The sequence below is a fragment of the Pedobacter foliorum genome, from assembly GCF_013266735.1.
Lineage (GTDB): Bacteria > Bacteroidota > Bacteroidia > Sphingobacteriales > Sphingobacteriaceae > Pedobacter > Pedobacter foliorum.
In genome coordinates this window covers 1-93,012 of sequence record NZ_JABSNU010000017.1, presented here as the reverse complement: position 1 = coordinate 93,012, position 93,012 = coordinate 1, and the positions used below count along the sequence as shown (strand labels likewise).

The window sequence follows — 93,012 nt, the reverse complement described above, 5'->3', positions numbered from 1 at the left end:
GCAACAGGCAATTAGCACTAATTTCATATCGGGCACGCTGCACAAAGAATTTAAATACTAAAATACTTATTTTCAGATTCTTATTGAAAAAACTTTCTGACTTGTCATTGGTAATTTATTTCAGCATCTCTCAAGAGAAAGAAAGCCTTGCTAGTGCGAGGTTCTGATACCGGCCTTCGCCGGCATGACGAATTCAGGATGACGAACGAACGGATAAAATATTAAATGAATAATATAAAACAAGAAAGGGTGCAGTTCAATTGAACTGCACCCTTTCTTGTTACTAATTGGTAATAGAAATTACTATTACCAATTAGTAATAGCAAGAATTGTAATCTATTTCTTCAAATCATTCAATTCTTGCCAAGTCCAGTTCTTGGTTCTTCCTACAGTTTGCTCACGTACTTTCTTAACGTCAGCAGCCTTCACTGTAGATGCTTTGTTCCCAATGTCATTACGGATGTAGCTAATTACCGATGCAATATATTCGTCATTGTTAGCTCCAAGAGCAGGCATCACATCTGCGTATGCTTTGCCATTAACAGGGCCCGATAAACCATGAAGTAAAATGCGGATTATTTTTTCAGGATCACCATTTATATCTTTGTTTGCTGCCAAGGGAGGAGCAGGCATATCTTTACCGCCGTTGATTACACCCTTTCCATCTGAACCATGACAAGTAACACAAAGCTGTTTAAATATTAGTGCACCATCATTTATTAATTTCTGATCAGCTGTGGCCATTAGTTTCGAATTTCTTTCAGCAGTAGCTTTTGCCTCTATTTGTTTTTGATACTTTTTATTAGACTCAGCAAGTACTACATCATTAGGATGATTGGCAATAATGTCAGCTATAATTTGTTGTGCTTTGTCAGAATTATTGAACCTTAATGAAAGTCCCAGTTGCAAACGAACGTCAGCACTTGGATCATTTTTTAATGGTTCAACTGCCATAACTAAGCTTTCATCACCTTTACGGATAGGTTCTTCACTAATCCATACCGCGGTTTTTCTTACTTCTGCATCCTTATCTTTAAGTGCTGCTAGTAAAGTAGATCTATCTAGAGCATCTAAGCCGTTCATTGTCCAAAGCGCATGGATACGAGCTAGTTGAATAGGAGAGTTCAGTGCAAGTTCCTTTAACGCTGGTACTACAGATTTGTCTCCACGAACAACGATAAGTTTTTGGGCATTATCTCTCCACCAGCCATTAGGATGAGAAAGATATGGAACAAGTTTGTCACTGGTAAGATTTAGCATATTTGGAATGGTTTTATCCGGCTTAATACCGTCATGAACCAATCTATAGATACGTCCTCTACCAATGTTTTTATCCAATTGCTTTTGATCAATCTGATTACGCAGATAAGTTCCTTTTCTGGTCCAGTTACCTTCCTGAATAATTCCGCGGTACATATCTACAATGTATAAACATCCATCTGGGCCTGTTACACTGTTTACAGGTCTAAAATTCATGTCTGTAGATGAAATGAACTCTTCATGATCATATGCATTCGTTAAGGTTATTTTACCATCAGTATCCGTAACCTTAGCTCGTCTGATCAATCTGCCTACTGGTTCGCAAATCAATAAATCTCCTTTCAAGTCATCAGGTAATGAGTTACCTCTAAAAACCGATTGCCCTGTTGAGGCAGTAAAATGATTTAACGTACTGTCTGGACGTAGTCGGCCTAAACCTCCCTGTACATCAGGGGTAGAAATTAGAGGCCATACCGCCTGAAATTCATCATTGTACTGGCCGTTAAGATCCAAATATCCAAAAAATGGATTTTGTTGGAAGTTTACTGCAGGAGCTTCTCCACCTGCTGATGAAAAATACAGTCTGCCGTAATTGTCATTTGCAAGGCCCCACTGACCACCTGAACCTTCATGCTGTTGTTCAGATTTTAATAACCCATTGTCAAACTTATAGCGAACGTTTTCTACAGTTACATAAATTTTATTGTCGAGATTCCATACCAGACCACTTCGCTGATGTTCCAGATTACTTGTGTTTTCAGATTCATTTTTGAAAACCATTTTCTTTTCATCAGCAACGCCATCACCATTGGTATCGCGGTAACTATAAATACTATTGTCAAAAGTTTCGGCAACTAAAAGGCGGTCATCAAGTGGCAAAATCATCCTTGGCAATAATAGTTTATCAAGAAAAACTACTGATTTATCCATTTTACCATCGCCATTGGTATCTTCCAGCCTTTTAATGGTACAAACAGGTTTCATCTCACCTGTACCTTCGGCATCCTGCATATAAGTATTCATTTCTGCTACATACAAGCGCCCGTTGGCATCCCAGGCAATTGCAACAGGCTCATGAATCATTGGCTCAGAAGCAACAAGTTCCAGGTGGTAGCCTTTTGGAAGATGAATGGTTTTTAGACTCTCCTGAGGAGTTAAATAAGCAGGAGAGGGGTTGGTATTAACGATTATTTTGCCATTGGCATCACGTTTTACCGTATTTTGTGATACTTTACAGGTAAAAACGAGCATGGACATGCAAAGCATGCCCATTACCCATTGTTTTTTTTGTCTCATTATATTTGGTTTTGTGTGTTTCGGGGTTTGCAGGGGTGTTTATTTTTTTACACCCAGCGCATATTTTATCCCTCCTAAAAGATGATTAAGATAAAGTGGATCTGTATAAGATTCACGGGTATGACCAAGTTCAGTATAGAAAGCGCGACCACCATCATATTCATGGTACCATGCCATAGGGTGTTTAGCACCCATTTTACCATTACCCGGATCATAGCTGTTCTCATCAATATATATTAATACGTTTAAGCCATCAGCTACCCATTTGAAATTATACCATTCATCTTTTCTTTTCCATACTTCAGGAAGATGTTTTGTAGAGATGTGGTTACGGTTAACAACATTTAATGAAGCTTCCTGCTGACTTGGATGGCTTACAAAATAAGCACCTACAAGTTTACCGTACCAAGGCCATTCATATTCCGTATCAGTAGCAGCATGCACACCAATAAAGTTACCACCACCTTTAATATATTTTTCAAATACAGCTTGTTGTGTGTCATTTAGAACATCACCTGTGGTATTGAAAAACATTACAGCTTTATATTGTTTTAAATTCTCGGTCGTAAATTTTTCTGAATTAGTAGTAGTATCAACATCAAAGTTGTTTTCTGCTCCTAATTTAAGGATAACAGGCACACCAAATTCAATTGCATCATGGTGAAATCCTGCTGTTTTACAGAACACCAGAATTTTAGGATTTTTCTTTGCCGATGCCGCTGAGGCACTGAACATGATCACGATTAATGACAGCATTGCGAATGCTTTGACTAAAGAGTTGTTTCTTGTTAAGATTTTCATTTGTTTTTATTTTAGTGGTATTAAAGGTAAAAGATTTTTACCTGTCTAAGTAACGGATAAAATGTATTATTTAAGAGACAAGTTTTACTAAAGCATTAATACACTTACATCGGTTTAGTTGGACGCACAGCTGTGAGCGCAATCTGACCTTTAAACATCTTTCCACCATCATCTGTAAGTCTCAGGTAATAGTCTGATGAACACGCTGTTCCATCCTCATCCAACGTAACAAATGAAGAGCCTTTAGGTATAAAGGATGAATTTTCCGCAGTTTTTGCGATCTGATTTCCTTCATTATACTCATCAAACATAGAAATATAAATTCCCTGACAACCCACTCTTTTCATGTTATAAAACTGTCGCCACATAAAATCTCCATGAGCACGCTGGCGCTCCTGTAAATCACCTGGCAATACACAAGGCTGATAATCAATTCCATTAGCATTGCAATAAGCCTGGTCAGGTTTATTTACATTCATAAAAAATCCATCTGATTCATTTGCATTCCCAATTCTACCCACCATCCAAGGCGAAAGCATGTCAAAAGCTTTATAAGCGCTAATGAAATTAGGTCGTGAATCACTTTCTTGTTTACGCCAATGGGTAGGTACACCACCAATAACATAGCAGCCTTTGCTTTTAAACCAATTAATTACATCAACACAAACCGAAGCAGGCCAAGGATGGTTATTGTCGTTAAATCCAAATCCCCAAATGCATACTACCGGTTTCCCATTTTGTTTAGCATAGGCAGAAGACGTGATGTAGGCCGACATTTTATTGGTCCAATCGGTTTTAATCTCTGATTGCATATTTGTCCATCCACTTACATCATACATGATATAGAATTTACGACCATAAGCCTCTGCTGCGGTTTTTACCTTTGCAGTAATGGCGTCACGTACCGGACCTTCAATGCCATTTGGATTAAAACGTTGTAAAGCTGCGGCATCAATGCCATTCTGCTGCATCCAAAGAAACTGTGTATTTACAGTTTGAGTCGTAAACGATGAGAATAATTTTGCTTCTTGTCCATTACCAAGATCTTCAAAGCCAGTTTGAAAGGTTTCTGTATACTCCCTAACATCCGGCCATGATTTTATCCCCAGGTTTGTAGGGGAAGGAATCTTCCCCCAGTCCTGAGTATAATGCCACCAGGCATCAATTGGAGAGCCATCACCTTTTGCTGCAAACCAGCCCTGATAGCCAACAGTAATTTTACCAACCACATCACCAACAGGAGAGGGGGTTGTGTCAATCACTTCTCCCGGTTTATCGGGAGAAGTGATTTCATTAGAGCTCTTTTTTGAGCAACTACTCAATAAAGCAAATAAGGCTATCAGGAAGGCGATATTATTTTTTTGCATGATCATGGTTATTTTCCTGTAAAGCGAAGATCATCTATACCCACAGCTACATCCGGATGATCTTTACTATTGGTAAAAAAGAATACCCTAAAATAGTTAATGGACTTGAAGTCTGCACCACCATCTCCGGTATTGATAGCTTTGTCAAAGTCAAGCGTGATTTCATTCCAGCCATTCTTTAAGTTATCTACCAATGGAGCTACATCCCAGGCAGATTCATGATCATCGGCCTTGCCTGAACTGGTCAGCTCTATAGAACCATCCTTTTTAATATTGGAAACATCAGATATATACCACCAGAATTTAAACTGACCGTTGTCTTTGTTGAAAGTCGAATTAACAGGTGTTTCAAATTTCCTTATAAACTGCATAAAGTCTCCACCGTTAGCTATGGTATTCTTAAGGTATCCTGTTCCTTCTTTTTTACCTGAAGTTTCAATGGTAGGAGCACCCACAGTTTCCCATCCATCCGGTTTATCTGCATTGTCAAATGAAACAGCAGGAGCCGGTGGCACAGCCCTCAATACCAGACCATCTACACCCGTAATTACATCAGAGTGGTCTTTTGTTTTTGTCCAGAAAAATACTCTGAAAAAGTTAAGTGCTGCAGGGTTTGGTGTACCAGACAGATCTGCATCCCTTAAATTAAGGTTTACCTGATTCCATCCATTTTTCAATGTAGGCAATAATTTAGCTACAGACCACCCATACTCATCCTTATCCGCATCTCCGCCACTGGTGATTTCAATTTGACCATCTTCTTTTATGGCAGATACATCAGATATATACCACCAGAATGAGAATTGGCCATTAGCCGTTGTAAGTTTAGAATCTAATGGGGTAGCTAAATGCTTTATAAATTGCATAAAGTCATCTCCGCTTTTTATAGTGTTCTTCAGGTATCCACTACCTACTTTTGCTCCCGATGTTTCAATAACAGGATCACCAACAGTTTGCCACCCATCTTTAGCGTCAACATTGTCAAATACCACGAGAGTTGGGTCAACTGGTTCTCCTGGCTCCTCTGGCAAAGGCACTACATGACTTGTGTCTCTTGAAGTGTATTTTTCCTTTTTACAGCTGGTTACTGTAAGCCCGATTAAGGCGATGGAACATACCATCATATTTTTTATTAATCTCATTTCCTTTATTTTAAAAGTTTAACATTAATTTCTTCATTATCTAGCTGGTTTAACCCTGGTAAAGCCAGGGTCGCCGTGGAACCAACTCGCTCCTTTTCCTGTTAACCACAGGTAATAATCAGAAGGCAGGTCGTTTTCAATTCCAACGAATTTAAGTCCCTCATCACCGTTTAAGGGCGTATCTGCTTCTCGGGCCGCCTTAAATATGGCTGTACCCTCATCAATTTCATCGAACATCGCTACATATAATGATTTTGCACCAACTTTTTTGGCGCCGGCAATTTGTTGCCATAAGAAATCGCCTTTTAAACGTGGTATCTGATAGTAAAGACTGGCATCCTTATGCATATTACCCCAGGTAAAACCTGGAAATACTAATGGAACATAATCTACCTTGTTAGCTTTACACCACTGAATATCATCATAAGTTATTCGTTCGTTGTAATTTCCTGAGCCGTATCTTCCCACTGCCCACGGCATAACTATATCCACTTTTTTTATAAGAGTATGCAGCAATGGCGATTTTTCGGTGTCATCACCCAATGTTCTCCAGTAAAATGGAACCCCAAGCATAACTGCCACCTTATTATCAGGCCCTTTCAGTTTTCCTACCAGGGTGGTTACATCAGAAATGGTATATTTTCTGTTGTCATTAAAACCTACACCCCAAATAGTTACCAAGGGTCTGCCATTGTGGTATAAATAGGTGGGGTTCTCTTTGCTGTCAAAAAGTTTAAAGAGACTTTGCAATTCATTCCAATCCTGCTCCAGATAAGCAACGTCGGCGCTTGAGCAACCGCTCAGGTCGTACATTACACTAATTGCCCTGCCATATTTCTTAGCTGCTTTTAGTGCGTTTGCTAAGACCTTGTTGAAGTGCCTTTTTCCGGATGCATTTGAAGATTTAATCTCACCCACAAATCTCTGCATATGTACACCGTCAATACCATAGTCCTTCATCCATTTAAAATGAAGATCGACACTTTCTTCGTCGTAAGGACTATATAAGTAAGCATCAGACCCATTAGCAAATTTAAAAGGCGATTTATACCTTTTGGTATATTCAGTAATGTCTGGCCAGAAATCTACATTGGTATTTCCGGGGAAAAAGCCACCATTACCCTGATAATGATACCAGCCGCGTTGCGAACCATCTCCCTCTGCAGCAAACCAACCTTGATAACCGGCCATCACTAGGCCGGTATAAGATTTGTAAACTACGCCAGTCATGTCATAGACTTTATCCTGAGATGTTACAGGTGGCTTTACTTCCGGATCGGAATCTTTTACCTTATCGCTTTTAGAGCATGATGCAATGCAAGCCATCATTGTAAAAGAGAAAAACAATATCCTAAACTTCTTCATCAGTATATTTTGTTATGTTCAATTAATTAGCTGGCACATCTATTTCAATGATGTCAGAGAAATTAGAGCTCTTGAAACTATCGTTTAAGCGAACTCCTACTCTTACAAAGAACTTTCTGCCAGGCAACATATCAGGAATATCGATGGTAACAGACTTGTCAGCATCGGTCATGTCTGCCCACTGTTTATTAATCGATTTTTTATAGAGGTCAGAAAAATCTCTGATGGATGCACCTGCACCTACCAGTTTGGTATTGTTAACATATGGCTGAGTTTCTATAATGGTTGGCAAACCTGCGCCAATTGGTGCCTCCATTAAATATTTTAATGTTAGCGTTTTGCCATTTAGTGTCGCAGTAAAGTTCTTGATGATAATATATGGGGTAACCGTGAAGTCGCGCTTTGTGCCCTTATTAATATCAACTGTAACAGTATCGTAAAGAGGCCAGAAAGCTCCGCCTTTTGGGATCACTTTGTAAGTGCCTTTAAACAATTTGCTATCCTTAAAGGTGCCATCAAATTTACTTGGAATCTCCTGAGGCGAAGGTGTAGCACTCCAGCTAATCTGTTCCAATCTGATTTGGGTACTACCCTGTGAGGTAAGCAAATTGCCACCTTCCGACGAAACAAGGTTTCCTTCGAATGAAGCATTTGGACCATCGTAGTTATCTATTTTTGTACACGCAGAACTTGCCAGTATAGTTATTCCTAACAACATTCTACTAATCAGGTTTTTCATATCTTTTAAATTTTATATTCTTAGTAATTAGGGTTATTAGGGTATAGGTTAGGATTTTTACCTAGCTCTCCGCCCGGAATTGGCTCGTAATAAAACTTCTTGTCGAAATTGTAATTGCGCTGAAATAGTTCAGGTTCTGCTAAGAAGATGTATTTGTTTTCGTTAAACACATAGTAAGGCATAAGGCCTTTAAACCTTGCATTGTTTAATACTACATCTGCAATTCTCCATCTTTTTAAATCCCAATAGTAGTGGTTTTCAAAGGCAAGCTCCATACCTCTTTCATTGCGTACTTTTTCTATATCAATTGAAGTGTAAGGAGTTGCACCTGCTCTCGACCTAATCATATTTATTAAAGTTAAAGCGTCTCCTGCATTACCCAATTCCATAGCTGCTTCTGCTCTATTTAATAAGATTTCAGCATAACGAAGGTCAAGCCATGGTTGCTCACTTCTGTTCAGATCTACAGTTGAGATTGGTTTAGCTGCGTCGATGTATTTTCTAACATAAAAACCTGTACGAGTTAGCTCATCACCACCTGTCCAAGGACCGGTAAAGCCGATAACCATTTTACCTTGATACAAGGTTTTTGTATCTCCTGAAAGTATGTAACTGCGAGAATTAGATTGTTTTGCAACTTCTGCAGCTGCGGTTCCACTAAATGAAGGGTAGATACCTCTCTGCATATCGAATGTAAGACCTCTTAAAGTTGCTCCCGGGAAATATACTGTAGCAAGTAACCTTGGTTCAAGTCCCTGCATTATTTCAGCACGATCATTGAAGCGCTTTGGCGTTCCATCAGAATTAGTTACCTGTAAGGCGCCCCAACGCTGTACCAGCTCCAAAGTAGGGTACGATCTGGTAAGTGCATTAGCTGTCATGTAACGCGGCGACATGGTGGCATCCCAGCTATGTGCTGTATTTGAAATTATAGAGTATTGTTTGATAAAGATGTTTTCAGGACTCTCACTTTTAAGGAAAAGATCAACGTAGTTCTGTACTTTATCTGCATTTTTTTCATAAAGGGAGTAATGTCCTTCCAGTAATTTAGCAGCCTCAACAGCTTTGGTAAAATAGTCATTGGCTTTTGCTGCAGGTATACCGGCAAATCCTTCAGCTCTGGCAGGACCATCAACAAAGTTTGCAGAACCATATTTTGCAATAGAACCTGCGTACAACATCGCTCTCGATTTTAATGCGGCAGCTGCATATTTGTTCGCTCTTCCTGCTTCATTAGTTTCATTCATCATCTGATAACCCAGATCAAGTTCAGCTCCAATGAAATCCCATGTGGCTTCTTCTTTATCACGATGTACCTGTAATTCTGAAATTGGTGCGCCAGGATCTTGAACTGTAGTAACGATAGGGACACCGCCGTAACGTTTGGCCAAACCGAAATAGTAATAAGCTCTTAAAAAGTGAGCTTCTCCTAATAATGCATTTACATTGGTTTGACCCAGTTTATCTGCGTGTTTTGGTAATTCATCAATCAGGATATTAACATTCCTGATATCGCCATATGGCCAGTAGCCGAATCCGGTACCAATATCCATGCCTCCAAAAGGGCCAACCTCTTCTCCTGTAACCGAAGCCGAATTAAAGAAGTTTTCCCAATCGTTACCACCGGTTTTAAAACCTTGATCCGGTCTGTATTTAAAATCCTCAATTGGTAATCCTCTATAAATAGTAGCTAAGAAGGACTTTACGCCAGCCTCACTGCCAAATATGATATCGGGCGTAAAAATATTAGTAGGGGGAATATCTAACTTTTGGCAAGAGGTTATTAATGCCCCTGCACTTATAGATATTGCTATAATTAGTTTATGTATACTTTTCATATTTCAATAAGTTTAAAAGGTAATGTTCGCTCCTATATTAAAAGTTCTATTCATAGGATACGTGTATCCTCCCAAGGCTATAGAGAAAGGATCGCCGGGATTGATATCCCTATCAGTTGGCTTTGGTCCTTGATGTTCAGGGTCGTAATTTTTAAGCCCAGTAAAAGTTGCGAGATTATAACTGTTTACATATACTCTTAACTTTTTAACACCAATTTTTTGTAGCGCAATTGCCGGAATGGTGTAGCCAAGTTCCAGTGTTTTTATACGTAGATAACTTGCATTTTGTATGGCTTTTGTTCCTTGTGCCCTTGGCGAACCCATAGCAGGGTAGAAGCCTGGTGTCCATTGTGTATTTGGATCATAAATATTAGCAGTAGGATCTGTAGTATGCCAGCTGTCTAGAAAACGCGTTAATGAACTTCTATTAAAAGCAAGTGGTTCAGCAAACAATTCATCATACTGTACATAAACACCCGATGCTCCTTGTAAAAGTACATTTACATCAATTCCTTTGTAAGCCACACCTATGGTCATACCATAGTTTACTAGTGGCATATCATTGGTTGCAATAGGGTGGTTGTCCTTATCATTGATCTCACCATCTTCATTCCAGTCTTTGTAGTAGTAATCTCCAGGTATTACCCCATTATTACCACCACCCATGTTAACACCATAATTGTATATCTGCTGATAACTGGTGAACTGGCCAGCATATTCAGGTCCCCACCAAATGTTTTGATATCTGTTTATTGGGTTTTCTTTCCAGTTAGAATACTCATTACCCGATGGACCACGAAGATTGAATAATGTAGTTGCCCTTGTAGTACCAATATTACCGCTAACGTTGATGTCTACATTGCCAATTTTCCCTCTATGAGATAAGATAAGGTCTAAACCTTGTACTCTATCACTGTTAATGTTGATGTCCGGCACATCGGCTCCAACAGTACCAGGTAAAGCTGTGCCTGGTCTGGCTGCTAAACCTTTTCTATCACTTCTAAAAATTTCTGCGGTACCATCTAATTTTCCACCAAATAAGCTAAAGTCCATAGCTATATTTTTCTTGGTATTTACTGCCCAGCTTAATCCCGGATTACCCAATTTTTGTGTAGATCCATTAACCGAACCTGTACCAAATATGTAGGAGTTTACAGGGTAGTTGTACCCGTTAATGTAGTTAAAGGCTCTTCCTTCTTCATCACCCTGTTGACCATATGAAGCTCTGAATTTTAAGCTGCTAAGGATATTCTCAGAGATAAGATTGCGGAAAAAGTTCTCCTTCGTTACAACCCAACCTACAGATACTCCAGGGAAAAATCCAAACTGATCGCTGGTTCCTGGCTGATATTTGTTAGAACCATCTCTACGGAAAATAAACTCTGCAAGGTATTTTCCCTTGTAATCATAGTTTAACCTTCCTATAATACTCTGAAAAGCAATATCGGTTAATCCGCCTATATCCATTCCACTTTGCATTTGGCTGTTGGCTAAACCTCCAAATAAATAGTCTACAGGGATTTCAGTATCTCTTTGAGCATAAAAGTTATCTCCTGTTTGATGACTTTGCTCATATACAAGCGTTGCAGCAATATTATGATCATTAAAAAATGTATTGGCATAGTTTAATGATAATGAGCTTAAAGTATTAAACCTGGTGTAGTAGGAGCGACGCACGCGCGAAGGGCTTTGTACCTTGCTTGGCAAATAGGTATCGTTATCTGCTTTGTAAGTATATAAAGTATACTCTCTTCTAATTTCATTATTGTCGCTAACGTTATAATCTACATTGTATAATGCTTTTGCATTTAAACCTTTAATGCCAGGTATGTCATATTGTAAGTTTAACTGGCCAACAAAGTTTTTTTGTTTGAACTTTTTTAAACCTACTTTGTCTGCATTAGTAATGATTGCAGGGTTCATGTTATCATCAATAACACTTGGATATAAAGGGTTGTCATTGGCAAATACCTGTTTTGTTGGAATTTGGTTCCAGGCATATTTGTAGATTGTCCACAGATCTGTGTATGGTTGGTTTTTTTCATCCATCATACCAGAGGCTAGCACCTGTGCCTTTAAACCTTTAGTGATGTCTACCGTTACGTTCGAGCGAAAGTTATATTTATTATAGTTAAGGTCTCCGCTTTTAAATACACCATCCTGCTTTTGATAACCAAGATTGAAGAAATAACTGATTTTATCAGATCCACCATTAACGTTTAAATTATGCATTAACTGAGGCGCTGTGTTTTTAAACGCAAGGTCTATCCAATCAGTTGATTTGTAAGTTCCATCAAGCCATGGCTTAATATCAGCGTATGAGAATTTTGGAGGCTGGTTGCTAATGTAATTTGCGTCAAAATCATGTTTGCTCTTCTCATTGGTTAGCAACATGTAATCAACAGCACCAACACCTTCAGGCATACCTAAAAATGTTTGAAACGATTGGTTAAATGAATAGTTTATGTCTACTTTTCCGCTTTTGTTGCCCTTTTTCGTTGTTACTAAAATTACACCACCGGCAGCCCTGATACCATATATTGATGCAGCAGCATCCTTTAGTACAGAAATATTCTCTATCTCATTTGGATCCATTCTGCCCAGAGTCGATTGATCTCCACCAATTACCCCATCAATTACAATTAAAGGATTACTTTTAAATCCTCTGATGTTCAAATTGTTGGCGTAAGAACCTGGTTCAGCAGTTTTTTGTAATACACGTATTCCGGGTACTTTTCCGGTTAGCATATTCACAACACTTTCGTTTTTTGTAACTACAATTTCGTCCCCCTTTAATGTCGAAACGGATCCTGTTACAGTTGCTTTTTTCTGTGTTCCATAACCAACTACAACCAATTCTTCTAGGTTTTTGTTGTCTTCTAACAAAGTGATTTGAAAATCTCTTTTATTCTTTACCTGTATTTCCTGTTGTATAAATCCTACAAATGAAATTTGGATATAAGAATCGGCACCGGGAACACTAATGGAGAATTTACCGTCGCTATCTGTAATGGCACCTGTGTTTGTGCCCTTAACCTTAATACTTACACCAGGTATACCGGCACCTCCGGCTGCATCTGTTACTTTTCCGCTTATCGTAATCGCTTGTTGAGCTAGCAAAACGAGTGGGAATAGAAAAAATAGTGTAAGCAGGTATTTAAATTTTTTCATACTGTTTATCTTTTTGGTTTAATTTATTGTTTGATTATTGCCTGATTAAAGCAAGTGACTTGCTTAGGATAGATGGCGCTTAAGGAGGAAGGGATTTGTAATTGGTCATGTTATAGTTGGTTAAATGAGTTGAAGCAATCGATTGCCGCTTGCTTGTGAAAAATACCGGAGGTGCAAATACCCCCGGTTTTATAGTTTATATATTATTTACGTTCGGGCATTTTTAAACTAAGGGGCTTTTGGTTCCTTAGCATTTTAGCGGCTTCTCCGGTTAGCCACAGGTAATGATCTGATGGTTTGCCATCCATATTAATGAATGAGGTAGACCCACTTACAGGAGGGTTATCCGAGCCTTTGAAAATTGCAGTTCCCTCGTTAACCTCATCAAACATAGCTACGTATAGCATAGATGCGCCGGCGTTAAGTGTGGTAGCTATTTGCTGCCAGAAAAATCGTCCACCTTGCCTTGGTATAGAACCTACAGGTTTTACATCATCAGGAAATTCCTGTTTGCTTAAATTGTGCCAGCTAAAACCAGGATAAACACAAGGCACGTAGTCTACATTATTGTCTTTACACCATTTAATATCATCTATGGTATTGTCACGTAATCTGTCCATGTCATTATGAAGCAAACCACTGTAGCGCTGTACCGTCCATGGCAATACGATATCACTCTTTTTAATTAATTCATGTAAATAAGGGTCATTAATACAATCTGCATTTAAAGTGCGCCACGAGGTAGGCACACCAAGCATAACTGAACAGTTGCCATATACAGGATCATTTTTTAAGAAATCAATTAGTTTCTCTAAACCAATATTTCGGATATTGTATGGGCGATCAGGAAAGCCTACACCCCAAATTGTAACCAAAGGTTTTCCGTTATGGTGTAAATATGTTTTCTTACCTGCCTGGTTTGTTACCTTTAATTCATCTACAAGGTATTTCCAATCCTCAATTATTGCAGAGCAATCTTCGCCAGAGGCACTTAATCCCGATAAATCATACATCACCGCCACAGCGCGTTCGTATTTTGAGGCGGCTTCAAAAGCATTCTTTAATATGGTTAATGCTGCTTTATCCTTGTGCTTTGCATTGCCAAAAAACCTTTGCATAAATACCCCGTCAACGCCATATTGCTGCATCCATTTAAAATGAAGATCTACTGTGCTCTTATCGTGTGAGCTAAAAAACTTTGCAGGCTGCCCACTGCTTAATTTAAAAGGCGTATTATAGGTTACTTCATATTCGCTCACATCGGGCCACATATCAATACTGCTCCTTTTTTCATCTCCATAGGCATACCTTTTAGAATCGGTGCCATCACCTTCAGCTCTAAACCAGCCCTGATAGCCCGCCATAACCAACCCTTTGTAAGTTGGAAAAAGTGTTTGCTTGCTGTGTTTTGTTTGCCCCTGCGTTTTATACATTAGCATGCAGGACAGAGATAAAAGGATAATCTTTTTAAAATTCATACTTGGTTAAATTTGGTTGTTTTGCTCCCGAAGAATTAGCTATTGGTGAATTGCCCTTATTGAGTATCCTTCGTATTTATTGATAAACTTATTCTTGTGCGATTAATAAATACTTAATATTGAATTAACGCATCAAATAATTTCAAAAACCATGGTTACATAGGTAAAAATGGCCTGTAAAAAAGAAAATAGAAACAATATTAATACATGAATTATTGTATAATTGTAGTGATCTTGGCAAGAATATTAATCAAAAAAGTTATCTTGGTGTTCCAGATAGCTAATAAAATAGACCTTAAAAATGTTAGTCTTTGACTAGCTTCACCTTATGATTTTTCTGCAATTGAAAACAAGTTTAATAGGCACTGCTTTTTTACTCCTTCTACTTATTATATCTGTACCTGCTTACAGCCAGTCGTACGGGCTTGGTTTTGCCGGCCATGAAGTAGTTCAGGATAAAAGGACAGCCCTTGATCTTAGCCCGGAACAGCCTTTATGTTTTGACCGTAGTTTCGAGTTATCGTTCGACCTTTCGTTTATGCCTGGCTATGCAGATTACTTTGGTTATGTTTTCAGATTAATTGATCAGGATAAACGCAACATAGACCTTATTTATGATATGAGGTTCTTAGAAAACAAGCATTTCAAACTTATCGTTGGCGATAAAATAACAGATATAGCTTTTGATATCGATACCAATAGATTATATAAGAACTGGCATAATCTGAAGCTTAAATTTGATACTGAACATCAGGAGCTTGTTATGACTGCTGATGGCAAATCTTACAAACAAAAGGTGAGTTTAAAAAGTAATTGCTATAAAGTCTTTTTTGGAGCTAATAGTTATAAAGACTTTAGTGTAAAGGACGTTCCTCCAATGAACATAAAAGATGTAAAAATTACTGAGAATGATAAGCTTAGCTTTCATTGGGCTCTTGATGGAAACGGTGGTACAAGAGTTGTTGAAAAGATAAAAGGGAAGGATGGGACAGTAGTAAACCCTATCTGGATAAAGAAGATGCACCACGACTGGGAATTGGTTAAAACCCTTAATATTAAAGGTCTGGCTAGTGTAGCTTTAAATCCTAAAAAAGAAAGCCTATATGTTGTTACTGAAGATTCATTGATAACCTATAATGTGATTTCAAATAAGTTATCTTTCTTGAGCTATTCTTCAGGGAAGCAGCATTTGTATGCTGGAAATCAATCTATTTATGATGCAAATACAGATAAGCTGTTCAATTTTTATATAGATCAGAAACTTGTAGCTAATTTCAATTTTACCAATAAAACATGGGATAAAAACTATACTACACCGGATGTGATTACCAATTACTGGCATCCCAATAAGTTTTATTCTGCAATCGACTCCTCATTATATATGATAGGAGGGTATGGGCAGTATACCTACCGACGAAGTATTGAGCGTTATCATTTTCCTGATAAAAAATGGACTACTATTAAAGCTGCGGGCGACTTTACTCCAAGATACTTATCTGCCTTAGGCACAGTAAAAGATGGAGCTTATATACTTGGCGGATACGGAAGTGCAACCGGTCAGCAGATACTAAACCCTAAAAATATTTATGACCTCAATTTTTATGATGTTAAGCGTAAAACATTTAAAAAGCTATTTGAACTAGCGCCTCCGGCCGAAGAATTTGTTTTTGCAAATTCAATGGTGATCAATGAAAAGGAAGGCACTTATTTCGCCTTAACATTTCCAAATAATAGCTTCAATTCCTCTTTGCAGCTTATTGAAGGCTCATTACATTCGCCAACATATAAACTTGTAGGTAATTCGATTCCTTATCCTTTTCATGATATCTATTCATTTGCTGACTTATTTTACTGTCCGGAAAACAAGAAGTTCGTAGCTGTTGTACTATTTCATGAAGAGAAAACCAACATGACTTCGGTTAAGGTATATACATTGTCGGGGCCGCCTGAAGCTGCTTTGGCAGATACACAAAAAGGACTATCCTGGTTAAAAAGTAAGTATTTACTGATTCTTGTACCATTGCTTGCACTAATTGGCTTTGTATTGTTTCGCCGGAAGAGTCGGAAAAGAAAAGAATCAGTTAAGATACAGCCAGCTGTTCAGGGACAACCTGTTGATGAAGCTGTGCCTGAGCAATATGAGAACGTTGAACAGTATTTATCAGAGGAAAGAGAGCCTGTTAAAAATGCTATTTTCTTGTTTGGTGATCTTCAGCTCTTTGACAAAGAAGGGGAAGATATTACCAAGTATTTCTCGCCATTACTAAGAGAGTTGTTTTTGGTAGTTTTAGTTTATACCATTAAATGGGGAAGAGGTATTAGTTCCGAAAAACTAACTGAGATTCTGTGGTTTGATAAAACAGCAGATAGTGCAAGGAACAACAGATCTGTGAATATTGCAAAGCTAAAGGTGATATTGGAAAAAATGGATGGCTGTCAGATATCTAAACAGACTGGATATTGGAAGATAGATTTCGACGATACTAAAGTGAAAATAGACTATAGCCAATACCTGAACATTGTAAGCAGTAAAGGCGAAATGGATAAGCGAAGGGTGAATGAACTTACCAAAATCATCCACCGCGGGAGCTTCCTATCAAACGTAGAGTACGATTGGTTAGATACCTTTAAATCTGATCTCTCAAACGAAATCATAGATGCTTATTTACACTATGCGGCTACAATTAAAATAACCGATGATCCCGAATTTATGATCAATCTTGCTAATTATGTATTCTATTTCGATCCGGTAAATGAAGAAGCGATGATCATTAAGTGCAAAGCTTTGGTTCATTTAGGAAAGCACTCACTAGCCAAAACTAAATTCGAGACCTTTAACAAAGAATACAAGGCTATATATGGTGAAGAATTTAAGCACAGCTTCCAAGAGATACTGGAGTAAATCTCATCAGCTGTTTTTAAATATTCTAATCTGTGGTCAGCTCTTCGGGATTGTTTTTGAGTGTAGATGAGCGAATAATCAGCTTTGGTTTTATACTTACAATCTTTGGAGTATTGTCTTTATCTGACGATTCTATCTCCTGAAAATATAAGTTTGCAATTGTTTTACCCATACTAACACTGTATTGATCTATTGTGGTAATAGAAGGACTTGTTATTTCAGTAAAAGCTTCATTCGAATAGCCGCAAATACCCAATTCCTCAGGAACTTTTAATCCCATTTTGGTAGCTACTTCCAGAACTCCTAAAGCAGAGAAATCGGAAGTGGAAGCAAATATGGCATCAGGTGGCTCCGGAAGACTTAGTAATTCTTTTGTTGAGGCCGCTCCAAGCTCCTTAGTCCATGCATTTTCCTTAATAAGTTCCGGTAGGATAGGGAAGTTGTGTTTTTCTAACGCAGCAAGATAGCCGGCTTTCCGTTGTCTAAAAATATTTAGGTTTTGTGGCCCTTCTAGAAGTGCAATTCTTTTATAACCCTGCTCAATTAAATGGGTAACTGCATCTATAGAAGCTTGCTCATTATCGTTCAATACTTTAAAAGTGTCGAGATGTTCGGCTACCCTGTCAAATTGTATAAGTGGAATACCATGCTCTCTAATGGTTTGAAGATGTTTGTCATCCTCAAAATCAGCACTAAGTGAAATCACGATACAGCTTACATGTTGATTAATTAAGGTGTTAACACACTTAACCTCTCTTGAAGATGATTCGTTAGACTGACAAATTACAAGATTATAACCTTTTTGATAAGTAACCTCTTCGATACCTGCAATCACATCAGCAAAGTAGTTTTGATTGATGCGTGGAACGATAACCCCAATAGTTTGATTATGACCTTTTCTTAGGTTAGATGCCAGACTATTCTGTTTGTAATTTAATTCTTTGGCCGTATCTAAAATAAGTTTCCGCGTAGCCTCACTAACATTGCTGTTATTACTTAAAGCTCTTGAAACCGAAGAAGCATTTAAGTTTAGTTTCTTCGCAATATCATAAATCGTTGTCCTTTTCTGATTTTTCATCAGTATATGTTGTTTTTTATTTGGTTAGTTATTTTTATTTAGCTAGTTGTTTATCATGCTTTGCCTTGTCACCATGCTCTATCCTCCTCGTCATCCCGGCGAAGGCCGGGACCTCGCACCAGTTAAGCCGTCTTTCTCTTGAGAGGTCCTGAAATAAATTCAGGATGACGGGGTGCACTACAACGAAGCAATTAACACACTATAACTACACTTTAACAGTATTTAGTAATAGTACAATTTATTAATCGGATAAATATCATAAAATATTTTTATCGCAATCGATTGCTTAAATTAAATATTTTACTATTTTCGTTAAACCAAATATTAATAATTTAATTCAACCCAAATATATAAAGAAAACATGCTGCTATTAGGTATTGATGTAGGAACATCATCTGTCAAAGTTTCGGTGGTTGATGTTGCATCCGGTGACATTCTTTCAAGCGCCCAATATCCCGATAATGAATCGGAGATTATTGCCCTTCAGTCGGGCTGGGCAGAGCAGTCGCCAGATATGTGGTGGGAACATGTTCAACAAGCCATACTCAACTGTAACGCAAAAGGAAAGTACAATCCATTAAACATAGAGGCTATCGGTATAGCTTACCAAATGCACGGACTAGTTATTGTAGATGAAGATCAAAATAGTCTGAGAAACAGTATTATATGGTGCGATAGTAGAGCCGTAGAGACAGGAGAAGAAGCATTTAATGCTTTAGGAAAAGAGCATGTATTAAGTCGTATGCTTAATTCGCCAGGTAATTTTACTGCCTCAAAATTGGCGTGGGTAAAAAAGAACGAGCCCGAAACATATAGTAAAGTAGCAAAGATGATGTTACCCGGAGATTTCATTGCAATGAAACTTACCGGAGACATTACAACAAGTAATTCTGCCTTATCAGAAGGGATCCTTTGGGATTTTAAAGCCAATGCAATATCTACTGATATCATGGGGCAGTTCGGATTCTCTTCAAGTGTTATTCCGGAGATTAAACCAGTGTTCTCAGAGCACGGACAAGTAAAGAAATCGATTGCCGAAAAGCTAGGTTTAAAGGCTGGAATCCCTGTTGCTTATAAAGCAGGAGATCAGCCTAATAATGCGCTTTCATTAAACGTTACTCAACCTGGAGAAGTAGCCGCAACAGCAGGCACATCAGGTGTTATCTATGGCGTTACAGATCAGTTACTATACGATAAACAATCACGTGTAAACACATTTGCACACGTAAACCATACAGCTGAGGACAAGCGTTTAGGCGTTTTGCTATGCATCAATGGTACCGGTAGCATGAACCGTTGGACAAAAAATGTAATCGGCTCATCAACAGATTACGTAGCAATGAATGATGCAGCAAGCAAAGTTGCCAAAGGAAGCAACGGACTATATGTTCTTCCCTTTGGAAACGGTGCCGAGCGTATGCTGAATAATAAAATTGTTGGTGCACATTTACAACAAATCGACCTGAATCTTCATACTCAGGCGCATATTTTTCGCGCAGTACAAGAAGGTATTGCCTTCTCATTCCGTTACGGATTAGATATTCTAAGAGAAAGCGGGGTACAACCTTCGGTAATCAGGGCCGGCCGATCTAACCTTTTTATGAGCGATATTTTCTCTCAAACTTTTGTAAATGTAACCGGAGTACCGGTAGAGCTTTATGAAAACGACGGTAGTTACGGTGCAGCAGTGGGAGCAGGTATTGGAGCCAACATCTTTAAAACTGTAAGCGAAGCATTCAGTAATAAAAAGCCTGTTAAGCTTATAGAGCCAACAAACGAAACATTAGAAGATGAATACCAAACCTGGAAAAAGCTTCTTCAACAACAATTAAACGGTAAATAAATAGTATTTCAATAAATAAAAATTAAGTATGAGCGTAAACACTTTGAACAAGGAATTTTTTAAAAATATCACTCAGGTTAAATTCGAGGGACGTGAAAGCGATAACCCGTTGGCATTTAAATGGTATGATCCTGAAAGGATTGTAGCTGGAAAAACACTTAAAGATCATCTTCGTTTTGCCGGCGCTTACTGGCACTCATTCTGCGGTAACGGTGCAGATCCTTTTGGCGAAGCAAGCCATATTTTCCCATGGAATGAAAAAAACGATCCTGTAGAACGTGCAAAAGATAAAATGGATGCAGCTTTTGAGTTTTTAACCAAGCTGAGCATTCCATACTACTGTTTCCATGATGTTGATATGGTTGACTATGGTAACGACATCAAAGAAAACGAAAGAAGATTACAAGCATTAGTAGATTATGCCCGTCAGAAACAAGACGAAACAGGTGTAAAATTATTATGGGGTACTGCAAACCTATTTTCTCATAGAAGATATATGAACGGTGCTGCTACAAACCCTGATTTTCATGTGTTAACTCATGGTGCTGCACAGGTAAAAGCTGCTCTTGATGCAACTATTGCATTAGGTGGAGAGAATTATGTGTTCTGGGGTGGTCGCGAAGGATATATGTCGCTATTAAACACAGATATGAAGAGAGAGCAGGAGCATCTTGCCCGTTTCCTTCATACTGCAAAAGACTATGCAAGAAAGAACGGATTTAAAGGTACGTTCCTAATCGAACCAAAACCATGTGAACCAACTAAGCACCAGTATGATTATGATGCTGCAACAGTACTTGGTTTCCTTCAGAAATATGACCTTCTTGGCGATTTTAAATTGAACCTTGAGGTAAACCATGCAACACTGGCAGGCCATACTTTCCAACATGAATTACAAGTTGCTGTAGATGCAGGTTTACTTGGATCTATTGATGCAAACAGAGGTGATTACCAAAATGGTTGGGATACAGATCAATTCCCTAATAACATCAACGAACTGGTTGAGTCGATGTTAATCATTCTTGAAGGCGGTGGCTTTAGTCGTGGTGGTATAAACTTTGATGCTAAAATCCGTAGAAACTCAACAGATCAGGCTGATTTATTCTATGCACATATCGGCGGTATGGATATGTTTGCACGTGCACTTATCGTTGCTGATGACATTCTTCAGAACTCTGATTACAAAAAAATCAGAACAGACAGATATGCATCATTTGATAGCGGTAAAGGAAAAGAGTTTGAAAATGGTATTTTAAGTCTTGAAGATTTGCGTGATTATGCAATACAGAATGGCGAGCCTCAAACTTTAAGTGGCAGACAAGAATTCTTAGAGAACTTGATCAACAGATATATTTAATCCCAGCTATTAATCGGAATTTATGAAAACACTGGGAATATTAGACTATGCAGTTTTCCTCACTTATTTTCTGATTGTTGCGCTGTACGGATGGTGGGTTTACAGGCAAAAAAATACTCATAAGGAAAATTCTAAAGACTTTTTCCTTGCTAAAGATTCACTTACTTGGTGGGCAATAGGGGCTTCCCTTATTGCCTCCAATATTTCTGCAGAGCAGTTTATTGGAATGAGTGGTTCTGGTTTTAAAATGGGTTTGGCAATTGCCACCTATGAGTGGATGGCTGCTATTACACTGCTAATTGTGGCGGTATTTTTTATACCGGTATATCTTAAAAATAAGATATACACCATGCCTCAATTTTTAAATCAGCGTTACAATAGTACTGTGGCAATGATTATGGCCATTTTCTGGTTGTTATTGTATGTAGTAGTAAACTTAACCTCTATACTTTATCTCGGTGCACTGGCAATAAACAGCATTTCAGGAATTAACCTTACCGGCTGTATGTATTTGCTGGCTATCTTCTCTATCATCATTACTCTTGGAGGGATGAAGGTAATTGGTTATACTGATGTAATTCAGGTGTTTTTCTTAATTCTGGGAGGACTGGCAACTACTTATTTAGCACTGGAACTTGTGGCTACACATTTCGGTTCAAGTGGTGTAATGCAAGGCTTTAGTCTGTTAAAAGTACATGCCTCAGAGCATTTTCATATGATCTTTAAGAAGGACAATGAGAACTACCTTGATTTGCCGGGCTTAACCGTGTTGATTGGTGGTATGTGGATTGTAAACCTTAATTATTGGGGTTGTAATCAATACATCACTCAGAGAGCGCTTGGAGCTGATCTTAAGACAGCCAGAAACGGAATCCTGTTTGCTTCTTTCTTAAAATTACTGATGCCGGTTATTGTTGTACTTCCGGGTATTGCGGCGTTTGTACTTTATAAAGAAGGGTATGGAGATTTTAAAACAGATATGCTAAAAGGAGGAGAGGTTTCGCCTGATAGCGCGTATCCTGTGCTTTTAAATCTTTTGCCAACCGGACTAAAAGGATTGTCATTTGCGGCTTTAACAGCTGCGGTAGTGGCTTCTCTTGCGGGTAAAGCAAATAGTATTGCAACCATCTTTACGCTTGATATTTATAAAAAGGTAATTAACAAGACAGCAAACGAAGACAAACAGGTAGTTGTTGGACGAATTACTGTTGTTCTTGCAATGCTAGTGGCCATTATTATATCTCCTTTACTTGGGATTGATAAAAAAGGTGGTTTTCAATTTATTCAGGAGTATACAGGCTTTTTTTCTCCAGGAATTTTTGCTATGTTTATTCTAGGGTTCTTTTGGAAAAAGACAACCTCAAACGCAGCTCTTTTTGCAACTATTGGTGGTTTTGTATTGTCGGTTGTGTTCAAGTTTCTTCCAAATTTTGTAAATTTGGAATTCCTTAGCTCATCCGGTTTCTCAAAACTTGTAGAGCAGCGTGATGGAACTATGTTATATGAAATACCATTTCTGGACAGAATGGGCTTTGTTTTTATAATTTGTCTTGTAGTGATGTATGTAATAAGCATGATCGAAACAAGCAGAGGTGTAAAAACAAACGGACTTGAAATAGAAAAAGAAATGTTTAAAACAAATAGAGCATTTACAGTTGGCGCCCTTATAGTTTGTGGACTAATTGTTGCTTTATACACGATATACTGGTAGTTAGGTTTTAGCCAGTTTAGGTTAGGACGGCGGGCTGGTTACCTGCCGTCCTTTTTTTTGTCCAGATTTTCCACATGAGCCTTTGTGGTTTTTAAGTCGTAATACTTAAGATGGAATCTGTTTATCCGGTAATTATAAAAGGCCACATCCTGATTTTTTAACTTAAAATCAGCAATTGTAGTATCCTTGTCGCCTTTAATACATATGATTTCTTTAATTTTATGCTGATCTAAAGCAGGTTGAATAAAGTATTTAAAACCTCTGCTTTCGGGTAGCAGGTTGGTAAATACAATGGCCTTTTGTTTGGAGATAAAAGCAGTTGCATAGTTTTTACGGATATTAAATACAATAATCTTCCTCTGATAAATAGCTTCTACCTTATCGTAAACTGTAAAGGATTGAAAAGTCATAAAACATGCTACGGAGAAGAGCAACATCCGCTTTTTAGAACCAGCTAAGGCTACCGTAAAACAACACAGTGCAACACAAAGCAGTAATAGTTCAGTTCTGCTAATCCATATTGCAGAAAGGCTGGAGAGGGGTAAGTCAGCAATCCATTTTAATCCTGAGTTTGTGAATTTAATGAGCCATTCAAATATTGGTGCTAAAAACTCGAACCTACCTAGTAAAATGACAATGCCCAAGTACATTAGTAAGGCAATAGGGGCCATTATGAACAGATTGCTTATCAAGAAGTAAATCGGAAACTGATGGAAATAATAGATACTGAAAGGGAAAGTTATTAGCTGTGCAGCCAATGACATGGCGATTATTCCCCATAGCTTATCAATCCATTTGTTTTGCGGATGCCACCAGTTTTGTATTTTAGGTTGTAAATAAATCAGGCCAAATACGGCAAGAAATGACAGTTGAAAACCAACATCCCAAATCAAAAAGGGATCATAAATCAATAAGCAAAAGGCGGCAAATGCTATAATGTTGTAGCTGTTGCTTTGCCTGTTAAAGGATTTGGCAATTACAAATGCCGAAAGCATTATTGCCGACCGCAAAACTGATGGCGAAAAACCTGTTAGCAATGCATACAGCCAGACGAGAATAATGATAATCCCTACCTTAAGGAGTTTCAAAAGGCTGTTTCTATTCAGATATTGTAGCATCCAATTCAGTACCAGATAAATCAAACCGACATGCATTCCGGAAACAGAAAGCGCGTGGATGGTGCCTGTTTTAGAGTAAGTACTTAAGGTTTCCTGACTCAAATCAGCTCTGTAACCCAAAATAAGGGTAGCAGCCATCGCAAATGCATGATCATCTTTTATCAGTTTTCTGTAGTACTGCACCTGTTTGGTTCTTAAAGCTAAGGCATAGGCAATTATCTGGTTACCTTGGCTTGTATTTGTTTTTACAAGCTGCGCCTGTTTTAAATACACTTGATGATAAATGTTTTGGCTAGCCAACCACGATTTATAGTCAAATTCTGCTGGATTATATGGAGGTGCAATTTCTGTGATCCTTGCAGGGATAATCAACTCATCGCCATATGATAACCGTATAGGATTTAAACTGTCGGTTTTTACGGATACCATTAACTTTCCTATAGCTTTAATAGACTCAGTAGGTTCGCTTTTTTGGGGTAAATAAGATTTGGTAACACTTGCTCTGAATCTTAATATGCCTGATTTTAGCTGTGGCTCATCATTAACCCAAACCCTTAAATAGGCTTGCTTTTTAATACCAAAGTAATCCGTGTTTAAGCGTTGTTTGTTAGCAATGCAGGTAAATGTGCCAAGTAAAAATAGCAGGATGTATATTAAAACGGCCGTCCAGCTTTTAAAGTTATATGCTTTTAGCTTTTTGTATAACAGATTTACAATGATCAAAATGGTAAAGCTGATTAGGCATAACAAACCAATCCAGTAAACAAGTGAAGCACTAGTGGTATGGTAAAAGGCGATTATACCCATTGAAAAAGGCAGTAGGATTCTTAAAAATACCAGCTCAGCTTTAAAAACTTGTGATTCCATGCTTGCTAAAACTGGTAACGAACCTGCACTTTGAAATCCGATTTCTTGTTGCCCTCTATTTCATCTAACCCCGACCCAATCTTTTCAACATCATTGTAGGCGTAAATTGCATACCTGCCCCAAACATCCATATCTCGTAATACCCGATACCTCAAATTGATAAATGTTCTAAACCCTTTGCTGTAATAACTGCCAAAGCTAGAGCCATATAAAACATCATCTTCGTAGGCGTAAAGCCTGCTGTTATACGATGGCGTATTGAAGTAGGCTAATCGGATATTACCTGTGACTTTAAAAGGTAGCAATTGAAAATTCATATCCTGATAAGCCAGATAACCAAATTCATTTACACTTCCTTTTTTATAATGAGCAACCTCTATGCGTTGCTGAAAGCCGATGTTTTTATTCAACTGCCAATTGCCCTCAATTCTGTAATTCTGTTTGTTTACATCCTGCAAATGGGGGTAATTACTGCTTGCATCTGCGTTCTGTTGCTTTATTTCTCTCTTGTATCGAGCTAAAATCTTAAAGGTTTTGGTAGGAGTGTAGGTTGCCTGACCCAATACTTCATATCCTGATGAAGCAGAATCTACTCTATACCTTAGCCATGGGAATTTAAAGAAATCACCATATGCAGAAAGGATCCAGCGTTTGGATGGAGCATAGTTTAAACCTATATACCAGCCCTTTTCATTGCTGATTTCGGTGGCTTCGCCAACGCCGTTACCGAAAAAACTATGGTAATCCTTATCGTAGTTGCGGTGCAATAACACTGCCGACACCTGTTTCGACAAACTAGCCATAGCGCCATTTACAATCGCCCAGCCACTATTTAAACTATGAGCTGTTTCGCCATAAAAGTAGATGTTTCTAAAAGTATAGCTGTAATGAAAGCCAGTGTTAACGAGATTTTTTCCCGTAAAAGCGTACTTGTTGTAAAGGGAAGTTCCCGTAGTAAATTCATGCTGATAGCTGGATTGGTATGTCGTAAAACCGAGGTTTAAGTTGCTGCTTAAGTACTGTAAAGCGGCTCCGTAAACGAATTGACTAAGGCTGCGTTGGTTTTTAAGTTCAGTTGCTGTACGGTGCAATCCTGTAATTCCAATATTTTGAAGCGTAACAAAACCATCGTTGTTTTTTAAACTTGCATCTCGCTTTCTGAAAGATATAAAAGTGCTGAGATCAATGTTTTGCGTTAAATTAACTGTAGTTGCAATTCCCCTAAAAAATGACGCTTCATTTGAAGAGGAGTAAGGCCGAAGTCCAACATCTTTACTGGCTACACTGGTAACATCGGGGCCTTTTCCAAAAGCAAATCCCGACCAAAGTGCCAAGCCCTGACCAAATTGAAGACTGTAATCTCCAAGTACAATCTTCTTAAAGAAACCAAGCTTGTTGATGGCAATATTTCCCGATAAATGATCAAGACCTGTTTTGTTATTAGTGAAGTACTCTCCGGCGTCTTTCTCTGCCACAAGGGAGGCTGAAAGAAGCGCTTTGTAAGCGTATCGGTACCGCATGAGTAGTTTGTCGGGGGTACCTAAGTATTTACTTCCAGGCAGGCTCGTAAAGCCCTTTTGGGTTTGAAATAACCTGCCGTACCTAAAAATTAGATCATTGTTCCCTTTTTTAGCCAGATCCTTGTAACTCAAGTTTGAAATTGACGGAGGTGCTTTAAGAGTTACAAATGGAATTAACCGATTTATTGTCTGTAGGTTGAACCCGTCAATTGACTGAATTTCAAGGATATTTAATAGTTTTCCGTTGGCTTTTATATGATTGAAAAAGTTGCTAATTTGGAGTGGCGACAAAAAGAGCAGACTCTTAAGCTCTTCAGGATTTGTTTGATTTAAATTGATTGGATGCTTTCTGTAATTGGTAAGGCGTTCTGTCAATTCGGAAAGATCATAGTCCTCCGATAAGTTTTCGGCAACACTTTCTATAATATCCCTAATAAAGGAGTCGTCCTGCACTTTTACTTTAAAAAAGAACAGGGCAAGCACAAATGTGCAGAGCATTTTTATTGTAGCTGGCATAAATTAGCCTAACCACTATAATTTTTTCCGATATAAAAAGTAATTAACTGGATAAGTGAAAATAGAGCTTTTCGTATAAGTTAAAATAAGCAGTGGTGTACCATGTATAGGTGAATCAACAGTGCGAAAGGGGTGACTCCACGTTGAGTCCACCTTTTGTCTAGAAAAACGTGGACTCAACGTGGACTCACCGTGGACTCAGTCAAAGCAGGTACGGGAATCAGATCAGTCCGGTAACGTTAATAATTAAGAGAAAAAATAAATAATAAACTTAAATCTCGTCGTTTAATTTAAGTAAGAAATCCTTTAGTTTCTCAAGTGAAGCAATGATCTTTTGATTTTCTTTAACCTCAGAATTGTTGTTCTTTAAATGGTCTTTAGCACCTTTTAAAGTAAAACCTTTATCCTCTACCAAATGAAAAATGATCTTTAAATTTTCAATGTCTTCAGGTGTGAATAATCGGTTTCCCTTTTTGTTTTTTTTAGGTTGTAATACGTCAAATTCCTTTTCGTAAAATCGGATTTGCGAAGCGTTTACACCAAACATTTCGGTTACCTCACCCATCGTATAGTACATTTTATTGATATCCCGTTCCTTGTAAGGCATACTTTAGTGTTGATTATTAGTGGTTTACAGCTTTTATTTAAAGTATTCAAATGTAGTGCGATTTTAGTAGAAATCCGCAATAAAATTTCAATTTTCCTCGATAGAGGTTATTTTTTTATCTAAGTTTGTTCCACTAATCAAGAGAAGGATGACAGCTAAGGAAATCAGACAGGCATACTTAAAATTTTTCGAATCAAAACAACATCACATTGTTTCATCTGCACCTATTGTAGTTAAAAACGACCCTACGTTAATGTTTACCAACGCGGGGATGAATCAGTTTAAAGATTTGTTTTTAGGAGAGGCCCCAATAAAATATCCAAGAGTAACTGATACCCAACGTTGTTTGCGTGTATCTGGAAAGCATAACGATTTGGAAGAAGTAGGAATTGACACCTACCACCATACCATGTTTGAAATGCTTGGTAACTGGAGTTTTGGCGACTATTTTAAGAAAGAAGCCATTGCCTGGAGCTGGGAGTTATTAACTGAAGTTTATAAAATTCCAAAAGATAAATTATACGTTTCCATTTTTGAAGGAGATGACAGAGAGGGCTTGCCAAGGGATACTGAGGCTTATGAGCTTTGGAAACAATATGTGCCTGAAGACCGTATTATTTTAGGTAATAAAAAGGATAATTTCTGGGAAATGGGTGATACCGGGCCATGTGGTCCATGTTCTGAAATCCATGTAGATTGCCGTCCTGATGATGAGCGTAAAGCTGTTGAAGGTAAATCGCTTGTAAATGCTGACCATCCTCAGGTTATTGAGATTTGGAATAACGTATTTATGCAGTTCAACCGTTTAAAAGATGGTTCTTTACAACCACTTCCTGCACAACATGTGGATACAGGGATGGGTTTTGAGCGTTTAGTGCGCGTTTTGCAAGAGAAATCTTCAAATTATGATACTGATGTTTTCCAACCGTTAATTCAATTTATTGCTAAACATGCAGGCATTGATTATGGTGTGGATGAGAAAACTGACATCGCTATGCGTGTTATGGCTGATCATATTCGTGCCATCTCATTTGTAATTGCTGATGGACAGTTGCCTTCTAATAATAAAGCAGGGTATGTGATCCGTCGTATTTTACGTCGTGCTGTGAGGTATGCATATACTTTCCTTAACCTTAAAGATCCGTTTTTAAATCAGCTTGTGCCGGTTTTGGCTGAGCAGTTTAAAGGTGTGTTTGATGAGCTTTCGTTGCAACAGGATTTTGTGCAAAAGGTTGTTTTGGAAGAGGAAATCTCCTTCTTAAGAACTTTAGCTACAGGTATCCAACGCTTTGATAATTATACTAAAAAGCAAGGCGAAGTATTGATGGCTGAGAATGCTATTGAGCTTGAGAAAAAATTTGATGATCCTTGGGTTTACAGCATTTTGAAAGACCAGATGGTGATTTCGGGAGAGTTTGCTTTTGAGCTGAATGATACCTATGGTTTCCCGATAGATTTAACTGAATTGATGGCCAGAGAACAACGCTGGACTGTTGATATGGAAGAATACAATAAGGCGCTTTTGAAACAAAAAGAGCGTTCTCGTGCGGCAACTGCTGTTGACACTGGTGACTGGGTTATTGTAAATCCTGATCTTGAGGTTGAGTTTGTTGGATATGATGATTTTGAGGCTGAAACTGAGATTATAAAGTACCGTAAGGTAAGTGCTAAGGGTAAAGATCAGTATCAGATTGTGCTGAGCAAAACGCCTTTTTATGCTGAAAGCGGTGGTCAGGTAGGTGATACAGGTCGATTAGAAGATCATAGTCGTCTTTTCTTTGTAGAGATAACTGATACTAAGAAAGAAAACGGTGTAATTGTACATTATGCTGATACTTTGCCAGAGGATGTTGATGGTCGTTTCTGGGCTGTTATTGATGAAGATAAGCGCTTGCTTTCTCAGGATAACCACTCGGCTACGCACTTGTTGCATGCTGCATTGAAAAAGGTATTGGGATCGCATGTGAACCAAAAGGGTTCGTTGGTAAACCCTGATTATCTTCGTTTCGACTTTTCGCATTTTGCAAAGGTTACTGACGAAGAATTGGCTCAGATAGAGCATCTGGTTAATCAGAAAGTAAGAGAAAATATTCCTTTAAAGGAGCAAAGATATGTTCCATATGATCAGGCAATTTCTAGTGGTGTAACTGCTTTATTTGGCGAGAAATATGGAGATTTAGTGCGTATTATAACTTTTGATGATCATTATTCTAAAGAGCTTTGCGGTGGTACTCACGTACAAGCTACAGGTCAGATTGGTTATTTCAAGATTACTTCTGAAAGTGCTGTAGCTGCAGGTGTAAGAAGGATAGAGGCAATTACGGCTGATAAGGCTGAGGCTTTTGTTTTGGATCAGAACAGAGAGTTGAATGAGTTAAGGGCGTTGTTAAAAGGGAATAAAGACCTTAAAGCTGCTGTCGCTGCGCTTATTGACGAGAATGCCAAACTTAAGAAAGATGCTGAAAAGGCTGTCGGTGAGCAAGCGGCTAATCTTAAACATGAAATCGTACATCACCTTAAAACCATTAACGGGGTTAATTTGATCGCTACGCATGTTGATTTGCCAAACGCGGATGCAGTTAAAAACTTAGCGTTTTCTGTTAAGGATCTGGTTGATGATCTGTTCCTTGTGTTTACTACCTTAATTGATGATAAACCTGGAATTACAGTAATGGTATCAGAGAATTTGGTTAAAGATAAAGGACTGAATGCATCTAATATTGTTAGAGAATTAGCTAAGGATATTCAAGGCGGTGGCGGCGGTCAGCCTTTCTATGCTACGGCAGGTGGGAAGAACAAGGATGGCTTAGCTGCTGTTTTAACTAAAGCTGAATCGTTGATTGGATAAAATTGTTGATTGGATAAAACTTTCGTCATCCTGAATTTATTTCAGGATCTCTCACAAGCAAGGTTTTCTTTCTCTTGAGAGGTCCTGAAATAAATTCAGGATGACGATGCGTTAATCTTTATTAAGCTTTTTAATCGGCGCTATTACCACTTTCCTAAACTCAACTTCCGAGCCTTCGGCTTGTAAAGCGATATTGCCGCTTGATACTGTGCAGTTCGTTCCATGGTTAACAAAAACGTCGTTAACCCAAACTTTTACCTGATCACCTAAACACTCGATCACCATTTTATTCCATTCACCTACAGGCTTTTCAACATCCTGTACAAGTCTTTTTATTCTTCTAAGCTTATCGCCATTAACGCCCCAGTTTTCTTTAGGGCCACGACGAGTTTCCATATCAGGTACGGTAATGTCTTCCTGGATACACCAAAAATCGCCTGCCATGGTATGTTGCATTTGTACCTCTATAGATTTTGGGAACATATCATAAAGCGCTCTAGGAGTAGATGCATGTACAAGTACGCCGCAGTTGCCCGGTTTGGCGGCAAAGCGATACTGTACTTCTAAACGGTAGTTCTTATAAATAGCATCGGTAATCAGGTGACCTCCGGGAGTGCCCAAACTAACCAATAAACCATTGCGGACTATAAAAGGCATTCTGGCATTTGGGTCTTTATCCATTTCGGGGACATCGGCATGCCATCCCGTTAGGTCTTTACCATTAAACAAGCTCTTCGATTGAGCAAATGAGGCAGCTGAACTTAAAATTAAAGCCAGTGCAATAAGTGATTTGGTTAGGTTTCTTTTCATGTTTTTGTTAATACTAAGATATAAATACTTTTAGCAACTCGCTTTTTTTTCTATTTTGTGTAACCAAATAAAAAAAGTATGACCATCCTAATTGTCCTATTGTGTATCCTATTCCTGATTATTTTAGTTTCAGCATTCCGGGTCAACGCATTTATTGCCTTTCTTATCGTATCTATAACTGCCGGTATTTTACTGGGCATTCCGCTTAATAAGGTCACTGCCTCTGTAGAAAAGGGGATTGGTGATGTATTGGGCTCTCTAGTGGTAATTATAACAGTGGGAGCGATGTTGGGTAAGCTGGTAGCGCAAAGTGGTGCAGCGCAGAGAATTGCATCATCTATGATGAACCTTTGTGGAGAGAAATATATCCAATGGGGAGTGGTAACTACCGGGTTTCTGGTGGGCATTCCGTTGTTTTATGGGATAGGTTTTGTGTTAATGGTTCCCTTGATATTTTCGATAGTTTACAAATATAAACTGCCCGTAATTTATATAGGATTGCCTATGTTGGCCGCCCTATCAGTTACGCACGGTTTTTTACCACCACATCCATCGCCTTCGGCTCTGGTTGTTCAGTTTAAAGCCAATATGGGCTTAACATTGCTGTATGGGTTGATAGTAGCAGTGCCTGCAATTATAATAGGAGGGCCGCTATTTTCGAGGACACTAAAGGCCATACCTTCAAAACCATTGGCGTCTTTTGTGCCTGCAGATATGCCGGAAGAGGAACTGCCGGGCGCGTTTAATAGCTTCTTTACGGCCCTGTTGCCGGTTTTACTGTTGATTGGTGCTACTGTGTTTACACTTTCAGAAAATCAGAATCCATCGGTTGCAAACTTCTTTGCTTTTGCAGGGAGTCCGACAATTGCAATGTTGGTGGCATTGTTTGTGGCTACATTTTCGTTGGGTATTTTTCAGGGTAAGAAAATGGTAGATATCATGAATATCTATGGCGAAGCGATTAAAGATGTGGCCATGATATTGTTGATTATTGGTGGTTCTGGTGCTTTAAAGCAGGTTTTAGTAGATAGTGGCGTAAGCGGACAAATCGCTTTGCTTTTAAAAGATATGGATATGCAGCCTTTGTTTTTAGGTTGGTTAATAGCTGCACTTATTCGTTTTTGTGTAGGGTCGGCCACGGTTGCGGGTTTGACTACTGCCGGGATTATTTTACCTTTGATGGTATCGTCGAACACAGATCCGAACTTGATGGTTTTGGCTGTTGGTGCAGGAAGTTTAATGTTCTCGCATGTAAACGATTCTGGATTCTGGATGTTTAAAGAGTACTTTAACTTAACTATGAAGGATACTTTTAAGTCGTGGGCAGTAATGGAATCTATTGTAGGAATTGTGGGACTGATAGGTGTACTTTTATTAAATCAAATTATTTAAATATAGATATGGAAACTTTTAATGCAGATGAGCAGTTTGAAAAATTAGGATTAACGTTGCCTCCGGCACCAACTCCTTTGGGTGTGTATAAGCCTTTTTTGATTGATGGCAAGTATCTTTATTTATCAGGACACGGGCCTGTTAGAGACGATAAAAGTTTGATAATTGGGCGTGTGGGCGTTGAGTTTGATAAAGAAGAGGGTAAGCTTGCGGCCAGACAGGTTGGATTAACCATGCTGTCGACCATAAAAACAAATTTGGGAAGTTTAAACCGTGTAAAAAGGGTAATCAAGGTTTTAGGTATGGTAAACTGTACACCTGATTTTGAAAGACATCCTTTTGTGATTAATGGTTGCAGTGAGCTGTTTGCTCAGGTTTGGGGAGATGAAAACGGTATCGGTACCAGAAGCGCTGTAGGTTTTGGTTCGTTGCCTGATAATATCCCTGTAGAGATTGAAGCTTTGTTTGAACTTCATGATGTTTAAGAGTATGGCTGAGCAAGAATGGTATATCATTGATAATGTAGATGAGCTAGATTCTCCGGCTCTGGCTTTTTATCCGGATCGGATTAAGGGGAATATTGCAAAGCTAAAGGCTAGCATTGATTCGGTTGATAGATTGCGTCCTCATGTAAAAACGCATAAGTCGGCTGAGGTTACCAGGCTAATGATAGATGCCGGAATTACTAAATATAAATGTGCTACAATTGCGGAGGCTGAGATGTTGGGTGCTTGTGGTGCAGTTGATGTGCTGCTGGCTTATCAGCCTGTTGGGCCTAAAGTTAAAAGGTACGTATCGCTTGTAAAAGCTTTTCCTTTAACACGTTTTTCATGTTTAGTAGATAACTTGAGTTCATTAAATGAGCTTTCTGTGTCGGCTATTGAGTCGGGTTTGGAGATCAATTTGTTTCTGGATTTGAATATAGGTATGAACAGGACAGGTATTTTGCCAGATGAAAGAGCCTTGGCTCTTTATGAGAAAATGAGTTCGACTGAAGGTGTAAATGCTGTTGGTTTACATGGTTATGATGGTCAGATTCATGATACTTCCTTGTCTTTAAGAAGAGAGAAATGGCTTGTCGGTTGGAGTGCTATTAACAGTTTAAAAGATAGTATTTTGGCTAAGGGCTTGCCTAAGCCGGTTATTGTTGGCGGTGGTTCACCTACTTATCCTTTTTATGCGGAACAGGCTGATGTAGAGTGTAGTCCGGGTACGTTTGTGCTTTGGGATAGCGGATATCAGCGTTTTGAAGATCAAAAGTATGATGTAGCGGCAATTCTGGTTACCAGAGTGATTTCTTTGTTGAATGAAACTAAGTTATGTCTGGATTTGGGACATAAGTCTGTTGCTGCAGAGAATGAACTTACTAAAAGGGTATCTTTTATGAATGCTCCTGAAGCTAAAATTGTAAGTCAGAGTGAAGAGCATTTGGTACTTGAATTGGCTCGGGGTCATGGGTTTAAAGTAGGGGATGTTTTGTACGGAGTGCCAATTCATATTTGCCCAACAGTAGCTTTGTATGATCGTGCGGCAACTATTACCGGACGCCGTTTTACAGGCGAATGGAACATTACTTCGAGAAATAGAAAGATTAATATATAGCCTATGTTTACAGTTGATGCGCATTTGGATTTAAGTATGAATGCCCTGGAGTGGAATCGTGATTTGACTTTGCCTGTTTCTGCTATCAATGAAAGAGAAGAGGGGTTGACCGATAAACCAGATAGGGCAAAAGCGGTTGTTTCTTTGCCTGAACTTAGAAAGGGAGGCATTGGATTAGTTGTTGCTACCCAAATTGCGCGCTTCGTAGCTCCGGGAAATACTTTGCCGGGCTGGCATTCGCCAGCACAGGCTTGGGCACAAACTCAGGGTCAGTTGGCATGGTATAGGGCTATGGAGGATGCAGGAGAAATGGTTCAGATTAATAATCTGGATGGTTTGGAAAAGCACCTTGCTTTGTGGGCCGCTGATACTCCTAATGCTGAAAAGCCGATTGGCTATATTTTAAGTTTAGAAGGTGCTGATTCTATTGTAACCATTGGGCATTTAGAAAAAGCTTACCGCAATGGTTTAAGGGCTGTTGGGCCTGCGCATTATGGCCCGGGAAGATATGCTCAGGGTACTGATGCAACTGGGTTGATGGGGCCAAAAGGCCATGAATTACTTAAGGAAATGGAGCGTCTGAATATTATTTTAGATGCTACGCACTTATGTGATGATAGTTTTTGGGAAGCACTGGATCATTTTAATGGAAATGTATGGGCTTCGCATAATAACTGCAGGGCTTTGGTAAATCACAATCGCCAGTTTAGTGATGATCAGATTAAGGCGCTGATTGAAAGGGGGGCTGTTATTGGCGGTGCTTTAGATGCCTGGATGATGGTGCCGAACTGGGTTCGCGGCCAGTCTACTCCAAAGGGTATGAATTGCAATTTAGGTGTGATGATTGACCACATAGATCATATTTGCCAATTGGCAGGAAATACGCATCATGTTGGTATTGGTTCTGATCTTGATGGTGCTTTTGGAAAGGAGCAGTGTCCATATGATTTGGAAACAATTGCTGATCTTGAAAAGATCCCGGCTTTGTTTAAGGCTAAAGGATATACTGATGTAGATGTAGAAAACCTAATGAGCGCTAACTGGTTAAGGTTTTTACGGAAGGCTTGGGGGTAGGGTGCGTTTTTGGTGGTGTATTGGTGTTGGTGGATTGGTGGTTTTTTGGGTAAGGTTATTTTAACGCCCAATATCCTACTGCAAGCCAGATTAATCCTTTTACAAGGAAGAATAGAAATCCCCAAACACCAACTTTTTTGAGCCATTTTAGCAAGGCGGCTTTCTTTTCTGAGGTGGTAGTAGTCATAAGAATAGGTAATGTTAGTTTATAACTCTGTTTATCTTCAGGCAAATATATCTTATTTGTATTAATTATAAATAATATTGAATGTAATTTTAATGTTTGAATAGGTTTGTTTTAATACACTTGTCTTAGTGCATTCGTCATCCTGAATTTATTTCAGGACCTCTCAAGAGAAAAGAAGCCTTGCTAGTGCGGGGTCCTGAAATAAATTCAGGATGACGATGTACCTTTAAGGATGACGATGTACCTTTAAGGATGACGATGTATCGTTAAGGATGACGATGTATCTTTAAGGATGGCTAGTGATTAAGCGCTTAACCTCTTGGCCTTATTATCCTTTCAATTCCAGGGTCTCTTCCTTCTCTTTTGTTTTCGTAATGTCTATTGTTACGACCTCTATCATCACGATTTCTATTGTCGCGATATCTGTTGTTATCTCTTTCTCTGTATTGTTTTCTACCTCTATCATGATGTCTGTCTTCACGGTACCTTTCAGAGTAATATCTTTTATTACCTTTCCAATTATCATGTCTGCCGTATTTAGCTCTATAAACATTGTGGTTATGGTATGGCCTAGGTGAATTGATCACATATTTTCTGCCACTATATAAGTTGTAACCTCTATATCTACTTGGTAGTGAGCGAGAATGGATCCAACGGTTTCCACTGAAGTAAACAAACTGACGAGTAGGAACATAGTAATAGCTTTCAATATCAGGCATGTAGTAATAATCTACATAATCATAGCCCCTTGGTCCCCAGTTTGGCTGTGAGCCAATATTGACACTAATATTTACCTGTGCTTTTGCCGGTGCATTAACGGCCATTATTGATGCAAATCCAAGCATCGCAAATAGAAATAGTTTTTTCATAGAAATGATTTGTTATTTGTGTGTGTTATATTAAAACCAAAGTTTATGCCATAAGTATAATTATGGCTACAAACCTGTATTAATAACGCATAAATAGTTATGTTTGTATCTTAAACGTATATTGATTTAAGTTAATTATTGCCTATAAATGAGTACGAAAACTTCAGTTTCTGCATCAGAGTTCGAATTAGTATCTGGTTTAGAAATCCACGTACAATTAAATACACAAACAAAAATATTCTCATCAGATAGTGCTTCTTTTGGTGCAAAACCTAATGAACATATCTCTGCTGTTTCGTTGGCTTTACCTGGTGCATTGCCAAAATTAAATAAGGAGGTGGTTGCCAAAGCCGTTAGGATGGGCTTAGCGTTAAATTGCACCATTAATCAGCTTAACTTTTTTGATAGAAAGAATTATTTTTATGCTGATTTGCCTAAAGGATATCAGATTACACAGGATAACAAACCAATTTGTCAAAATGGTTATCTGAATGTAACACTGAGCAATGGTGAAGAAAAACGCATTGGAATCAACAGAATACACCTGGAGGAAGATGCCGGTAAAAGTATGCACGATCAAAACGATCAATATTCTTACGTTGATTTAAACAGGGCAGGGGTTCCATTAATAGAGATTGTAACAGAACCGGATATCCGTAGTTCAGAAGAAGCATCCGCTCTTTTAACTGAGATGAGGAAGCTGGTACGCCATTTAAATGTTAGTGATGGTAATATGGAAGAAGGAAGTTTGCGTTGCGATGCAAATATTTCTATTCGTGAAGCCGGAACTACTGAATTTGGAACACGTTGTGAGGTGAAAAACCTTAATTCGATAAGAAACGTCCGCAGGGCGATGGATTTTGAATTTAACAGGCAAAAGGAAGTTATTACAACTGGAGGCAGAATTATACAGAGTACATTAAACTTTGATGCCGAGGAAGGGACAACATCGCCAATGCGTAGCAAGGAAGAGGCTAATGATTACCGATATTTTCCTGATCCTGATTTGCCACCTATACATATTTCTGATGAGTGGCTAGCGCAAATAAAGGCTTCGATGCCTGAATTGCCCGCTGAGATTTCTAAAAGACTGGTAAAGGATTATGGTGTTAGTGCCTCAGAAGCAACATTGCTTGCTGAAGATGTTGAGCTGCTAGCCTATTTCAATTCGGCATTGCCTATAGTTAAAAATAAAAAGAGCCTGGTGAACTGGCTTACAGGTTCTGTAAGAGCGTTGTTAAGTGAGCAGGATATAACCATATCAGCATTTAAGGTTAGTGCTGAACAACTTGCGGATGTAATTAACCTGGTTGACAATAAAAAGATCACTCAGCAAATTGCTTTACAACAGTTATTGCCTTTGATCGTTAGTAGTGAGGGCGCGGATGTAAATAAACTTGCAGCTGATCATAACTTGTTAATAGAGGAAAACAGTGATGAGTTAGCTGGCTTTGTAGATGAAGTGCTGTCGAAATATGATGCACAGGTACAAGCCTATAAAAAAGGAAAGAAAGGTGTGTTAGGGCTTTTTGTTGGTGAGGTAATGAAACTGGCAAAAGGTAAAGCAGATCCTCAAAAAATTAATGAAGTATTACAAGATAAATTAAAATAGTAAATATTATGATGAAACGTATTGGGTATATATTGGTATTGTGTGTGGCTTTTGCAGCATGTAAGGATAAAAGTAAGTTTGTAATTAATGGAGAGTTCAAAAATGCTGCTCCAAAAAGCAAAGTGTATTTATTTGGTTTGCAAAAAGACAATGCATTGCCATTAGATTCAACTGTGCTTTCTGAAAAAGGCGAGTTTAAGTTTACTCACGCTACACCGGGAGCAGATTTCTTTAGAATTTCTGCAGGAAGTAATGAATACATGATTATTGCAAAGAATGGTGATGAAATTAAAATCACTGCTGATCTGGCCGACAAATCATTAGCATATAACACATCAGGTGCTGCTGAAGCTGATAAATTACAAGAATTAAATACAGTTAAGCATGAGTACATGACTAAAATTGCCGCAATACAATCTCAGTTTGATCAAGCAGTATCTGCTCAACCAACCAAGAGAGAAGAGATTATGGAGCAAATGAGACCTCAATATACTGCTGAAATTGATGGATTGAATAAAGCAGTATTGAAATTTGCTCAGGATAACACAGCGTCTTTAGCTGGTTTTTATGCAATGAACCTGTTAAATCCGGCAGAGTATGAGAAAGAAATGGTGGCTTACTCTGAAAAAATTAAAGGTAACTTTAATGACAATGCTGCTGTAACTGAATTTTTAAAGAGAATGTCGAGCTTAAAAGCAGTTCAGGTTGGTCAGCCGGCACCAGAATTTACGATAACCGGTATTGATGGAAAGCCAATTAAATTATCTGATTTTAAAGGAAAGTATGTGTTGCTTGATTTTTGGGCTTCGTGGTGCATGCCATGCAGACAAGAGAATCCAAACGTAGTTAAAGCTTATAATACTTATAAAGATAAGAACTTTACCATCTTGGGTATTTCGTTAGATAAAGACCCTGCGGCATGGAAAAAAGCTATTGCTGATGATAAATTAACATGGAGTCACGCTAGTGAATTGAGTGATTTTGAAGGTTCAACAGTTAGAATGTATCAAATAGAAGCTATTCCAAGCTCATTTATTATAGATCCAAAAGGCACGATTATTGCAAAAAACCTTCGTGGAGAGGAGCTTGAGACGTTTTTAAATAAAACTTTACGCTAACCCTAAATTCATGTTAATATACATGGTTGTATTAACAATTTGTTAACATGAGTTTAACGGTATATTATAATTGATTACCTAATTTCGTAACAAATAATTAAAGCTATGAGCGCCGTAAAACAGAAGATACTTATTGTTGATGACGAACCAGATATTTTAGAGTTAATAGAGTATAACTTAAAAAAAGAAGGATATCAGGTTTTCTTAGCCAATAATGGTCAGGAAGGCATTACGATTGCAAAGAAGGTACACCCTGATTTAATTATCCTGGATATCATGATGCCTAAGATGGATGGCATTGAGGCATGTAGGTTAATGAGGGCTATCCCTGAGTTTAAAAATACCTTTATGGTGTTTTTAACAGCACGTAGTGAGGAATATTCGGAAATAGCCGGGTTTAATGTTGGCGCAGATGATTATATCGCTAAACCTATTAAGCCACGTGCATTGGTAAGTCGTATTAACGCAATATTAAGAAGAAATTCGAGTGGTGATGAGGTTTCTGATAACAAGGTTGAAATAGGGGATCTGGTAATTGACAGAGAAGCTTATCTTGTTTATCAGGCAGGGAAAAAGGTAATTTTAGCTAAAAAAGAATTTGAATTACTTTATCTATTGGCCTCTAAACCAGGTAAAGTATATACCAGAGAATCTATCTTGAAGAACATTTGGGAAGACTCTGTAGTGGTTACTAATCGTACAATTGATGTACACATTCGCAAGTTACGTGAGAAGTTAGGCGAAACTTATGTTGCTACTGTAAAAGGAGTGGGGTATAAATTCGAACTTTCTTAGTACTTTTGCATTCTGGAAGATCATTGAGCTTTTTACTACACTGTAGTTAATGAGCTCAATGGCATCTTTACAGGCTGGAATGCACTAGTTACTTCTGAAAAAAACACTGAATTGAAATATCCTTCATTTAAAGACATTATCCTCTTCGAAAACGATGATTATATCGTTGTAAATAAACCACCTTTTGTTGCCTCTTTAGATGAGCGCGGCGGTTCTGGTGAAGTAAATATCTTACGTCTTGCTAAGCAATATAGTTCTGATGCCCAGGTTTGTCACCGTTTAGACAAGGAAACCTCAGGTGCAATCATCATTGCAAAAACTCCTGAAGCTTATCGCTCTGTAGCAATGCAATTCGAAAAGCGTAAAGTTAATAAGGTTTATCATGCTGTTGTTGATGGGCAGTTTATGTTCAAAGACTTGTTTATCGATCTTCCTATTTTAAATGATGGGAACAAGAGTGTAACCATAGATCGTAAAGAAGGAAAACGCGCTGAAACGTATTTTAATTCTATCAAAAACTATCGTCACTATACTTTAGTAGAGTGTAAGCCAATAACTGGTCGTATGCACCAGATTCGTATCCACCTGGCAACGCAACGTGCGGCTATTGTTGGAGATCATATGTATAAAGGTAAGCCTGTATACTTATCGACAATGAAAAAGGGATATCGTATAGCAAAAGACGATGAGGAGCAACCCATCATGAAGCGTTTTGCTTTGCATGCCCGTCACTTGGTGTTTAAAGGACTTGATGATAAGGATATCGTTATTGATGCACCATATCCTAAGGATTTTGCTACGTTGATCAAACTACTAGATAAATTTGACGCATAAAAGGTAAGTTATGTATGTACGGCTGGTAAATTATGTAGATTCAATTAACCAATACCGGAAAACTAAAATTTCTAACCGTAATTTTCTGGTTATTGCCGCATTGATTGTTGGTGTTCTCGCCGGTCTTGCAGCTGCACTTTTAAAAACGTTAACCCATCATATAGAGGATTTTTTACAGACTGGTTTTCACTGGCAGTACAAATATTACCTATACTTCTTTTTCCCTTTTATAGGGATACTTCTTTCGGTAATGTATGTAAGGAGGTTTATAAGGAAGGGGAAGTTTGAAACAGGGTTAACGCCTTTGCTTTATACCATTTCTAAAAAATCCAGTAAGGTTGAGCCTCATAATATCTATTCGCAGATTATTACAGCGGCTTTAACTGTAGGTTTTGGAGGCTCTACAGGTTTAGAGGCTCCAATTGTAACCAGTGGGTCGGGTATTGGTTCTGTAGTAGGCAGGTTTTTAGGGTTGTCTTACCGCGAAACTACCATGCTCTTGGCATGTGGTGCCGCGGCCGGAATATCAGCCGCTTTTAACAGTCCTATTGCAGGGATTGTATTTGCAATAGAGATCTTGCTTCCGGAGTTTACCATACCTGCTTTTATTCCTTTATTGCTAGCCTCGGCAACAGCAGCTGTAGTAGCAAGGTTCTTCTTTAATGAGCAACTTTTCTATTTGGTAACTGAAGGCTGGAGGATGAATGCATTGGGGTACTACGTATTGCTAGCTGTACTTATTGGCCTTTTCTCTATCTATTTTACTAAGGCAAATTCATTCATTAAATCATTCTTTTATAAAATTAATCATCCGTATAAACGTGTGGTTGTTGGTGGCTTGATGCTGGGTTTAATGGTATTTTTATTTCCTACATTGTATGGGGAGGGATATATCACCATTAAGAATTTGATTGGTGGGAATTATACAACGGTGATGACTAATAGTATATTCTCTGAGTATAGTAGTTTGCCATGGCTGGTTATACTTTTTACAGTAATCACCATTTTCGCTAAATCATGTGCTACCCTAATTACTTTAGGAGCAGGTGGAAACGGGGGTATTTTTGCTCCTAGTTTGGTGATAGGTGGTTTAATAGGTTTTGTTGTGGCACATTCTGCAAACACTTTGGGTATTGCTCATTTGAATGTTGCCAATTTCATAGTAGCAGGTATGGCAGCATCATTAAGTGCAATTATGCATGCGCCACTTACCGGTATATTTTTGATTGCTGAGATTACTGGTGGCTACGTTTTAATGGTTCCATTGATGATTACCTCTGCGATCTCTTATTTGATTAACCGCAGTGCAAATAAATACTCAATCTATACCAAGCCTTTGGCAGAGAAAGGGGAGTTGATGTCGCATGAAGATAAGGATACCACTGTTCTTAACATGATGAAACTTAGATATCTTGTTGAGCGTGATTATCTCGAGTTAAATGAAGATGATTTGGTTTCTGCAAGAATGCCCGAGATTCTGCATTCTAAGAGAAATCTATTTCCAGTGGTAAGTACTGACAGGAGTTTTAAAGGATTGGTTTTTGTTGAGGATGTATTGAAAAGGAAGATTACTGAAGAGGATAATCTTTCTGTAAATGACTTGATGCAATCGGCACCTGATACTGTAAAGGTTTCTGATCCTCTAAAGAAGGTGTTAGAGAAAATGGAAAAGGAAAACGCCTGGTTGTTGCCTGTATTGGATGAAAGCGGAGCTTATCTGGGGTTTGTATCTAAGACAGCTATTTTTAATAAGTATAGGGCTTTGTTGAGCAGGCAAGCCGATTATATGGAATAAATCGTCATCCTGCGGAATAGTATCGTCTTCCTGAATTTATTTCAGGACCTCGCACTAGCTAGGCTTTCTTTCTCTTGAGGGGTCCTGAAATAAATTCAGGATGACGATGAGAATAATAATAAAAAAGCTCCTGATTTTGTCAGGAGCTTTTTTGCTATTCTGCGGATCTTTTTAATCCGAATTTCTCAATCTTACTATACAAGTGACTGCGCTGGATATCTATATCATCTGCAGTTTTAGAAACATTCCAGTTGTTCTTTTCTAATTTAAACTTGATGAATTCCTTTTCAGCATAGTCTTTGTAATCCTGAAAGTTGGTGAATTTATCATAAGCCGTAGCTGGAGATGTGTTACTTTGAGCAGATCCATTTGGTATACTGCCTGCTGCACCTATATTTGTTCCTCCACCTGGATTAGCAAATGCAGTTACATCATAATCTGTAATGATTTTATCACTTAAAATGATCAAACGTTCAATCATATTATGTAATTCCCTAACATTACCTGTCCATGGTAGGGCTTGCAATGCAGACATGGCATTTTCGCTGATCTTTTTAACCGGCATACCATATTCTTTACAAATTTCTTCAAGGAAATTCTGCGCAATTTCAGGGATATCATCAACGCGCTCACTTAAATGAGGAACGTGAATGTTTATCACATTTAAACGGTGGTATAAATCCAAACGGAAATTACCATCTTCTATTTCTTTTAGGAGGTTTTTGTTTGTTGCAGCAAGTACACGAACGTTAACTTCAAGCTCTTTTTCGCCACCTACACGAGTAATTTTGTGCTCTTGTAGTGCGCGTAAAACTTTTGCCTGAGCAGAAAGACTCATGTCGCCAATTTCATCTAAAAATAGTGTACCACCATTGGCCAGTTCAAACTTACCAATACGTTGTTTTACAGCTGAAGTGAATGAGCCTTTTTCGTGACCAAACAATTCACTTTCAATAAGTTCAGATGGGATTGCGGCACAGTTAACTTCAATAAGAGGACTATCAGCACGATTAGATTTTTCGTGTAACCAACGTGCAACGAGTTCTTTTCCACTTCCGTTTGCTCCGGTAATTAATACCCTTGCTTCGGTAGGAGCAACGCGTTCAATGGTTTCCTTTATCTTATTGATATTTTCAGAGCTACCTAAAATATCTCTTGTTTTGCTAACCTTTCTCTTTAATACTTTAGTTTCAGTAACTAAAGTACCTCTGTCTAGCGCATTTCTAACCGTAATTAGCAGCCTATTTAAATCGGGTGGTTTTGATATAAAATCAAACGCCCCTTTTTTGCTCGCTTCTATTGCAGTTTCAACGGTGCCGTGCCCTGAAATCATAATGAATGGAAGATCCGGGCTGTAAGCCAGTGCTTGTTCTAGCACCTCCATGCCGTCCATCTTATTCATTTTGATATCGCACAGAACAAGGTCGTATTTCTTCTTTTTAATGAGTTCTAACCCATCTACACCATTGTCAATATCGTCAACTTCATAGTTTTCGTATTCTAAGATTTCACGTAAAGTACTTCTTATCGCTCTCTCATCATCAATTATCAACAATTTTGCCATATAGTATGCTAAATCTTCTTATTATCCAGTGCTAATATATTATTTTTCAGCTTAAAAAGTATTTTTTTAAAGTTACGAAACTGATACATGTCCAATAAAAAATTAAAATGCAAGCCTGTAAGCCGGGTTCTGTAACACGATTACTCATGTCTTCTATCATTAATCCAGTATAAATGTTGCCATTTATCTCTAACGACCTACCCACTAACATCGGACGAGCAGCCCTACATGCGTTAGCCTATTTGGTCTTTCAACTCCCGGGGTTTACCAGTTCTCCGATCGCCCGGAAAAATCGTGAGCTCTTACCTCACGTTTTCAACCTTACCTGTGCTTAAAAGCCATCGGCGGTATGCTTTCTGCGGCACTTTCCATAATTCGGGTGTTCACCCCCAAACCTCTTCCCGTTAGGAAGCGAGATGCTCTGTGTTGCCCGGACTTTCCTCTCCGATATAAAATCGCAGCGATAGAACGGCTTGCATTTGCGCCAAAGATACAATAGAATTTATAATATTAACGCCGGTTATTTTGTAACGTACACTTTTTTGCTGTTTCCTTTTATTGATTTTACCTTGCCAAACAGTCTTTGCGCATCAAAGGAATTGAAATAGGCTATTTTTACATTTCCTATTGACTTAACTTTATCTTCAGGATCATGAATATCGAAAGCGTTATTGTAAGCAATTTGAATATCACCTATTGATTTTAGTGTTCCGAATTTATCATGGATATTGTAATCATTGTTGTAAACAAACTTAATATTGCCAATAGATTTTATTTTGCCAAGTGGGGCTTGTAGGTCAAAATTGTCATAGTAGTCAATTTTGACAGCACCAATCCATTTTATTTTTCCTGATTTAGAATTGTCAAAATGATCATAATATTCTATTTTTTGGTTTGCAACTTGCTTTAGGTCGCCATCATCGTCATGTTCCAAATCGCTAATATATTCGGGGAGGGCTCCTTCTGCTTCATGAACGTAAGAGATATTGCCATTTGCACTTAAGCCAATAATAAAGATATTGTTTATAGTTAATTCAACAGATCTGACTCCTTTCTCTGTATCTGATATCCTAAAATGGGCACTGGTAATGGTTTGCGATTTGGCTATTAAACTAAAGCTTAGTAATAAACCAAGCATAAGGAGAGGCTTGCTTTTCATAGTAGTTTTTCATTTGAGTGTGTTCTCTAATGTAGAAAAATCTTAGGAATCATGAGACAAGAAAATCTTATATTTATGGAAACGGTCTATTGGTTGCATCTTTGTACTAAATATTAATACACAACACAATGAAAAGAATACTAATTATTTTAATGCTGTTTGGAATTTCTGCTTATGCAAATGCAGCCGATGTAATAAGACTTGTGGTTAAAGAAGATCGTGCCAGTTGTACTGGTGTAGCCCCACAAACCTGCTTTCAGGTAAAATATAAAAATAGTAAAAGTTGGGAGCTGTTTTATAGTAACATCTCCGGTTTTAATTATAAGCCTGGTTATCGTTATGTATTATTGGTTACCCGTACCAAGAGAGCAAATGTTCCTGCTGATGCATCAATCTATACTTATAAACTAAAAAGAGTATTAAAGAAACAGAAGATGCCTGTAGTAACTTCTGATTGGGGTTTTGTTGTTAAGCACAAATGGAAACTGATTCAGATGAATGGCGTAACTCAGGAACAATCACCTGCGTTTATCATTTTTGATAAGGAAAAGGGAAGGGTTAATGGTTCTGCCGGATGTAATTCTTTCTTCGGTTCGTATGAGAAAGGCGATGGTAAGCTTACATTTAAGCAAATGGGTAGCACTTTGATGGCATGTGCCGATGAAGAAAGAACTAAATTGGAAAATGACTTTTTAAAACTGATAAGTGATAAAACTTTTAAATATGACGTTGCTGAGCAAACACTGAATTTTTACGAGAATAACCGTTTGGTTTTAATGTTTGGTATGGCTCCGCTAGATACTCCGTAACTTATTAAGGATTTATCTTAGCCATTACAAAATTGGCAACTTTATCACAACGTATAAGATTAAATTCGAAGAGCTGGGTGGTTTTATAGTAATCGCTCAGCTCATTTCGTAACATTTCTTTTGCGCGTGTTAGCCTTATCTTTACGTTCGACTCGCCTAAGTCAAGAACATCCATTGTTTCCTGTGTGCTCATTTCTTCAATTTCGCGCATCACAAATACCAGTCTATATTTCTCCGGAAGATTGGAAACGGCTTTTTCAAGTATCGCCTTTAATTCTTTATTCATAAGGTTTTTTAATGGAGTGTCATTGTGAAGATCTTCTTTCTCGGAGGCCATTGCCAGTTGATTACGTTTTATGCTTTTTTTCTTGTGCAGCAGACTTTCATTGATCAGTATCCTCGTAAGCCAGGTGTTAAAGCTTGACTTGTTTTGGAAGGTTGCCAGTTGTGAATATGCATTCAGATAAGTAGTCTGCATGATATCTTCTACTTCAGCATCATCATTAACAATAGACATACCTATTCTGTATAAACGCAAATTATACTTACGTATCAGGTTCTTATACAAGTGTTTCTCGCCCTGCGTTACACGTTTAATAATTTCTTCGTCGCTTAATGTAGGTGTGCTGGTATGACTTGCTGAATTCATTGGATATCTGCTTATTTAACTAAATGATATATTAAAGAGTATTGAGAAGCAAAAGGGTTACAAAAAATGGAAGATATTATTTTGTAACCCTTTTGCTTTTACCTGTTTCTAGTTGGAAAATAAAGCCAATATAAAGATGGGCAATAAATTAATTAGATGATAATTTAATAACCTCTTCTATTTGATACTGTTTTATGCCCTCTGGCATTTCCCACTGCACTACAGCTCCCTTAGTATAGCCAAGGATTGCTACGCCAATTGGAGAAAGAATAGATAGTGTATTGTTCTTTCTTCTTGCTCTTGCAGGAGCAACGAGTTTGTAGCTGAACTCCTTTCCTGATTCCAGTTCTTTAACCTTCACATTGGTATCAACTGTCACCACATCTGATGGTAAATCATTTCTTAAAACCTGTTTAGCATGTTTTAATTCAAGCTCTAATTTAGCCTCATTGTATTTGCTAAGCTTTCTTCTTCTTAAATGATCTTTTAGCAGATCGTAAATTCCCGTTGATAGGACTATTGGGGTATCGTTTATTTTTATTGATGCAGTATTCATAATTTTTTATGTATTGAGTAAATGACTTAATATTTGAGTTGTATGAATAGCCTCAGTCAGTATTATTTGACTGAGGCAGAGCCATCGAAGTCCTTGTTGTTATACCAATTTGTTAAAAAGAGAAATACGCCTGCAGAAACTAAAACCATCAAGGGTTTAAGCAGTAAAATAGCCAATAGCAAAGCTACCAGTGCTGATATAAGCAGTAATATATAAATGGCTCTAAAAAAGTATTTAGCGCTAAATAATTTCATTATTTGAAAAGCAAGAAGGTGAAAGGAAAGTATTAAATGTGGAGACCCCTGACCCTAAGAAAAGGGAGGGGCTTATTTAATAAAGTCTTTGCTGCTTTTAAGATAAGAATCTCCTAAGCCGTATTGTACGGAAAGAAATCTTAAAAACATAGCAATAGCAGTTCGCAATAATGTTGCAAGCTGATTGTTCAATGTTTTATAAAACTGCTTAAAGAGATACATTGATTCAAAGATAGCCCAAATGCTTTGATATAAAAATTATACCAAGGAAGGAATCGAGATTATTGCACAATTATGCCATATGTAAGTGTCTTTTGAAATTATGATATCTTAATTTAATTGATTTATTGTTTCTTTGTTAGATAATACGAAATCCTTTTAGCATCAATATCCTTATGAAGAAAAATACGAAGGCATGTGATTTGCAAAGCTGCTTAATGTGCAGTTTGGTTTTAAAGGAATGGAAATTACCAATTGAAAGTCATCGTAAAAATTTTCTTGTAAAAAAGGGAGCGGTGATTATTAAGGAAGGTGATCCTGTTAATGGTATTTATTTTGTTAATAAAGGAAAAGTTAAAGTCCATAAAACATGGGGCGACAAGGAACTGATTATTCGTTTTGCAGGCAATGGAGCAATCATTGGGCATAGAGGCTTGAGTACTAAAAGTGCCATTTTTCCAATATCTGCTACTGCACTTGAGCCCACGTCAATATGTTTTATTGACTTAGATTTTTTTATGTCGACCCTCAGAGTAAATTCTAATCTTACACTTGAATTGATGATGTTTTATGCTGATGAATTGCAAGAGTCGGAACGTAAAATGCGAAACCTTGCGCACATGTCAGTGAAAGGTCGTTTGGCTTTATCAATTATTCAGCTTAAAGATCAATTTGGTGCAAATGATAAGGGGCAGATTAATATAGAAATAAGCAGGCAAGATCTTGCGGCATTTACGGGCACTACATACGAAACTATTTTTCGGATGATGAACGAACTTGTTAAAGAAGATTTGATTGTGGTAACAGGAAAAGCAATAAGCGTTAAAGATCTCATCGGTTTAAGGGCATTAACGCTTATTGCCTAATAATTGTAGTTTAAAATTTGTATCCCAAGCCTAAGCCAACATTCCATTTTCCATCTTTGCTACTAGTTTTTGCCGTATAAAGCATAGGCATCTGCAAAACGATATGTTTGTAAATAGCCGTTACGCCACATCCTAAAGAAGGTATGATCGTGGCGTTTTTAGGCGCATTTCCAGGAGACTTATCTTCTTTGATTTTTAAACTGGGTAGTAAGCCCACCAGTAAACTGAATGGTTTGCATGTATATTTAAGCCCTGGGCCCGTGCAGTTTACTGCTGCTCCGTGGTCAATGTAACTTAAAACAACAGCTCCTTCAAAGAGAGTTGCCTTGACGTGATTTGTTTGCGATTTTGCCTTAAAATTTAACATGCAAAGTGCCAGTCCGCCATAAATGGCAAGTTGTAAATGTGTCTTCATGAAATGATAATTTAAATAGTGAAACTTTAACTGTTTATTTGTGCTCGCAAATGATTGGCTGTGTTATAGTTAGAGAACTTAGTTTTATCTTTTATTTGGATAGTTTTATAGTTTGAATCCCGTATAAATTTGTGCATTGAAAAATGAGTGAGTTCGGAGGAATTGACCGCTTTACATAAGTTTCTTAAGGAGTTTGTAGGATAAACTGCACATAAAGGCTCCATAAATCCTTCGCATTCATATAAGTAATAATCAAAAGTAGGATTTGTATGGTAGTGCTGCTTTAATTGCTGAAGTGTGTCAACGTCCATATCAGTCATGTCGCAGGCCAGTAGCATTAAGTCATCATCAGGAAAATATTGATGTACACTCAATAAACCTTTCAGTGGGCCTTTTACATTTACAGTATCTATAATCAGTTTTTCGGCACCATAAAGATGATTATAGTTGGGTAATTGGGCTTGATTAATTGATATCACCACCGGAATATCCAGTTCTGCAAGCTTTGCCTCTGCATGTTGTGCCCATGTAACGGAGCCAACAGGTAAAAGCCCCTTATCTGATCCCATTCGTTTACTTTCTCCTCCGCATAAAACTACACCTATCATAATATGTCCTCAAATTCGTAGATGTGTTTGTTAATATTGCCTGTATCCTTGTGGCAATTACAATTGCCGCCCCATTCTTTGGTTCCGTCTGTAAAGAATTCGCATTTCCATATAGGAGCTTCGTGTTTAATTCTATCAATAATGTAACGGTTAGCAGCATAAGCTTCGGCTCTGTGGGCTGAGGCTGTGATTACAACGACTGCTGATTCGGTGATTCTCACTTTTCCTGTTCTGTGCTGAGCTATAGCAATATTGAGGTTCCAACGCTTTCTTGCATCGTTTAGAATACGCTCGATCATTTTTGAAGCCATAGAAGTATGGGCTTCGTACTCCAGAAAGTCGACCATTTTGCCAACATTGTTGTTCCTTACATCTCCACTAAATAATACCACGGCGCCAGCAGCAGGGTGGTGCGATTGCTGTAACAGCGCAACAAGATCCAGATCTTTGCTTGTTATATACTCCATATTAACCTCCGCTGCTTGGCGGGATAACAACTACGTTGTCACTTCCCGTTAATTGATAATGATCTGCTACAAATTCATCGTGCACTGCAAAACGACATATTTTAAGGACATTAGAAGATTCCGGATTTAGGAACGCCAGGTGCGCTCTAAGCTCTTCAACGGTTTTTAGTGGATCTTTTATTTCAAACTCTTTGTCGAAATACTCCTTTAGAATTGCAAAAACTTCGATTTTCATATTTCTATCCTCCTATATGAAGCATGCTTAATTTGCTTCCTGTAAATTTTAGTGATTGTTTTTGTGCAAGTGCGGCTTCTAATTTGAAGTCGAGACTGGCGGCATCTGTTGTTTCAATTAATGAAACCGGGTTATTGCTACTTAGGCAACCATAGATGTTTCCATAAGCATCCAGTCTTAAGCGATTGCAGTCGGTGCAAAAGGGCTGGCTCTCATTGGCTATTATTCCAAAATGATGTCCTTCCTCTGTTTGCCAATAATTGGCTGTAGCGCTATCTGATCTGTTTACAGGGCTAAAGCTATAGTGCTTGCTAATCAGTGCAAGTAAGTCCTTTTGTGAGAAAAAGTGCTCATCTGTTTTTCCATGCAAATGACCCATAGCCATGATTTCCAGGAAGCGTATCTTAATATTCCTGCTAAAGGCATATTTTAAAAGAGGAATTACCTGATTGTCGTTCATTCCCTTCATAATCACCGTATTTAGTTTTACCTCAATACCTGCACTTATTGCGGCTTCAATTCCGCTAAGCGTTTGCTCAAGGCCTTGCCTTCTGCTCATTTTAAAGAACGTTAAAGGTTCTATAGCATCCAGAGATATATTGATGGAGCGTAAACCTGCAGCTTTTAATGCAGGTGCCATTCTTTGTAGTAAAAGACCGTTAGTGGTTAAATTCAGGTTGTTAATGCCAAGATCACTAGCTCCCTTTATTAGGGTTGTAAGTTCTTTATAAAGTAGGGGCTCACCTCCGGTGAAACGTATTGTAGTTAAATCTAATCTGCCATGGAGTCGTTTAATTAGATTTAGCATTTCCTGAACAGATAATGCCTTGGCTTTATGTTCAGCGTAGTTTTCTTTACTTTCTTCGTTGCCGTAAGTGCAATACGTACAAGCCAGATTGCAAGTGTTTATCAGGCTAATCCTAAGCGTTTTGAAAGTTCTTCCCAGATGATCTCTAATTGCTGCCATTACATGAAAAATATAAGTTTACAGGATGCGATGGCAAGAACGGCGGTGAGCAGGTAGCGAACGGTGATTTGAGGAAAGCGCCAGCTACCCCAGTACGAACCCATAAAGCCACCTGCTGCTGCCATTAAAAACCATAGGGCTGAAGATGAGGTTATGTTGATTTCGGCAGAACTACCTAGTAGCCCACCAAAGGAATTTAAAACAATAAACAACGCTGATGCAGCGGCTGCTTCTTTGGCATTTGCCCAGGATAATAATATTAAAACCGGACTCAGAAATATGCCTCCTCCAATGTTTAACATTCCGGAAAGAGCACCTATTACTGCTCCAATAATGAGTGCCGGCATTATGGCTATTTCCTTTTTTTCTCCTTTTACTTCTGGGTTAACGCCAAGTAATTTAATCATGGGTAGCACTAATGCCAGGCCTAGTAAAATGTTGTAAATGTTTCCGTGAATTGGAAATTTAGACCCAATAAATGCACAAGGGATAGAGGTGATTAAAAAGGTTCTGCATAGTTTCCATCTAAAATACCCCGATCTCCAAAACTGATAAAAGGCCATTCCGGCTACAATAATGTTTAAGATGAGTATTAACGGTTTGTAAGTAGCTACTGGAATAGCAAATAAAGAAAGTACAGCTATGTAGCCACTTGCTCCGCCATGACCAACCGAAGAATATAAAAAGCCTACAAGGAATAAGGATAATGCTATGCTAATGTCTAATGCCATAATTTAAACGGTTAATACTGATTCTTTAAGAATTGGAATGATGTCTGATTTAGCTGCCCCGCAAATTGCACAGCTGTAATCCTCTTTTAAATCTGAGAAGTTAGTTCCGGAGGGTACTCCGTTTACCTCGTCTCCCCAGGTTTCATCGTAAATGGTTAAACAGTGACTGCACTGGTGAACAAGTGTTTGTTCGTTTTCTTTACTAACTTCTGCTTCGTAGTAATTATGCTCAGAAGCGCTTTCTGATAGTGTTTGAAGCTGATAGTAATTGTCGCAAAGCTGTACCAATGCTTCTGCTAATGATGCTTTACTAATGCTCTCTTTATAAAGCGTGAAATTTTTAGAATTGGGATTGAAATCAGTGGTATGAAGAATGTCGAACCTGTAATCTTCATCCAGATTGCTGGCCTGCTTTCTAATAATTACAGAGCCAAATAAGCCGCTCTTTGGATTGGTTTTAATAGCAAAACAAAGCTTAAAAGTTCTTAGGTCTACTTTGTTAAACTCGGTGATGAGTTCGCGTTTTAAGCTAAGGCCATATTCGCAAAGGTCTTCGCTTTGCCAGTTCAGTTCGTTGGATGCATGACGTACATTTATGCGATTTTTATCCAGTACCGCATTCCATAGTTTTTTGTCACCTGTTTCTACACCTTTTACAATAATTGATTTCCAGGGAGTGGTATACAATTGTCCGATACGTGTTTTTGCGCAAATGGCACAAAGGTCTTTAAGAAATGAGACTGGAAATAACTCGTTTCTGCGATAGATCCCTAGCCAGTATTTGTCGTTGTATTTGTTGAAGCCCTCGTAGTAAGGTAATTGAAATTCAGGTAGTTTTAAAGGAGCGGAGTGGGGTTGATGAAGGATGCTTCCGGTAAGTTTTACCTTGTTCTCCAGCTCTTGTCCATCAATGTTGAGTTGATCATAAAACAGGTTTTTGTTGCTAAATATCGCGTCTTCAACCAATTTACTAAGGGTGCCTATGTCTTCAGAGTAAATTAAAGACGACCAGCAGTAAATGATATTGGTTCTTGGAAAACGCATGTACAAATACCAATAATTGCCAATGTCTGATGATATAAAGTTTAAATTGCCTGTGAAAAAGGGAATTAAGGTTTGGCTGTTGTCTACCAGGTTGATTTTTAATCTTGGAGTGTAATTAAAAGCGTCCAGCACATCCCTGTAAACTCCTTCGCGTAACCAGTTAGAGTTGTTAAAAATATCTTCAGTTACATAAGAACTAATGATGTTTGGCTGCTTGTCTGTGTCTATTTCAAACTCTGTGTCAGCTATTAGGAAACTATGCTCTATGTCTTCAAGCTTATCTTCATCTACAGAAAAATAAAGCTGTTGTCTTGTGCCAAATCTTACGTTTTCTATTTCAGATTCCTCTAGAATATTAAGGATTTGTAAAAGATCACCAATGGACACAATACCCCCCGGTAGGTTCACTTTAATCTGATGCTTTTTAACGACCTTGTTTTCCATATCAGTTTACTTTTTCTAAGACTTCTTCCTTTAATGCTCTCTCCAGGATAAGTTTAACCTCTGGTTTGCAGGATCCGCAACCCATTCCAGCTCCTGTTGATTCACATAGCTCCTTAAAGTCAGCACATCCAGAGGATATCTTTTTAAGGATATTTCCGACTCCAACATTATTACAACTACATACTAGTTTCCCAGATACAGGCTCAGTTTTTTTACCGCTTCTAAGTAGTTGCAGTCTTTTGTCACTGAGTTCTATTTTATTGGCTATTAATTCTCTAAACTCAAGAAACTCAGTTTTATCGCCAATTAAGATGGTTCCAACTAGTCTATCCTGATGGATGATGCATTTTTTATAGTAGCGTTTTGCTTTGTCGATGAAAACGATCTCCTCGTAGTTCTTGTCGTCCGGACATTCGGAAAGCCCGATACTGCAAAGGTCAAATCCATGAATTTTTATAATGTTCATGAACAGGCTGCCTTTGTAATAGCTGCTGATGTCGCCATTCTGAAACTTAGCAACCACTTCTGCTTGTTGTTCTGCAGCGGCGGTTATTCCGTATAGTGTGCCTTCAAATTCGGCAATTTCGCCAATGGCATAAATGGAGGGGTCGTTTGTTTGTAAGCGTTCATTAACAAGTACGCCACGTTTACATTCTAATCCCGATTCCTTTGCTAGTTCAATATTTGGGGTAGTGCCAATGGCCAGTATAATTGCATCGCAATTTATCCTCCGACCACTTTTTAGCTCTATACCAGTTAGTTTAGATCGGCCATAGTAAAGCTGTACTTCATCATTGTAGTAAATGTCACAACCCTGATCTACCATTTCCTCATGTAGCAACTGGCTTCCGAGTGGATCTAGCTGTCTGTTTAAAAATCTGGATACCCTATGGATAACCGTAATTTTTACGCCTATTTCGCGTAATGATGCTGCCATTTCCAATCCAAGCAACCCACCACCAACAACTACTACGTGAGCATTTTTGGGGATGTGCTTTTTGAAATTGTCTGCATCAGTGCGACTGCGCATGGTAAAAATACCCGGTAATGATGGCGCGTTTTTGGGTAGGGTAGAGCGACTTCCGGTAGCTATTATCAGTAAGTCGTACGATGTCTTTTTACCTGTTGAATCTATTACGTACTTCTGTTCCCGGTTTACTTTTTCTACACTTACACCTCTCAATAGTTTAATGTTGTATTCAGGCTCTTCCTCGTCCTTCATTTTTACCAGTTGTTCCCACTTTTGCTCTCCACTTATGTAATCAGGAAGCATTACGCGGTTATAAAACGGGAAGTTCTCTTTACTAAAAATGGTGATCTGATCTTCCTTATTGATTTCCCTGTAAGATTTAACAAAACCATATGCACCTGCTCCGGCACCTATAATTACAATCCTTTGGAAGTCCTTTTTGAACTTCTCAACGTTTACAGCGCAGTACTTAAAATCAGGTTCTTTAGATAGCGGATCTACAATGGTACTGGTAATATTGTTTGCTCTATTTAAATCACTGCCCAGTATTTTGCCCCAATGCATAGGTAGAAATACTACACCTTGCTTTATAGTAGCAGATATTTTTGCTTTAACCTGAACTTCTCCTCGTCTTGATCGTACAACTATAACCTGATTGTCCTCAATGGATAAGAAATCTGCATCTGCAGGATTAATTTCCATAAAGGCATCTTTAATGTGCTGTTTAAGCTTGCTCACTTTGCCTGTTTTAGACATGGTGTGCCAGTGGTCACGAACTCTGCCGGTAGTTAGGATAAAAGGAAAGTCCTCATCAGGAAGCTCACTATTTAACTGATCAGAAGGACTATGTATAATAGCTCTCTTTGAGCTTGTATAGAATAAATGATTGGTAAACAGACGTTTTGTGCCGCTTTCTGATCTTTTGTTGAAAGGCCATTGTACGGTGTTGCTCTTGTCAATTTGTTTGTAGTCAAGCCCGTGTATATTGATGCTGGTTCTATAGGTGAGTTTTGCATGTTCTTTATAGATGTCTTCCATGCTATTGTACTCAAACCCTTTATAACCCATTTTTTTTGCAAAGCGACAAATGATCTCGGCATCAGGAAGCGCTTCGCCCGGTGCATCAATGATTTTATTCAGGTGACTTATTCTTCTTTCAGAATTGGTCATTGTGCCTTCTTTTTCTGTCCAGGCAGCTGCTGGTAAAATCACATCCGCGTAAGCAAGGGTTTCTGCCTTGTCTGTTATTTCTTGTATCACCACAAATTTTGCCCTTTTTAAAGCTTCTTCAGCAAATCGGGCATTAGGTAAGCTGGTTAATGGATTTGTGCATAGTATCCAGATTGCTTTAAGTCGACCATCATGTAAGGCCTCGAACATTTCGGTAGCCGTAAGGCCTGTTTTTCCTGAAATGGTTGTTCCTCCCCAGAATTTTTGTACTTCCAAACGATGTTGTTCATTCGATAAATCACGGTGTGCAGGAAGAAGATTTGCAAGTCCGCCCACTTCGCGACCGCCCATTGCATTGGGTTGCCCGGTAAGAGAGAAGGGGCCTGAACCTGGCTTTCCAATGTGGCCAGTAATAAGGTTTAGGTTAATCAGACTCAGGTTTTTGTTTACACCAATAGAACTTTGGTTAAGTCCCATTGTCCACATGCTTAAAAACCCTTTGGCCTCACCAATGTAGGTAGCGGCAAGTTCTATTTCGGATATAGTAATTCCGCAGATTTGGGCTGATTCTTTTAAGGTTCTTTCGAATACCTTTTGCTGATAAGCATCAAAACCTTCGGTATGGTTAGCTATAAATTCACTGTCTATATTTCCGGCTTCAATAAGTGCGCGGCCAATAGCATGATTTAAGGTTACATCAGTCCCCGGGTTAATTTGTAAGTGAAGATCAGCAAGTGAGCAGGAGTCGGTAACTCTTGGGTCTGTAACGATAATTTTGATGTCTGGGTTCGCGGCTTTATGTGCTTCAACTCTACGCCAAAGTATTGGGTGACACCACGCGGGATTAGCGCCGGTGATAAAAAAGCAATTGGCAAGCTCAATGTCGTCATAGCATATCGGAACACTGTCTTCGCCCAAGGCCATTTTATAAGCAGTAACCGCACTACTCATGCATAGGCGAGAGTTGGTGTCGATATTGTTACTGCCTATAAAACCTTTTATCAGTTTATTGATTACATAGTATTCTTCAGTAAGGCATTGGCCGGAGGCATAAAAAGCTACGGAATTAGGACCGTACTTATCAATAAAAGTCTTGAAAACAGCAGCTGTCCGATTTAAGGCATCATCCCAGCTAACTCTTTGCAGCGGCATATTTTTGTTATACCTCATTTGAGGATAAAGCAGACGATCGCTTTTGTCGTTTACGGTGTACTGGAGGTTAAGACCTTTGCTGCAAAGCATGCCATGGTTTACAGGATGATCTTTATCACCCTGTACTGTAATGGTCTTATTTTTTTCTAAAGTAACGTTTACGCCACAGCCAACGCCACAGTAGCAGCAGGTACTTTTAAAAATTTTGTTCTTATCTCCAGACATATATGTTCCCTCTTTGTTAGAATTAAGCCTGTTGAAACTCTTGTTTTACTGTTTCCGTATTTTCGGATCTCTTTAATTGAAATTTTGTAATGAATACCAGCAGACCGATAACGGCCACGCCAATACCGATATAATGAAATGCATCAGCATAGGTTAGGTGCTCTGATTTAAATAGAAAGCCTACCAGCATAGCGCCTATATTTCCACCTGCGCCTACAATGCCACTTACAGAACCAATTGCATCTTTATTGATGAAAGGGACAATGCCGTAAGTACCGCCATTAGCCATTTTTAGGAACAGTGCGAATAAAAGCATTGAAGCTATTGCTAGGCCGAGTGTTTGTGATTGGGCAAATAAGCTGATGCCAATTCCTTCTAAAACAAGCAGCCCTCCAAGTAGTATTCCTTTGCCTCTAAGGCCGTATGATTTTCCGACTTTATCGCTCACAAAACCACCGAGTGCTCTTGCAAAAATATTCATGCCACCAAATATGCTCGCCATGGCACCGGCCATAATCATTGATGCGCCAAATTGATCCGTAAAAAAGGTGGCAGCCACATTGTCAACCGTTATTTCTATTCCAAAACAAGCTGCGTAAGCCAATGCCAACACCCATGTTCTGTAATCTTTTAGCGCAGCCATAAAAGAACCCTTTTGAGCTGTTTTAACTTTAACTACTTCAAGGTCTTTGAAGTTCCCGGCCGGAGTATCTTTTGTGTACTTGTAATAAACAAAAGCCATAATTAATAGAATTACGCCCGGTACGATCATGGCAACTCTCCATGAGTTAGCCTGACTAACAAAGCCTAAACCCGCAAAACCTGCTGCAATAAGTGGCATTATCAGTTGTGTAACTCCACCGCCAAGATTTCCCCAGCCTCCTGTAACGGCATTTGCGGTTCCTATTACATTTGGAGCAAACATCATTGAGGTGTGGAATTGGGTGATTACAAACGATGCGCCTATAATTCCAATTACAAAACGGAATAAGAGAAAGCTTTCATAGCTGTTGCTTAGTCCTATGCACATGACGGGTATTGAGCCTAGTGCAAGCAGAATGGTGTAGGATAGTCTCGGGCCGAGGGTGTCACATAGTTTGCCGACAATTAGCCTTGCGATAATTGTTGCAGAGACTGAGGCGATGATGATGTTGCCAATTTGATCTTTACTTAAATGTAGTTGTTCTCGTATTAATGGCATGAGTGGTGCAACACCGAACCATCCAAAAAAGCAGAAAAAGAAGGTTATCCATGTAATGTGAAAGGTTTTCATCTGAATGCCTTTCGTAGAAAAGATGTTAAGTTTTTTTAGCGGCTTAAGGCCTTCTTTGGGAAGAGTAGATTCTTTTTGATACATTTGATAAGTTTTATTTAAACGATGAAACTATTTTACCCTGTCAGAAATCCGACCTTCTGATGGGGTGTTTTTTTATATGGATGTTGTGGTTCTTATAGGCTGTTGTTAAATGGGTAAAAACTAATGATGTCTTCCTTTTTTAATTCTTCTGTTAAATCTGGTTGTAGGGCCAGGCCACTGGCATTGAGACCGGCGGTAATATCTCCGGATCCGTTGAAAGAGATAAGGTTTAAGCCTTGTTGCGACTTACTTATTTGAACTGGAAAAAACTCTGTTAACGGATGTTTTTTAATCCTACTCTCTTGTATCGGGAATCTGTATACTGGGCGACTTGCGTAGCCAAAGCATTTGTATAAATAATCTTCTACAAATATTGTGAAAGTAGTAAGGCAGGATAATGGATTTCCGGGAAGGGCAAAAACGATCCCGCCGAGCGGAGTTTTTCCTATCCATAACGGTTTTCCTGGACGTATTTTAACTTTATGGAATACCATTTCAACTCCCAGCGACTTTAATACAGCAGGCACATAATCAGCATCTCCGGCAGATACTCCTCCGTTAATAATGGTAAGTTGGTTTTTAATAGCTTCCTTAAATGCTTTGGTAAGCAGGTTTTTGTTGTCCTGAACGTGTTCGCACAGCGATGGAGTAATGTTCCATTTCTTTAAAAGTGCTTTTAGCAGATATTGGTTGCTGTTGCGGATTTGATGGCTCGCTGTTGGTTTGCTGGGTGCTATAACTTCATCACCGGTTGTTATCACTGCAACTGTAGGTAGCTTGTATACTTTTAGTGTTGCTTTTCCGACAGAAGCAAGCAGGCTAATAGTTTGTGGTGTGCATTTGCAGGGAGAAGCTAATATTAAAGCCTGGTATTTTAAGTCTTGTCCTTGAGTGGCTATGTTTTGAAGGTGTTTTGCTGTTTCGACTGCTATAGTTACCTCATTATCGATTTCATGTGTATCCTCTTTTCTGATGATTACGTTTGCCGTTTTTGGGGTAGCTGCCCCAGTCATAATCTTATAGCAATTTCCAGAAGTTAGTGCTTGTTTTGAAACCTGTCCTGCGTAAATGATTTCGGTTATCGCATATTTTCTTAAGCCACTTTCCCAATCGCTAAGCATAATTGCATAACCATCCATAGCGGCTCTGTTAAAGGGGGGGTAGTCGCGGTCAGCATAAATGTCTTCGGCTAATATTCTATTGTCGGCATCCTCCAGATTGATGTATTCCGTTTCGAAGTGTTGCGAAAGAGTGGATATTGTGGTTATGGCTTCTTCAAAACTTATCATACGCTAATGTCCTCCTCCTTTCATCATTTTTCGGGCATGGAAAACACCGGGTACTATCGCCTCCAGTGATTCTCTGGCTCCATCTGTACTTCCGGGCAGTGTAACTATTAATGAATGAGCGATGGATCCGGCAACAGCTCTACTCATCATGGCCATTGGTGTCCGCATTTGGCCGAAGTTTCGCATTGCTTCAGTAATTCCATCAGCATCGCGTTCCAGTATTTCACTTACAGCGCTTACTGTGTTGTCTCGTGGGCCAAGACCAGTTCCGCCTGTGGTGAAGATGAAATGGATATCTTCTGAAACCCATTGTAGCAACTGCTTTTGTATTTGTGCTTTATCGTCTGCAACTATTTCATAGGCTACCACCTTTGCATTTGCTTGTTCAAGTATGCCTTTGATTGCTAGTCCACTTTTGTCTTCACGTTTTCCTGCTGCGGTTGAATCTGAACATACCAGAACTGCACAAGTAGGAGAGGTTGAGAAGTATTTCTTCCGATCGCTTTTGCCACCTGTTTTCTGCAACAGCTTGATGTTGCCTATTTCAAGGTCGGTGTCTACCGGTTTTAGCATGTCGTAGATCTCAAGGGCAGCAATTGAAACGGCCGTAAGTATCTCCATTTCTATACCTGTACGACCAATGGATTTTGCTTCACCCAATATCTGAATGCCGCCTTCAGGAATGAAACTGAAGGAAATGTCCATGCTATCGATATTTACAGGATGACAATGGGGTAGTAGTTGAGGAGTTAATTTAGCGCCTAAAAAACCAGCTGCTCTGGCCACATCAAAAAGATTGCCTTTTGGTAGTTCATTGCCTTTGATCTTTGAAATGGTTTCAGTTGAACAAAAGATGGTAGCTACTGCCTTGGCTGTTCTTAATGTGATTTGTTTGCTGGTTATGTCGCGCATATTTAATTTAATTTTGTAAGCCGATGTATACAAATCCATCTTCAACCTTAACCGGGTAGGTTTGTATCGCACATTCATCTCCACTCAAACATTCTCCTGTAGATAGTGAAAATGTCTTTTTATGGAAAGGACAGGCAATTTTAGGATCTTCACCTACCGAACCGATCATGCCACGGCTAAGTGCCATTTGCCTGCGGTGAGGGCATAAATTTTGTGTGGCATACCATTCATTTCTGCGGGTAAAATAAAATAATGCAATTTGTTCCTCTCCGCACTTAACACATACTCCTCCGTTTTGTACTGCGTCTTCAACGCGGCATGCTTCAAACCAGTTTGTCGTTGTTTCTACCATGATTTTCTGTTTTGTTAGTGTATAAATAGGTTTGTTTGTTTTAGGTTATGCTGTTGTCCAGTTTGCAGCCTTTTTCTGACCGCGCATTTCATCAAATTTTATACTTGGATCCTTTTCTTCAGGAGCGTTCACAAAATGATTGAACCTTTTTCTTATTTCTGGATCCTCAATTGCCGTTTTCCATTCACATTGATAGCTGTTTACGATGTTTTGCATTTCAATTTCCCATTGCGCTGCCATTCCCAGACTGTCATTTACAACTACATTTCTCAGGTATTCAATTCCTCCCTCCATTTTGTTTAACCAAGGAGCGGTACGCGTTAGTGGGTCGGCAGTGCGGATGTAAAACATTAAGAAACGATCTATGTATTTGATGCATGTGTCGCTATCTACATCCGAAGCCAGAAGCAATGCGTGCTGAGGTTTGCTGCCTCCGTTGCCACATACGTATAGGTTCCAGCCTTTTTCTGTTGCTATAATTCCAAAATCTTTACTTTGAGCCTCTGCACATTCACGAATACATCCGCTAACGGCAGACTTTAATTTGTGTGGAGCCCTTAACCCTCTATAGCGTTCTTCTATTCTGATCGCATAGCTTACGCTATCATGTAAACCAAAGCGACACCAGGTACTGCCAACACAACTTTTAACTGTGCGCAAGGCTTTTCCGTAGGCATGTCCACTTTCAAAACCTGCGGCAATTAGCTCTTCCCATATTAAAGGCAGGTCACTTAAGTGTGCGCCAAACATATCTATGCGTTGTCCGCCAGTGATTTTTGTGTATAGACCGTATTTTTCGGCAACCTCTCCAATAATAACCAGCTTTTCTGGCTTGATTTCTCCTCCCGGAATTCTCGGAACTACAGAGTAGGTGCCGCCTTTTTGGATATTTGCCAAAAACCTGTCGTTACTGTCCTGGGCGGTATCATTACCTCTTTTAAGGATCATGTCATTCCATATACTTGCCAGAAGTGATGATACCAGCGGTTTGCATATTTCGCAGCCATCGCCTTTGCCAACGTTGTCCAGTACTTGCTCGTAACTTTTAAGGTTGTGTATTTTTATAAGATCATATAATTCTTGTCTGCTCAGTTGAAAATGCTCACATACCACATTTCTGATGTATTTGCCATTTTCTTTCATGGTATGAACCATTAGGTCTTTTACCATAGGGATGCATCCTCCACATCCTGTTCCTGCTTTAGTACATTTCTTAATCGCGTCTACCGACTCGCAGCCCTCTAAAGAGACCGCATTGCAGATGCTGCCTTTAGATACTCCTTCACAGCTACAAATCAATGCGTCGTCCGGAAGTCCGGCCAGACCTGCATTTTCTGTTTGTGAGCTCCCTCCACGTGACCCTAATATTAAATCTTCAGGGTTAGGAGGGAGTGCAATTTTGTTGTTTACAGTTTGCAGTAGCATATTGTAGGCTTCTGCTTCACCAATTAGTATACCTCCAAGTAAATATTTCCCATCATTACTGATGTTTATGCGTTTGTAAATTCCTTTATGAGTGTCTTCAAATAAGATGCTTCTTGAATCTGGTTCAGTTATAAACGGATCTCCAAAACTCGCTACATCTACACCAATAAGTTTTAGCTTAGTGCTCATGTCAAATCCATGGAATGTTTTGTCACCTTCACATAGATTAGCAGCTACCACTTCTGCCATTTCATATCCAGGAGCGATTAACCCATAAATATTATGATTAAACAAAGCGCATTCTCCGATTGCAAAAACAGAGGGGTCGCTGGTTTGCATAGCTTCATTTACCAGAATTCCACCTCTGGTGCCTACTTCGATTCCGCAGAGTTTAGCTAACTCATCTCTTGGGCGGATTCCGGCAGAAATTACAAGTATGTCTGTTTTTAACTCACTTCCGTCATTAAACTTTAGGTATTCTATACGGTTTTCACCTTCTATGCTACTGGTTCCTTTGTTTGTATATATAGATAAGCCCAGTGTGCTAAGTTTAGTCTGCAACATTTGACTGCCGGCACTATCTATCTGCCTTGGCATTAGCCTTGGTGCAAATTCAATTACATGTGTTTCCTTAAGATTTAAGTCTATTAATGCTTTTGCAGCTTCTAAACCTAATAAGCCACCTCCTAATACGGAACCTGTTTTTGCATTTAAAGCATAGTTTTTAATAAGCTCAAGATCTTCGATGGTGCGATAAACGAAAACCCCATCTTTATCTACACCGGGTATATCAGGAACAAAAGCCGACGACCCTGTTGCCAGAACGAGGTAGTCATAGTTTAAAATAAGCCCTTTGCTTGAATGTATGGTTTTGTTCTCCCTGTCAATTTCTTTTACCGGATCGCCAAGATGAAGAATGATATTTTGTTCATTGTACCAGTTCTCATGAGATAAGGAAAGATCTTCTGCGGTTTTTCCATTGAAGTATTCGCTTAGGTGAACTCTGTCGTATGCCCTCCGTGGTTCTTCTCCAAATACAATAATTTTGAAATTATCTGATTTAGCGGCTAATTTTTCACAAAATTTATGTCCAACCATTCCATTTCCTATTACGACTACTGTTTTTTGATTCATAATTTAGATTTTGTTGGGTTATTTATTCTGTTTTACTAGTAATTGTGGTTTGTTTAGGTCAAATATATACAATAATTTATATTATTGTAATAATTGTGTGATTTATATCATGGTTATTTTTGTTTATTTATTGTTGTTTTTAGTTTTATTGTGTTTTATATTATTTAATTTGTGATTATTTTGTGTTTAAATGAATTATTTTGTGTTAATGTGTTTATTTATATGCTATATTTATTCTATTAATTGGTTTTTTTTGATATTAATCGTTGTTTTTATGGGTATTTTTAAGAAAAAAACAGATAATCCTGTGTTTTATGTAGTTGGTTCTGGTCCTGGTGATCCAGATTTGCTAACAATTAGAGGTTTTAAGGTTTTAGAGTCAGCGAAAGTGATACTTTATGATAATTTAGTGAACAAAGAGCTATTAGATATAGCACCTGATGATTGCGAAAGAATTTATGTAGGTAAAAAACCCTATGGGTTTTGCACTTCACAGGAAACTATTCATCAGCTTATAAAACATTATGCATTTACAAGGGGAAACGTTGTTCGTTTAAAGGGGGGTGATCCTTTTATTTTCGGAAGAGGCTTTGAAGAGATACTATTTGCTCGTGAGCACGGTATTGAGTCTCATTATGTGCCGGGTATTAGTAGCATGCAGGCTAGTGGCTTAAATGATATACCGTTAACCCATCGTGGGATAAGTGAAAGCATCTGGATTGTAACAGGTACAAAGAAGGATGGCTCTTTGTCATCAGATCTCCAACTCGCAGTTAAAAGTAAGGCGACTGTAGTTATATATATGGGAATGAAAAAGTTGACGGAGATTTCTGCAGCTTATATAATATCTGGAAGAGGATCTGTCCCTGCGTCGATAATTCAAAATGCTTCCTTACCTCATCAGAAACAGGTGATTTGTGAGGTTCAGGATCTGTCTCAGGCTGCAACGAACTCTGGACTTACTAACCCCGCAATTATAATAATTGGAGATGTTGTAAAAGCCGCAGAATTCGTTGCCGCTCAAGAAGTACATAAGTACGCTTAGTTTTCTTTTACTTTATGGATCAGCTGACGTCCTTTTACTAGTATTTTAATGCGCTGACGCTTTAAAGAGAGGTTAATTCCTGCCTCCTGATTTTCCTTTAGGTGTATTTTATATGCGGTAAGTACATCTTTATATGTAAGTAAGCCAATTACTCTGTTTTTCTCTTTGGTAGATAGAACAGGCAAAAACTCTTCATCGCATTTAGACATTAACTCTACAGCCGTAGCCAGATTGTCATTGCTTTTTATTGCGGGTATACTTTGTTCCATAATTTCCGAAATAGGGCCATCCGCATCATGGTTTTTATTGTATATGCTTGAAAGCGTGATCACTCCTTTAAAGTTATCTTCCTCGTCCATCACCATAAAGTGATTTTCTAAAGGAGGATTAAGGTCAAAGAACGCCCTGATTTCATTGATGCGGTTTTTAGTGCTTACAACCATACTATTGGCTTTTAGTACATCGGCAACAGTCATTTTTCGTAAGATATCAGGCTCGTAAGAGTCAGGAGTATATATTCCTCTTCTGGCAATTTTCTCGGTCATGATGGTGTTTTCCATGAAAAAGAAGGAAATGAGGTACGATGCTGTACAAGCCCCAAGCAGAGGTAATAACGCATGAGATTGCATGGTAGCTTCAAGCGCAAAGGTTATGCTGGTTAGGTAAGCTCTTGAAGCCCCTGCAAACATAGCCGACATACCAACTAAAGCAGCCATAGGAATACTGATGCCTGAGTTTGGAAATAACAGTAGTGTGATTGAGCCAAGTATGGCTCCGGCAGCACCGCCTATAGTTAATAAAGGTGCAAGCGTACCTCCGGATGTTCCGCTTCCAAGTGCAATTGCCCAGGAGAGAAATTTAAAGAAACAAAGACTTAGCAGTAATGCCAAAGGTATTTTTCCTGATAAAACACTAATAATATTGTCGTAGCCTACACCTAAAGTGTGAGGAGCAAAATATCCAATTACTCCTACAGCTAAGCCGCCAATTGCAGGCCACCACATCCAGTGGATAGGTAGTTTTTCAAAAGCATCCTCAATGTGGTACACAATTTTAGTTAAGCCTAATGAAATAAAACCAATTATTATGCCCATAAAGCTGTAAATACCCAAAGCCATATTGGTAGGTGTACTGAGTTCGGGCATGTGAAATACGGGGCCAGATTCAAATAAAAACTGATGACCTGCTGCGCCCGTGATACAGGCTAATGCAACAGGAAGAATGGCTTTTGGTGAAAATTCAAATAGTAACAACTCAATCGCTAAGAAAATAGCCGCTATCGGCGTACCAAATATGGCCGACATACCCGCAGTTGCTCCGGCAGCAAGTATAATTTTACGTTCGTTAGGTGTGATTTTAAATAATTGCCCTAAAGTAGAGCCCAATGCTCCACCTGTCGCGATTATTGGACCTTCAGCGCCAAATGGTCCTCCGGTTCCAATTGCTATTGCAGAAGATAAGGGCTTTAAAAGTGCAATAGAGGGTTTAATCTTGCTTTGATTAACCAATATCTGCTCCATTGCCTCCGGAATACCATGTCCTCTTATTGCTTTAGAGCCATATAATGCCATTAGCCCGACCAGTACACCGCCAATTGCAGGAATAATAATTACCCATAACCCCAAATGGTTGTTTGCAGGACTATTAAACTTTAAATCAAAGCTTCCGTAAAAAGCAATGTTTGTTACCAGATCTATCAGAGAGATTAGAACTTTCGCAATTAAACTAATGGCAATGGCAACACCAATAGAGAGTAAAGAGATTTGTAGTAAACGTTTTTTCTGGAGATAGCCCTTCTTTGTACCATTTGTTGGTTGGTTTAAATAATCTAAGGAGGGGGATATTGGAATCCCGTTTTTATGCAACGGTCTTTTCATTTAGCTGATGAGTTTTTAGTAATAAACTGTAAATGATTTTATTTACGGGCACAAAGGTATGGTTATTTTATAGGTTATAAAAGTAAATTATATTGTTTATGCAATGTTTTTATTTGTGTAATTTATATTAATTGAATATTAGTGTTGTTTTTACAATATTAATGTAATTCAGTTTTATTACGCTAATTCTTTACTTTTGATATTTATATAGTATTATTGCACATCAAATACCTGTTTAAAAAATGAAGGAGTGTAGTAATCTATGTGATCTTAAAAGTTGCTTCCTGTGTAAACTCTGTTTACCAGAATGGTTACCTGCACTTGAAATTCAAAAAAAGAACTTTGAAGTAAAAAAGGGAGAGGCACTCTTTAAAGAAGGAGATCCTGTGAAAGGAATTTACTTTGTGTACCGTGGAACGGTTAAAGTTCATAAAAGATGGGACAATGAAAAGGAGCTTATTATTCGTTTTGCCGGTGCCGAAGAAATTATTGGGCATTTAGGCCTTGGTAAAAAACCACTGTATCCAGTTTCAGCTACAGCCTTAGAAAATACAGTTGTATGCTATCTGGAGAGAGATTTCTTTGAAACAACATTAAAGGTGAACGGCGAATTAACCTATAAATTAATGCAGTTTTTTGCAAATGAACTTCAGGATTCGCATAGGGCAATGCGCGATTTGGCACATATGTCTGTTAAAGCTAGGATAGCACAATCTATTTTGGCGTTGTTACATAAATTTGGTGTTGATGATAACGGCTATATTGCTTTGGCGCTGGCTAGACAGGATATAGCTTCATATTCTGGAACAACCTATGAAACCTTATTTAAAGTAAGCAATGATTTTATAAAGGATGGAATTATTGAGGTTTCTGGTAGAAACATCCGTGTACTAAATGAAAAACGACTCTCTGAGATCGTAGGCGTTACCGACTAAGAGCAAATGGACTACTAACCATTTTCTAATACCAATACCCAATCTAAAGCTTCTCCACTGGTTGGAGGAGTAAAGGTAAGTTCCGGCTTTCTATCGATTCTGAAAGCTGAGCTAAACACTCCAGTTCTCGGATTAAACCATTTGGCTTTAAATGCACGCTTTCCTTTCAAGTTGGTCGTGTTTACGGTTAATTTGCGTCCGGTAGGAGTGTAAATGAAGGCGTAATGTCCATCATTTGCCCGGGTAGCACTGCAATGCGTACCGTCTTTAGGGTTATCACCTGAAATTAGACTTTGATCAGGGATACGGTCCAACATCGATTGAGATTGTATTAGCTTTTTCACATATCCCATTTGCTGTGCACCGGGTAAATCCATTGCTTCTTTCCAATAACGTCTGGCTAAATTTATCGGTTCGCGACCAGGAGCATAGAACTGCCATATATCATGACATCCATATGTATGCCCAAGAGCACCTGCGAACACTTGCCAATAGGCTAGTTTCCGAATATCATCTGCTGTTGAAAAACCGTTCTTTTTTGCATCAAAACATACCGGATGATCCTCATAAAGAGGTTCCCCATCAATCACCGGTTTTGTAGGTTTTAAATTATAATCATAAGTGATTTTATCGTAATTACTTCCATCCCGGCAATGTCCGGTTTGCAGCATATTAAAGTCCAGCCATTCATCATTATGGAACCATGTTGATGAGCCACCATTTTCATTTGGCTGAGGGTGAAATGTCATGAGTGTTTTATCATTACCACCCGCACCAGCTGCAATACCCTCGGCTAATGAGCGCCAAATGGCTACATCTTTATCGTTACGCGGATTGCGGTCGCCACCCAGTATCCATATAATGTTAGGTTGGTTTTTGTATCTATTGCCTAAAAACTTTCCGTATTCCTTTGCATTTTGAACATTAAAAATTTCAGGACCTGTCCCCCAGGTATTTTTAAATACTTTATCACCCCAAAGAGGCAGCAAACCTAAGTATAAACCTTTAGTAGCAGCCAATTGAATAAATGCATCTATGTCTTTAAAGTAATCCTCATTAAGCTCAGAAATATCATTGTTTTTAAGTGGTTTATGCCCTAATGCATTCGGCTCATTAATGCCATCCAGTTCGGCCAATACTACCGTTTGAAGTACTGTAAAGCCTTTGGATTTGCGATTGTCCATGTAGATTTCTGCATCTTTAAGCGTTAGTCTATGTAGCATTTCCCAAGCAGTATCTCCAAGATAAAAGAATGGCTTTCCATCAGCATATACAAGATACCTCTGATTATCAGATACACGTAATCCCTGCATCATTGCGTTTTTAGACCTTGTTTTTTGGCTATGAGCTGGAATATGGATAGCTAATGCAAGGAATAATAGAGATATCAAACTTACTTTTTTCATAGTTGCGTACTTAACCAATAACCACATAGTGTCTATATCCAGCCTTCACTTATTGCCTTGCTTACCAAATCTACCGAGCCTTTTGCGTTTGTTTTGTTGAGTATATTTTTTCGGTGCGTGCTCACTGTATATGGGCTTATAAATAATACATCAGCTATTTCCTTTGTGCTTTTACCTTCTACAATGAATTTCAAAATCTCTCTTTCCCTTTTTGTAAATATGTCGTACGACCTGGTAATGCGTTCAACATTCTGGATATTGTAATAGGAGGGCTCGCCATCTAACCCGATAATTGAAAAACAGGGAATACCATCCTGTTTAATGTGCGAGATGTCAGTTTGTAAGCAAAGCGTGCGATAAAAATTAGTTGTATCGTAGTCAATTTGAACAGCTTGGTGCAGTATGCGTACGTATTTGTTGCTTTTAGCCTTTATTCTGTAATCGTATTGAACCTTATAATTCTTGATTTTATCAAAAGGTAGTGGTTTAAAAAACTCTGTTATGCGATACTCAAAATTCAGAAAATATGATTTATCTTCTGGATGAATTTTATCCATTAAAAACTCTGCACTCATTTCATCAATTTCGTAACCCAAAACACCCGTTACCTCTGGACTTATAAACTCTATTGCGCCCTGGTAAATGTTAAAAATTAAGTAGTAATAACTTCCTACCTGAAAAATATTTAATAATCGCTTATGGAATTCTAGCTGTAACCTTAATTCATTTGAATCAACAGAGTCGGTTTTAACAACAGTACCCCATATTTTTTTAGCATTTAAATAAAAATCTGACGTAGATCTTTGCATGATTGAGGCATTTTAGATAGTCTAATATACCTCAAATATGTTGTCGTGCAAAGGTAATACTGTTGTATTTGAGAACAAGTGCCTTTGTTATCTTGCATATGAACAACTTTTGCATATATTTAATTAACCAAATATTACCAAATAATAAGAGTTAACATCCTGTTCATATTGGAACTCTACTTTTGAATATGCTTCAAGTTGGAAGAAAAGACGAAGAAATAGTTCGACAACTTAAGTTGGGCGATACTGCTGCTTACGATCTCTTGTATGAGATGTATTGGAAGAAGCTATATGTCCATGTATTAACCCGGATTAAAGATGAAGAGGCTGCTAAAGATATTGTGCAGAATGTTTTTATCAATATTTGGGAGCGAAAAGAAACTATCATAGTTAATACTACTCTTGAGCAGTTTTTAATGGGAGCTGCGAAATTTCAGGTACTCAATTATTTCAGATCAGAAAAAATAGAAGAACGCGTTTTTGATTATACTTTAAGGAAGTTTGAAGATGCATCAGTCTCTATTAATGAATTATCCGACTATTTAGATCTGGAAAAGCTTATAGAAGTAGAAATAAAAGGCTTCCCCGAAAAAATGCGCAATGCATACCTGTTAAAGCATGCCCACCACTCTACATCTGAAATAGCAGAAAAACTAAACCTTGCAGAGCAGACAGTTTCAAACCATATTTGTGAAGCGATGAGACGGATTAGGAAGAGATTAAGTGAAAAATTCCCGGAGCGACTGATTAATTAATGTAAACTTAACAATTTCTCAAAGTAGATTCAGGTGTTTGAAGTTACTTATAGGAAAGAGGCAGAAGTTTGGAATCAGAGCAGTTTAAAAAAATATTGGAACGCTATGTCAGCGGAATGGCAAGTGAAGACGAAAAACAAATCGTCGAGAATTGGTATGCTACATACGATGATGAAATTGCTATGCAAGAATTTACTGAATCGGGTAAAGAAGCAACCATTAAAGCCGAAATGCAAAATGTTATTTTAAATAATAGAGATCATCTCTTAGGTAGAAAAATTTCATTCTTTAAGCAATATTATAAATACGCGGCAATATTGGCTCTAATTTTACCTGCACTCTTTTTTGGCAGAAAGTTTTTAAAACCAACAAATGATTTTAGAAAAGCTGTAGAAAACGAAATCTTTAGTGTGATAGAAACAAAAAACGGGGAATACAAAAAGGTAGTTCTGGCCGATCAGTCTGTCATTCAAATGAATCCCAATACAACATTGCGTATCCCGGCCGAATATGCTTTAAAACCTTCGGGTGAAGCAATTTATACAGATAGATCTATTTTCTTAGATCAAGGAGAGGCTTTTTTTGAAGTAACAAAAGACCCCAAGCATCCATTTGTAGTTTATACCAAGCAAATAAAAACGCGTGTACTCGGAACCAAATTTTCCGTAAATACCCAACCTAAAGCTATCACTGAAGTTAGTGTAAGTGAAGGTAAAGTAGAAGTTAGTGATAGTAAAAAAGTATTTGATCGTCTGCTACCAGGCAAACGATTACGCTACAATTCGAAAACAGCGAAGTGGAAAACTGCTGATTTTGCTACACGTGAACATAATGCCTGGTTTGAACAGGTTACGGATCTAGACCACGCTTCATTTGCAGAAGTGGCCAAAGTTATGAGAGTTAACTACGGTGTAGTTCTACGAGGAAATAATAGGGCAACTTCAAATTACTTATACAATCTACAAATACGATCTACTCGTTCTCTGGATCAGACCATGAAAATAATCTGTTCAGTACATCAAAATAAATATAGGAGGATAGGAAATGAAATAGTGATATACTAAAAACAAAAAAACCGGATCTGAAGCAGACCCGGATTGATAAATTCAACAGGAAGTAGTTTGCGACCCTCTATCTGTTGGATCTTGTAGAATCTTATTTATCAATAAAATAACAAATATATGAAAAAACATTTACTGCTTTTGCAGAAAATTATGCGTTATACATTGCTCATTTACGCCTTTATAATCGCCAGTACACAAATATTATTTGCAGACAATTCCAATGGTCAGGTTTTAAATAAAAGAATCAATATTGCCTTTAAAAACGAGAACCTTCTTGATGCAATAGAAAAGCTGCAAATGAAAAGTGGAGTCGATTTTGCCTACGATCCGGCATACCTAAAACTTAAAAAATTCAGAACCGAGGAGAGAGATTTTAGTAATGAAAAAATAGAAGAAATTTTAATGGCTATTTTTGACGATACTGGTCTTACTTTCAGAGAAGAAGTAAAAGGAACCATCACATTAATTAAAAACGATAATCCAGGAAAGATTACCGGGAAGATTGTTGATGAGAATGGTGATCCACTTCCAGGAGCCAATATTAAAATTCTAGAGTTAAATACAGGAACACAAAGCCATCCTGATGGTACTTATAGCATCAATGCTGCTCCGGGTGTTTACACGCTAACCATTAGTTTTATTTCTTATACTTCCTCTACACAAACCAAGGTTGTAGTAAAAGCAGGAGAAACCACAAAATTAAATGTCTCATTAACTGCACAAACCGGTACTTTAAGTGAAGTACTAGTTGTAGGATATGGTACACAAAAAAGAGAAAACGCAACGGGTGCGGTAGATCAGATTTCGTCTAAATCATTAGAGAACAGACCCGTGCCCAACCTTACTCAAGGTCTTCAGGGCTTGTTACCCAATTTGAACATCAAAATGATGGACGGAAAACCAACACAGTCACCTAGCTATAACATAAGGGGAACGACTTCTATTGGACAGGGCGGAAGCGCATTGATTCTGATTGATGGTTTTGAGGGCGATCCAAGTTTACTGAATCCTAATGATGTAGAAACAGTATCCATTCTAAAGGATGCAGCTTCAGCAGCAATTTACGGAGCCAGAGGTGCTTTTGGTGTAGTATTAATTACTACTAAGAGACCCGAAAAAGGCAGAACAACGGTGAACTTCTCTAGCAACTTTGCTTTAAAGAATCCGTTGCAAACGCCAGACTTTGTAACCGATGGATACACATGGGCAAAAATGTTTGCCGAAGCATTTGTAAACGGTGATGGTTCATTTCCTCAGAATGCCAATAAAACTCAGAAATTTTCTCAGGCTTACTTAGATGAGTTCAAAAAAAGAGCAGAGTCAGGGCAACCTTACAATCAAGTAGAGGTAAATCCAACAACAGGAGAATATACCTATTACGGAAGTACAGATTGGTATGGCGAATTGTATAAAAAAAATACAGTTGCCACAGAAAACAACCTATCAATCAGTGGAAGCAGCGATAAAACGGCCTTCTTAATTTCAGGTCGTTTCTTAGGACAAGATGGACTCTTCAGGTATAATACTGATGATTACAACATGAAGAACATCCGTGCGAAGGGATCAGTGCAGGTATTTCCTTGGTTAACCATTGAAAATAATGCAGACTATTCAGTAATGAACTACCATAACCCAATCAATGTTGGCGAGGGTGGCGGAATCTGGAGGAATATTGCTGATGAAGGTCACCCGACTATGCCTATGTTTAATCCCGATGGCTCCCTGACTTTTACTTCTGCATACACTGTTGGAGATTTTTACTACGGAAAGAATGGTATAGATACAAAGAAGCAGGTTTTTAGAAATATCACCGGATTGAGAAGTAATTTCTTCAATAATAAATTTAGAGTAAATGCTGATTTTACCTTCCGCAATACCAACAATGATAGGAATCAAAAACGTGTTCAGGTGCCTTACAGTAATATCAAAGGGCAAACTTCTTATGTAGGTACTACCACCAACGACCTTTTGTTTGAACGAAGAGAAACTCAGTATTTGGCAGCAAACATCTATGGTGAGTTTGAAAATAAATTTGGCGCTGATCATTACCTAAAGCTAATGGCCGGATATAACTATGAAGAATCTACTTACAATAGATTATCTACGCAGCGTAATGGAATTATTTTTGAAGACGCTACAGATCTTAATTTGGCTTTAGGTCAGGCAATTACCACAGGTGGTGGTTATGAGCAATGGGCAATCTTAGGAGGTTTTTCACGATTGAATTATTCCTTCAAAGATCGTTACCTGATAGAGGTAAACGCACGTTATGATGGATCTTCTAAATTCCCTTCTGGCCAGCGTTACGGATTCTTTCCTTCAATTTCAGGAGGATGGAGAGTTAATAAAGAATCATTCTGGAATGTTTCAGATAAGATCATCTCAGATTTGAAAGTACGTGCATCATATGGGTCATTGGGTAATGGAAATATAAACTCATACGAATATCAAGAGCTATTTTCTATCACTCAATCACCATTGGTATTAGGAGGTGTTAGGCCACAAACCACAAGGCTACCGGGAGTACTTCCAGATCAGATTACCTGGGAAACATCTACCACCACCAATTTTGGTTTGGATTTGGCTATGCTATCTAACCGTTTAATTTTCAGTGGTGATGCTTATGTAAGGAAAACTACAGATATGTTTACTGTTGGTCTTACTGCTCCTGCAGTTTTCGGAAATACTGTACCAAAAGGAAACTATGCTGATTTAACCACCAGAGGATGGGAAGCTTCAGTAACATGGAACGACAGGATTGGTAATGGAGATAAACCTTTCAAATATAATGTACGCTTAACTTTATCTGACAGCAAATCGAAGATTGATAAGTATAATAACCCGAACAAATTACTTACAGATGTAGGAAATAATGGTACCGGTAGAGAGTATTACGAAGGGCAGACAATAGGAGAGATCTGGGGTTATGAAACAGAGGGATTCTTTATAGATCAGGCTGATATTGATTCACATGCTAAGCAAAGTCCACAAATGAGAGCCTCACCAACCAATATTTGGTACCCAGGTGATATCAAATTAAAGGATACAAACGGCGATGGTTTTATCAATATAGGAGACAACACAGTAGCTAAACCGGGCGACAGAAGGATTATAGGAAATTCAGCTCCAAGATATTTGTATAGTGTAAGTCTTGGTGCCGACTGGAACAACTTCTTTTTCTCTACATTCTTCCAGGGTGTTGGTAAGCAGCAATGGTACCCAAGTACGGAAACAGAAATGTTCTGGGGGCAGTACAATAGGCCTTACAACAACATCCCTACTTTTCATGTAGGTAATATGTGGACGCCTGAAAATACGAATGCTTACTTTCCTAGAACGATGTCGCGTGCAGCTTCAAGCAACACCAATAGGGAGTTAGGTGTAGCACAAACTAAGTACCTGCAAAATGTGGCCTATCTAAGACTTAAGAACCTACAAATTGGATACAATTTACCTGCACGACTGATTTCGCGCATTGGGGCACGCTCAGCGAAGGTGTTTTTCTCAGGAGAGAACTTATTTACCTACTCACCACTCTATAAAGTCGTGAAAACGATAGATGTAGAGAATGCAGTACCCTCAGATCAGGATTTGAACTCAGGTAGTACCAATGGAGATGGCTATAACTATCCGCTGATGAAGAGCTATTCATTAGGCTTAAGCTTAGGATTTTAACCTTATTGATGAACATTATAAACAGATAATTATGAAAAAACAATATATATGGATTCTACTGTGCTGCTTGTGCTTTACAGCCTGTAAGAAGCTTGATCAGGAACCTGAATCTACCGCATCAAAGAAAGCTGTTTTCGGAAGCGAGAGTGGATTAAAGCTTTATACCAACTCTTTTTATGCAATGGACTTTCTGCCTAAGAACTCTACTAGTCAGGATGCTGTTTCTGATTACCTGGCGGTAAAATCTGTTTCCGATTTTATAAGACCTGGAATTTTCACTTCTACACAAAGTTCCGGATGGACCTGGAATGACCTTAGGAATATCAATTACTTTATTGAAAATTGTAAAGATCCATCTGTTCCTGCTGATATTAGAAATAACTATTTAGGTATAGCAAGGTATTTCAGAGCATATTTTTATATGGAGAAAGTGAAGCGATTTGGTGATGTACCCTGGATTGGTAAGCCAATGAATATCAATGATCCTGCACTATATGCTGGTCGAAATAAAAGAGAAGTAGTTATGGATTCTGTACTTGCCGACATTGATTTTGCCTGTGCCAATATAAAAGCAACTAACGATGCAAGCCGTAGTACGGTTACTAAGTGGGTGGCATATGCTTATAAATCAAGAATTTGTCTTTTCGAAGGAACATTTAGGAAATACCATGCCGAACTTGGTTTGCAATCTTCAGCATCAGCATGGTTAGCCAATGCTGAAACGGCAGCTAAAGAAATTATGGATAAGGGCGGATATTCTATCAATACCGCAGGCGGTCCCGGTGTTTCTTACCGTCAGGTGTTTACCAGCACAGTTCCTCTTGCAAACGAAGTGCTACAGGCTGCTGTAAGTGACCTTACTTTAAACGTATTGAATGAGGCAAACTGGTGGTGGACTAGTGGAACCTATGGCGCCAAGGCAAGTTTTACCAGAACATTTATCAATACTTATTTAAAGCTCGATGGAACTCCGTTTACTAACGACCCAGCTTATACAACAATGTTGTTTAAGGATGAAGTGAAAAACCGAGATTTGAGATTAAAACAGACCATCCGTTCCGGAGATTATAAAAGGATAAGCGGGGGAGTATTAGTTCCAGCACCTCCTGTATTCTCTTACACTTTTACTGGTTATCAGCCAATAAAATGGACATTAGATGATATGTACTATGATGCTGGAGCTCTTAATATTAACTCCATTGCCTTATTCCGTTATGCCGAAGTTCTATTGAATTATGCCGAAGCCAAAGCTGAACTTGGTACACTTACCAATGAAGATTGGGCAACAACTGTTGGAGTACTTAGAGCAAGAGGTGGTATAACACAAGGGTTAACAACAAAACCAGTGCTTGCAGATCCTTACCTAATAGCCAACTATTTTCCGGGAATTGCTGATCCATCTATTTTGGAAGTAAGACGAGAAAGAGGTATTGAGCTTAGTCTTGAAGGTTTACGTTATAGTGATCTTTTAAGATGGAAAAGAGCTCCGCTTATGGATCAGGAGTGGGATGGTTTTTATGTTCCTGCGCTTAATACCCCTATGGATCTAAATGAAGATGGTATTCTTGATGTAGCTTTTTTTCAAGGTACAAAACCAACACCTGCTGTTTCGGGAGTTACTTATGTGGATGTATCAGCAACAATTGGTGGTAAAATAAACTCTCAGTTGCTCAAAAATGGTACTTTCGGAGAACTTACCTGGATGAATGAAATAGTTAGAAAATGGGATGATAAGATGTATTATTACCCAATTCCCCAGGCAGACTTACAGAAAAATCCTGCTCTTGGCCAGAATCCTGGTTGGGATGGTCTTCCAAATAATAAGTAAATTGTAATTTTATAAAGTAAAACTAAATAAATATGAAAATAAGACAAATCATTCTTTCTATATTTTTGGTAGTGATAAGCGCCAATGCGTTTGCTCAAAAATTTACTGTTGGATCCTTTAACATTCGTTATGATAACGCCGGAGACGAAGGAAACAGGTGGTCTCAAAGGGCTCCTGTGGCTGCAAATCTATTACGTTTTCATGATTTCGATGTTTTCGGTATTCAGGAAGGATTGAAAAATCAGATAGACGATTTGAGTAAGCTATTGCCAGAATACGCACATTATGGTTTAGGACGTGATGATGGTAAAGACGCTGGTGAGCACTCTTCTATATTTTATCGTCAGGACAAGTTTAAGTTACTGGATAAAGGTGATTTCTGGTTGTCAGAAACTCCTGATAAACCGGGAAAAGGCTGGGATGCTACTTGCTGTAACCGTATCTGTACTTGGGTACACCTTCAAGACATAAGTAGTGGTAAAAAGTTTTACTACTTTAATGCGCATTTCGATCATCAAGGTAAAATTGCACGTGTAGAAAGCGGAAAGCTAATCGTTAAAAAGATCAGCGAAATTGCAGGTAACACACCGGCTATTTTCACAGGAGATTTAAATGGTGGCCAAAAAAGCGAATGGTATTTAACATTGGCTAATTCTGGTCTTTTAACCGATACTTATACTCAGGTTAAATATCCTTATGCAAATAATTCATCATTTAATGCATGGGGTAAAAGTGTAGATGGTTACGAAATTATTGACCATGTATTTGTTACCAAAGGCTTTAAAGCTGATAAATGGGGTATACTAACTGATACTTACCATGGTAAGTTCGTTTCGGATCATTTCCCAATTTTAGTAAATGTAACGTTGACAAAATAAACCAACCTATAGCAGCGGGGATAATAACCTCGCTGCTTTTTCAAGCAACTTCCTATATACCGGACGTGCACCCCACAATACCGGATCAATCCTTAGCGAATCTTTAAGATCCTCATAAAAAATATCAGTCAATTCAGTGGCAATCGCACTATCATACACAATTGCATTCACTTCGAAATTCAGATCAAAACTTCTGAAATCCATATTTGCAGTACCCACCATTGCTATTTTCTTATCAGTTACCATTGTTTTGGCATGTACAAAACCCTTCTGATATTGATAAATCTCTACACCGGCTTTAAGTAAATCATCATAATACGATCTAGCAGCCGAATTTACGAGTACAGAATCTGATACACCCGGTACCAAAAGCTTAACAGAAATACCACTTAATGAGGCGATAACTAATGCATCCAATAAACTCTCACCCGGAATAAAATAAGGACTGGTGATTAGTATTTCATCGGTAGCCAGATTAATGGCCTGAAGAATAGAAAATAAAATTGTTGGCGATTCAGAATCCGGGCCACTTGCTGCAATCTGAACAATCTTATTGTCATCGCCCACTTGAGGTGGTTTTGGAGGGAAAAACTCCTTGTTTGGTTTCAATAACTCTTCAGCGCAAAAATTCCAGTCACACAAAAACAGATATTGCAAATACTGCGCACCCGGGCCATCAATACGCAAGTGAGTATCTCGCCAGTAAAGCTGATTAGGTTCACGATTAATGTATCTGTCACTCACATTAATGCCACCCACAAAAGCAGTAACACCATCAATTACAATTATTTTGCGGTGATTACGGTAATTAAGTCGGTTGGCGAAAAGCATAAAATGCACCTTTAAAAAAGGAACAGCTGTTATGCCATTTTCAATTAATCTGGGAACTAGTTTTTTACGAATGCTGCGGCTACCAAAATCATCATAAATAAAGCGAACAGTAACCCCTTCTTTGGCTTTTTCAATTAATGCCTGCTCAATTGCCTGTCCAATTTCATCATCCTCATAAATGTAATATTCAATATGGATGTGTTGTTTCGCATCCTTAATAGCTGTTAATACCTCAGGAAACTTTTGCTCCCCATTTATCAAAAGTTTTAAAGAGTTTTTTGCAGTTAAAGGACTCATAGAATCCTTCAAGATCATAAATGCCAGCTCTTTATTGCCAATAACAGCATGGCCATTTTCTTTAAGTGTACGTTCGGAATATTGAAGAATCTCGTGTCTGAATTTATTTGCCAGATCATCATTCTCATAAAGCTTCTTACTGTACATTTTTCTGTGTCGGTAATTAATGCCGAAAAAGAAATAGAAAAGCATCCCAAAAAACGGAACAAATATGGCAAATAGTAAATAGGCGAGGGTTTTGGTTGTGCTCCTGGTGTCGTATATAATGCGCAGACAAACAAAGACTAAAAGAACAACGTAAACGATTTCCGAAATCAGTAGCCAGTCCATAATAGCGATAAGCAGTTAAAACAAATAGATATATAGTAAGTTAATAATTCCTGACCAATAAACAGACGAATAATTTATATTTACCGTAACAACACACAAGAACCGAACCTAAGAACCAAATTAATGAAAAGACTAACCCTTTTTGCGTTATTTTCTTTCGCAATTACCATACCTGTAAGTGCTCAATTAAAAACTAAAGAAAAAACGGCTTTCCAAACCGGGAGCGCCTGGAAACCCGAAATAGACGTACGGTCTGATATCGCCATTGTTTATGGTGCAAACGATAGACAGGGCATGACATTTCAACAACGTGTAGACTCTTGGCGAAACCATGGCTATCAAACCCATTTCATGACGGGAATAGCATGGGGCGAGTATCAGGATTATTTTTTAGGGAAATGGGACGGTAAAAACCATCAGGATATTGGGCAGATGGAAAGAAACGGAAACGTGATTTGGCATGGGGGAGGTGTTCCTTATATTGTACCCGTTCAGTCGTTTCTGGAGTATATGAAAACAGCCATCATTAAAAAGGTAATTGACGCAGGCATCACTTCAATTTACCTCGAGGAACCAGAGTTTTGGGCCAGGGCAGGCTATAGCGAAGTGTTTAAACAAGAATGGAAAAAATATTATGGTTTTGATTGGCGACCTCAACATGAATCGGCCGAGAATACCTATTTATCAAGCAAGCTCAAATACCATTTGTATTATGAGGCCATTAAAGACGTGTCTTCATACGCCAAATCATACGGAAAAACTAAAGGACTATCTATAAAAGTTTACATAGCTACCCACTCATTGGTTAATTATTCATCATGGCAAATAGTGAGCCCTGAAGCAAGTTTAGCATCATTACCCGGAATTGATGGGTACATCGCTCAGGTGTGGACAGGAACCTCTCGGGAGCCTACATATTTTGATGGGCAAAAAAAGGAACGCGTATTCGAAAATGCCTTTCTAGAATATGGCTCAATGGTATCTATGACTGCGCCTACAGGCCGTAAAATGTTCTTTTTAACTGATCCTATTGAGGATTGGCCACGCGATTGGAGTGACTACAAGCTTAACTATCAAGCTACGTTTACAGCCAAGTTATTGTATCCGATGGTAAATAATTACGAAGTAATGCCATGGCCAGAACGTATTTATACCAGACCTTATAAACTGGCCAATAGCACAGAAGCTGTACTAATTCCTAAGTACTATTCTACTCAGATGCAGGTGATGGTTAACGCGCTAAATGATATGCCGTTATCAGATAATCAGGTTACGGGTAAAAATGGTGTAGGGGTATTGATGAGTAATAGCTTAATGTTTCAGCGCTTTCCAGACCATAAGGGATACGATGACCCGCAGTTTTCTAATTTCTACGGACAAACACTGCCTTTGTTAAAAAATGGTGTTCCGGTGCAAACTGTGCATATGGAAAACCTGTCGTTTAAAGGAACACTTAAAGACATAAAGGTATTGGTTGTGAGTTATGCCAATATGAAACCTGTTTCGGCAGATGTACATAAATACATTGCCGAATGGGTTAAAAATGGTGGTGTTTTGGTTTATTGCGGTCGCGATGATGATCCTTATCAGTCGGTAATGGAATGGTGGAATACTAAAGGTAACGAGTTTAAAGTCCCTTCAGGTCATTTGCTCACGTTATTGAACATAAAGCCTGTAGAAAATAAAAAGCAGCCAGTAGGTAAGGGCGCCGTTTATTTAATCAAACAAAACCCCAAGGAGTTTGTGTTAAATGCAAACTCAGCAAACACCTATCTGGATTTGGTTAAACATGCTTATGAGCATGATGCAAAAGCAGGTGCGCTATCGTTTAAAAACAATCTTTATTTGCAAAGAGGAGCGTACGATATTGTTTCTGTAATGGACGAATCTGTAAGTAAAGAACCATATAAAATTAGCGGGCCTGTTATAGATCTTTTTGATCCAAAACTTCCGGTGCTTTCCGAGAAAGTGATTAATCCGGGAGAACAAGCGCTGTTGTACAATGTAAAGCGGATAAAGGACAAATCTAAACCGATGGTTTTAGCCTCAGCATCAAGAGTATATGATGAAATAAGAAATGGCAGAACCTATTCTTTTGTATGCAAAAGCCCGGCTAAAACAGAAAACAGTATGCGTATTTTATTACCTGCTAAACCATTAAAAAGTAGTGTAACGAGCAATACAGGAGAAGAAATAGCTAACGTTAATTCATCCTGGGATGAAAGCTCAAAAACACTTTATCTTGGTTTTGATAATAGTCCTGATGGAATAAAAGTAAACTGTAGCTGGTAATCCGATTAAATCAGCTACAATTTTCTGTCTTTGATTTTTTGCCCTGTAGATTTTAAAGATTCTATGATGTTTGTAGAAGTACCAACCTCTATAGCCATATTAATAGATTTATTCTGATTGATAAGCGCTTCATCATAGAATTCCATGCGGTAGAATATTTGCGCTAAAGTATCATAATATTGAAAATTCTGTTTTAAATCAATCGCCCTTTTTACCCATAAAAAGGCTTTGCTTAAATACAATTTATTGCGAGTGCCTAATATATAAAAATCCCATGCAGCATTATTAAGCAAATCAGGAATATTGGCATTTGAAGGAGATGGCTGATTAAATGTGGGTACTTTGCTTTGCATTTTTCCCAATATTGATGGATCTTGAAATCTAATGGAATCTGCATTTACCCTCATGTAATATTGATCCACAAAATATGATGTTTGTGGGTAGTAATTGGCTGTATCTTTTACTGCTTTGTAATAATTAAGGATCTTTAGTTGAGATTGTTTACTGCCTTCATTGTAATTATCACTCCAGGTGTTTCTGGTGAAATTCATTGCGGCTTGCGCCATTGCAATGTTTTTGGTTCTGATAGCCTCATTTTGAGTGTTATTAATAACTCTGTCATTGATGTCTATTCGTTCTTGCAGAGGAAGCGTCATGAATACACTATCAGTTTTTGTTTTGTTTAAACCATTGATGTTAAAGGCCTTTCCGAAAGCATACGCACCAGACCTAAGAATGAATATGATTTCATTTGGGTCATTAAGCTCACCTATGGTTTTATAGTCCACATACTCGTCAATTAACTTTGCGTTATCGAATATTCCGGCCTCCATTCTTAAGTTAATATAGTTCTTTATCAATTTGGCACTGTGCTTCTCATTTGCATACTTTTCCTCATAGGTGGAAAGCATTATTCCTGTATTTTTACGGGTAAGTGCTGTTTTACCGTTATTAAGGACGTTTTCTGTGTTGTCACCTGTTGATGTTTTAAAAATCAGGTTTTGTTTGTAGTCAATAAAAACACTGGCCGGAAATACGGTTACTCCATATTTGTTAATCAATTCACGACCCACACTATCCATCATTTCAACCTTATAATTGATAAAGTTTTTATTGTAGAAACTAGATACATCCGCTTGATCTATAATGCTTTTAGTATCCTTAGCATATACTGGAATTGTGATGTGAATACAAATAGACTTTTTGGTACTTGATGCCTGCTTTACAGCATCGGGTAGGCTTTTTTGGAACTTAATCTGAGAAAAAGATAATTGTGCATTAAAAATAATAAATGATAGGAGGGTAATCTTTTTCATTGAGCGTTAAATAATTTAGGATGTTTGCAAGGTATTAAATTTTTCTATTCTATGGTAGAATGAAAAATCTGGTTATACATTTGAAAAAATAATTTAATGAAACAGTTTCTAAGCTTACTAGTGGTTTTTACTTGTCTTACAATGACCGGTATGGGCCAATCCATATCTGCTAAAACCAGGATAAGGGAAGCCCAAAAGAGTTATCATATAGGCCAGTATAATAGTGCATTAACAAAGCTAGAACAAGCTGAAAAAGCAGTAGGTAAGGTTAATTTTTCTATTCTGTATTGGCGAATATTGACACAAAGAGCCCTATTGCCAAGTGTTAAAGATCCTGCATTTTATACCAATATGAAGAAATTTGAAGAGCTGGAAATTTTAAGAGAAAACTGTAGTATTTACTTAAAAACTTATGGGAAGTTGGCAGCTTTAAATGAACAATCTAATAAAGTTTATCAGGTTCAGCAAAGTTTGAAAGGTTATCCTGTTGCAAAAGTGGAGTTTGATGAGATTATGCATCTGCAAAATGCCATAAAATCAAATCATTAAGCCGATAATTATTTTGTAACCAGTTCTTGATGAAGAAGTATACTGTCTCTAATTGAATTAAGTAAGGGAAGATCTACTTTGCAATCCATGCTTTGTCGGTAATGATCTCGGTCATCATTGTCTATCTCAATTGTCCCGATTCTTTCATGTTGGTCGTTAAAGATTTGGAATCGTTCATTATCGAGAGCCTTAATGTCAAAAAACTGTCCGAAGTGCCGGCTATCGGCTACTTCAATTCTAAATTTTTCCATTGTGATTTGGATTAATGTATTCAGCTTAACAAACGGGATTAATTATTGTTCCTGAAATTTGGTAGTTTTTTATTTTTTTGTAAATTTATAATGATGTAACCTTTTGGTTTATAGTTGTTATACGTTTTAGTGGTAAAAATAGAGCCTTTTTTAAAACGACAAAACTTCTTTGTAATAGCTAATCTGTTAGGCTCACCTTAGACTTAGGTCAGACTATTCCCTGACAGGTTTCTCTAAAGACACTAAGAATAATCGCAGGCGGTACTTTTTTAAAAGCAAGTCAATATAGTGCTTTTGTCCTTCCATGTTTATGGCTAAATTGCAAGATTCATAATGATGATGATGATGAAAATGATTTAAAAAATGAAAATCAACTAAATGAATCAAAAAATACTAGTAGCTCTTGCCTTGGTTTGCCTATTTGGCGCCTGTAAATCAGTTAAAAAAGAAACTACCGCCGCATACGAAGACGGCCTCACAAAATACCTTACTTCTACAATAGAAAAAGATAGCTTAATTAATCCTCCTGCCGAGTACTATAAAAAAACAATACTAACAACCGAGATTACTAAATACCAAACACTCTTATGGAGTTCATGGAAAAAAGCCAATGCTGAACGCCTTAAAACATGGGCTCAGCTAATCGACAACTCTACAAAGGATTCCTTAATCTGGCAACTGCCTGATCAAAAGAAAATGCTTTTTTCAATGAGTAAGAAGGGCAATAAGCCGGATGGTGGTTATCCGCTTTATATCAATTTACATGGTGGAGGTTGTTTTCCTGGCGAATCGGGGCCATGGACTTCACCATCAAATGATTCTGAATGGAAAGCAGCTAAATCTTTAGGCGCAAAGTATCAGGATAGTCCGAGTATGTATTTTATCCCTCGCATGCCAGATGATAGAAGAGGGCGCTGGTACCATAGTGGCGTTATAGCCGCATGGATTAGAACCTGGCAGCTTGCAGTGCTTTCTGGCGATGTAAATGCAAATAAGACCTACATAATGGGGATTTCTGAAGGTGGATATGGCAGTTTCAGGATGGGTATTTTTCTTGCAGATTACTTTGCAGGGGCAGGACCTATGGCAGGACCGGTGTGGGCAGATCAGGAGCCTGTCGAGAATTTAAGAAACATCGCTTTTCGTATTGAGGTTGGCGAGAAAGACTATGCCTACGGACGCGTACAAAATGGAAGAGATTGGAAGAAGCTTTTGGATAGTGCCTCCGCAAAGAATCCCGGACAGTTTAAACATGAGGTAGAGATACAGAACGGTCGTGGACACGGGATTGACTATTTCAGAACCGCACCATGGTTAAAGCAATTTAGCAGAAAACCATATCCAGATACGTTAAGCATGGTATATTATGCACAAGCGGATAGTATTTATGGTGGCGAGCCCAACGTGCCCAGCACTTATAGAAAGGGTTTTGGTTATTTAAGATTGGACGGCCTTTCTAAAACTGGTGAAAGGAAATTTTATGTAGAGAAAAAGGGAAACACTTATCAGGTAAGTTCTTCGAATGTTAAGGGCAAGGTTAAAGGGAAAGTTAAGCTATATATTGACAGAGTTAATTTCGCTGAACCTGTATTGGTTTACTATAATGATAAGCTTATCAGTGACAAAAAGTTGAAGCCAAATGTAGGTACAATGGCAGAGAGCCTTGCTTTGTTTGGTGATCCGGATAGGCTTTTTCCTGCGGCTGTAACTATTTTAGTTGAATAGCTTATTGATTTCTGGTTTTCTTGTATTCAGTTGGGGTCATCCCGTACTTGTTTTTAAAAATGGTAGAGAAATAAGTAGGGGATGATATGCCGACCATATAAGTGATTTCTGAAATAGAATACTCTTCGTTATTTAGTAAGTACTTAGCCTTTTTAAGTCGTCGGTTTAAAATGTAATCTGTTATACTGCAGTTTAATAACGCTTTTACTTTACGGTACAGTTGAACGCGGGATATGCCTATGGCCTTACCGATATCATCTACACTGAAATGCTCGTTGCTTAGGTTGTGTTCTACAATTCCGGCGAAGTCGTTTAAGAACTTCTTGTCAATTAGGTTGGTCGATTTTTTAACGCCTGACGAGGAGATGTCGCTGGTGTAGTGTTCTTTTAAGATAACTCTGTTCTTAATCAGGTTTTCTACGTTGGCTTGCAGGTATTCGAAGTTAAAAGGCTTGGTAATGTACACATCTGCCATGCTCTGTATGCCGTTCACTTGCTGTTCTATGCTGCCCTGGGCAGTTAATAGTATAATTGGAATGTGTGAGGTACGGATGTCAGATTTGAGTTGCTGGGTTAGGTTTTTGCCAGACATGCCGGGTACTACAACATCGGTAATAATCAGATCAGGGATTTTTTCATAAGCTTCGGCTAGTCCATTGGTGCCTGTAGAGGCGGTAAATACTTCGTAATCTGCCTCAAATTTTTCGGTTAGATAATTCAGCAGGTCCTGATTATCCTCTATAATTAATACCGATTGATCTTTGATGTGCTCAAATGCGCGGTCCTTTTCTTTGATTGCGGCGTGGTCATGTTCGGTAGTGTATATTTTTATCTGATCGTACAGCATAGCGCCTTGTTGCTCTTGTACTAGCTTTTCTTCTTCTGTAAGGTGGGCATCTCCTAGAGGTAATGTTATGGTAAATGTAGTTCCCTGCCATTTTTTACTGCTTACAGCAATGTTTCCTTGATGTAACAGAATCAATTCCTTAGAAAGAGATAAGCCCAGGCCTGAGCCTCTGCTGTAATTGAGATCTGATTGATAGAACTGCTCAAAAATATGTTCAAGTTCGGTGTCTGTCATGCCTAAACCGTTGTCTTCTACCTCAATATTAACTGTGTTGTTGGTTTTACTTATGGTAATGTAGATTCTGCCATTATCGCTGGTGAATTTTAAGGCATTGCTTAGCAGGTTAAATATCACCTTATCGAGGATGTTTACGTCAAACCAAACTACTCCCGGACTTTCTTTAACTACTAACCTCAGGTCTATATTGCGTTTCTCGGCGTTGTGTTTAAAGCTATCCAGAATTTCCTTTACAAAATCTATTAGGTTATTGGCCGTTGCGTGTAGTTTAAACTGCTTGTGCTCAATTTTTCGGTAGTCCATCAATTGATTTACCAGCCTCAGTAGCCTGTAAACGTTTTTGTAGATCAGCGTAAGGTTATTACCCGCCGTTGCTTTTACTTTTTCGTTTTTTAGTAGATCTTCAAGAGGGGATAAGATGAGTGTAAGTGGTGTTCTGAACTCGTGGGAGATGTTGGTAAAGAAATTGAGCTTGGCCTCGGTTGCAGCCTGAGCCTTTTCCGACATCTCTATGAGCTGGTTTCGCTGATTTAAGATCTCTGCATTCTTAAGCTCTAGGCTCTTGTTGATTTTTCTGTTTTCGAGTAAAGCGTGAAAGGCGAGTCCTCCAAATACTACGGCTAACACTAGCGTGATCACAATGAAATTAAGTACCAGTCTCTGACTGTTGTAAACTTTAAACTGATCTGCAAGTAAGGTCTGCTGACGCTCTATATCGCTTTGCTGACTGTTTATTCTATCCCATTGAAGCTTCATTAATTGCACATTGCTGCTATCAATTACTACAGTTTGCAGGATGTTTTCTTTTGAAAAGGATTCCTTGTTCAGGATTCTCATGGCAATGTTAATTGCTTCTTTACCTCCGGTAGGGTAAAGTACACTGGCAGTTAGTGTTTTGTTACTTACCAGATTTAGGCCACCGCCGTTTCCGGGTAAGGCATCAACCCCAATTACCTTTATTTTATTGCTTAGGTTAAGTTGTTTAAGCACCTTTCTGGCGCTTGTAGCCATTACATCATTATGCGCAAATATGGCGTCAATGTTTTTAAGCTTATCCTTGTTTTTTAGTAGTTGCGTTTCTGTGTTTGGCCCTAACCAGTCGCCATAAAACTGACCGGTTACTTTAATTTCAGGGTGTTCCTTAAGTGCATCCATAAAGCCCCTGTCGCGCTCAATAGCAGGAGAGGAGCCGGGCAAGCCCATTACCTCTACAACATTTCCTGATCCTTTTAGGCTATTGGCCAAATATTCTCCTGCTATTTTACCTACCTGATAATTCTCAGCACCAACATAAGCAGTATAAAGTGGCGACGAAGTTTTACGGTCGATAACAATTACGGGAATGCCTTTGTTATAGGTCTCCTCAACGATTTTAGTGAGCGGTAGTGCTTCATTTGGTGAAATGACTAGCAAATCTATGCCTTCATTAATCATTTCCTTTACCTGCTCTATTTGCTTGCTGCTACTGTTATCAGCATCGGCATAGCTCAATTTTGTGCCGGGTTTTAAAGAAAGCTCGGTTTTCATTTCAACGAGCATCGTTTTGCGCCATAAATCAGAGCCAACACATTGCGAAAAGCCAATCTTATACTCCCTTGTTTCCTTTTTATCTGAGCAGCCTTGTAAGGTTAAAATTACTCCCAATGCAAATACGAGCAGCAATGTAATCTGGTATTTGAAAAGGCATTTAAAACTGAAGGGGTTGATCATTATAAGGGCTATAAAAATTAGTGGGAACCATTAAAGCTATAAATTATATACCTCATTTTAAAATTTGGCAGTATGGGGTGCTTTATAGGGTGTAACCTGAGTTAAAGAATCGTGTAACAAAATTTAACATCTAAATAAAAGTGTTTATTTGTTGTTTTTAACTTATTGATATTCAATTGATTTTGGTGTGTTCTGTTTTTTAAAGAATTTGATGTAAGATTCATAACACCTACCTGTCATTTACTTCTAATTTGCAATCCTTAACCATTTATAAATCGAACTTCATGAAAAAGAATTCAGTACTGGCCTGGTCGATAGTAGTAGCATTAGGCGGGTTTTTATTTGGCTTTGATACCGCAGTGATATCAGGCGCCGAAAAATCAATACAACAATATTGGAACCTTTCAGTATTTGAACATGGGCTAACCATTTCAATAGCTTTAATAGGAACTGTGATAGGCTCATTGCTCGGTTCCCGACCGTCCGATAAGTTTGGTCGTAAAAACACTTTGTATTTTGTTGCTGTGGTTTATCTGCTTTCCTCTTTAGGAACTGCAATGGCTGATAATTGGTATGTTTTTCTGGTATTCAGATTTTTGGGTGGCCTGGGAGTGGGTACATCTTCAGTTACGGCACCAATTTATATCTCAGAGATTTCGCCCGCGGATAGGCGTGGTCGTTTGGTAGGACTGTTTCAATTTAATGTGGTATTGGGAATTTTGATCTCTTACCTTTCTAATTACCTGATCAGTCAGGGTGGAGAATCATCATGGCGTTGGATGTTAGGCGTGCAGGCTGCTCCATCTTTAGTGTTCCTGATATTAATTAAGTTTATTCCGGAAAGTCCGCGTTGGCTTATCCTTAAAAAAGGGGCTACTGAAAAAGCGCTGGCGATATTGAGGATTATTAATCCGCTGAATTGTGAGGAAGAATTGGCTTCAATTAAAAGATCAGAAACAAAGCTAGGGGAATCATCAAAAAGCAGCGAAAGCTTGTTCTCTGGTCAGTATTCTAAACCAGTGATATTTGCAGTGTTGTTTGCGTTTTTTAATCAGGTGTCGGGTATTAATGCCATTATCTATTATGCCCCAAGGATATTTGAAATGGCTGGTCTTGGTGCGCATTCTTCGCTGTTATCTACAGTTGGTATTGGGCTAATCAATTTCGCCTTTACACTATTGGCTTTAAATTTTATAGATAAGGTTGGTCGCCGTGTATTGATGCTGATCGGGTCTTTTGGCCTTATTGCTTCCTTATTTTTAGTGGCCTTTACATTTTATACCGAGCGCTTTAGTGGCATGGCCATTCCCATCTATATGATGGTGTTTATTGCCTTTTTTGCCTTTTCTCAGGGGGCTGTTATTTGGGTGTTTATTTCAGAAATCTTCCCAAATCAGGTGAGGGCCAAAGGCCAAACCCTGGGTAGTTCTACGCACTGGGTAATGGCCGCTCTGGTTGCCTTTTACTTTCCTTATTTTGCCGAAACTTTTGGTGGTGCCGCAACTTTTAGCTTTTTTGGCGCCATGATGGTTTTACAATTGTTATTTGTATGGCGCTTTATGCCCGAAACGAAAGGAAAATCATTGGAGAGCATTGGCGACAATATTGTTTTACATTAAATTCTAAACTATGAAACAAGAAACATCTTTAACAGCAGAAGCAGTGTGCTATGGAGAAATACTTTGGGACGTTTTACCTGATGGTCCTCAGCCGGGTGGCGCGCCTTTAAATGTGGCTTATCACCTCAATAAATTGGGTATAGCATCCGGCTTGATTAGTCGGATTGGTGATGACAATAATGGGCACAAGCTGGAAGAATTGATGGACAATTGGGGTATTAACAAGAGCTTCCTGCAAACTGATAAAGAACACGCTACCAGTGAAGTACTGGCAAGAATGAACAATGGAAATGAGGTAACTTATGAGATTGTTTTTCCGGTTGCCTGGGATTTTATTGATGAAGCAAATAAGTTAAAGGAGCAATTGAAACCTTCAAAGTATTTTGTTTATGGAAGTCTGGCTTCAAGAAATGATGTATCAAGGAATACTTTGATTGAATTACTGGATACTGATGCGATAAAGGTATTTGACATCAATATTCGTCCGCCTTTTATTAATCATTCTTTACTAGAGATATTATTAACTAAGGCAGATATTGTAAAGTTTAATGAGGCTGAGCTAAGCATGGTTCAAACGATGTTTAGAGGCTCATTTGAAGGGGAACCACAGATGGTTAAGTTTATCCAAAATCGTTTTAATGTTCCAGAAATCGTGGTTACTAAAGGAGAGTTTGGTGCTTCTTATTACAAGAATGATGAGGAGCATCACATTTGGGGCAACGAGATAAAAGTAACCGATACGATTGGTAGTGGCGATTCTTTTCTGGCTGCTTTTATTGCCAGTCATTACCAGAAAGATCAGCCTAAAGATATATTAATGAAAGCGATAGCTATGGGAGGATTTATTGCTACTAAAAAAGGTGGCTGCCCTCCGTATGATATTGCTGAATATAATCAGTTTAGAGATCAAATATTTAACCTTAAATAGCTCTTTTTTGAAGGGTGTAATGAATTAAAGTATTATAATTACAGAAACATACAAACTAACCTAAACAACCAAATAATGAAATCAACGTTAAAGGCCGTATTTACGACAGGGCTAATGCTTTGCTGCAGTATTTCTATTTTTGCAGCAGATATCTCCATTAAGATAACTAAGAAATACCTCAATTTTCCTATCTCTCAACGCCAGGATAGGGGAACAATGACATTTGAAATAGGGGGTAAACAAGAGCGCTCATTTAAAATAAGATTGGCACCGGGTGAACCTGAGTACTGGGTTTTTAGCGACGTATCTGCATTTAAAGGAAAGACCATTAAAATAAGCTATGATGGCGATGCGGCAGGGCTTAGCAAGATTTATCAGGACGATAAGATTGCTGGTCAGGATTCGTTGTATCATGAGAAAAACCGTCCTCAATTCCATTTCACAACAAGAAGAGGATGGGTTAATGATCCAAATGGATTGATCTATTATGAGGGCGAATATCACTTGTTTTACCAACATAACCCTTATGAGAGAGAATGGGAAAATATGTCGTGGGGACATGCAGTGAGTAAAGATCTTACGCATTGGGATGAGCTTCCAGTGGCTTTACACCCTGATAAGTTAGGTACTATGTTTTCTGGATCGGCTGTGATGGATTATGATAATACTGCAGGTTTCAATAAAGGAAAAACGCCTGCAATGGTTGCTTTTTATACTGCTGATAATCCGGATAGAGAAATTCAATGTGTTGCGTACAGCTTAGATAAAGGCCGTACATGGACTAAATATGAAAAGAATCCTGTTATAGATTCTAAAGATAAATGGAACAGTAAGGATACTCGTGACCCAAAGGTGTTTTGGTATAAACCAGGTAAGCATTGGGTAATGGTTTTGAATGAACGCGATGGTCATTCTATTTACAATTCTAATAACTTAAAGGATTGGAAATTTGAAAGTCATGTTACCGGATTTTGGGAATGTCCTGATCTTTTTGAATTGCCTGTTGATGGTGATAAAAATAAGACCAAATGGGTGATGTATGGTGCGTCGGGTACTTATATGCTTGGTTCTTTTGATGGGAAAGTTTTTACTCCTGAAACAGGGAAGCTTTTATATACTACAGGGTCTATTTATGCGGCTCAGACTTATTCGAATATCCCGGAAAGTGATGGCAGACGTATTCAAATTGGATGGGGTAGAGTAGCGCAGCCTGGTATGGCTTTTAACAACATGATGTTATTGCCTACAGAGCTTAAGCTTCATGCTACAAAAAACGGAATTAGGTTGTATAATATGCCTGTAAGTGAGACTTCGCAATTGTTTGAACGTACAAATCAATGGACTGGTTTGAAATCTGATGATGCGAATCAGAAGCTTAAGGAGTTTTACAGTGCGGATAAGATTCGTATTAAAACCACATTTAAGTTGTCGCATGCTACCAGTGCAGGGTTTAACTTGTTTGGTCAGCGTGTTATTGATTATGATATGAATAATAATACGATAAATGGTGTTTTCTATTCGCCTGCTGATATGACTAGTATGGAGTTAACAGCAGATATTTATGTAGATAGAACGTCGATTGAGGTATTTATTGACGGTGGCGCGTATTCTTATTCTATGGAAAGAAAACCTAATTCAGATAATAAAGAAGGATTTCATTTCTGGGGGAACAATATTGAGGTTAAGAATTTAGAGGTGTATTCGGCTAAATCTATTTGGAAGTAGGCTAGCAATCGTTATTTTGAAAATCGTCATCCTGAATTTATTTCAGGATCTCGTTTAAGCAGGTTTTAAATAGCTAGTGCGAGGTCCTTCTATGTTGAAATCCAAATTTATTTATCCATATTTTATCAATCAATGATGTTGTTAGGAGATTTTTCTCTCCTAACAACATCATTGATTTCCATATCTTATTTGTAATGA

The 93,012-nt window shown here is 38.4% G+C and carries 70 protein-coding genes and 1 other RNA gene; 30 read left to right on the top strand and 41 right to left on the bottom strand.

What is annotated here, in order from left to right:
• Window positions 1-336 precede the first annotated feature (336 nt).
• The 9 genes from HQN83_RS22725 to HQN83_RS22685 all read right to left on the bottom strand — a co-directional run bounded on the left by HQN83_RS22725 (window position 337) and on the right by HQN83_RS22685 (window position 14,457).
• On the bottom strand, window positions 337-2,556 hold the full coding sequence (locus tag HQN83_RS22725; RefSeq protein ID WP_173093652.1) for a DUF7133 domain-containing protein: 2,220 nt from the start codon (window positions 2,554-2,556) through the stop codon (window positions 337-339).
• Between the two features lie 39 nt (window positions 2,557-2,595).
• Complete coding sequence (locus HQN83_RS22720; protein WP_217277453.1) at window positions 2,596-3,357, bottom strand: ThuA domain-containing protein; 762 nt, start codon at window positions 3,355-3,357, stop codon at window positions 2,596-2,598.
• A gap of 104 nt (window positions 3,358-3,461) precedes the next feature.
• A complete protein-coding gene (locus HQN83_RS22715) occupies window positions 3,462-4,724 on the bottom strand; it encodes a glycoside hydrolase family 71/99-like protein (RefSeq protein WP_173093650.1) in 1,263 nt (420 codons plus the stop codon).
• A gap of 8 nt (window positions 4,725-4,732) precedes the next feature.
• Window positions 4,733-5,866, bottom strand: a complete 1,134-nt coding sequence (locus HQN83_RS22710; RefSeq protein ID WP_173093648.1) for a hypothetical protein — start codon at window positions 5,864-5,866, stop codon at window positions 4,733-4,735.
• Window positions 5,867-5,902: 36 nt separating this feature from the next.
• The gene (locus tag HQN83_RS22705) at window positions 5,903-7,231 is read right to left on the bottom strand and encodes a glycoside hydrolase family 71/99-like protein (protein ID WP_173093646.1); all 1,329 of its coding nucleotides are present in this window, start codon (window positions 7,229-7,231) and stop codon (window positions 5,903-5,905) included.
• Between the two features lie 22 nt (window positions 7,232-7,253).
• Complete coding sequence (locus HQN83_RS22700; RefSeq protein WP_173093644.1) at window positions 7,254-7,970, bottom strand: DUF3823 domain-containing protein; 717 nt, start codon at window positions 7,968-7,970, stop codon at window positions 7,254-7,256.
• A gap of 20 nt (window positions 7,971-7,990) precedes the next feature.
• Window positions 7,991-9,808 (bottom strand): RagB/SusD family nutrient uptake outer membrane protein, encoded by a 1,818-nt coding sequence (locus HQN83_RS22695; protein ID WP_173093642.1) that lies wholly within the window; start codon window positions 9,806-9,808, stop codon window positions 7,991-7,993.
• Between the two features lie 12 nt (window positions 9,809-9,820).
• A complete protein-coding gene (locus HQN83_RS22690; RefSeq protein WP_173093640.1) occupies window positions 9,821-12,979 on the bottom strand; it encodes a SusC/RagA family TonB-linked outer membrane protein in 3,159 nt (1,052 codons plus the stop codon).
• Window positions 12,980-13,182: 203 nt separating this feature from the next.
• Entirely contained in the window at window positions 13,183-14,457 is a 1,275-nt protein-coding gene (locus tag HQN83_RS22685) for a glycoside hydrolase family 71/99-like protein (protein ID WP_173093638.1), read from the bottom strand.
• Window positions 14,458-14,785: 328 nt separating this feature from the next.
• Here HQN83_RS22685 and HQN83_RS22680 point away from each other — a divergent pair, with 328 nt between their 5' ends.
• On the top strand, window positions 14,786-17,359 hold the full coding sequence (locus HQN83_RS22680; RefSeq protein ID WP_173093636.1) for a Kelch repeat-containing protein: 2,574 nt from the start codon (window positions 14,786-14,788) through the stop codon (window positions 17,357-17,359).
• 25 nt (window positions 17,360-17,384) lie between these two features.
• On the opposite strand, the gene HQN83_RS22675 is transcribed toward HQN83_RS22680, so the two are convergent.
• Window positions 17,385-18,437, bottom strand: a complete 1,053-nt coding sequence (locus HQN83_RS22675) for a LacI family DNA-binding transcriptional regulator (protein WP_173093635.1) — start codon at window positions 18,435-18,437, stop codon at window positions 17,385-17,387.
• A 361-nt stretch (window positions 18,438-18,798) separates the two neighbouring features.
• Between HQN83_RS22675 and HQN83_RS22670 the strand changes: the two genes are divergently transcribed.
• The 3 genes from HQN83_RS22670 to HQN83_RS22660 are packed head-to-tail and all read left to right on the top strand — an operon-like array spanning window position 18,799 to window position 23,348.
• Entirely contained in the window at window positions 18,799-20,280 is a 1,482-nt protein-coding gene (locus HQN83_RS22670; protein WP_173093634.1) for a xylulokinase, read from the top strand.
• 28 nt (window positions 20,281-20,308) lie between these two features.
• Window positions 20,309-21,637, top strand: a complete 1,329-nt coding sequence (gene xylA / locus HQN83_RS22665; protein WP_173093633.1) for a xylose isomerase — start codon at window positions 20,309-20,311, stop codon at window positions 21,635-21,637.
• Window positions 21,638-21,659: 22 nt separating this feature from the next.
• Entirely contained in the window at window positions 21,660-23,348 is a 1,689-nt protein-coding gene (locus HQN83_RS22660; RefSeq protein ID WP_173093632.1) for a sodium/sugar symporter, read from the top strand.
• A 38-nt stretch (window positions 23,349-23,386) separates the two neighbouring features.
• Here the strand turns inward: HQN83_RS22660 and HQN83_RS22655 are convergent, their stop codons facing one another.
• The 3 genes from HQN83_RS22655 to HQN83_RS22645 form a co-directional block, all read right to left on the bottom strand.
• The gene (locus HQN83_RS22655) at window positions 23,387-25,333 is read right to left on the bottom strand and encodes a ComEC/Rec2 family competence protein (RefSeq protein ID WP_173093631.1); all 1,947 of its coding nucleotides are present in this window, start codon (window positions 25,331-25,333) and stop codon (window positions 23,387-23,389) included.
• 5 nt (window positions 25,334-25,338) lie between these two features.
• Window positions 25,339-27,369 carry a helix-hairpin-helix domain-containing protein gene (locus HQN83_RS22650; protein ID WP_246254571.1) on the bottom strand — a complete coding sequence of 677 codons (2,031 nt, stop codon included), beginning with the start codon at window positions 27,367-27,369 and terminating at the stop codon, window positions 25,339-25,341.
• Window positions 27,370-27,640: 271 nt separating this feature from the next.
• Complete coding sequence (locus tag HQN83_RS22645) at window positions 27,641-27,976, bottom strand: MerR family transcriptional regulator (protein ID WP_173093630.1); 336 nt, start codon at window positions 27,974-27,976, stop codon at window positions 27,641-27,643.
• A gap of 148 nt (window positions 27,977-28,124) precedes the next feature.
• On the opposite strand from HQN83_RS22645, the gene alaS reads away from it, so the two are divergent.
• Window positions 28,125-30,824 (top strand): alanine--tRNA ligase, encoded by a 2,700-nt coding sequence (gene alaS, locus HQN83_RS22640; protein WP_173093628.1) that lies wholly within the window; start codon window positions 28,125-28,127, stop codon window positions 30,822-30,824.
• 111 nt (window positions 30,825-30,935) lie between these two features.
• On the opposite strand, the gene HQN83_RS22635 is transcribed toward alaS, so the two are convergent.
• Entirely contained in the window at window positions 30,936-31,634 is a 699-nt protein-coding gene (locus HQN83_RS22635) for a 3-keto-disaccharide hydrolase (RefSeq protein WP_173093626.1), read from the bottom strand.
• 78 nt (window positions 31,635-31,712) lie between these two features.
• Between HQN83_RS22635 and HQN83_RS22630 the strand changes: the two genes are divergently transcribed.
• From HQN83_RS22630 to HQN83_RS22615, 4 genes are read left to right on the top strand one after another with little or no spacing between them, the layout of a single operon-like run.
• The gene (locus HQN83_RS22630) at window positions 31,713-33,026 is read left to right on the top strand and encodes a gluconate:H+ symporter (RefSeq protein WP_173093624.1); all 1,314 of its coding nucleotides are present in this window, start codon (window positions 31,713-31,715) and stop codon (window positions 33,024-33,026) included.
• An 8-nt stretch (window positions 33,027-33,034) separates the two neighbouring features.
• Complete coding sequence (locus HQN83_RS22625; protein ID WP_173093622.1) at window positions 33,035-33,511, top strand: RidA family protein; 477 nt, start codon at window positions 33,035-33,037, stop codon at window positions 33,509-33,511.
• Between the two features lie 4 nt (window positions 33,512-33,515).
• Window positions 33,516-34,628, top strand: a complete 1,113-nt coding sequence (locus HQN83_RS22620; protein ID WP_173093620.1) for a D-TA family PLP-dependent enzyme — start codon at window positions 33,516-33,518, stop codon at window positions 34,626-34,628.
• A gap of 3 nt (window positions 34,629-34,631) precedes the next feature.
• The gene (locus HQN83_RS22615; RefSeq protein WP_173093618.1) at window positions 34,632-35,702 is read left to right on the top strand and encodes a dipeptidase; all 1,071 of its coding nucleotides are present in this window, start codon (window positions 34,632-34,634) and stop codon (window positions 35,700-35,702) included.
• A 55-nt stretch (window positions 35,703-35,757) separates the two neighbouring features.
• Here HQN83_RS22615 and HQN83_RS22610 read toward each other — a convergent pair whose 3' ends face one another.
• A complete protein-coding gene (locus HQN83_RS22610) occupies window positions 35,758-35,889 on the bottom strand; it encodes an alanyl-tRNA synthetase (protein ID WP_173093616.1) in 132 nt (43 codons plus the stop codon).
• Window positions 35,890-36,200: 311 nt separating this feature from the next.
• The gene (locus HQN83_RS22605; protein WP_173093614.1) at window positions 36,201-36,758 is read right to left on the bottom strand and encodes a hypothetical protein; all 558 of its coding nucleotides are present in this window, start codon (window positions 36,756-36,758) and stop codon (window positions 36,201-36,203) included.
• Between the two features lie 148 nt (window positions 36,759-36,906).
• On the opposite strand from HQN83_RS22605, the gene gatB reads away from it, so the two are divergent.
• From gatB to HQN83_RS22580, 5 genes are all read left to right on the top strand, one after another.
• A complete protein-coding gene (gatB, locus tag HQN83_RS22600; RefSeq protein WP_173093612.1) occupies window positions 36,907-38,370 on the top strand; it encodes an Asp-tRNA(Asn)/Glu-tRNA(Gln) amidotransferase subunit GatB in 1,464 nt (487 codons plus the stop codon).
• An 8-nt stretch (window positions 38,371-38,378) separates the two neighbouring features.
• The gene (locus HQN83_RS22595) at window positions 38,379-39,488 is read left to right on the top strand and encodes a TlpA disulfide reductase family protein (protein ID WP_173093610.1); all 1,110 of its coding nucleotides are present in this window, start codon (window positions 38,379-38,381) and stop codon (window positions 39,486-39,488) included.
• A gap of 105 nt (window positions 39,489-39,593) precedes the next feature.
• Entirely contained in the window at window positions 39,594-40,283 is a 690-nt protein-coding gene (locus tag HQN83_RS22590; protein WP_173093608.1) for a response regulator transcription factor, read from the top strand.
• Between the two features lie 111 nt (window positions 40,284-40,394).
• A complete protein-coding gene (locus HQN83_RS22585; RefSeq protein WP_173093606.1) occupies window positions 40,395-41,117 on the top strand; it encodes an RluA family pseudouridine synthase in 723 nt (240 codons plus the stop codon).
• A 10-nt stretch (window positions 41,118-41,127) separates the two neighbouring features.
• Window positions 41,128-42,912: a chloride channel protein gene (locus tag HQN83_RS22580; protein WP_173093604.1), complete on the top strand. Its 1,785-nt coding sequence runs from the start codon at window positions 41,128-41,130 to the stop codon at window positions 42,910-42,912.
• Between the two features lie 154 nt (window positions 42,913-43,066).
• On the opposite strand, the gene HQN83_RS22575 is transcribed toward HQN83_RS22580, so the two are convergent.
• The 3 genes from HQN83_RS22575 to HQN83_RS22565 form a co-directional block, all read right to left on the bottom strand.
• Complete coding sequence (locus tag HQN83_RS22575; RefSeq protein ID WP_173093602.1) at window positions 43,067-44,476, bottom strand: sigma-54-dependent transcriptional regulator; 1,410 nt, start codon at window positions 44,474-44,476, stop codon at window positions 43,067-43,069.
• Window positions 44,477-44,578: 102 nt separating this feature from the next.
• Window positions 44,579-44,956: RNase P RNA component class A (rnpB, locus tag HQN83_RS22570), an RNA gene on the bottom strand.
• 40 nt (window positions 44,957-44,996) lie between these two features.
• Window positions 44,997-45,635: a hypothetical protein gene (locus HQN83_RS22565; protein WP_173093600.1), complete on the bottom strand. Its 639-nt coding sequence runs from the start codon at window positions 45,633-45,635 to the stop codon at window positions 44,997-44,999.
• 128 nt (window positions 45,636-45,763) lie between these two features.
• Between HQN83_RS22565 and HQN83_RS22560 the strand changes: the two genes are divergently transcribed.
• Complete coding sequence (locus HQN83_RS22560) at window positions 45,764-46,444, top strand: DUF4377 domain-containing protein (protein ID WP_173093598.1); 681 nt, start codon at window positions 45,764-45,766, stop codon at window positions 46,442-46,444.
• Window positions 46,445-46,448: 4 nt separating this feature from the next.
• Here HQN83_RS22560 and HQN83_RS22555 read toward each other — a convergent pair whose 3' ends face one another.
• A complete protein-coding gene (locus HQN83_RS22555) occupies window positions 46,449-47,093 on the bottom strand; it encodes an RNA polymerase sigma factor (protein WP_173093596.1) in 645 nt (214 codons plus the stop codon).
• Window positions 47,094-47,241: 148 nt separating this feature from the next.
• Window positions 47,242-47,649: a GreA/GreB family elongation factor gene (locus HQN83_RS22550; protein ID WP_173093594.1), complete on the bottom strand. Its 408-nt coding sequence runs from the start codon at window positions 47,647-47,649 to the stop codon at window positions 47,242-47,244.
• 42 nt (window positions 47,650-47,691) lie between these two features.
• On the opposite strand from HQN83_RS22550, the gene HQN83_RS22545 reads away from it, so the two are divergent.
• Together HQN83_RS22545 and HQN83_RS22540 are read left to right on the top strand one after the other, a co-directional pair.
• Complete coding sequence (locus HQN83_RS22545) at window positions 47,692-47,865, top strand: hypothetical protein (protein ID WP_173093592.1); 174 nt, start codon at window positions 47,692-47,694, stop codon at window positions 47,863-47,865.
• Window positions 47,866-48,298: 433 nt separating this feature from the next.
• Window positions 48,299-48,988: a Crp/Fnr family transcriptional regulator gene (locus tag HQN83_RS22540; protein ID WP_173093590.1), complete on the top strand. Its 690-nt coding sequence runs from the start codon at window positions 48,299-48,301 to the stop codon at window positions 48,986-48,988.
• A 10-nt stretch (window positions 48,989-48,998) separates the two neighbouring features.
• On the opposite strand, the gene HQN83_RS22535 is transcribed toward HQN83_RS22540, so the two are convergent.
• From HQN83_RS22535 to nirB, 13 genes are all read right to left on the bottom strand, one after another.
• Window positions 48,999-49,403, bottom strand: a complete 405-nt coding sequence (locus tag HQN83_RS22535) for a hypothetical protein (protein ID WP_246254570.1) — start codon at window positions 49,401-49,403, stop codon at window positions 48,999-49,001.
• 26 nt (window positions 49,404-49,429) lie between these two features.
• A complete protein-coding gene (gene mobA, locus HQN83_RS22530) occupies window positions 49,430-50,011 on the bottom strand; it encodes a molybdenum cofactor guanylyltransferase (RefSeq protein ID WP_173093588.1) in 582 nt (193 codons plus the stop codon).
• A complete protein-coding gene (locus tag HQN83_RS22525; protein WP_173093586.1) occupies window positions 50,008-50,478 on the bottom strand; it encodes a molybdenum cofactor biosynthesis protein MoaE in 471 nt (156 codons plus the stop codon). Before HQN83_RS22525 ends, mobA begins: the two co-directional genes overlap by 4 nt.
• A 1-nt stretch (window position 50,479) precedes the next feature.
• Entirely contained in the window at window positions 50,480-50,713 is a 234-nt protein-coding gene (locus HQN83_RS22520; RefSeq protein ID WP_173093584.1) for a MoaD/ThiS family protein, read from the bottom strand.
• A gap of 4 nt (window positions 50,714-50,717) precedes the next feature.
• On the bottom strand, window positions 50,718-51,680 hold the full coding sequence (locus HQN83_RS22515; protein ID WP_173093582.1) for a GTP 3',8-cyclase MoaA: 963 nt from the start codon (window positions 51,678-51,680) through the stop codon (window positions 50,718-50,720).
• Window positions 51,680-52,411, bottom strand: a complete 732-nt coding sequence (locus HQN83_RS22510; RefSeq protein ID WP_173093580.1) for a sulfite exporter TauE/SafE family protein — start codon at window positions 52,409-52,411, stop codon at window positions 51,680-51,682. Before HQN83_RS22510 ends, HQN83_RS22515 begins: the two co-directional genes overlap by 1 nt.
• A 3-nt stretch (window positions 52,412-52,414) precedes the next feature.
• Window positions 52,415-53,899, bottom strand: coding sequence for a rubredoxin (locus HQN83_RS22505; RefSeq protein WP_173093578.1), 1,485 nt, complete (start codon window positions 53,897-53,899; stop codon window positions 52,415-52,417).
• Between the two features lies 1 nt (window position 53,900).
• Complete coding sequence (locus tag HQN83_RS22500; protein WP_173093576.1) at window positions 53,901-57,416, bottom strand: nitrate reductase; 3,516 nt, start codon at window positions 57,414-57,416, stop codon at window positions 53,901-53,903.
• 22 nt (window positions 57,417-57,438) lie between these two features.
• Window positions 57,439-58,773, bottom strand: a complete 1,335-nt coding sequence (locus HQN83_RS22495) for a NarK family nitrate/nitrite MFS transporter (RefSeq protein WP_173093574.1) — start codon at window positions 58,771-58,773, stop codon at window positions 57,439-57,441.
• 92 nt (window positions 58,774-58,865) lie between these two features.
• Window positions 58,866-60,062, bottom strand: coding sequence for a molybdopterin molybdotransferase MoeA (locus HQN83_RS22490; protein WP_173093572.1), 1,197 nt, complete (start codon window positions 60,060-60,062; stop codon window positions 58,866-58,868).
• 3 nt (window positions 60,063-60,065) lie between these two features.
• Window positions 60,066-60,974: a bifunctional molybdenum cofactor biosynthesis protein MoaC/MoaB gene (moaCB, locus tag HQN83_RS22485; RefSeq protein WP_173093570.1), complete on the bottom strand. Its 909-nt coding sequence runs from the start codon at window positions 60,972-60,974 to the stop codon at window positions 60,066-60,068.
• Between the two features lie 7 nt (window positions 60,975-60,981).
• Window positions 60,982-61,326, bottom strand: coding sequence for a nitrite reductase small subunit NirD (gene nirD / locus HQN83_RS22480; RefSeq protein ID WP_173093568.1), 345 nt, complete (start codon window positions 61,324-61,326; stop codon window positions 60,982-60,984).
• Window positions 61,327-61,371: 45 nt separating this feature from the next.
• Window positions 61,372-63,885 carry a nitrite reductase large subunit NirB gene (nirB, locus tag HQN83_RS22475; protein ID WP_173093566.1) on the bottom strand — a complete coding sequence of 838 codons (2,514 nt, stop codon included), beginning with the start codon at window positions 63,883-63,885 and terminating at the stop codon, window positions 61,372-61,374.
• 274 nt (window positions 63,886-64,159) lie between these two features.
• Between nirB and cobA the strand changes: the two genes are divergently transcribed.
• Complete coding sequence (gene cobA, locus HQN83_RS22470) at window positions 64,160-64,930, top strand: uroporphyrinogen-III C-methyltransferase (protein ID WP_173093564.1); 771 nt, start codon at window positions 64,160-64,162, stop codon at window positions 64,928-64,930.
• Here cobA and HQN83_RS22465 read toward each other — a convergent pair.
• Window positions 64,927-66,807, bottom strand: coding sequence for a chloride channel protein (locus HQN83_RS22465; protein ID WP_173093562.1), 1,881 nt, complete (start codon window positions 66,805-66,807; stop codon window positions 64,927-64,929). The two genes, cobA and HQN83_RS22465, sit on opposite strands and share 4 nt — an antisense overlap.
• A gap of 242 nt (window positions 66,808-67,049) precedes the next feature.
• On the opposite strand from HQN83_RS22465, the gene HQN83_RS22460 reads away from it, so the two are divergent.
• Window positions 67,050-67,742 carry a Crp/Fnr family transcriptional regulator gene (locus HQN83_RS22460; protein WP_173093560.1) on the top strand — a complete coding sequence of 231 codons (693 nt, stop codon included), beginning with the start codon at window positions 67,050-67,052 and terminating at the stop codon, window positions 67,740-67,742.
• Window positions 67,743-67,756: 14 nt separating this feature from the next.
• Here HQN83_RS22460 and HQN83_RS22455 read toward each other — a convergent pair whose 3' ends face one another.
• The gene (locus HQN83_RS22455) at window positions 67,757-69,148 is read right to left on the bottom strand and encodes a glycoside hydrolase family 140 protein (RefSeq protein WP_173093558.1); all 1,392 of its coding nucleotides are present in this window, start codon (window positions 69,146-69,148) and stop codon (window positions 67,757-67,759) included.
• A 32-nt stretch (window positions 69,149-69,180) separates the two neighbouring features.
• Window positions 69,181-69,957: a LuxR C-terminal-related transcriptional regulator gene (locus HQN83_RS22450; RefSeq protein ID WP_217277452.1), complete on the bottom strand. Its 777-nt coding sequence runs from the start codon at window positions 69,955-69,957 to the stop codon at window positions 69,181-69,183.
• A 188-nt stretch (window positions 69,958-70,145) separates the two neighbouring features.
• Here HQN83_RS22450 and HQN83_RS22445 point away from each other — a divergent pair, with 188 nt between their 5' ends.
• The 5 genes from HQN83_RS22445 to HQN83_RS22425 all read left to right on the top strand — a co-directional run bounded on the left by HQN83_RS22445 (window position 70,146) and on the right by HQN83_RS22425 (window position 78,157).
• Window positions 70,146-70,712 carry an RNA polymerase sigma factor gene (locus tag HQN83_RS22445; RefSeq protein WP_173093556.1) on the top strand — a complete coding sequence of 189 codons (567 nt, stop codon included), beginning with the start codon at window positions 70,146-70,148 and terminating at the stop codon, window positions 70,710-70,712.
• Window positions 70,713-70,807: 95 nt separating this feature from the next.
• A complete protein-coding gene (locus HQN83_RS22440) occupies window positions 70,808-71,776 on the top strand; it encodes a FecR family protein (RefSeq protein ID WP_173093554.1) in 969 nt (322 codons plus the stop codon).
• 117 nt (window positions 71,777-71,893) lie between these two features.
• The gene (locus HQN83_RS22435) at window positions 71,894-75,451 is read left to right on the top strand and encodes a SusC/RagA family TonB-linked outer membrane protein (RefSeq protein WP_173093552.1); all 3,558 of its coding nucleotides are present in this window, start codon (window positions 71,894-71,896) and stop codon (window positions 75,449-75,451) included.
• Between the two features lie 31 nt (window positions 75,452-75,482).
• Window positions 75,483-77,279 carry a RagB/SusD family nutrient uptake outer membrane protein gene (locus HQN83_RS22430; protein ID WP_173093550.1) on the top strand — a complete coding sequence of 599 codons (1,797 nt, stop codon included), beginning with the start codon at window positions 75,483-75,485 and terminating at the stop codon, window positions 77,277-77,279.
• 32 nt (window positions 77,280-77,311) lie between these two features.
• The gene (locus tag HQN83_RS22425) at window positions 77,312-78,157 is read left to right on the top strand and encodes an endonuclease/exonuclease/phosphatase family protein (RefSeq protein WP_173093548.1); all 846 of its coding nucleotides are present in this window, start codon (window positions 77,312-77,314) and stop codon (window positions 78,155-78,157) included.
• A gap of 6 nt (window positions 78,158-78,163) precedes the next feature.
• Here HQN83_RS22425 and cls read toward each other — a convergent pair whose 3' ends face one another.
• Window positions 78,164-79,615: a cardiolipin synthase gene (gene cls / locus HQN83_RS22420; RefSeq protein ID WP_173093546.1), complete on the bottom strand. Its 1,452-nt coding sequence runs from the start codon at window positions 79,613-79,615 to the stop codon at window positions 78,164-78,166.
• Between the two features lie 123 nt (window positions 79,616-79,738).
• On the opposite strand from cls, the gene HQN83_RS22415 reads away from it, so the two are divergent.
• Window positions 79,739-81,907 (top strand): hypothetical protein, encoded by a 2,169-nt coding sequence (locus HQN83_RS22415; RefSeq protein WP_173093544.1) that lies wholly within the window; start codon window positions 79,739-79,741, stop codon window positions 81,905-81,907.
• A 14-nt stretch (window positions 81,908-81,921) separates the two neighbouring features.
• Here the strand turns inward: HQN83_RS22415 and HQN83_RS22410 are convergent, their stop codons facing one another.
• Entirely contained in the window at window positions 81,922-83,223 is a 1,302-nt protein-coding gene (locus HQN83_RS22410; RefSeq protein ID WP_173093542.1) for a thioredoxin domain-containing protein, read from the bottom strand.
• Between the two features lie 96 nt (window positions 83,224-83,319).
• Between HQN83_RS22410 and HQN83_RS22405 the strand changes: the two genes are divergently transcribed.
• Window positions 83,320-83,772: a hypothetical protein gene (locus HQN83_RS22405; protein WP_173093540.1), complete on the top strand. Its 453-nt coding sequence runs from the start codon at window positions 83,320-83,322 to the stop codon at window positions 83,770-83,772.
• Window positions 83,773-83,780: 8 nt separating this feature from the next.
• Here the strand turns inward: HQN83_RS22405 and HQN83_RS22400 are convergent, their stop codons facing one another.
• Window positions 83,781-84,023: a hypothetical protein gene (locus HQN83_RS22400; RefSeq protein ID WP_173093538.1), complete on the bottom strand. Its 243-nt coding sequence runs from the start codon at window positions 84,021-84,023 to the stop codon at window positions 83,781-83,783.
• Between the two features lie 378 nt (window positions 84,024-84,401).
• Between HQN83_RS22400 and HQN83_RS22395 the strand changes: the two genes are divergently transcribed.
• The gene (locus tag HQN83_RS22395; protein ID WP_173093536.1) at window positions 84,402-85,748 is read left to right on the top strand and encodes a hypothetical protein; all 1,347 of its coding nucleotides are present in this window, start codon (window positions 84,402-84,404) and stop codon (window positions 85,746-85,748) included.
• A 1-nt stretch (window position 85,749) separates the two neighbouring features.
• Here the strand turns inward: HQN83_RS22395 and HQN83_RS22390 are convergent, their stop codons facing one another.
• A complete protein-coding gene (locus HQN83_RS22390; protein ID WP_173093534.1) occupies window positions 85,750-88,542 on the bottom strand; it encodes a substrate-binding domain-containing protein in 2,793 nt (930 codons plus the stop codon).
• A gap of 251 nt (window positions 88,543-88,793) precedes the next feature.
• Between HQN83_RS22390 and HQN83_RS22385 the strand changes: the two genes are divergently transcribed.
• The 3 genes from HQN83_RS22385 to HQN83_RS22375 all read left to right on the top strand — a co-directional run bounded on the left by HQN83_RS22385 (window position 88,794) and on the right by HQN83_RS22375 (window position 92,814).
• Window positions 88,794-90,161, top strand: coding sequence for a sugar porter family MFS transporter (locus HQN83_RS22385; RefSeq protein ID WP_262890080.1), 1,368 nt, complete (start codon window positions 88,794-88,796; stop codon window positions 90,159-90,161).
• A 10-nt stretch (window positions 90,162-90,171) separates the two neighbouring features.
• A complete protein-coding gene (locus HQN83_RS22380) occupies window positions 90,172-91,089 on the top strand; it encodes a carbohydrate kinase family protein (protein WP_173093531.1) in 918 nt (305 codons plus the stop codon).
• Window positions 91,090-91,164: 75 nt separating this feature from the next.
• Complete coding sequence (locus HQN83_RS22375) at window positions 91,165-92,814, top strand: glycoside hydrolase family 32 protein (protein WP_173093529.1); 1,650 nt, start codon at window positions 91,165-91,167, stop codon at window positions 92,812-92,814.
• The last annotated feature ends 198 nt before the right edge of the window (window positions 92,815-93,012 follow it).

Excerpts from the sequence above, each read along its gene's own strand:
- HQN83_RS22725 (WP_173093652.1), bottom strand. The coding sequence starts at position 2,556 with ATGAGACAAAAAAAACAATGGGTAATGGGCATGCTTTGCATGTCCATG.
- HQN83_RS22720 (WP_217277453.1), bottom strand. The coding sequence starts at position 3,357 with ATGAAAATCTTAACAAGAAACAACTCTTTAGTCAAAGCATTCGCAATG.
- HQN83_RS22715 (WP_173093650.1), bottom strand. The coding sequence starts at position 4,724 with ATGCAAAAAAATAATATCGCCTTCCTGATAGCCTTATTTGCTTTATTG.
- HQN83_RS22710 (WP_173093648.1), bottom strand. The coding sequence starts at position 5,866 with ATGAGATTAATAAAAAATATGATGGTATGTTCCATCGCCTTAATCGGG.
- HQN83_RS22705 (WP_173093646.1), bottom strand. The coding sequence starts at position 7,231 with ATGAAGAAGTTTAGGATATTGTTTTTCTCTTTTACAATGATGGCTTGC.
- HQN83_RS22700 (WP_173093644.1), bottom strand. The coding sequence starts at position 7,970 with ATGAAAAACCTGATTAGTAGAATGTTGTTAGGAATAACTATACTGGCA.
- HQN83_RS22695 (WP_173093642.1), bottom strand. The coding sequence starts at position 9,808 with ATGAAAAGTATACATAAACTAATTATAGCAATATCTATAAGTGCAGGG.
- HQN83_RS22690 (WP_173093640.1), bottom strand. The coding sequence starts at position 12,979 with ATGAAAAAATTTAAATACCTGCTTACACTATTTTTTCTATTCCCACTC.
- HQN83_RS22685 (WP_173093638.1), bottom strand. The coding sequence starts at position 14,457 with ATGAATTTTAAAAAGATTATCCTTTTATCTCTGTCCTGCATGCTAATG.
- HQN83_RS22680 (WP_173093636.1), top strand. The coding sequence starts at position 14,786 with ATGATTTTTCTGCAATTGAAAACAAGTTTAATAGGCACTGCTTTTTTA.
- HQN83_RS22675 (WP_173093635.1), bottom strand. The coding sequence starts at position 18,437 with ATGAAAAATCAGAAAAGGACAACGATTTATGATATTGCGAAGAAACTA.
- HQN83_RS22670 (WP_173093634.1), top strand. The coding sequence starts at position 18,799 with ATGCTGCTATTAGGTATTGATGTAGGAACATCATCTGTCAAAGTTTCG.
- xylA (WP_173093633.1), top strand. The coding sequence starts at position 20,309 with ATGAGCGTAAACACTTTGAACAAGGAATTTTTTAAAAATATCACTCAG.
- HQN83_RS22660 (WP_173093632.1), top strand. The coding sequence starts at position 21,660 with ATGAAAACACTGGGAATATTAGACTATGCAGTTTTCCTCACTTATTTT.
- HQN83_RS22655 (WP_173093631.1), bottom strand. The coding sequence starts at position 25,333 with ATGGAATCACAAGTTTTTAAAGCTGAGCTGGTATTTTTAAGAATCCTA.
- HQN83_RS22650 (WP_246254571.1), bottom strand. The coding sequence starts at position 27,369 with ATGCCAGCTACAATAAAAATGCTCTGCACATTTGTGCTTGCCCTGTTC.
- HQN83_RS22645 (WP_173093630.1), bottom strand. The coding sequence starts at position 27,976 with ATGCCTTACAAGGAACGGGATATCAATAAAATGTACTATACGATGGGT.
- alaS (WP_173093628.1), top strand. The coding sequence starts at position 28,125 with ATGACAGCTAAGGAAATCAGACAGGCATACTTAAAATTTTTCGAATCA.
- HQN83_RS22635 (WP_173093626.1), bottom strand. The coding sequence starts at position 31,634 with ATGAAAAGAAACCTAACCAAATCACTTATTGCACTGGCTTTAATTTTA.
- HQN83_RS22630 (WP_173093624.1), top strand. The coding sequence starts at position 31,713 with ATGACCATCCTAATTGTCCTATTGTGTATCCTATTCCTGATTATTTTA.
- HQN83_RS22625 (WP_173093622.1), top strand. The coding sequence starts at position 33,035 with ATGGAAACTTTTAATGCAGATGAGCAGTTTGAAAAATTAGGATTAACG.
- HQN83_RS22620 (WP_173093620.1), top strand. The coding sequence starts at position 33,516 with ATGGCTGAGCAAGAATGGTATATCATTGATAATGTAGATGAGCTAGAT.
- HQN83_RS22615 (WP_173093618.1), top strand. The coding sequence starts at position 34,632 with ATGTTTACAGTTGATGCGCATTTGGATTTAAGTATGAATGCCCTGGAG.
- HQN83_RS22610 (WP_173093616.1), bottom strand. The coding sequence starts at position 35,889 with ATGACTACTACCACCTCAGAAAAGAAAGCCGCCTTGCTAAAATGGCTC.
- HQN83_RS22605 (WP_173093614.1), bottom strand. The coding sequence starts at position 36,758 with ATGAAAAAACTATTTCTATTTGCGATGCTTGGATTTGCATCAATAATG.
- gatB (WP_173093612.1), top strand. The coding sequence starts at position 36,907 with ATGAGTACGAAAACTTCAGTTTCTGCATCAGAGTTCGAATTAGTATCT.
- HQN83_RS22595 (WP_173093610.1), top strand. The coding sequence starts at position 38,379 with ATGATGAAACGTATTGGGTATATATTGGTATTGTGTGTGGCTTTTGCA.
- HQN83_RS22590 (WP_173093608.1), top strand. The coding sequence starts at position 39,594 with ATGAGCGCCGTAAAACAGAAGATACTTATTGTTGATGACGAACCAGAT.
- HQN83_RS22580 (WP_173093604.1), top strand. The coding sequence starts at position 41,128 with ATGTATGTACGGCTGGTAAATTATGTAGATTCAATTAACCAATACCGG.
- HQN83_RS22575 (WP_173093602.1), bottom strand. The coding sequence starts at position 44,476 with ATGGCAAAATTGTTGATAATTGATGATGAGAGAGCGATAAGAAGTACT.
- HQN83_RS22565 (WP_173093600.1), bottom strand. The coding sequence starts at position 45,635 with ATGAAAAGCAAGCCTCTCCTTATGCTTGGTTTATTACTAAGCTTTAGT.
- HQN83_RS22560 (WP_173093598.1), top strand. The coding sequence starts at position 45,764 with ATGAAAAGAATACTAATTATTTTAATGCTGTTTGGAATTTCTGCTTAT.
- HQN83_RS22555 (WP_173093596.1), bottom strand. The coding sequence starts at position 47,093 with ATGAATTCAGCAAGTCATACCAGCACACCTACATTAAGCGACGAAGAA.
- HQN83_RS22550 (WP_173093594.1), bottom strand. The coding sequence starts at position 47,649 with ATGAATACTGCATCAATAAAAATAAACGATACCCCAATAGTCCTATCA.
- HQN83_RS22545 (WP_173093592.1), top strand. The coding sequence starts at position 47,692 with ATGAATAGCCTCAGTCAGTATTATTTGACTGAGGCAGAGCCATCGAAG.
- HQN83_RS22540 (WP_173093590.1), top strand. The coding sequence starts at position 48,299 with ATGAAGAAAAATACGAAGGCATGTGATTTGCAAAGCTGCTTAATGTGC.
- HQN83_RS22535 (WP_246254570.1), bottom strand. The coding sequence starts at position 49,403 with ATGAAGACACATTTACAACTTGCCATTTATGGCGGACTGGCACTTTGC.
- mobA (WP_173093588.1), bottom strand. The coding sequence starts at position 50,011 with ATGATAGGTGTAGTTTTATGCGGAGGAGAAAGTAAACGAATGGGATCA.
- HQN83_RS22525 (WP_173093586.1), bottom strand. The coding sequence starts at position 50,478 with ATGGAGTATATAACAAGCAAAGATCTGGATCTTGTTGCGCTGTTACAG.
- HQN83_RS22520 (WP_173093584.1), bottom strand. The coding sequence starts at position 50,713 with ATGAAAATCGAAGTTTTTGCAATTCTAAAGGAGTATTTCGACAAAGAG.
- HQN83_RS22515 (WP_173093582.1), bottom strand. The coding sequence starts at position 51,680 with ATGGCAGCAATTAGAGATCATCTGGGAAGAACTTTCAAAACGCTTAGG.
- HQN83_RS22510 (WP_173093580.1), bottom strand. The coding sequence starts at position 52,411 with ATGGCATTAGACATTAGCATAGCATTATCCTTATTCCTTGTAGGCTTT.
- HQN83_RS22505 (WP_173093578.1), bottom strand. The coding sequence starts at position 53,899 with ATGGAAAACAAGGTCGTTAAAAAGCATCAGATTAAAGTGAACCTACCG.
- HQN83_RS22500 (WP_173093576.1), bottom strand. The coding sequence starts at position 57,416 with ATGTCTGGAGATAAGAACAAAATTTTTAAAAGTACCTGCTGCTACTGT.
- HQN83_RS22495 (WP_173093574.1), bottom strand. The coding sequence starts at position 58,773 with ATGTATCAAAAAGAATCTACTCTTCCCAAAGAAGGCCTTAAGCCGCTA.
- HQN83_RS22490 (WP_173093572.1), bottom strand. The coding sequence starts at position 60,062 with ATGATAAGTTTTGAAGAAGCCATAACCACAATATCCACTCTTTCGCAA.
- moaCB (WP_173093570.1), bottom strand. The coding sequence starts at position 60,974 with ATGCGCGACATAACCAGCAAACAAATCACATTAAGAACAGCCAAGGCA.
- nirD (WP_173093568.1), bottom strand. The coding sequence starts at position 61,326 with ATGGTAGAAACAACGACAAACTGGTTTGAAGCATGCCGCGTTGAAGAC.
- nirB (WP_173093566.1), bottom strand. The coding sequence starts at position 63,885 with ATGAATCAAAAAACAGTAGTCGTAATAGGAAATGGAATGGTTGGACAT.
- cobA (WP_173093564.1), top strand. The coding sequence starts at position 64,160 with ATGGGTATTTTTAAGAAAAAAACAGATAATCCTGTGTTTTATGTAGTT.
- HQN83_RS22465 (WP_173093562.1), bottom strand. The coding sequence starts at position 66,807 with ATGAAAAGACCGTTGCATAAAAACGGGATTCCAATATCCCCCTCCTTA.
- HQN83_RS22460 (WP_173093560.1), top strand. The coding sequence starts at position 67,050 with ATGAAGGAGTGTAGTAATCTATGTGATCTTAAAAGTTGCTTCCTGTGT.
- HQN83_RS22455 (WP_173093558.1), bottom strand. The coding sequence starts at position 69,148 with ATGAAAAAAGTAAGTTTGATATCTCTATTATTCCTTGCATTAGCTATC.
- HQN83_RS22450 (WP_217277452.1), bottom strand. The coding sequence starts at position 69,957 with ATGCAAAGATCTACGTCAGATTTTTATTTAAATGCTAAAAAAATATGG.
- HQN83_RS22445 (WP_173093556.1), top strand. The coding sequence starts at position 70,146 with ATGCTTCAAGTTGGAAGAAAAGACGAAGAAATAGTTCGACAACTTAAG.
- HQN83_RS22435 (WP_173093552.1), top strand. The coding sequence starts at position 71,894 with ATGAAAAAACATTTACTGCTTTTGCAGAAAATTATGCGTTATACATTG.
- HQN83_RS22430 (WP_173093550.1), top strand. The coding sequence starts at position 75,483 with ATGAAAAAACAATATATATGGATTCTACTGTGCTGCTTGTGCTTTACA.
- HQN83_RS22425 (WP_173093548.1), top strand. The coding sequence starts at position 77,312 with ATGAAAATAAGACAAATCATTCTTTCTATATTTTTGGTAGTGATAAGC.
- cls (WP_173093546.1), bottom strand. The coding sequence starts at position 79,615 with ATGGACTGGCTACTGATTTCGGAAATCGTTTACGTTGTTCTTTTAGTC.
- HQN83_RS22415 (WP_173093544.1), top strand. The coding sequence starts at position 79,739 with ATGAAAAGACTAACCCTTTTTGCGTTATTTTCTTTCGCAATTACCATA.
- HQN83_RS22410 (WP_173093542.1), bottom strand. The coding sequence starts at position 83,223 with ATGAAAAAGATTACCCTCCTATCATTTATTATTTTTAATGCACAATTA.
- HQN83_RS22405 (WP_173093540.1), top strand. The coding sequence starts at position 83,320 with ATGAAACAGTTTCTAAGCTTACTAGTGGTTTTTACTTGTCTTACAATG.
- HQN83_RS22400 (WP_173093538.1), bottom strand. The coding sequence starts at position 84,023 with ATGGAAAAATTTAGAATTGAAGTAGCCGATAGCCGGCACTTCGGACAG.
- HQN83_RS22395 (WP_173093536.1), top strand. The coding sequence starts at position 84,402 with ATGAATCAAAAAATACTAGTAGCTCTTGCCTTGGTTTGCCTATTTGGC.
- HQN83_RS22390 (WP_173093534.1), bottom strand. The coding sequence starts at position 88,542 with ATGATCAACCCCTTCAGTTTTAAATGCCTTTTCAAATACCAGATTACA.
- HQN83_RS22380 (WP_173093531.1), top strand. The coding sequence starts at position 90,172 with ATGAAACAAGAAACATCTTTAACAGCAGAAGCAGTGTGCTATGGAGAA.
- HQN83_RS22375 (WP_173093529.1), top strand. The coding sequence starts at position 91,165 with ATGAAATCAACGTTAAAGGCCGTATTTACGACAGGGCTAATGCTTTGC.